The 110,537-nt window shown below is 68.9% G+C and carries 110 protein-coding genes and 2 pseudogenes (1 of these 112 running past the window's edge); 50 read left to right on the forward strand and 62 right to left on the reverse strand.

Features of this window, described 5'->3' with window-relative positions:
• Positions 1 to 679 (forward strand): annotated as a pseudogene (locus BM013_RS32625) (3-hydroxy-3-methylglutaryl-CoA reductase); the annotation flags it as partial.
• A gap of 55 nt (positions 680 to 734) precedes the next feature.
• Entirely contained in the window at positions 735 to 1,532 is a 798-nt protein-coding gene (locus BM013_RS32630; RefSeq protein WP_256221810.1) for an AraC family transcriptional regulator, read from the forward strand.
• Here the strand turns inward: BM013_RS32630 and BM013_RS32635 are convergent.
• Together BM013_RS32635 and BM013_RS32640 are read right to left on the reverse strand one after the other, a co-directional pair.
• Entirely contained in the window at positions 1,499 to 2,539 is a 1,041-nt protein-coding gene (locus BM013_RS32635; protein ID WP_093132903.1) for an AraC family transcriptional regulator, read from the reverse strand. The genes BM013_RS32630 and BM013_RS32635 overlap by 34 nt on opposite strands.
• A gap of 5 nt (positions 2,540 to 2,544) precedes the next feature.
• Positions 2,545 to 3,309, reverse strand: a complete 765-nt coding sequence (locus tag BM013_RS32640; RefSeq protein WP_093132905.1) for an SDR family NAD(P)-dependent oxidoreductase — start codon at positions 3,307 to 3,309, stop codon at positions 2,545 to 2,547.
• 286 nt (positions 3,310 to 3,595) lie between these two features.
• Here BM013_RS32640 and BM013_RS32645 point away from each other — a divergent pair, with 286 nt between their 5' ends.
• Positions 3,596 to 4,720 carry a 3-deoxy-7-phosphoheptulonate synthase gene (locus BM013_RS32645; RefSeq protein WP_093132907.1) on the forward strand — a complete coding sequence of 375 codons (1,125 nt, stop codon included), beginning with the start codon at positions 3,596 to 3,598 and terminating at the stop codon, positions 4,718 to 4,720.
• Positions 4,721 to 4,857: 137 nt separating this feature from the next.
• The gene (locus BM013_RS32650) at positions 4,858 to 5,808 is read left to right on the forward strand and encodes an IS481 family transposase (protein ID WP_093132909.1); all 951 of its coding nucleotides are present in this window, start codon (positions 4,858 to 4,860) and stop codon (positions 5,806 to 5,808) included.
• Positions 5,809 to 6,270: 462 nt separating this feature from the next.
• Here the strand turns inward: BM013_RS32650 and BM013_RS32655 are convergent, their stop codons facing one another.
• Both BM013_RS32655 and argC read right to left on the reverse strand, forming a co-directional pair.
• On the reverse strand, positions 6,271 to 6,540 hold the full coding sequence (locus tag BM013_RS32655; RefSeq protein WP_093132911.1) for a hypothetical protein: 270 nt from the start codon (positions 6,538 to 6,540) through the stop codon (positions 6,271 to 6,273).
• A gap of 208 nt (positions 6,541 to 6,748) precedes the next feature.
• Positions 6,749 to 7,678: an N-acetyl-gamma-glutamyl-phosphate reductase gene (gene argC / locus BM013_RS32660; protein WP_093132913.1), complete on the reverse strand. Its 930-nt coding sequence runs from the start codon at positions 7,676 to 7,678 to the stop codon at positions 6,749 to 6,751.
• 82 nt (positions 7,679 to 7,760) lie between these two features.
• On the opposite strand from argC, the gene BM013_RS32665 reads away from it, so the two are divergent.
• Positions 7,761 to 8,651 (forward strand): LysR family transcriptional regulator, encoded by an 891-nt coding sequence (locus tag BM013_RS32665; protein ID WP_093132915.1) that lies wholly within the window; start codon positions 7,761 to 7,763, stop codon positions 8,649 to 8,651.
• A 100-nt stretch (positions 8,652 to 8,751) separates the two neighbouring features.
• Here the strand turns inward: BM013_RS32665 and BM013_RS32670 are convergent, their stop codons facing one another.
• The 5 genes from BM013_RS32670 to BM013_RS32690 all read right to left on the reverse strand — a co-directional run bounded on the left by BM013_RS32670 (position 8,752) and on the right by BM013_RS32690 (position 14,137).
• The gene (locus BM013_RS32670) at positions 8,752 to 9,000 is read right to left on the reverse strand and encodes a hypothetical protein (protein ID WP_093132917.1); all 249 of its coding nucleotides are present in this window, start codon (positions 8,998 to 9,000) and stop codon (positions 8,752 to 8,754) included.
• A 285-nt stretch (positions 9,001 to 9,285) separates the two neighbouring features.
• Positions 9,286 to 10,419, reverse strand: a complete 1,134-nt coding sequence (locus BM013_RS32675; RefSeq protein WP_093132919.1) for a hypothetical protein — start codon at positions 10,417 to 10,419, stop codon at positions 9,286 to 9,288.
• A 356-nt stretch (positions 10,420 to 10,775) separates the two neighbouring features.
• Positions 10,776 to 11,786, reverse strand: a complete 1,011-nt coding sequence (locus tag BM013_RS32680; protein WP_093132921.1) for a LacI family DNA-binding transcriptional regulator — start codon at positions 11,784 to 11,786, stop codon at positions 10,776 to 10,778.
• A 417-nt stretch (positions 11,787 to 12,203) separates the two neighbouring features.
• Positions 12,204 to 13,130: an alkaline phosphatase D family protein gene (locus BM013_RS32685; RefSeq protein ID WP_093132922.1), complete on the reverse strand. Its 927-nt coding sequence runs from the start codon at positions 13,128 to 13,130 to the stop codon at positions 12,204 to 12,206.
• 107 nt (positions 13,131 to 13,237) lie between these two features.
• On the reverse strand, positions 13,238 to 14,137 hold the full coding sequence (locus BM013_RS32690) for a LysR family transcriptional regulator (RefSeq protein ID WP_093132924.1): 900 nt from the start codon (positions 14,135 to 14,137) through the stop codon (positions 13,238 to 13,240).
• A gap of 142 nt (positions 14,138 to 14,279) precedes the next feature.
• Here BM013_RS32690 and BM013_RS32695 point away from each other — a divergent pair, with 142 nt between their 5' ends.
• Both BM013_RS32695 and BM013_RS32700 read left to right on the forward strand, forming a co-directional pair.
• Positions 14,280 to 15,296 (forward strand): Bug family tripartite tricarboxylate transporter substrate binding protein, encoded by a 1,017-nt coding sequence (locus BM013_RS32695; RefSeq protein WP_093132926.1) that lies wholly within the window; start codon positions 14,280 to 14,282, stop codon positions 15,294 to 15,296.
• 13 nt (positions 15,297 to 15,309) lie between these two features.
• Positions 15,310 to 16,632 carry an FAD-dependent oxidoreductase gene (locus BM013_RS32700; protein WP_256221811.1) on the forward strand — a complete coding sequence of 441 codons (1,323 nt, stop codon included), beginning with the start codon at positions 15,310 to 15,312 and terminating at the stop codon, positions 16,630 to 16,632.
• Positions 16,633 to 16,664: 32 nt separating this feature from the next.
• Here the strand turns inward: BM013_RS32700 and BM013_RS32705 are convergent, their stop codons facing one another.
• A complete protein-coding gene (locus BM013_RS32705; protein WP_093132928.1) occupies positions 16,665 to 17,066 on the reverse strand; it encodes a phage holin family protein in 402 nt (133 codons plus the stop codon).
• A complete protein-coding gene (locus BM013_RS32710; RefSeq protein ID WP_093132930.1) occupies positions 17,060 to 17,470 on the reverse strand; it encodes a VOC family protein in 411 nt (136 codons plus the stop codon). The genes BM013_RS32705 and BM013_RS32710 overlap by 7 nt, the downstream gene beginning before the upstream one ends.
• Positions 17,471 to 17,666: 196 nt before the next feature.
• On the opposite strand from BM013_RS32710, the gene BM013_RS32715 reads away from it, so the two are divergent.
• Positions 17,667 to 19,058 (forward strand): surface-behavior sensor histidine kinase ShkS, encoded by a 1,392-nt coding sequence (locus BM013_RS32715; protein ID WP_256221812.1) that lies wholly within the window; start codon positions 17,667 to 17,669, stop codon positions 19,056 to 19,058.
• A gap of 534 nt (positions 19,059 to 19,592) precedes the next feature.
• Entirely contained in the window at positions 19,593 to 20,438 is an 846-nt protein-coding gene (locus tag BM013_RS32720) for a hypothetical protein (protein WP_143098435.1), read from the forward strand.
• A gap of 120 nt (positions 20,439 to 20,558) precedes the next feature.
• Here BM013_RS32720 and BM013_RS32725 read toward each other — a convergent pair whose 3' ends face one another.
• From BM013_RS32725 to BM013_RS32760, 8 genes are all read right to left on the reverse strand, one after another.
• Positions 20,559 to 21,161 carry a LuxR C-terminal-related transcriptional regulator gene (locus BM013_RS32725; RefSeq protein WP_093132936.1) on the reverse strand — a complete coding sequence of 201 codons (603 nt, stop codon included), beginning with the start codon at positions 21,159 to 21,161 and terminating at the stop codon, positions 20,559 to 20,561.
• 78 nt (positions 21,162 to 21,239) lie between these two features.
• Complete coding sequence (locus tag BM013_RS32730) at positions 21,240 to 22,571, reverse strand: tryptophan--tRNA ligase (protein WP_093132938.1); 1,332 nt, start codon at positions 22,569 to 22,571, stop codon at positions 21,240 to 21,242.
• Between the two features lie 15 nt (positions 22,572 to 22,586).
• Positions 22,587 to 23,258, reverse strand: coding sequence for a site-2 protease family protein (locus tag BM013_RS32735; protein ID WP_093132940.1), 672 nt, complete (start codon positions 23,256 to 23,258; stop codon positions 22,587 to 22,589).
• A 41-nt stretch (positions 23,259 to 23,299) separates the two neighbouring features.
• Positions 23,300 to 23,935: an L-threonylcarbamoyladenylate synthase gene (locus BM013_RS32740; RefSeq protein WP_093132942.1), complete on the reverse strand. Its 636-nt coding sequence runs from the start codon at positions 23,933 to 23,935 to the stop codon at positions 23,300 to 23,302.
• Positions 23,936 to 23,951: 16 nt separating this feature from the next.
• The gene (locus BM013_RS32745) at positions 23,952 to 24,929 is read right to left on the reverse strand and encodes a DMT family transporter (RefSeq protein WP_093132944.1); all 978 of its coding nucleotides are present in this window, start codon (positions 24,927 to 24,929) and stop codon (positions 23,952 to 23,954) included.
• Positions 24,926 to 25,783, reverse strand: a complete 858-nt coding sequence (locus BM013_RS32750; RefSeq protein ID WP_093132945.1) for a 3',5'-nucleoside bisphosphate phosphatase — start codon at positions 25,781 to 25,783, stop codon at positions 24,926 to 24,928. Before BM013_RS32750 ends, BM013_RS32745 begins: the two co-directional genes overlap by 4 nt.
• A 97-nt stretch (positions 25,784 to 25,880) precedes the next feature.
• Positions 25,881 to 26,927 carry a transporter gene (locus tag BM013_RS32755; protein WP_093132947.1) on the reverse strand — a complete coding sequence of 349 codons (1,047 nt, stop codon included), beginning with the start codon at positions 26,925 to 26,927 and terminating at the stop codon, positions 25,881 to 25,883.
• Positions 26,928 to 26,937: 10 nt separating this feature from the next.
• Positions 26,938 to 28,572, reverse strand: a complete 1,635-nt coding sequence (locus BM013_RS32760; protein WP_093132949.1) for an inorganic phosphate transporter — start codon at positions 28,570 to 28,572, stop codon at positions 26,938 to 26,940.
• Positions 28,573 to 28,731: 159 nt separating this feature from the next.
• Here BM013_RS32760 and ppk2 point away from each other — a divergent pair, with 159 nt between their 5' ends.
• The 10 genes from ppk2 to BM013_RS32810 all read left to right on the forward strand — a co-directional run bounded on the left by ppk2 (position 28,732) and on the right by BM013_RS32810 (position 39,547).
• Positions 28,732 to 29,661: a polyphosphate kinase 2 gene (gene ppk2 / locus BM013_RS32765; RefSeq protein WP_177206771.1), complete on the forward strand. Its 930-nt coding sequence runs from the start codon at positions 28,732 to 28,734 to the stop codon at positions 29,659 to 29,661.
• A 77-nt stretch (positions 29,662 to 29,738) separates the two neighbouring features.
• Positions 29,739 to 30,782, forward strand: a complete 1,044-nt coding sequence (locus BM013_RS32770; protein ID WP_093132953.1) for an extracellular catalytic domain type 1 short-chain-length polyhydroxyalkanoate depolymerase — start codon at positions 29,739 to 29,741, stop codon at positions 30,780 to 30,782.
• 328 nt (positions 30,783 to 31,110) lie between these two features.
• Entirely contained in the window at positions 31,111 to 31,422 is a 312-nt protein-coding gene (locus tag BM013_RS32775; protein WP_093132955.1) for a nucleotide pyrophosphohydrolase, read from the forward strand.
• A gap of 128 nt (positions 31,423 to 31,550) precedes the next feature.
• Positions 31,551 to 32,192 (forward strand): hypothetical protein, encoded by a 642-nt coding sequence (locus tag BM013_RS32780; protein ID WP_093132957.1) that lies wholly within the window; start codon positions 31,551 to 31,553, stop codon positions 32,190 to 32,192.
• A gap of 129 nt (positions 32,193 to 32,321) precedes the next feature.
• Complete coding sequence (gene urtA, locus BM013_RS32785; protein ID WP_093132959.1) at positions 32,322 to 33,590, forward strand: urea ABC transporter substrate-binding protein; 1,269 nt, start codon at positions 32,322 to 32,324, stop codon at positions 33,588 to 33,590.
• A 199-nt stretch (positions 33,591 to 33,789) separates the two neighbouring features.
• Positions 33,790 to 35,337, forward strand: a complete 1,548-nt coding sequence (gene urtB, locus BM013_RS32790; protein WP_093132961.1) for an urea ABC transporter permease subunit UrtB — start codon at positions 33,790 to 33,792, stop codon at positions 35,335 to 35,337.
• Positions 35,334 to 36,569: an urea ABC transporter permease subunit UrtC gene (gene urtC / locus BM013_RS32795; protein ID WP_093132963.1), complete on the forward strand. Its 1,236-nt coding sequence runs from the start codon at positions 35,334 to 35,336 to the stop codon at positions 36,567 to 36,569. Before urtB ends, urtC begins: the two co-directional genes overlap by 4 nt.
• Positions 36,566 to 37,444 (forward strand): urea ABC transporter ATP-binding protein UrtD, encoded by an 879-nt coding sequence (gene urtD / locus BM013_RS32800; RefSeq protein ID WP_093132965.1) that lies wholly within the window; start codon positions 36,566 to 36,568, stop codon positions 37,442 to 37,444. The genes urtC and urtD overlap by 4 nt, the downstream gene beginning before the upstream one ends.
• A gap of 12 nt (positions 37,445 to 37,456) precedes the next feature.
• The gene (gene urtE / locus BM013_RS32805) at positions 37,457 to 38,149 is read left to right on the forward strand and encodes an urea ABC transporter ATP-binding subunit UrtE (RefSeq protein ID WP_093132967.1); all 693 of its coding nucleotides are present in this window, start codon (positions 37,457 to 37,459) and stop codon (positions 38,147 to 38,149) included.
• A 132-nt stretch (positions 38,150 to 38,281) separates the two neighbouring features.
• On the forward strand, positions 38,282 to 39,547 hold the full coding sequence (locus BM013_RS32810; protein WP_093132969.1) for an MFS transporter: 1,266 nt from the start codon (positions 38,282 to 38,284) through the stop codon (positions 39,545 to 39,547).
• A gap of 25 nt (positions 39,548 to 39,572) precedes the next feature.
• On the opposite strand, the gene BM013_RS32815 is transcribed toward BM013_RS32810, so the two are convergent.
• From BM013_RS32815 to BM013_RS41445, 3 genes are read right to left on the reverse strand one after another with little or no spacing between them, the layout of a single operon-like run.
• Positions 39,573 to 40,244 (reverse strand): anti-sigma factor family protein, encoded by a 672-nt coding sequence (locus BM013_RS32815; protein ID WP_093132971.1) that lies wholly within the window; start codon positions 40,242 to 40,244, stop codon positions 39,573 to 39,575.
• Positions 40,231 to 40,827 (reverse strand): sigma-70 family RNA polymerase sigma factor, encoded by a 597-nt coding sequence (locus tag BM013_RS32820; protein WP_256220270.1) that lies wholly within the window; start codon positions 40,825 to 40,827, stop codon positions 40,231 to 40,233. The genes BM013_RS32815 and BM013_RS32820 overlap by 14 nt, the downstream gene beginning before the upstream one ends.
• Positions 40,824 to 40,985 (reverse strand): hypothetical protein, encoded by a 162-nt coding sequence (locus tag BM013_RS41445; protein ID WP_177206770.1) that lies wholly within the window; start codon positions 40,983 to 40,985, stop codon positions 40,824 to 40,826. The genes BM013_RS32820 and BM013_RS41445 overlap by 4 nt, the downstream gene beginning before the upstream one ends.
• On the opposite strand from BM013_RS41445, the gene BM013_RS32825 reads away from it, so the two are divergent.
• From BM013_RS32825 to BM013_RS32870, 10 genes are all read left to right on the forward strand, one after another.
• Positions 40,975 to 42,285 (forward strand): YVTN family beta-propeller repeat protein, encoded by a 1,311-nt coding sequence (locus BM013_RS32825; RefSeq protein ID WP_093132973.1) that lies wholly within the window; start codon positions 40,975 to 40,977, stop codon positions 42,283 to 42,285. The two genes, BM013_RS41445 and BM013_RS32825, sit on opposite strands and share 11 nt — an antisense overlap.
• Before the next feature lie 76 nt (positions 42,286 to 42,361).
• Positions 42,362 to 43,909 (forward strand): alkaline phosphatase D family protein, encoded by a 1,548-nt coding sequence (locus tag BM013_RS32830; RefSeq protein ID WP_093132975.1) that lies wholly within the window; start codon positions 42,362 to 42,364, stop codon positions 43,907 to 43,909.
• 100 nt (positions 43,910 to 44,009) lie between these two features.
• A complete protein-coding gene (locus BM013_RS32835) occupies positions 44,010 to 45,020 on the forward strand; it encodes an aldo/keto reductase (RefSeq protein ID WP_093132977.1) in 1,011 nt (336 codons plus the stop codon).
• Positions 45,021 to 45,189: 169 nt separating this feature from the next.
• Positions 45,190 to 46,686 (forward strand): efflux transporter outer membrane subunit, encoded by a 1,497-nt coding sequence (locus BM013_RS32840; RefSeq protein ID WP_093132979.1) that lies wholly within the window; start codon positions 45,190 to 45,192, stop codon positions 46,684 to 46,686.
• Between the two features lie 4 nt (positions 46,687 to 46,690).
• Positions 46,691 to 47,935, forward strand: coding sequence for an efflux RND transporter periplasmic adaptor subunit (locus tag BM013_RS32845; protein ID WP_093132981.1), 1,245 nt, complete (start codon positions 46,691 to 46,693; stop codon positions 47,933 to 47,935).
• Entirely contained in the window at positions 47,932 to 51,114 is a 3,183-nt protein-coding gene (locus tag BM013_RS32850) for an efflux RND transporter permease subunit (RefSeq protein ID WP_093132983.1), read from the forward strand. The genes BM013_RS32845 and BM013_RS32850 overlap by 4 nt, the downstream gene beginning before the upstream one ends.
• Positions 51,115 to 51,147: 33 nt before the next feature.
• A complete protein-coding gene (locus BM013_RS32855; RefSeq protein ID WP_093132985.1) occupies positions 51,148 to 51,870 on the forward strand; it encodes a heavy metal response regulator transcription factor in 723 nt (240 codons plus the stop codon).
• Complete coding sequence (locus BM013_RS32860; RefSeq protein WP_093132987.1) at positions 51,867 to 53,249, forward strand: heavy metal sensor histidine kinase; 1,383 nt, start codon at positions 51,867 to 51,869, stop codon at positions 53,247 to 53,249. The genes BM013_RS32855 and BM013_RS32860 overlap by 4 nt, the downstream gene beginning before the upstream one ends.
• Before the next feature lie 132 nt (positions 53,250 to 53,381).
• The gene (locus BM013_RS32865) at positions 53,382 to 54,320 is read left to right on the forward strand and encodes a VTT domain-containing protein (protein ID WP_093132989.1); all 939 of its coding nucleotides are present in this window, start codon (positions 53,382 to 53,384) and stop codon (positions 54,318 to 54,320) included.
• A gap of 140 nt (positions 54,321 to 54,460) precedes the next feature.
• A complete protein-coding gene (locus tag BM013_RS32870) occupies positions 54,461 to 55,711 on the forward strand; it encodes an MFS transporter (protein WP_093132991.1) in 1,251 nt (416 codons plus the stop codon).
• Between the two features lie 32 nt (positions 55,712 to 55,743).
• On the opposite strand, the gene BM013_RS32875 is transcribed toward BM013_RS32870, so the two are convergent.
• Positions 55,744 to 56,175, reverse strand: a complete 432-nt coding sequence (locus BM013_RS32875; protein ID WP_143098436.1) for a hypothetical protein — start codon at positions 56,173 to 56,175, stop codon at positions 55,744 to 55,746.
• A gap of 59 nt (positions 56,176 to 56,234) precedes the next feature.
• Here BM013_RS32875 and BM013_RS32880 point away from each other — a divergent pair, with 59 nt between their 5' ends.
• Both BM013_RS32880 and BM013_RS32885 read left to right on the forward strand, forming a co-directional pair.
• On the forward strand, positions 56,235 to 57,617 hold the full coding sequence (locus tag BM013_RS32880; RefSeq protein ID WP_093132995.1) for a cache domain-containing protein: 1,383 nt from the start codon (positions 56,235 to 56,237) through the stop codon (positions 57,615 to 57,617).
• A 14-nt stretch (positions 57,618 to 57,631) separates the two neighbouring features.
• Positions 57,632 to 58,264 (forward strand): response regulator transcription factor, encoded by a 633-nt coding sequence (locus BM013_RS32885; protein ID WP_093133197.1) that lies wholly within the window; start codon positions 57,632 to 57,634, stop codon positions 58,262 to 58,264.
• Positions 58,265 to 58,448: 184 nt separating this feature from the next.
• Here BM013_RS32885 and BM013_RS32890 read toward each other — a convergent pair whose 3' ends face one another.
• A complete protein-coding gene (locus tag BM013_RS32890) occupies positions 58,449 to 59,030 on the reverse strand; it encodes a DUF308 domain-containing protein (protein WP_093132997.1) in 582 nt (193 codons plus the stop codon).
• A gap of 191 nt (positions 59,031 to 59,221) precedes the next feature.
• On the opposite strand from BM013_RS32890, the gene BM013_RS32895 reads away from it, so the two are divergent.
• Positions 59,222 to 60,712: an HD domain-containing phosphohydrolase gene (locus tag BM013_RS32895; protein ID WP_093133199.1), complete on the forward strand. Its 1,491-nt coding sequence runs from the start codon at positions 59,222 to 59,224 to the stop codon at positions 60,710 to 60,712.
• 30 nt (positions 60,713 to 60,742) lie between these two features.
• Here BM013_RS32895 and BM013_RS32900 read toward each other — a convergent pair whose 3' ends face one another.
• A complete protein-coding gene (locus BM013_RS32900; RefSeq protein WP_093132999.1) occupies positions 60,743 to 61,030 on the reverse strand; it encodes an excalibur calcium-binding domain-containing protein in 288 nt (95 codons plus the stop codon).
• A 503-nt stretch (positions 61,031 to 61,533) separates the two neighbouring features.
• Between BM013_RS32900 and BM013_RS32905 the strand changes: the two genes are divergently transcribed.
• Positions 61,534 to 61,779, forward strand: a complete 246-nt coding sequence (locus BM013_RS32905; RefSeq protein ID WP_093133001.1) for a hypothetical protein — start codon at positions 61,534 to 61,536, stop codon at positions 61,777 to 61,779.
• Between the two features lie 135 nt (positions 61,780 to 61,914).
• On the opposite strand, the gene BM013_RS32910 is transcribed toward BM013_RS32905, so the two are convergent.
• Complete coding sequence (locus BM013_RS32910) at positions 61,915 to 62,775, reverse strand: DUF1444 domain-containing protein (protein ID WP_093133003.1); 861 nt, start codon at positions 62,773 to 62,775, stop codon at positions 61,915 to 61,917.
• 227 nt (positions 62,776 to 63,002) lie between these two features.
• Here BM013_RS32910 and BM013_RS32915 point away from each other — a divergent pair, with 227 nt between their 5' ends.
• Positions 63,003 to 63,239, forward strand: coding sequence for a hypothetical protein (locus tag BM013_RS32915; RefSeq protein WP_093133005.1), 237 nt, complete (start codon positions 63,003 to 63,005; stop codon positions 63,237 to 63,239).
• A gap of 28 nt (positions 63,240 to 63,267) precedes the next feature.
• On the opposite strand, the gene BM013_RS41450 is transcribed toward BM013_RS32915, so the two are convergent.
• Positions 63,268 to 63,438, reverse strand: a complete 171-nt coding sequence (locus tag BM013_RS41450; RefSeq protein ID WP_177225632.1) for a hypothetical protein — start codon at positions 63,436 to 63,438, stop codon at positions 63,268 to 63,270.
• A gap of 374 nt (positions 63,439 to 63,812) precedes the next feature.
• On the opposite strand from BM013_RS41450, the gene BM013_RS32920 reads away from it, so the two are divergent.
• The 3 genes from BM013_RS32920 (at position 63,813) to BM013_RS32935 (ending at position 65,297) form a co-directional block, all read left to right on the forward strand.
• Positions 63,813 to 64,100, forward strand: coding sequence for an HU family DNA-binding protein (locus BM013_RS32920; RefSeq protein WP_093133007.1), 288 nt, complete (start codon positions 63,813 to 63,815; stop codon positions 64,098 to 64,100).
• Positions 64,101 to 64,338: 238 nt separating this feature from the next.
• Positions 64,339 to 64,872 (forward strand): C40 family peptidase, encoded by a 534-nt coding sequence (locus BM013_RS32930; RefSeq protein WP_177225633.1) that lies wholly within the window; start codon positions 64,339 to 64,341, stop codon positions 64,870 to 64,872.
• Entirely contained in the window at positions 64,869 to 65,297 is a 429-nt protein-coding gene (locus BM013_RS32935; RefSeq protein WP_093133013.1) for a hypothetical protein, read from the forward strand. Before BM013_RS32930 ends, BM013_RS32935 begins: the two co-directional genes overlap by 4 nt.
• Positions 65,298 to 65,318: 21 nt before the next feature.
• Here BM013_RS32935 and BM013_RS32940 read toward each other — a convergent pair whose 3' ends face one another.
• The 6 genes from BM013_RS32940 to BM013_RS32960 form a co-directional block, all read right to left on the reverse strand.
• Entirely contained in the window at positions 65,319 to 65,684 is a 366-nt protein-coding gene (locus tag BM013_RS32940) for a hypothetical protein (protein ID WP_093133015.1), read from the reverse strand.
• Positions 65,685 to 65,719: 35 nt separating this feature from the next.
• Positions 65,720 to 65,866 (reverse strand): hypothetical protein, encoded by a 147-nt coding sequence (locus BM013_RS41455; protein WP_177225634.1) that lies wholly within the window; start codon positions 65,864 to 65,866, stop codon positions 65,720 to 65,722.
• 101 nt (positions 65,867 to 65,967) lie between these two features.
• Positions 65,968 to 67,224: an FAD-dependent oxidoreductase gene (locus BM013_RS32945; RefSeq protein WP_093133017.1), complete on the reverse strand. Its 1,257-nt coding sequence runs from the start codon at positions 67,222 to 67,224 to the stop codon at positions 65,968 to 65,970.
• Between the two features lie 99 nt (positions 67,225 to 67,323).
• Positions 67,324 to 67,509: an alpha/beta fold hydrolase gene (locus tag BM013_RS32950; protein WP_256221813.1), complete on the reverse strand. Its 186-nt coding sequence runs from the start codon at positions 67,507 to 67,509 to the stop codon at positions 67,324 to 67,326.
• Between the two features lie 53 nt (positions 67,510 to 67,562).
• Positions 67,563 to 68,216, reverse strand: a complete 654-nt coding sequence (locus BM013_RS32955; protein WP_093133019.1) for an alpha/beta fold hydrolase — start codon at positions 68,214 to 68,216, stop codon at positions 67,563 to 67,565.
• Between the two features lie 54 nt (positions 68,217 to 68,270).
• On the reverse strand, positions 68,271 to 69,731 hold the full coding sequence (locus BM013_RS32960; RefSeq protein ID WP_093133021.1) for a catalase: 1,461 nt from the start codon (positions 69,729 to 69,731) through the stop codon (positions 68,271 to 68,273).
• A 304-nt stretch (positions 69,732 to 70,035) separates the two neighbouring features.
• On the opposite strand from BM013_RS32960, the gene BM013_RS32965 reads away from it, so the two are divergent.
• Positions 70,036 to 70,218: a hypothetical protein gene (locus BM013_RS32965; protein ID WP_093133023.1), complete on the forward strand. Its 183-nt coding sequence runs from the start codon at positions 70,036 to 70,038 to the stop codon at positions 70,216 to 70,218.
• 72 nt (positions 70,219 to 70,290) lie between these two features.
• On the opposite strand, the gene phnX is transcribed toward BM013_RS32965, so the two are convergent.
• The 5 genes from phnX to phnD are packed head-to-tail and all read right to left on the reverse strand — an operon-like array spanning position 70,291 to position 74,796.
• Entirely contained in the window at positions 70,291 to 71,121 is an 831-nt protein-coding gene (gene phnX / locus BM013_RS32970) for a phosphonoacetaldehyde hydrolase (protein WP_093133025.1), read from the reverse strand.
• 37 nt (positions 71,122 to 71,158) lie between these two features.
• Positions 71,159 to 72,250, reverse strand: coding sequence for an iron-containing alcohol dehydrogenase PsrA (gene psrA / locus BM013_RS32975; protein ID WP_093133027.1), 1,092 nt, complete (start codon positions 72,248 to 72,250; stop codon positions 71,159 to 71,161).
• A gap of 46 nt (positions 72,251 to 72,296) precedes the next feature.
• The gene (gene phnE, locus BM013_RS32980; RefSeq protein ID WP_093133029.1) at positions 72,297 to 73,133 is read right to left on the reverse strand and encodes a phosphonate ABC transporter, permease protein PhnE; all 837 of its coding nucleotides are present in this window, start codon (positions 73,131 to 73,133) and stop codon (positions 72,297 to 72,299) included.
• Complete coding sequence (phnC, locus tag BM013_RS32985; protein WP_093133031.1) at positions 73,130 to 73,930, reverse strand: phosphonate ABC transporter ATP-binding protein; 801 nt, start codon at positions 73,928 to 73,930, stop codon at positions 73,130 to 73,132. The genes phnE and phnC overlap by 4 nt, the downstream gene beginning before the upstream one ends.
• Positions 73,927 to 74,796 (reverse strand): phosphonate ABC transporter substrate-binding protein, encoded by an 870-nt coding sequence (gene phnD / locus BM013_RS32990; protein ID WP_093133033.1) that lies wholly within the window; start codon positions 74,794 to 74,796, stop codon positions 73,927 to 73,929. The genes phnC and phnD overlap by 4 nt, the downstream gene beginning before the upstream one ends.
• Before the next feature lie 142 nt (positions 74,797 to 74,938).
• On the opposite strand from phnD, the gene BM013_RS32995 reads away from it, so the two are divergent.
• Complete coding sequence (locus BM013_RS32995) at positions 74,939 to 75,838, forward strand: LysR substrate-binding domain-containing protein (protein ID WP_093133035.1); 900 nt, start codon at positions 74,939 to 74,941, stop codon at positions 75,836 to 75,838.
• Positions 75,831 to 76,226 (forward strand): hypothetical protein, encoded by a 396-nt coding sequence (locus tag BM013_RS33000; protein ID WP_218153711.1) that lies wholly within the window; start codon positions 75,831 to 75,833, stop codon positions 76,224 to 76,226. The genes BM013_RS32995 and BM013_RS33000 overlap by 8 nt, the downstream gene beginning before the upstream one ends.
• Here BM013_RS33000 and BM013_RS33005 read toward each other — a convergent pair.
• Positions 76,214 to 76,615, reverse strand: a complete 402-nt coding sequence (locus BM013_RS33005; RefSeq protein ID WP_093133040.1) for a winged helix-turn-helix transcriptional regulator — start codon at positions 76,613 to 76,615, stop codon at positions 76,214 to 76,216. The two genes, BM013_RS33000 and BM013_RS33005, sit on opposite strands and share 13 nt — an antisense overlap.
• A gap of 55 nt (positions 76,616 to 76,670) precedes the next feature.
• On the opposite strand from BM013_RS33005, the pseudogene BM013_RS42000 reads away from it, so the two are divergent.
• The 4 genes and pseudogenes from BM013_RS42000 to BM013_RS33020 form a co-directional block, all read left to right on the forward strand.
• Positions 76,671 to 76,973, forward strand: a pseudogene (locus BM013_RS42000) (nuclear transport factor 2 family protein); the annotation flags it as partial.
• Positions 76,947 to 77,771, forward strand: coding sequence for an SDR family oxidoreductase (locus BM013_RS33010; RefSeq protein WP_093219205.1), 825 nt, complete (start codon positions 76,947 to 76,949; stop codon positions 77,769 to 77,771). The pseudogene BM013_RS42000 and the gene BM013_RS33010, both read left to right, overlap by 27 nt.
• A gap of 71 nt (positions 77,772 to 77,842) precedes the next feature.
• Complete coding sequence (locus tag BM013_RS33015; protein ID WP_177225636.1) at positions 77,843 to 78,724, forward strand: amidohydrolase family protein; 882 nt, start codon at positions 77,843 to 77,845, stop codon at positions 78,722 to 78,724.
• A gap of 59 nt (positions 78,725 to 78,783) precedes the next feature.
• On the forward strand, positions 78,784 to 79,395 hold the full coding sequence (locus BM013_RS33020) for a DUF938 domain-containing protein (protein WP_093133046.1): 612 nt from the start codon (positions 78,784 to 78,786) through the stop codon (positions 79,393 to 79,395).
• On the opposite strand, the gene BM013_RS33025 is transcribed toward BM013_RS33020, so the two are convergent.
• Together BM013_RS33025 and BM013_RS33030 are read right to left on the reverse strand one after the other, a co-directional pair.
• A complete protein-coding gene (locus BM013_RS33025; RefSeq protein WP_093133048.1) occupies positions 79,392 to 79,778 on the reverse strand; it encodes an ester cyclase in 387 nt (128 codons plus the stop codon). The genes BM013_RS33020 and BM013_RS33025 overlap by 4 nt on opposite strands.
• A 4-nt stretch (positions 79,779 to 79,782) precedes the next feature.
• Positions 79,783 to 80,385: a DJ-1/PfpI family protein gene (locus BM013_RS33030; protein ID WP_093133050.1), complete on the reverse strand. Its 603-nt coding sequence runs from the start codon at positions 80,383 to 80,385 to the stop codon at positions 79,783 to 79,785.
• Positions 80,386 to 80,486: 101 nt separating this feature from the next.
• Between BM013_RS33030 and BM013_RS33035 the strand changes: the two genes are divergently transcribed.
• Entirely contained in the window at positions 80,487 to 81,821 is a 1,335-nt protein-coding gene (locus BM013_RS33035; protein ID WP_093133052.1) for an aminotransferase-like domain-containing protein, read from the forward strand.
• A 43-nt stretch (positions 81,822 to 81,864) separates the two neighbouring features.
• On the opposite strand, the gene BM013_RS33040 is transcribed toward BM013_RS33035, so the two are convergent.
• The 13 genes from BM013_RS33040 to BM013_RS33100 all read right to left on the reverse strand — a co-directional run bounded on the left by BM013_RS33040 (position 81,865) and on the right by BM013_RS33100 (position 97,799).
• Positions 81,865 to 83,505, reverse strand: coding sequence for an SMP-30/gluconolactonase/LRE family protein (locus tag BM013_RS33040; RefSeq protein WP_093133201.1), 1,641 nt, complete (start codon positions 83,503 to 83,505; stop codon positions 81,865 to 81,867).
• Positions 83,506 to 83,753: 248 nt separating this feature from the next.
• Positions 83,754 to 84,770 carry a Bug family tripartite tricarboxylate transporter substrate binding protein gene (locus tag BM013_RS33045; protein ID WP_093133054.1) on the reverse strand — a complete coding sequence of 339 codons (1,017 nt, stop codon included), beginning with the start codon at positions 84,768 to 84,770 and terminating at the stop codon, positions 83,754 to 83,756.
• A gap of 19 nt (positions 84,771 to 84,789) precedes the next feature.
• The gene (locus tag BM013_RS33050; protein ID WP_093133056.1) at positions 84,790 to 85,785 is read right to left on the reverse strand and encodes a Bug family tripartite tricarboxylate transporter substrate binding protein; all 996 of its coding nucleotides are present in this window, start codon (positions 85,783 to 85,785) and stop codon (positions 84,790 to 84,792) included.
• 21 nt (positions 85,786 to 85,806) lie between these two features.
• Positions 85,807 to 86,403: a 2-dehydro-3-deoxy-6-phosphogalactonate aldolase gene (locus tag BM013_RS33055; RefSeq protein WP_093133058.1), complete on the reverse strand. Its 597-nt coding sequence runs from the start codon at positions 86,401 to 86,403 to the stop codon at positions 85,807 to 85,809.
• Positions 86,400 to 87,323: a 2-dehydro-3-deoxygalactonokinase gene (locus BM013_RS33060; protein WP_093133060.1), complete on the reverse strand. Its 924-nt coding sequence runs from the start codon at positions 87,321 to 87,323 to the stop codon at positions 86,400 to 86,402. Before BM013_RS33060 ends, BM013_RS33055 begins: the two co-directional genes overlap by 4 nt.
• A complete protein-coding gene (locus BM013_RS33065; protein WP_093133062.1) occupies positions 87,320 to 88,507 on the reverse strand; it encodes a mandelate racemase/muconate lactonizing enzyme family protein in 1,188 nt (395 codons plus the stop codon). Before BM013_RS33065 ends, BM013_RS33060 begins: the two co-directional genes overlap by 4 nt.
• Positions 88,504 to 89,421 (reverse strand): dihydrodipicolinate synthase family protein, encoded by a 918-nt coding sequence (locus tag BM013_RS33070; RefSeq protein WP_093133064.1) that lies wholly within the window; start codon positions 89,419 to 89,421, stop codon positions 88,504 to 88,506. The genes BM013_RS33065 and BM013_RS33070 overlap by 4 nt, the downstream gene beginning before the upstream one ends.
• A 427-nt stretch (positions 89,422 to 89,848) precedes the next feature.
• A complete protein-coding gene (katG, locus tag BM013_RS33075; RefSeq protein WP_093133066.1) occupies positions 89,849 to 92,104 on the reverse strand; it encodes a catalase/peroxidase HPI in 2,256 nt (751 codons plus the stop codon).
• Between the two features lie 135 nt (positions 92,105 to 92,239).
• Positions 92,240 to 93,544 carry a c-type cytochrome gene (locus BM013_RS33080; protein ID WP_093133068.1) on the reverse strand — a complete coding sequence of 435 codons (1,305 nt, stop codon included), beginning with the start codon at positions 93,542 to 93,544 and terminating at the stop codon, positions 92,240 to 92,242.
• Positions 93,541 to 95,808 carry a xanthine dehydrogenase family protein molybdopterin-binding subunit gene (locus tag BM013_RS33085; RefSeq protein WP_093133070.1) on the reverse strand — a complete coding sequence of 756 codons (2,268 nt, stop codon included), beginning with the start codon at positions 95,806 to 95,808 and terminating at the stop codon, positions 93,541 to 93,543. The genes BM013_RS33080 and BM013_RS33085 overlap by 4 nt, the downstream gene beginning before the upstream one ends.
• Positions 95,805 to 96,308, reverse strand: coding sequence for a (2Fe-2S)-binding protein (locus tag BM013_RS33090; RefSeq protein WP_093133072.1), 504 nt, complete (start codon positions 96,306 to 96,308; stop codon positions 95,805 to 95,807). Before BM013_RS33090 ends, BM013_RS33085 begins: the two co-directional genes overlap by 4 nt.
• Before the next feature lie 185 nt (positions 96,309 to 96,493).
• Complete coding sequence (locus BM013_RS33095) at positions 96,494 to 96,718, reverse strand: DUF1059 domain-containing protein (protein ID WP_093133074.1); 225 nt, start codon at positions 96,716 to 96,718, stop codon at positions 96,494 to 96,496.
• Between the two features lie 19 nt (positions 96,719 to 96,737).
• A complete protein-coding gene (locus BM013_RS33100) occupies positions 96,738 to 97,799 on the reverse strand; it encodes a class I SAM-dependent methyltransferase (protein ID WP_093133076.1) in 1,062 nt (353 codons plus the stop codon).
• Between the two features lie 147 nt (positions 97,800 to 97,946).
• Here BM013_RS33100 and BM013_RS42280 point away from each other — a divergent pair, with 147 nt between their 5' ends.
• Positions 97,947 to 98,528, forward strand: coding sequence for a helix-turn-helix transcriptional regulator (locus BM013_RS42280; RefSeq protein ID WP_093133078.1), 582 nt, complete (start codon positions 97,947 to 97,949; stop codon positions 98,526 to 98,528).
• A 28-nt stretch (positions 98,529 to 98,556) separates the two neighbouring features.
• Here the strand turns inward: BM013_RS42280 and BM013_RS33110 are convergent, their stop codons facing one another.
• From BM013_RS33110 to paoA, 6 genes are all read right to left on the reverse strand, one after another.
• Positions 98,557 to 100,059, reverse strand: coding sequence for a sensor domain-containing diguanylate cyclase (locus tag BM013_RS33110; RefSeq protein ID WP_256221814.1), 1,503 nt, complete (start codon positions 100,057 to 100,059; stop codon positions 98,557 to 98,559).
• A gap of 172 nt (positions 100,060 to 100,231) precedes the next feature.
• Positions 100,232 to 100,579: a GFA family protein gene (locus BM013_RS33115; protein ID WP_093133082.1), complete on the reverse strand. Its 348-nt coding sequence runs from the start codon at positions 100,577 to 100,579 to the stop codon at positions 100,232 to 100,234.
• Between the two features lie 61 nt (positions 100,580 to 100,640).
• Positions 100,641 to 102,080, reverse strand: coding sequence for an MFS transporter (locus BM013_RS33120; protein WP_093133084.1), 1,440 nt, complete (start codon positions 102,078 to 102,080; stop codon positions 100,641 to 100,643).
• A 127-nt stretch (positions 102,081 to 102,207) separates the two neighbouring features.
• Positions 102,208 to 104,412 (reverse strand): aldehyde oxidoreductase molybdenum-binding subunit PaoC, encoded by a 2,205-nt coding sequence (gene paoC / locus BM013_RS33125; RefSeq protein WP_093133086.1) that lies wholly within the window; start codon positions 104,410 to 104,412, stop codon positions 102,208 to 102,210.
• A gap of 3 nt (positions 104,413 to 104,415) precedes the next feature.
• Positions 104,416 to 105,366, reverse strand: coding sequence for an FAD binding domain-containing protein (locus BM013_RS33130; RefSeq protein ID WP_093133087.1), 951 nt, complete (start codon positions 105,364 to 105,366; stop codon positions 104,416 to 104,418).
• Positions 105,363 to 106,004 (reverse strand): aldehyde dehydrogenase iron-sulfur subunit PaoA, encoded by a 642-nt coding sequence (gene paoA / locus BM013_RS33135; RefSeq protein WP_093133089.1) that lies wholly within the window; start codon positions 106,002 to 106,004, stop codon positions 105,363 to 105,365. The genes BM013_RS33130 and paoA overlap by 4 nt, the downstream gene beginning before the upstream one ends.
• A gap of 144 nt (positions 106,005 to 106,148) precedes the next feature.
• On the opposite strand from paoA, the gene BM013_RS33140 reads away from it, so the two are divergent.
• Entirely contained in the window at positions 106,149 to 107,135 is a 987-nt protein-coding gene (locus tag BM013_RS33140) for a LysR family transcriptional regulator (protein WP_093133091.1), read from the forward strand.
• 43 nt (positions 107,136 to 107,178) lie between these two features.
• Positions 107,179 to 107,580 (forward strand): YybH family protein, encoded by a 402-nt coding sequence (locus BM013_RS33145; protein ID WP_093133093.1) that lies wholly within the window; start codon positions 107,179 to 107,181, stop codon positions 107,578 to 107,580.
• 51 nt (positions 107,581 to 107,631) lie between these two features.
• Here the strand turns inward: BM013_RS33145 and BM013_RS33150 are convergent, their stop codons facing one another.
• Positions 107,632 to 108,345 carry a GntR family transcriptional regulator gene (locus tag BM013_RS33150; RefSeq protein WP_093133094.1) on the reverse strand — a complete coding sequence of 238 codons (714 nt, stop codon included), beginning with the start codon at positions 108,343 to 108,345 and terminating at the stop codon, positions 107,632 to 107,634.
• 108 nt (positions 108,346 to 108,453) lie between these two features.
• On the opposite strand from BM013_RS33150, the gene BM013_RS33155 reads away from it, so the two are divergent.
• Complete coding sequence (locus BM013_RS33155) at positions 108,454 to 109,035, forward strand: VOC family protein (RefSeq protein WP_093133096.1); 582 nt, start codon at positions 108,454 to 108,456, stop codon at positions 109,033 to 109,035.
• A gap of 7 nt (positions 109,036 to 109,042) precedes the next feature.
• A complete protein-coding gene (locus BM013_RS33160; RefSeq protein WP_093133098.1) occupies positions 109,043 to 109,471 on the forward strand; it encodes a nuclear transport factor 2 family protein in 429 nt (142 codons plus the stop codon).
• Between the two features lie 74 nt (positions 109,472 to 109,545).
• On the opposite strand, the gene BM013_RS33165 is transcribed toward BM013_RS33160, so the two are convergent.
• On the reverse strand, positions 109,546 to 110,537 hold the 3' portion of the coding sequence (locus BM013_RS33165) for a CaiB/BaiF CoA transferase family protein (RefSeq protein ID WP_093133100.1). 106 nt of this gene lie beyond the right edge of the window; the window shows 992 of its 1,098 coding nt (coding positions 107-1,098); the start codon falls outside the window, past its right edge; the stop codon is at positions 109,546 to 109,548.

Consider the following 110,537-nt stretch of genomic DNA (forward strand, 5'->3'; position numbering starts at 1 on the left):
CGGCACGGTGCGCCTGCGCATCCTGTCGAACCTGGCCGACCTGCGGCTGGCGCGGGCCCGCGTGCGGCTCACGCCCGCGGTGCTGAAGACGGCGCAGCGCAGCGGCGAGGAGATCGTCGAAGGCGTGCTCGACGCCTACACCTTCGCGGCCGTCGACCCGTACCGCGCGGCCACGCACAACAAGGGAATCATGAACGGCATCGACCCGGTGATCGTGGCCACCGGCAACGACTGGCGCGCGGTCGAGGCCGGCGCGCACGCCTACGCCTGCCGCGGCGGGCGCTACACCTCGCTCACCACCTGGGAGAAGGACACCACCGGCGCGCTGGTCGGCACCATCGAGATGCCGATGCCCGTGGGTCTGGTGGGCGGCGCGACCAAGACGCATCCGCTCGCGCAACTGGCGCTGAAGATCCTCGGCGTGAAGTCGGCGCAGGAGCTGGGCGAAGTGGCCGTGGCCGTGGGCCTGGCGCAGAACCTGGGCGCCCTGCGCGCGCTGGCCACCGAAGGCATCCAGCGCGGCCACATGGCGCTGCATGCCCGCAACATCGCGCTGGTGGCGGGTGCCACGGGCGACGAGATCGACGCGGTCGCCAGGCAGATGGCCGCCGAGCACGACGTGCGCACCGACCGCGCCGTGGCGCTGCTCGAGGCGCTGCGCGGCAAGGCGACGCCATGAGCGCGGCGCTGTCCTGAGCGCCCCGGGCACGTTGGCATAGCAGGCGCCGGCCACCATGAACCGCACCAACACCTTCCACGCCTACCAGTCGATTCCGAGGCCGGTGTCGATGATCGTGATCGAGCACGACCCCGAGCCCTCGCTGATCGTGCCCCCGCACTCGCACCCGCGCGCCCAGCTCGCGTACGCGGTGAAGGGCACCTTCACGCTGCACACGCCGGCCGGCGCGTGGCTGGTGCCGCCCAACCGCGCCGTGTGGGTGCCGGGCGGCGTGGTGCATGAAATGCACGCGCGCGGGCAACCGGTGTCGAACCGGTCGCTCTACATCCAGCCCGACGCCTCGCCCGACCTGCCCACCGAGTGCTGCGTGATCGAGGTGTCGCCGTTGATGCGCCAGCTGGTCATCGACGCCATCGGCATTCCGCTGCTGTACGACGAAGCGGGGCGCGACGGGCGCGTGATGCGGCTCATCCTCGACGAGATCTGCGCGGCGCCGCGCGTGCCGTTGCATGTGCCCATGCCGCAGGACGCGCGGCTGCTGCGCATCTGCCGCGCGCTGCTCGACGACCCCGGCTGCGACGGCGACCTGGAGCACTGGGCGCGCCACGGCGCACTGGGCCGGCGCACGCTCACGCGCCTGTTCCGCGACGAGACCGGCATCACCTTCACCATGTGGCGCCAGCAACTCCGGCTGATGGAAGCGTTGCGCCGGCTGGCCATGGACACGCCGGTGACCACCGTGGCCATGGACCTGGGCTACGAAAGCCCGAGTGCGTTCACCGCGATGTTCCGGCGCGTGATGGGCAAGACGCCCAAGCATTACTTCGGGCGCAGCGACGTCGCTGCGGTCTGAGCTTCGGCGTGGTCGCTCCGCCACTCTGAAGGCGTGCGCTCTTCCCATTGGCGGAAGGCGCGGAAGAACGAGTTCTGGTCCTCATAGCCCAGCATGAACGCAACCTCCACGAGCGACAGGCCGGCGTCGGCCAGATGCTCCAGCGCCAGCTGATGCCGCGTCTGGCTGAGCAGCACCTGGAAGCTCAGTCCTTCGTCGCTCAAGCGGCGCTGCAGCGAGCGTTCGCTCATTGCCAGCTCGCTCGCAACCGAGCGGATGTCCGGCCGGCCGGCCGTGAGGCGGCGCCTCAGGATCCATTGAATCTGCTCACCGAGCGACTCGCTGATCGATTGCTTCTCCAGCCGCGACTCGAGTTCGGGCACCAGGATCTCGAGCAGTTCGGCGTTGTAGCTGAGGAAGGGCCTGTCCAGGTCGGCCTTGTGCAGCACCATGCGATCCTGGCTTGCGCCGAAGCGAACACGGCAACCGAAGTAGCGCTCGTGCGCGGTCGCGTCGCCGGCTGCACGCGTCAACTCGACGCACGAGGGCACGAGATGGAGGCCCGTGCCGCGCCGCCCCAGTTCAAGGATCGAGCCGAGAGAGGCATCGGCCAGCGCAGCGGGAACGGCTTCACTGCCCGCGTGGGGCCAGTGCATCCGGATCTCGCAGCGTTCTCCTTCTTCCGAAAGCAGCACCTGCTCGGGCGCGCACAAGCGCTTGAAGCGGGCCACGCGCTGCAAGGCGTCGCGGTAGTCGCGCGCGTGGCAGGCCGCGAGGAACGACGGTGGCATCACCGCGCCGTCGAGTTCGGTGGCCATGCGCAGGCCGAAGCCGGGCTCGTCGCTCGCCTCGTGCATGGCGTGCCACAGGGCGAAGAACTGCTGCGTCGAGATGGGCGCCTTGTCCTGCACGACGCGCATCGGCAGGCGAGCGCGTGCCAGCACCGCCGAGCGAGAAAGGCCCACGCGCTTCATGCCCTCCCACAGTGCGTCGGGAATCGTCAGCTTGTCGGGTGTGGCCTTGCCCATGTCGCCTACTTTGCCTGGAAACCGCCGTCGACGTTCAGCACATGACCGGTCACGAAGCTCGCTTCGTCGGACAGCAGCCAGCAGATCGCGTTCGCCACTTCTTCGGGCTGGCCCAGCCGATTCATCGGGTGCATGGCCGAGATGCTGGCCTCGTTGTAGTTCTCGTCGCTGCCGCTCAGTTGCGCCGCGATGATGTCGGTCCTGATCGCGCCGGGTGCGACCGCGTTGATGCGCAGGCCTTGCGTTGCATGGTCGAGCGCGGACGACTTGGTCAGCCCCACCACGGCGTGCTTGGTGGAGCCGTAAGGGCCCGCATAGGCGATCCCGTTTAGCCCAGCGATGGACGCCAGGTTCACGATGGCCCCGTGGCCCTGCCTGACCATCTGCGCGATCTCGAACTTCATGCTGTAGTACACGCCGAGGATGTTGGTGGCGACCATGTCGCGGTAGTTCTGGCTGCTCGACTGCAGCAGCGTGCCGGTCTCGTTGGAGATGGCGGCGTTGTTGACGGCCATGTCCAGCCGGCCGAACTCGGCCACCACGCCCTCGATCATGGACTTGACCGCATCTTCCTGCGTGACGTCGTTCTGGACGAACCGCACCTGCGCGCCGTTCCGCGCGACGGCGGCGATCTCGGCCACGGCCGCGTCGCCGACATTGCGGCGCCGGCCGCTCAGGACGACGGTGACGCCGCGGGCAGCGAGCTTGAGGGCGACGGCCTTGCCGATGCCGGTGGCACCGCCGGTGATGAGAGCTACTTGTTGCGACATGGATGTTCCTTGTGTGAATGAACCGCTCGTTCGGGAAGAACCAGCATGGAAGCAGTCTAGGAATCGGCCGCGCCTGGCGATATGCACATGGCGCCAATGAACGGGCGGAAGACGCCAATGCCGCCTTGGCGCGATGGTCGACGGGTGGGTTTCTTGTCGCGCACGGCATTCGCTCGAAGCAGGCCTCGGCCGCGCTGCGGCCAACCGGTTCCGGCGTGCCTGTCGGCCCTGGGTGCCGCCGGGACGACAATAGGCGCAGCCCCGTTCCAATTCAAAAGCCACGACCATGCCCCGCCTCGACGACCCCCTCCACGACGCCGAAATCGGCTCCCGCGACAGCACGCTCGACACCACGCGGATCGACGACGTGCGCATCGGCGCCGTTCGCCCGCTCATGACCCCGGCGCTGCTGCAGGAACGCGTGCCCGTGCGCGACAACACGCTGGCGCTGGTCGAAGGCGCCCGCGCGGCGATTGCCGACGTGCTGCACGGCCGCGACGACCGGCTGGTGGTGGTGGTCGGACCGTGCTCCATCCACGACCACGACCAGGCCATCGAATACGCACAGCGCCTGAAGAAGGTCGCCGACTCGCTGCAGGACGACCTGCTGATCGTGATGCGTGCCTACTTCGAGAAGCCGCGCACCACCGTCGGCTGGAAGGGCTACATCAACGACCCGCACCTGGACGGCAGTTTTGCGATCAACGAAGGGCTGGAGCGCGCGCGGCGCCTGCTGCTCGAGCTGACCACGCTGGGCCTGCCGACCGGCACCGAGTTTCTCGACCTGCTGAGTCCGCAGTTCATCGCCGACCTGATCGCCTGGGGCGCCATCGGCGCGCGCACCACCGAGAGCCAGAGCCATCGGCAACTGGCGTCGGGCCTGAGCTGCCCGGTCGGTTTCAAGAACGGCACGGACGGCAGCGTGAAGGTGGCGGCAGACGCCATTCTTGCGGCCCGCGCGCCGCATGCCTTCATGGGCATGACCAAGATGGGCATGGCCGCCATCTTCGAGACACGCGGCAACGACGACTGCCACGTGATCCTGCGCGGCGGCAAGGCGCCCAACTATTCGGCCGCGGATGTTCAGGCCAGCTGCGAGGCGCTGCTGGCGAACGGCCTGCGGCCCCAGGTGATGGTCGACGTGTCGCACGGCAACAGCAGCAAGCAGCACCAGCGCCAGATCGTGGTCGCCGAAGACGTGGCGGCACAGATCGCGGCCGGTGAGCGGCGCATCACCGGCATCATGATCGAGAGCCACCTCGAGGAAGGGCGGCAGGACCTGAAGCCTGGCGTCGCGCTGAAGCACGGTGTCTCGATCACCGACGCCTGCATCAGCTTTGCGCAGACGGTGCCGGTGCTCGAAGGGCTGGCTTCGGCGGTCAGGGTGCGGCGGGGGTTGTCGAAGGGGTGAGGGTGGGGAGGGCCGTCCTGGCTTCGGGGCGGCGACTAGCTGTGAAGCTCCAATAGGTTGTATCCGGTGTTCATCCGGATTGGGTTTGAGAGACTGGAAGTCGCCAAACACCCAATCCACTCAGGACGCCCAACCGGATGAACACCCATAAGCATGCCCGACTTACCTTTGCCCGCCGATTCGAGATGGTCAAGCAGATGACTTTGGAAGGTTTGGATGCCGTGCGTGCCGCTGCCGCACACGGCGTCACTGCACCCACGGCCAGGAAGTGGCTCGGTCGCTATCTGGCGGGCGGAGAAGCAGCCTTGGCCGATGCCTCCTCCAAACCAGCGCGCTCGCCCAGGGCCATCGACTCGGGCAAGGTCTTGCTCATCCTCGAGTTGCGTAAACGTCGGATGCTGCAGTCACGTATTGCTCGCAGCGTGGGCGTCTCGGCCTCGACAGTCAGCCGCGTGCTGACCCGAGCAGGCATGTCCAAGCTGAGCGATCTGGTACCAGCCGAGCCGATCGTGCGCTACGAGCACGAAGCCCCTGGCGATCTGCTGCACATCGACACCAAGAAGCTCGGGCGCATCGTGCGCCCCAGCCACCGTGTCACGGGCAACCGACGCGACTCGGTCGATGGTGCGGGCTGGGAGACGTTGTTCGTGGCCATCGATGACCACGCAAGGCTCGCGTTCACCGCCATGCACCCCGATGAGAAGCAGGCGCAGGCGGTCCTGTTCCTGCGCAATGCCGTGGCTTACTACGCACGCCTGGGCATCACCGTGCGACGACTGCTGACGGACAACGGTCCGGCGTTCCGCTCGCGCGACTTCCGGGTGACCTGCGTCGAGCTCGGTATCAAGCACAGCTTCACGCGGCCCTACCGGCCGCAGACCAACGAAAAAGCCGAGCGGTTCATCCAGTCCGCGTTGCGCGAATGGGCCTACGGCTGGACCTACCAGAACTCAGCCCAACGAACCGATGCCCTGGCAAGCTGGCAGCACCACTACAACTGGCACCGCCCGCACAGCGGTATTGGAGGCATCGCACCTATGTCCAGAATCAACTCGTCAAGAAACAACCTCTTGACGCTTCACAACTAGCGCGGTCCGGGTGCGTCGGACGCGGAACGCAAGCCAGCCTAAGTCGGCTTGTGTTTCGAGTCCTGCAAAAAGAAGCTGGAGAGATTCGACAACAGCGAATCCATTTCTACGGGGCTGCCAGAACAGTCTGCGACTGCACGAACTTCTGCGCGCCTGCTCACCGCGTAAGCCGCTGGGGAGGCCAGCGACATATGCGGGGGGAACGCCAAGTTCCGGTTCCTGAAGAAAATCCAGCAACCGCCGGCCTCTGCGTATTCGGGTGACAGCACGTCGGGCTCATGGGTGCCAGGAAATGCGCGAGCCTCCAGCGCCGCCAAGGCACGTGCATTCGAGAGATTTATTTCCTTCAAGGGCGCCATCACGGCAATCGAGTTTGCGTGTCCGCGGTTGGCTGTCAGTACCCGGATACGGGCGAGTCATTCGACCTGCAGCCTACGGTCCGATATCTGCTCGAACATCGTCTCAAGAATGAAAAGACGGATCGTTCACCAGAATCAGGAATACCAGAAGGCCTATCCCGCCGACAACGACAAGCGTTCGAAGCCACAGGGCGCCATGAACAGCCAGGTCCGGGACGCGGGCGGCAAACGCTCTCAGCCGGTCTGCCAGCGGATGCCCTCTTGGAAGAATCGCGGCGACCAGCAGTGACCCGGCCATCGTCAGCACGGCAAGCAGCACGAGCATGGCCACTGCACAGCCAAATGCCATCCAGAAGGCCTGTTTCATCGCCATTCGTCCTGGTCCTTCCTGTTGTCACGGCGTCCGTTCATGGCCGTGGACGACAACTGTAGCCGCAGTCCACTGCATTGCGGTCAATCGGCATGCGCCCGAGCCGTCATTCGAAGGCCATGGCAGAAATGGTCCAAGGCAGAAACTCGTCATGCCAAGGTTGGCAACACTTTGCCTGAAGCACCCCCCCCTTCTCGTCAACGCTTCGAATTCACAGCCTGGGCTGTGAGGCGCCCGCCATCAATCGCAGGTTCTGCACAGCCGCGCCCGCGGCGCCTTTGCCCAGGTTGTCGAGCACCGCGCTCAAGACGATCTGGCCTGTGCGTTCATTCCATGCCACGGCCAGGCTCATGTCGTTCGAGCCGTTGTGGACTTGCGGGTCCAGCTCGGTGATCGGCACGGCAGACGGCATCGGCAGCACGCGCACATGTGCCGCGTCGCGGTATCGCTGCGTCAGGCACTCGTGGATGCGCACCCCCGAAGCATCGGAGGGAAGCATTCGCGCGTGCAATCCGATGGTGAGCACGATGCCCTGCCGGTAGCTTCCATAGGCCGGCACGAAGAGAGGCCGCTGCGCCAAGCCTGCGTAGGCCTCGATTTCGGCCACGTGCTTGTGCTCGAGTGCAAGGCCATAGACCTTCAACGAATGCGCACCCGTTCCGGCCTCGTGCGATTCCGCTCCGGCCCTGCCTTGACCCGAATAGCCCGAGACGGCATGGATGACCAGCGGATAGTCGGCGGGCAACAGGCCCGCATCCGTCAACGGCCGCAGCAGGGCGACCGCGGCGGTGGGATAGCAGCCCGGATTTGTCACCCGCGGCGCCGAGGCAATGCGTTCGGCTTGCAGTGCATCGAGTTCCGGCAGGCCGTAGACCCAACCCGGGCTGGTGCGGTGGGCCGAGCTGGCATCGATGACACGCACCGAAGGGTTGGCGATCATCGCCACCGCATCTCGTGCTGCATCGTCGGGCAGGCAAAGGATGGCGATGTCGCATTCGTTGAGGGCAACGCGCCGGGCAGCCGCGTCCTTGCGCACGTTCGCCGGCAAGGTGCGGATGCGAAATTCCCCGCCTTGGAGCCGGTTCTGCAGGTCAAGGCCGGTGGTGCCCTGGTCGCCGTCGATGTAGATGTTGAGGTCCATGGCGTGCGATCGTAGGGATACGACCGCAATGGCTCCAGCTAAATATATGGAACCCAGGATTAAGAAAAGTTAAATTAGCGCCATGCGAGAACTCAGCCTTGACCATCTGCGCACCCTGGTCGCCATCGCAGACCTCGGGTCTCTGGCCAATGCCGCGCGCGCCCTTCACCTGGCGGCACCGACCGTCACGGTTCAGATCGCGGAACTGGAGTCGCGCCTGGGTGGCCAGTTGCTCGTGCGCGGGCGGGGGCCCGCGCAAGCAACCGCCTTGGGAGAGCGGTTCATCGCGCGTGCCCGCAGGCTGCTGGCGGACGTGGACGACGCAGTGGAAGACGTTCGACGCCAGCTTGCCGGCCAGACGGGCCGCGTGCGGGTGGGTGCCTCGACGGGCGCCATTGCGCACCTGCTGCCGCCCGCGCTCGCACGTCTGGCCCGGAACCATCCCGGCATCGACGTGAACGTGCAGGTGCTGACCTCCAACGAAAGCATGGCCCGGCTCGCCGCGGGGAGCCTGGATCTGGCGGTGGTGGCGCTGCCGCAGTCGCCTGTGCGCGGGGTGCATGTCACGCCCCTGCGGCGCGAGGCTGTCGTGGCCTTTCTGCCGGCGGACTGGAAAGCGCCCAAGCGGCTGACCCCGCAATGGCTGGCCGAACGGCCGCTGATCATGAACGACTCTTCCACGCGTCTCTACCGGCTGACCGCGGAATGGTTCTCTGCGGCCGGCGTCCACTGCCGGCCGCGCATCGAGCTCAACTACAACGACGCGATCAGGACACTGGTGGCCGCCGGCTACGGAGCGGCCTTGCTGCCGGCGGAGTCGCACGAATCCGCGCGTGACCCTCGCATCGCCGTTCGCCCGCTCAGCCCGGCCCTATGGCGGCAGCTGGGCCTGGCGGTCAGCGACCGGGGCGCAAGCGGCCCGACGCGTTTCGTCCTGGATGCGTTGCTGCCTGAAAAGGGTTCGGCCGTGTGAACCGACGCCGGGCCGGCTGCGGGGCCGCGCAGCCAACCGCACGTGGCGACGCGGGATGGCAGTGCCGCGATGACGGTCGGATTGGCCGATGGCCGACCGCCTAGGCGCGGTTGTTTGCAGCCTTGTACGCTTCCAGCTCCGCCTTGTGCTTCTTGTGCATCGCTTGGAAGCCGCTGAGCTTGATGAAAAGTGGCGCACAAAGTGCCATCGCAGCGCCGACCAGTTCGTCGTAGAAGAAAGTACAGGCTGCGCCCCCTGCGACCAACACGAAGGTCACGGCAAGACGGAGCCAGTAACCCATGGGAAGGGGTGCCAATGGCTCGCTGTCGCTGCGGGGCTGATTCGTCATTCCGAGTTCCTGGCTGTCTGATGATCTTGCCCGGTTGCAAAAAGCGCAACGTCGGGTTCTTTCATTCGGTTCGATTCAGGACTTTACGGGAAGCAGACCGATGCAGTCCGCATGCACCAGCCGATGCCATGAACGTTTCGACCGATCCACCGACAACGATTGTGGCCAACGGCGGTTGGTCGCACCGCTGCCGCGAGCGGCCCATCAGCTGTCGCGGTGAATGCTGGAACAGGGCGATTCCATCGGTTGCTTCAAACGGGACAACCCAGGACGCCTCGCCGCTGGCTACAGCCCCTCGATCTCCCACCGGCTCGCGTCCAGGCGCTCGAGCGTGGTCAGCAGCGTGCGCTGAAGCGCCTGCAGGCGGTCCTCGCGCAGGCGACCTTCCACGACGGCTTGAACATGGAAGCGATCTTCGGTGAATCGCACCGCCAGGCCGTCAATGACGGTGTGGAAGATGTTGTACTCCGGGCCCTCACGGGGCATGGGCGACTCTTCATCGAGCCGGTACAACGCCGTGAGTGCATCGAAGTCGGGGGCGTCGTCGAATTTCCAGTGGCTCTCTGCGCCCGGCCAGGCATGGGCGCGGTGCCAGAGCTCCTGCCGGACGTCCCGCAGGCGATTCATCTTCCGGTCCACGCGCAGCATCGTCCACCGCTGCCAATCCAAGGCGGTCAACCGGGTCCATCGGCACGTGCCGAGGTCGAGCGACCATGAGTCGATGTTGTCGATCATGCTCAAACCGTCACCGCGCCAGAGCGTTCCGCCGCGCACGACGATGGCGCTTGCGTCGTCGGCCAGGACGGCCGAGTGCTTGTGGATCCACCCCGGGCTTTCACCGACGGTATCGACACGGTGGATGCTCAGCGTGTCTGTCGCGACCCGGAAGACGGGCGTCAAACCCAAGACACGACGCTCGGGGTAGCCAAGATTGCCGATGACGATGATCGCGTCGTCGAGCAATGTCGCCGTGTGGAAGTCCGTAGGCGGAAAGACCGACACGGGATAGCCGTGTATCGCGATCTCGCCGTCACCATCGATGGTGGTGACTTCGTTGTATATGAAGAAGTCCGGGTCGTAGTAGTCCTCATGCTCACCGCCGATGTGAACGCAACGACCGTCAGGCAGTGTCGTTTCGCTCTTGCCGAACCGATCGAAGGACCACATCGGTCCTGCATCGAGCGGCGAAGGACCTCGCAGGATCTCATTGGCTTGATAGGCTGACCAGCGCGTGCGAACAAGCCAGGACCACAAGGGGTTGTCCACGCGCGTTGGATTGTCCTCGCCGGTTCGCGGCGAACGCCATTGGGTGAACTCTTTCCTGCTCAAGCGTGGCGCCGGCTCTGCCTTGCGCCGGCGATCGGCTTGTTCCTCTGCAATTTCCGCATCCCACTCTGTACCGAGATTCTTGTCTTCCATGTGTCCTTGCCCAGGTGATGCTTCGTCACGAATCGGCTGTGCGACTTGCGCCTGATGGATGACGTGCCTCACGAATCATAGGAAGTCCGCCTACGCATGAGTTTGCCGTCTCGCTTCCCAGGCAAGCCGATGCTCTTCGATCCCTTCCGCGAACGTCGGCCGGCGCTCCGTCCATTCCGTCAGCTCGCGCAGCCCGGCGGATCCGACCCACCGCCAGAAGTCCGCAAGCGAGTGGACGTCACCGCTCATCAAGCGCGCTCCTGTCGGCGCTTCGAAGGCAAGCGTCAGTTTGAATGGGCACAGCGAGTCGCACCGGCGCTCGGTCGCGCCCCGGCAGAGGCGTTTGCCGCCGAAGCCTACGAGCTCTCGCGCTGCTCGATGTGGAACGGAATCAGCACCGTCTCCGCAGGCGGTGGATGCCCTTCGCGCGCGCCGTCGATCACGCGCAGCAGCAGTTCGCCCGCGGCCTTGCCGATGCCCACGCAGTCCACCGCCACGGTGGTGATGCGCGGGTGGCACGCGCGCGCCACCTCGAAGTCGCCGAAGCCCGCGATCGCGATGCGGCCCGGCACGTTCCAGCCGCGGCGCTGGCATTCCATGAGCGCACCGAAGGCCGACAGGTCGGACACGCAGACCACCGCGTCCACGTCGGGCCACTGCCGGATCAGCTGCGCCACCGCCTCGCCGCCTTGTGCCATCGAGATCGGCGGCTGGCCGAAGCTGATGACACGGCCGTCGGGCAGGCCCAGTTCGCGAATGGCCTGCGCATAGCCGCGCTGGCGGTCCGCGCCGCGCGTGTCGCGGTTCGACGTGCCGCCGATGTACGCGATGCGCCGGTAGCCCTTGCCGTGCAGGTGCCGCACCATCGCGGCGGCCGCCTCCGCGTTCGAGAACCCGACCGTGTGCCCGATGGGCGTGGCCGGCAGGTCCCAGGTCTCGACCACCGGCACGCCGGCGGCCTGCAGCATGGCGCGCACGGCGCTCGTGTGCGCGCCGCCGGTGAGGATCACGCCCTCGGGCCGGCGCGCGAGCATGGCGCGCAGCAGGCGCTCCTCGGTCTCCACGCGGTAGTCGGTGTAGCCCAGCAGCACCTGCAGGCCGCGCGCTTCCAGTGCCGCGGTGATGCCCTGCGCGGTCTCCGAGAAGTTGGAGTTGTTGAGCGACGGAATCAGCACCGCGATGAAGCCCGAGCGCTTGCTGGAGAAGGTTCGCGCGGTCTGGTCGATGACGTAGCCCATGTCCTCGCAGGCCTGCAGGATGCGCTGGCGCAGCGCCTCGGAGGTCACGCGGTCGCTGCTCTCACTGCGGTTGAGCGCGCGCGACACCGTCATCTTCGACACGCCCACGCGCGCGGCGACGTCGGCCATGGTGGCCGGGCGAGCGAGCGGGGCGGCGGGGGCGACAGGGGCGGGGGCTTTGGACGAAGGCAAGTGGCGGTCTGTCTTGTTCGGTGCGGGAATGATGCAGGAATGTGGCCGAAGGCTTGTTGCCGAGGTACCGATACCTTCGAAAACCAGCGATGGACGCGAGAAAGCATACCGCGCGCCACGCCATTTCAAGAATGAAATAAGCGCTTCCGACCGTACGGAAAAAACCTAGGTTACCGGTATCGAACGCAATGCCAGGCCCTCAGCAAGCGCTTCGGCGGCACGCAGGCGGTCGACAAGGTCGCGCTCGACGTGCGCGTCGACCGACGTGTTCGACCCCGGCAACGGGTATCGCACGCAGTACAAGGCAGTACAAGCGGCGCGGGGCAAGTAGCAAGCAAGCGGGGCGCTGCGCGGCTACTTCAGCTCCTGGTAATCGAAGCTCGCGTTGTCGATGATCTTGTGGTGCTCGAGCCCATGGATGTCGAAGAGCTTGACGTCCGTGCGCTCGGGCGAGAAGTCCAGGATGCCGAAGTTCTCCCGGTCGCCGGCGAACTTGTATTTGGTGACGAACGCGCCCGAGGAAACGATCTCGAAGAACTTCGTCGAGCCGCCCGGCGGGACGAAGCTGTTCTCGTGGATGTCGCCCGACAGGAAGATGGTCTTGCGCCCGAAGGTGAGGCTGCGCAGCCTGGCGTACTCGTCGCTGTAGCGCATCCAGCCGTCGCCCGTCGCGCGAATCGGCGTGCCCGCGCAGATCAGCACGAAGCCTGTCTCGTTCGCGAGTTCCTGCGCCAGAAAATCGAACTGCTTGTCGCCGATCAGCGCGCTGTGGTCGCCGGGCTTCTCGCGGTTCCATCGCGTGTCCAGGAAGATCGCCTTGCCGATCTTCTGTTGTTCGTGGAACAGCGGAATCGCGTAGTAGATGCCGTCTTTCTGCAGGGGCACCTGTTCGATCTGCATGAACTGGCGAAAGAGCTTGCGTGACACCGCCTTCACTGCGGGATCGACCTTCGCGCCCAGCACGTTGTTCCACGCAAAGTCGTGGTCGTCCCAGGTGCCGTACACGCCGCCGCCGTTGTCCTGCTGCTGGCGCAGGGCGTCGAACAGCAGCTTGAAATTCGGCACGCCCCACTGGTCCGTGTAGTGCCCGGTCATCTTCTGCTCGAATGTCGCCACGTCCCATTCGGCCGGTTCGCCGAGGTCGGGAAAGAAGTCCATGTAGATCTGGTCGCCCAGCAGGAAGAGATAGTCGGGCTGCTGTTCCGCGATGCGGTTCCAGACCCGCTGAGAGCCCTTGGGGCCGGACCTGAAGTTCATGCACGAGGTGAACGCGATTTTCATGGGGCTCTTTCTTCCCGGTCTGCATGCCGGGTGCCGCGGATCATAGGGAGCCTGTGGCCGTTGTCCCTCGACTGAATATGGGATGGCGCGCGGTGCTCAGGCGCGCTTCAGGCACGCTCCTTCTTCAACTGCCGCAGCGCCGCCTCCGCATGCGCAACGAAGCGGCTCGACAGCAGCGAGGCCGCGAAGTTGTCGTTGGTCACCGCGAAGATGTCGAACGACGGCGCCTTCTGTATGGGCCTGAAGCTCAGCCGGTCCGTCATGCAGCCGCGTGCCGTGAGGTCGTCGACGATGGCCACGCCCGCGCCCGACGCCGCCAGCGCGCAGGCGCTCTGCCCGGCGCGCACCTCGATGCGCGCGTCGGGCCGGCAGCGGTGCTGCACGCACCAGTCGGCAATGATGCGGCCCTGCGGCGTGTCGGGGCTGAAGGCGATCATGCGTTCCTTCAGGATGTCGGTGGGCTTCAGCGTGCGCCGCGCCTCCAGCGCATGGCCGCGCGGGAACACCCCGGCCAGGGTCCATTGGCCGATGGGGCGCGCGGTGAGCAGCGGGTCGTCGATGGCCAGCGTGGAGATGGCCACGTCGGCCTCGTGCGTGGTCAGGCGCTTGACCATTTCCTTGGCGAGCACCACCTCCAGGTAGATGCGCGCGGCCGGAAACTCCTCGCCCAGCGCGGTGAGCGCGCGCGGCACCATGTCCAGCCCGGTGCTGGGGCTGCACAGCACGCGCAGCGTGAGCATCTTGCCGTCCTTCAGCGCCTGCGCGCAGTCGTCGATGCGCGCCACGCCGCGGTACACCTGCTCGACCTCGGCGAACAGCGCCTGCGCCTCGGGCGTGGGCCCGAGCTTGCCCTTGCGCCGCTCGAACAGGCGCAGCCCGAGCTGCAGTTCGATGTGCGACAGCATGCGGCTGATGCCGGGCTGCGACACGTGCAGCGAGCGCGCCGCGTCGGTGACGGAGCCCGCCAGCATGACGGCACGGAAGACTTCGATCTGTCGGAGGTTCATGACTTGTCCCGCTGCGTTGTCGTCGTTCGATAACGTGATGTTATGGCCTTGCGCAATGTTGGTATTTGCCGGGCGCGCGGGTGCTTCCTAGGATCGACGTTCTTTCTTCGAAGAACCACAAGACACAAGAGGCAAACGAGACATGGCACACGCTCCCGCCGCGCGCGGCTTCACGCGCAGACAGGCCCTTTCGACGATCGCGGCGCTGGCCGCCCTTTCGACCCTGTCGACATTCCCGGGCGCATCGTTCGCCGCCGACGCCTGGCCCACCAAGCCGCTGCGCATCATCGTGCCCTTCGCGCCGGGCGGCGGCGCCGACGGCTCGGCCCGCGTGCTGGCCGAGGTGCTGGCGCCGCAGCTGGGCCAGCCGGTGATCGTGGAGAACAAGCCCGGCGCCGGCAGCGCCATCGGCGTGGCGGCGGCGCTGCAGAGCCGCGACGGCCACACGCTGCTCATGGGCAGCAACAGCATGGTGATCAACCCCGTGCTCAACCCCAAGCTCACCTACGACGTGGCGCGCGACTTCGATGCCATCGGCATGGTGTCGCAGCAGCCGCTGGTGCTGGTGGTGCCGGCCGACTCGAAGGCGAAGACGGTGGCCGACCTGGTGGCGCAGGCCAAGGCGCAGCCGGGCAAGCTCAGCGCCGGCAACAGCGGCACGGGCACGCTGGCGCACCTGACGGCCGAGCTCTTCGCGCAGGAGACCGGCACCTCGCTGGTGAGCGTGCCCTACAAGGGCGAGAGCGCGCTGATGCCCGACCTGATCTCGGGGCTGGTGTCGATGGGCTTCCTGAACCTGCCGAGCGTGATCGTGCACATCCGCTCGGGCCGGCTGCGCGCGCTGGCCGTGTCGTCGGCGCAGCCGGTGGCCGAGCTGGCGAACGTGCCGACCTTTCGCAGCCTGAAGCTGCAAAGCCTGGAGGTCGAAGGCTGGGCCACGCTGGTGGCGCCCAAGGGCTCCATTCCGCCCGAAGGCCTGGCCCGGCTCGAGAAGCTGCTGGCCGCGGCGCTGCAGTCGGACACCGTGAAGAAGCGCTTCGACGCGCTGAGCCTGGAGGCCTTCGCCAGCGGTCGCGAGGCCACGGCGCAGTACCTGAAGACCGAAGGCAGCCGCTGGGGCCAGGTGGTGAAGAGCCGCGGCATCCAGGTCGAGAACTGATGAGGGCATGGCGATGAATGCGAGCATGAACACGCGCGGCGGCAGCCTCGTGGTGGAGGCCGATGTGGCGGTGTGCGGCGGCGGTGTCGCGGGCACCATGGCCGCCGTGGCGGCGGCGCGGCAGGGCGCGTCGGTGGTGCTGGTCGAACGCTACGGCTTCCTGGGCGGCAACGCCACGGCCGGCGCGGTGGCGCAGTTCAACAGCTGGCAGACCGGCAACGGTCGCAAGGTGGTGGCGGGGCTGGCCGACGAGGTGGTGGCGCGGCTGCGGCTGTATGGCGGTGCGCGCGCGCACGAGAGCTTCGTGATGTCCACCGGCCACCGCATGGACCGCGTCGAGTACGCGCCCGAGGTGCTCAAGCTGGTGCTCGACGACATGGTGGCCGAGGCCGGTGTGCGGCCGCTGCTGCACGCGAACCTGCTGGGCGTCGACTGCGAAGGCCGGCAGGTGACGGGGCTGCGCGTGCTGACCAAGGGCGGCGTGCTGGCCTTGCGTGCGGGCGTGCTGGTCGATGCCTCGGGCGACATGGACGCGCTGAAGCAGGCGGGCGCGCGCTTCCTGGAGCTGGGCGACGGCGAAGCGCTGCAACCGGCCACGATGATGTTCCGCTTCGGCCCGATCGACTTCGAGCGCTTCGGCGCGCTGTCGAAAGCCGAGCTGGCGGCGCTGGCCGCCAAGGGCTACGCGCAGGGCGGGCTGGCGCGGGCGGCGCTGCATTCGAGCCGCGACCCGTATTCGAACGACGGCTGGTTCAACATCAGCCGCCTGGGCATCGACGCCACCGACCCGATGGCGCTCGGCGCCGCGGAGATCGAAGGGCGGCGCCAGGCCTGGAAGGCCTCGGCGTTCCTGGCGGCCGCCGTGCCCGGCTGCGAGGACGGCCGGCTGCGCGCCTTCGCCACGCAGGTGGGCGTGCGCGAAACGCGGCGGGTGGAGGGCGACCACGTGCTGACGGCCGGCGAGCTGCTGGCGCCGATGCAGTTTCCCGACGCCGTTGCGGCGGGGGCGTACCCGATCGACATCCATCCGGCGCAGGGCGGCGCGCTGCACTACGTGCCGATGGACGACGACCACGCCTACCAGATCCCGTACCGCAGCCTGATCCCGAGCACGCTCGACAACGCGCTGGTGGTGGGCCGCGGCATCTCGGCCAGCCACGAGGCGCTGGCGGCGATCCGGGTCATGACCATCTCGATGGCCGTCGGCCATGCGGCGGGCATCGCGGCGGCCATGGCCGCGAAGGCGGCCGGCGCGGGCATGGGCGCTCAGGTGCGCTCGGTGGCGGTGCCGGCACTGCGCGAGGCGCTGGTGCGCGGAGGCGCGGTGCTCGCCTAGCCGTTCAGGGCGTCAGAAGGGCACCGGGCGGTTCAGAGCCAGTTGCCGCTTTGCGGCATCTGCACCTTCTCGGCGGGGTCGTTGCTCGTCACGAACGAGCCGATGACGATGCTCAGCAGCGAGATGAAGATGCTCGCGAACAGGGCGGTCCAGAAACCGGACACCCGGAACCCCTTCACCAGCGCGGCCACCAGCAGGATCATCAGCGCGTTGATGACCAGCAGGAACAGCCCGAAGGTCACCAGCGTCAGCGGCAGCGTGAGCACGATCAGCAGCGGCTTCACGACCGCGTTGGCCAGGCCCAGCAGCAGCGCCGAGACCACCAGCGCGCCGGTGCTGTCGAACTTCAGCCCGCGAAACAGGTGGCTGGCCACCCAGAGCGAGATGGCGGTGATGGCCCAGTGGATGAGGAAGGGGGTGATGTTGTTCAGCATGTGGCGGGCAGGATAGCGGGTGTGTGGCAGCAGACGCAGAGCTTGTTGCCCTCGGGGTCGCGAAAGTAGGCGCCATGGTAGTCGGGGTGGTAGTGCGGCCTGAGGCCCGGCGGGCCTTCGCAGGTGCCGCCCTGCGCCAGCGCCGCGGCATGGGCACGGTCGACGGTGGCGCGGTCGGGCGCCATCAGCGCCACCATCTGGCCGTTGCCCGGCGCGGCCGCCTGCCCGTCGAACGGGGTACCCACCAGGAACAGCGGGCGGGCCGCGTCGGGGCTCTGCCAGCCGGCCCACGGCTTGGCGTCGTCGCGGAACCGCAACTTCATGCCCAGTGTTCCCATCAGCATCGAATAGAAGTCAAAGGCGCGCGTGAAGTCGTTCACGCCGAGGTAGACATGGGACAGCATGCGGGGCTTTCCTCGAGGGTTGGCCTGCGATTATGGAGGCCTGTTTTCAATCGTTACTGCGTGAAACAATGACGAACAGGCCGTTAAGATCGCCGGTTTCGCGCTCCCGCGCCGAGGAAGAGAGGACCCGGGAGCTTTCTCTGTCGCCGGATCAACAAGGATCGTGCGCCCTATGGCCAATGCGTCGATCGCCAGCATGACCCCCGCCCCGGCCTCGGCCGACGAGGCCGAATCGTGGGTGCGCGGCGAACTCATCCGCAGCCTGATGCGCTCCGCGCGCGGCTCCTACTTCGTGTCGGCGGCGCTCATGCCGGCCATGGTGGGCCTGAACTGGGGCTACGTGCCCAAGTGGGAACTGCTGACCTGGCTGGTGGCCGGCATCATCGCCACCGCCTGCCGCGCCTGGGGCGCGCGCGTGTACGCGGTGCGCTACGCCGGACGCAGCGCCGCGGCGCAGCAGCAGTTCACCGAGCGCTACGGCTTCGTGTGGAGCACCAGCGCGGTGGTGTGGGGCTTCTCGGTGCTGCTGTTCTTCGAGCGCTCGCCGCAGGTGAACCAGTTCATGAGCTGGCTCATCGTGGCCGGCGTGGGCACCTTTCCGCTCAACGGGCTGGCGCTGCACCCGCCGCTGCTCAAGCGCTACGTCAACACGCTGTTCATCACGATGCTCGGCGCGGTGGTGCTGCGGCTGGTGAGCCTGACGCTGCAGCACCCGCAGTTCCAGTACGGCTACCTGATGCCCATGCTGCCGATCCTGCACTGGTTCCTGCTGCTGCGGGCCGGGCGGCACGTTCACGAGACGGCGCGCAACAGCCTGGAGCTGCTGTTCCACAACCACATCCTGATCAAGTCGCTCACCCAGCAGCGGCAGGCGGCGGTGTCGGCCGTGGCCATGAAGAACCGCTTCCTGGCGAGCGCGGCGCACGACATGCGCCAGCCGGTGCTGGCGCTGTCGCTGTACGCCGACTGGCTGCGCAACGAGCCCGAGCTGGTGCTCGAGCTCGCGCCGAAGATCGTGCGCGCCACGCACGCGGTGAACGCGCTGTTCGACTCCATGTTCGACCTGGCGCGCATCGACTCGGGCCAGGTGCGCTTGCACGTGGAGCGCGTGGACGTGCCCGAGCTGCTGCACGACCTCGAGCTGCAATACCGCCCGGTGGCCGAGAGCCGCGGCCTGGACTTCCGCGTGCACGTGTGCGAGGGCTCGTTCCTGACCGACCCGATCCGCGTGCGCCGCATGATCGGCAACCTGCTGGCCAACGCCATCAAGTACACGACCGAGGGCGGCGTGCTGCTGGCCGCGCGCAAGACGCACGAAGGCCTGCGCGTGGAGGTGTGGGACACCGGCATCGGCATTGCGCCGGAGCACCTGCGCGACGTGTTCCTGGAGTTCTACAAGGTGGCCGACCATGCCGGCACCTCCGACGGCTTCGGCCTGGGCCTGGCCATCGTGGCGCGGCTGTCGCACGTGCTGGGGCACCCGGTCAGCGTGCGTTCGCGCCTGGGCAGCGGCAGCGTGTTCCGCGTGGCGCTGCACGATGCGGACGAGGCGGTGGCGCAGGCGCGTGTGACGGCCTCCGGCGGCTGAGCGCGGCGCTCCATAGCGCGATATGGATCGTTGCGCGCGCCGGCCGCCGGCCGCCGGTCGCTGGCATTGGCACTCGCCTTCGCACGTCCGGACGACCCCGGTTTCCGAAGGGGCGTTTAGGAAACCTTCAGTAACGCCGTCTACGATCTTCCCGCATCTTGCGATGCCTCCAGAACCACGATTCTGTGAGCTGGAGACTATTTCTATTCGGGTGGGGGATCAATAGATATGACTGGTCAGTTCAAGTACGTCCTGGCGGGAAGCGCCGCGCTTGCGTTGTTGAGTGCATGTGGTGGTGGCGGGGGTGGTGGATCGGGCGGAGGCTTTCCGTTCCCGATGCCGACTCCTCCTGCGGTTGCGCCATCCGAGCCGGTCGCTGGCTCAGGGCCAGTTGCCGTGTTGCCGAAGGCTTCGAGCGGGACACTGGGGCAGGTGTTCGCACTCGATGGCAGTGCAAGCATCTCGGCAAGCGGAAAGACGCGGACGTACCGTTGGGAGCTCAAGTCCAGGCCCATGTCGAGTACGGCGGTGCTCATGGATTCGGGCAGCGCAAAGCCGTTCTTCTTGCTGGACATTGCCGGCGACTATGTGGTGCGCCTGATCGTGAACGACGGGGAGAAGGACAGCGATCCGGTGGACAGCACCATCTCGGCCGTGGTGCCGGCGTCCACGGGGCCTGTGTTGAAGTTTGCGATTGTCGAGACGACTGCGACACCAGATCCAGGTCGACTCGGAAGGTATGACTCGTGCGATGCGGCTCGGCCTGACACGTACCTTGCCGATTTCTGGTCTCCCAATCTGAATGCGCAGACTTGCCACGCATTGACTGGGCTTCCCGCAGATTTCGTCAACAACACTCGCATTTCCGGCTCGCTGCCATTCTCCGGATCGGGCGTGGCTTCTGGGTTGCTAGGTCTTCACACGAACTTTACGGCCGGTACGTTTCCTTCCGGCACTGTCCCGATGCCCGTTGGCATCAGCTATGAGGCTTCGACGAATCTCGCGGGAATCGCGCCTACACCGATTGGAAAGTCTGCCGGGTTCTCGCTGGACTACGCGGTTCGCGGATACAGCATGTCCACTCAAGTTGGCCCAGGCCCCAAGGCCAGTTACCGTATCGTCGGTTCGGTGGCTCCGCAAAATGCGCCGCAAGGCTGGGAGGCCGTTGTCGAAACCACTGTGAAGATCGATGTGTCGGGCTACAACAGCGGCACGTCGAGTTCTAACTTCAACGTGTACTCGAAGAAATTCACCGCAGACTTCTCCGACACCGTCGAGATCGAACTCAATGCGGGGGCCTACCCGTCGTTTACCGGCAATCAGGCGTTGTATGACATCGCGGTATCTCATCAGGTGGCTTACAGGAGAAAGGCCAACTGAGCCTGTCTCGCGCGCCAACCTTTCGTTGGCGCGCCTGAAAGCAAAAAACCGCGCCCAAGGGCGCGGTTCTTTTTTCCGGAATCGAGAAGAAGGCGCTGCCGTAGCAGCCAGCCTTCCCCTTCAACCCGACAGCAGCCCGTTCGTACGCGCGTAATGCAGCGCCTGCGTGCGGCTCTTCACCCCCAGCCGGCGGAACAGGCGCCACAGGTGAACCTTCACCGTGTGTTCGCTGATCTCCAGGTCGGTGGCGATGTCGCGGTTGCTCATGCCCTTGTCGAGCATGGCGATCAGCTGCGTCTGGCGCTTGGACAGCTTGCCGCTGTTGGCGGCCGGCATCTCGTCGGTCTCGTCTTCCGAGCCGGCCATCAGCAGGCCGCGCAGGGCGGCCGCCAGCTCGTTGGAGCTGGCCGACTTCTCGATGTAGGTGTCGGCACCCGCCTCGATGCAGGCGTCTTCCATGTCCGCCGCCGGTGCCGCCGAATACACCGCGATCGGCACGTTCGGGTAGACCTGCTTGACCGCGATCACGCCCGACACGCCATTGGTGTCCGGGAGCTTCAGGTCCAGGCAGAAGAGGGTGGGGGCGCCACGCTGCTGAACCGAGCCCGCAAGCTTGTCCAGGCGCTCGAGCTCGACGATGTTCTCGGCCGGGCGCAGGCGCCGCAGGACCATCACGATCGCGTCGCGCATCAGGGGGTGGTCGTCGATGACATAAATGCTCATGTTTTCTTCCTTTGTGATCGCACCGTCTTCTCTCTTTTCTCCAGCTCACCGGCCAACAAGCCGGCGGGCGTTGCCGGATCAACTCCCTTGGTTTGCGGACGTTGCCTCGGCCAGTGCCTCCAGCGCCTCGGTGACAGCGCGTGTTCCTTCTGTGTCGATGGGTTCCAGCTGCTCGGCCAGCGAAGCCAGTGCCTCGCCGCGCTGCGCCTGCAAGACCGCGATGGTACGGCCCGCTTCCTGCGGCGATGTGAATCCATGGCTCTGCAGCAGGGTTTCGCCGCGCGCATCCAACAGCTTGAAATAGAAGAGGCCGTCGGCCTTCTCGCGGTATTGCTTGAAGCTGGGCTTCGCGACCCTGGCCGCCTTGGCGCCGCCCTTGTCCTTGCCGGCCGCCAGGTTGCGCAGGCCCACGGCGTGGCGCAGGCTGGTCATGAACGGCTGCGAAAGCGCGCGGGCCTTCTCGGCGCCGATGAGCAACAGGCGCTCGATCTCGGCCGGGTTGGCGATCAGCTCGTCGTAGCGTGCGCGCAGCGGGGCCACTTCGAGGTCGATGCGCTCGAACAGCAGCTGCTTGGCGTCGCCCCAGCCGATGCCGTCGGCGTAGGCCTTGCGCAGCATGTCGGTCTCGTCGGCATCGGCAAAGGCCTGGTAGATCTGGAACAGCGCGGAGCCTTCGGTGTCCTTGGGCTCGCCGGGCGCGCGCGAGTCGGTCACGATGCTGGTGATCTGCTTGCGCAGGTACGCGCGCGGCGCGAACAGCGGGATCGTGTTGCCGTAGCTCTTGCTCATCTTGCGGCCGTCGAGGCCGGGCAGGGTGGCAACAGCGTCGTCGATCTCGGCGTCGGGCAGCGTGAAGTGCTCGCCGTACTGGTGGTTGAAGCGCTGCGCCATGTCGCGCGCCATCTCGATGTGCTGCACCTGGTCGCGGCCCACGGGCACCTTGTGCGCGTTGAACATCAAGATGTCCGCGCCCATGAGCACGGGGTACATGAAGAGGCCGGCCGTCACGTCGGCGTCGGGGTCCTCGCCCTTGGCCACGTTCTTGTCGAGCTGCGCCTTGTAGGCATGCGCGCGGTTGAGCACGCCCTTGCCGGTGACGCAGGTGAGGAACCAGGTCAGCTCGGGGATCTCGGGGATGTCCGACTGGCGGTAGAAGGTGACGTGCTCGGGGTCGAGGCCGCAGGCCAGCCAGCTGGCGGCGATCTCGAGGGTGGAGCGCTGGATGAGCGCCGGCTGCTGCACCTTGATGAGCGCGTGGTAGTCGGCCAGGAAGAAGAAGCTCTGCACACCGGGCGCGACGCTTTGCCGCACCGAGTGGCGGATCGAGCCGACGTAGTTGCCGAGGTGCGGCGTGCCCGACGGGGTGATGCCGGTCAGGACGCGCAGGGGAGCTTGGGGGGACGAAACCATGGAACGGAACAGAACTTAGAACAGCAAGGCCTTGAGCGGCGTGATGATCAGGTTGATGACGTAGTAGCCCACGTCCATCAACGGGCGCAGCCAGTAGTTGCTGACGACACCCGCGATGACGAGGCCCATCACGATGAAGAAGCCGTAAGGCTCGATGCGCGCCAGGAACATCTGCGCCTGGCCGCTGGGCAGCAGGCCCGCGAGCACGCGGCCGCCGTCCAGCGGGGGCAGCGGGAACAGGTTGAAGGCCCACATCACGAGGTTGACCAGGATGCCGCCTTGCGCCATCTTGATGAAAAAGGTTTCATTGATGCCCGCCGCGACCAGCGCGATGAGCACCAGCGCCCAAAGAATCGCCTGGATGAAGTTGGACACCGGTCCGGCCAGCGCGACCCAGATCATGTCGCGCTTCGGATGGCGCAGCCGCCCGAAGTTCACCGGCACCGGCTTGGCATAGCCGAAAAGGAATGCGCCCGAGGTTGCGAAGTACAGCATCAGCGGCATCAGGATGGTCCCGATGGGGTCGATGTGCTTCATCGGGTTGAGGGTGACGCGCCCCATGACCTCGGCCGTGTTGTCGCCGAAATGGCGCGCCACATAGCCGTGCGCCGCCTCGTGCACCGTGATCGCGAAGATCACGGGCAGTGCGTAGATCAGTACGGTCTGTATCAGATTGGAAATATCCACCGGGCGATTGTGTCAGACAGGGAGTTGATATCGGCCCGATTTCACAGGCCCAACACGGCCAGCGCACCACGCCCCTGGCGCACCACGACCGGGTCGTCGCCGCTGCCCATGGGCGTCAGGTCGACCACCGTGGTGGGCTGCGACGGGCAGGCGCCGGCGTCGATGACGGCGGCAATCTGCTTCTCGAAGCGCTCGCGAATGGTCTGCGCATCGTTCAGCGCCTCGGTCTCGCCGGGCGGGATCAAGGTGGTGGCCAACAGCGGCGCGCCGTGCAGCGCCAGCAGCTCCAGCAGCACCTTGTGGTCGGGCACGCGCAGGCCGATGGTCTTGCGCTGCGGATGGCTCACGCGGCGCGGCACTTCCTTGGTGGCTTCGAGCAAAAAGGTGTATGGGCCCGGCGTGGCCGCCTTCAGCAGGCGGTACTGCTTGTTGTCGACGCGCGCGTAGTTGGCGAGCTCGCTCAGGTCGCGGCACAGCAGCGTGAGGTGGTGCTTGTCGTCGACCTGGCGGATGCGGCGCAGCTGGTCGACCGCGTCCTTGTCGTCGAGGTGGCACGCCAGGGCGTAGCTGGAGTCCGTGGGCACGGCCACGATCTCGCCGCGCTCCAGCAGCGTGACGGCCTGCTTCAGCAGGCGCTGCTGCGGGTTCTCGGGATGGACTTCGAAGTACTGGGCCATGAAAGAGGTCTCCGGTTCAGGATTCGGCAGGTTCGATCGGCACGCGGCGCTCGCGCACCGTGAGCCACGCGCCCGCCGCGCCGCAGACCGCGATCATCGCCATGCCGATGAGCGAGAAGCGGTCGGGCACATGGGAAAAGATGAGCCAGCCGCCGAGCATGGCGAACGCGATCTGCGCATAAAGATAAGGGGTGAGCGTGGACGCCGGCGCGCGCTGGTAGGCCAGGATCAGCATGAAGTGTCCCACCGTTCCCATGAAACCCATGAGGCACAGCAGCGCCCACCATTCCCACGAGGGCAGGGCGGTCCACACGAAGGGCACGGCCACCGAGGCGATCAGCGTGCCGACCCAGCCCGTGTAGAAGTGCATGGTCAGCGGGTTCTCGGTCTGCGCCAGCTTGCTGGTGAGCACCTGGAACCACGCGTTGGTCAGCACCAGCCCCAGCGGCAGAAGAATGGCCCAGCTGAAGGCGCTGCCGCCCGGGCGCAGGATGACCAGCGTGCCCAGGAAGCCGCCCGCCACCAGCGACCAGCGCAACGGCGACACATGCTCCTTCAGTGTGGTGGCCGCCAGCAGCGTGATGACCAGCGGCGCGATCAGCACGATCGAGGTGAACTCGGCCAGCGGCATGTAGCGCAGGCTCAGGAACGCGAAGACGCTGGAGGCCAGCAGCAGCGCCCCGCGCAGCACCTGGTAGCGCGGATGCCGCGTGCGCAGCAGCGCGGTGCCGTGCAGCGGCAGCAGCACCAGCGTGGTGGCCACCGCCTGGAAGGCATAGCGGAACCACACGCCCATGAGAATGGGCACGCCCAGCGTGGAGTACTTGGTGGCGGTGTCGAGCGTGGCGAAGCAGCCCACGGCCAGCACCACGAGGCCGATGCCGGCCAGGATGCGCTCGGACTCGGCGCTGATGCTTTTTTGCGCCTGGGCGCGTGCATTGGCCAGCGCGGCGGCGGCCGCGTTGTCGGTGCCGGGCCCGGGGCTCTGGCTCACTGCTGGATGCGGTCGCCGAGCAGTTCCCACACCGGCGTGAGTGCGCCGGGCAATGGTGGCAACTTGCCGAGATCGCAATGGCTCTCGTCGGGGCTGTGGAAATCGCTGCCGCGCGAGGCGGCGAAATCGAACTCGAGCGCCTTGTCGGCGTATTCGACATATTCGGCCGGCGTGTGGCTGCCAGTGACGACCTCGATCGCCTGGCCGCCGTGCGCCTTGAATTCGAGGAACAGCGCGTATTCCTCGTTGGCCGTGAACTTGTAGCGGCCGGGGTGCGCGATCACCGCCATGCCCTTGGCGCCGGTGATCCAGCTGACGGCGTCCTTCAGCGTGGCCCAGCGGTGCGGCACGTAGCCGGGCTTGCCTTCGGTGAGGAACTTGCGGAACACCTCGGGCGTGTCGCGGCAGTGGCCCTGCTCGACGAGAAAGCGCGCGAAGTGCGTCCGAGAGATGAGTTCGGGGTTGCCCACGAAGCGCAGCGCGCCTTCGTAGGCGCCGTGGATGCCGACCTTGGCCAGCCCCTCGGACATTTCCTGCGCGCGCTTGCCGCGGCCGCCGCGCGTGTCGTACAGGCCCTGCGAGATGGCCGCGTCGTCGGGGTCGAAGCCCAGGCCGACGATGTGCACGGTTTCGTTCGCGAAGGTCACCGAGATCTCGGTGCCGGTGAGGTAGCGCATGCCGTTGGCGCGGGCCGCGGCAGCGGCGCGGTGCTGTCCGCCGACTTCGTCGTGGTCGGTGAGCGCCCAGAGCTCGACCCCGTTGGTGGCCGCGCGCGCGGCCAGTTCTTCGGGCGTCAGCGTGCCGTCGGAGACCACGGAGTGGCAGTGAAGATCGGCATTGAGGATGGAGGACACCCCTGCATTCTATGGGGTCTGGAACATCGATGCGGGCGCGTGGATGCTGTGCAATGCGCTACTAAATAAATAGCATTACTGCACCGCTGGACGCGGCTCAGCGCTTCTTGCGAAAAGCCGCCCAGGCCGCCACCGCGGTGAAGCTGGCGACGATCGCCACCACGATCCAGAAGCCGTGCTTGTGGTCGGCCAGCGGAATGCCGCCCACGTTCATGCCGAACAGGCCGGCCAGGATGTTGATCGGCAGCGCCAGCACCGTGACCACCGTCAGCACGAACAGGCTGCGGTTGTTGTCCTCGTTGACGTTGGCGGCAATTTCTTCCTGCAGCAGCTTGATGCGCTCCTGCAGCGCCTGCATGTCGCGCAGCACCACCGAGAACTCTTCCGTCGAGCCGCGCAGCTCCTGCACGTCGGGCTCGGCCATCCATGCCGGCGGGCCCTGCAGCAGGCGGAACAGCGCGGCCGGCTCGGGCGCCAGCAGGCGCTGCAGCCGCACCAGCAGCCGGCGCAGCACGCCCAGGCGCGCGCGCTTGTGGTCCAGCCGCCCGGCCAGCAGTTCGTCCTCGATGCGGTCGATGCGCGAGGTGACGCCGCGCACGATCTTCACCAGCACGTCGGCCTGCGCGCGCAGCAGGTGCTCCAGCAGTTCGGTGCTCGAGCGCGGCGCGTCGCCGGCCTTCACCGCGGTGCGCAGCGCGTCGACCGAGCGCAGCGGCTTGGTGCGCGCCGTGACCACCAGGCGCGGGCCCACGCTGATCCACAGCGTGGAAATGTCCGAGGGCTCGAAGCTGAACTCGAAGTGCACGTCGTTGATGACGGCGATCAGCGAGTCGTCCGCGCGCTCGATGCGCGTGGAGGGCAGGCCCTCGTGCAGCGTCTCGTAGAAGGTGTCCGACAGGTTCGCGTGCCGCAGCAGCCAGCGCTCCGCGTGCGCGTGGCTCAGGTTGAAGTGCAGCCAGACGTAGGCGGGGCTGTCCGCGGTGCACTCGATGTCGCGTTGCTCGGCCAGCCAGACGGCGGCCTGCGCCGAGTCGATGGCGCGCGCGGGCTCCGGCGCCGTGGCGTCGAACAGGTAGCCGGAGATCAGCCCGGCTTCGTCGCCGCCGTACGACTGGGCGGAGAGATCATGGAATGCCGACGACAAGGTGCGTGATTCAGAAAATGCGGGTGAAAAGCCAGTAGAGCGAGCCCGACAGCAGCATGGCCACCGGCAGCGTCAGCACCCAGGCCAGCGCGAGGTTGCGCAGCGTGGACATCTGCAGCCCCGAGCCGCTGGCCGTCATGGTGCCGGCCACGCCGGAAGACAGCACGTGCGTGGTCGACACCGGCAGGCCGTACATGTCGGCCGCGCCGATGGTGATCATGGCCACCACCTCGGCCGAGGCGCCCTGCGCGTAGCTCAGGTGCGTCTTGCCGATCTTCTCGCCCACGGTGACCACGATGCGCTTCCAGCCGATCATGGTGCCCAGGCCCAGCGCAATGGCCACCGCCACCTTGACCCACATCGGGATGAAGCGCGTGGCGCTGTCCAGCTCTTCGCGGAAGGCGCCCACGCGCATCCTGGTGTCGGCGTCGAACTTGGCGGCGCCGCTCTTGTCGAGGTGGCGAATGGCCTCGGAAGCCAGGTACATGTCGTTGCGCACGTTGGCCACGGATTCGGCCGGCACCGCGGCCAGCGAGCCGTGCTTGCGCACCTGCTCGCCGATGCTGCCGGCCGTGGCGGCCAGCGCGGGCACCACGGCGGGGGTGAACTCGCGGGTGCGCACATAGGTGGAGAGCGTGTCGCGCACGGCGTCAGGCTGCAGGGCGGGCAGCGACGTGGACACGCTGCGGGTCAGCGCGTTCTGCGCCATCTCGGCCACGGCCACGAACTTGACGGTTTCGTCGGCGGGCATCGCGCGGTTCAGCGCATAGGCCATCGGCACCGTGCCCACCAGGATCAGCATGATCAGGCCCATGCCCTTCTGGCCGTCGTTGGAACCGTGCGCGAACGACACGCCCGTGCACGTCAGGATCAGCAGGCCGCGGATCCACAGCGGCGGCGGCTCGCTGCCCTTGGGTTCCTCATACAGCGCGCGGTTCTTCACGAAGGCGCGCAGCGCCAGCAGCAGCAAGGCCGCGCAGCCGAAGCCGACCATCGGCGACAGCAGCAGCGAGTAGCCCACCTTGGTGGCCTGGGCCCAGTCGACACCGCTGGTGCCGTCGCGGCCATGCATCAGCGCATTCGCCACGCCCACGCCGATGATCGAGCCGATCAGCGTGTGCGACGACGACGCCGGCAGCCCCAGCCACCACGTCCCCAGGTTCCAGATGATGGCGGCGATCAGCAGCGCGAACACCATCGCGAAGCCCGCGCCCGAACCCACCTGCAGGATCAGCTCCACCGGCAGCAGCGCGATGATGCCGAAGGCCACCGCGCCGCTGGAGACCAGCACGCCCAGGAAGTTGAAGAAGCCCGACCACACCACCGCGAAGTTGGGCGGCAGCGAGTGCGTGTAGATGACGGTGGCCACCGCGTTGGCCGTGTCGTGGAAGCCGTTGACGAACTCGAAGCCCAGCGCAATCAGCAGCGCCACGCCCAGCAGGATGTAGGGCACCCACGTGTTGGTGGGCGCGCCCGAGGAGCTGACGTCGCCGACCAGGCTCCATGCGGTGAACAGCAGCCCCGCGGCCAACAGGCCCACGAAGGTGATCAGCGTGAGCGGACCGGGCTTGGCGTCGAGCTTGGGCCGGTGCGCGGCGCCGGGCGCCTGCGGCATCTCGGCTTTGGGGGCTGCGAGGGTGTTCATGGCGGCGGTTTTTTAAGCTGTTGGTATGCCGCGGATGGTGTTCCGGCTATATGACAACTTTGTGTCGGGGCCTGTAAAAGAGCGTTTGTCCGTCACGCCGTCGTCATATGGGCGGCGCAGCATGCTTTTTTCTTCGCCTTCACTTTCGAGCCTTCCATCATGCTGAACAGCGCCCTCCCGGACCACGAAGAACTGATGCAACGCATCGCCCGCGACCTGATCGACAGCTACGACGAAGAGCTCGAGCTGGAAATCGAAGACCGCAACATCGACGGACTCGACCCCTCGACCACCGCGGCCACCCTGGCCACCGAGAAGGCGGCGCGCCAGGCGTATTTCAAGGAACTGTTCCGCCTGCAGGGCGAGCTGGTGAAGCTGCAGGACTGGGTGCAGCACAGCAAGCAGAAGGTGGTCATTCTTTTCGAAGGCCGCGACGCGGCCGGCAAGGGCGGCGTCATCAAGCGCATCACCCAGCGGCTGAACCCGCGCGTGGCCCGCGTGGCCGCGCTGCCCGCGCCCAACGACCGCGAACGCACGCAGTGGTACTTCCAGCGCTATGCCGCGCACCTGCCGGCGGCCGGCGAGATGGTGCTGTTCGACCGCAGCTGGTACAACCGCGCCGGCGTCGAGCGCGTGATGGGCTTCTGTACCGACGACGAGTACGAGGAGTTCTTCCGCACCGTGCCCGAGTTCGAGAAGATGCTCGTGCGCTCGGGCATCAAGCTCATCAAGTACTGGTTCTCCATCACCGACGACGAGCAGCACATGCGCTTCCTGGGCCGCATCCACGACCCGCTGAAGCAGTGGAAGCTCAGCCCCATGGACCTCGAGAGCCGCCGCCGCTGGGAGGAATACACCAAGGCGAAGGAAATCATGCTCGAGCGCACCCACATCCCCGAGGCGCCGTGGTGGGTGGTGCAGGCCGTCGACAAGAAGAAGGCGCGCCTGAACTGCATCAGCCACCTGCTGGGCCAGATGCCCTACAACGAGGTGCCGCACCCGCCGATCGCGCTGCCCGAGCGCGAGCGCCATGCCGACTACCTGCGCCAGCCGGTGCCGGCCAGCATGATCGTTCCGGAAATCTACTGAGGCCGCGAACGGCGGGCTTGCCGCCGTTCTGCTGCTTTGTCGTTAGGCCGCCCGGCGCTTTGCCTTCAAACTGCGCCATGGCCCGTCGTTCCACCGCTTCCGTCTTCGCCCGCGCGTACCAGCGCAACCTGCGCGCGCTGACCAAGGTCACGCTGAGCAACAGCAAGCGCATCGCGGGCCAGGTGCAGCGCGCCGCGGCCAAGCGGCTCAAGCCGCCGCCCGGCAAGGGCGACTGGCTCAGCGGCATGGCCGTGGGTGCCGGCGGCGCGCGGGGCTATCACCTGTTCCGCCCGGCCGACCTGCAACTCGCGCCCGGCGAGAAGCTGCCGCTCATGGTCATGCTGCACGGCTGCGGCCAGACCGGGCGCGACTTTGCGGCCAGCACGCGCATGAACGCGCTGGCCGTGCGCCAGCGCTTCCTGGTGCTCTACCCCGAGCAGGACAGGCTCGCCCACCCCCAAGGCTGCTGGAACTGGTACGAGCGCCGCTCCGGCAAGGCCGACGCCGAGGCCGCGACGCTGATGGCCGCGGTCGACCAGGCCTGCATGCTGTACCCCGTCGACCGCGACCGCGTGGCGGTGGCGGGGCTGTCGGCGGGTGCCAGCATGGCTGCCTTGCTGGCCACGCGCTACCCGAACCGCTTTCGTGCCGTCGTCATGCATTCGGGCGTGGCGCCCGGCGCGGCCAAGTCGTCGGCCACCGCGCTCGGCGCCATGCGCGGCAAGAACGTGCCGCCCATGCCCACCACCGCGGTCGGCAAGGCGATGGGCGCCGCGGCCGTCTTCGCCACCTTGCCGCCGATGCTGGTTCTGCACGGCGACGCCGATGCCGTGGTGGCGCCGAGCAATGCCGTCAGCAGCGCGGCCGTGTGGGCCACGGCCCTCGGCGCGCGGCCCGGCATGCCGCGCGCCATGCAGCGCGGCAAGCGCCGCGCGATGCAGGTGACCGACTTCAAGCGCAAGGGCCGCACGCTGGTCACGCTGTGCGAAATCGCGGGGCTCGGGCACTCGTGGAGCGGCGGCGCGGCCAAGCTGCTGTTCAGCGACCCCGAGGGCCCTGACGCCACGCGCATGGCATGGGCCTTTGCCAGCACGCAGTTCAAGGCGGCGGCCAAGGCCTGAGGAACCGAAGACGGGGCGCTATGCCGCGACGCGTCGCGCGCGGCGGCCCGCCACGCAACGGGCGCCATGCCTTTCTCGCGCTTGAAGGCCTTGCTGAACGCCGCCTCCGACGCACAGCTCACCGCGCCGGCGATCGCGTCCAAGGCCGCATTGCCCTGGCCGAGCATGTTGCCGAAGCGGCGCTGGTCGTCGCGTTGCGCCATTGGCGTGGCCGCCGGCCGGCGCCAGTCCAGGCCTGACGACTTGCCCAATCTGGGCATGGGCATGCCCAGATTGGGCTTCTTCCAGAAGGCCGTGCCACACTCGCCGCCCCAACGACAGGTGTGCCATGGAATCCGATCTGACTTCGCTCACTCAAGCCCTGCGCGACTTCGCCCGGGCCCGCAACTGGGAGCAGTTCCACTCCCCCAAGAACCTCGCCGCGGCGCTCTCGGTCGAGGCCGCCGAGCTGCTCGAGCACTTCCAGTGGCTCACCGAGGCGCAGAGCCGCGCGCTGCCGGCCGACAAGCGCGCCGAGATCGGCACCGAGATCGCCGACGTGTTCCTCTACCTGCTCCAGCTGGCCGACAAGCTCGGCATCGACGTGGTCGAGGCGGCGAGAAGCAAGATGGTTCTCAACGCAAAAAAGTACCCCGTCTGATACCGGCGTCGCGTCGGGGTGTCCTTTGGGTATCGAATAGCGATCCTTTCCTGATTGGCCGGCCCTCGGCTGCGCGCGCTCACTAGCCTGCGCGGTTCCTACACAAGAACCTTCAGGAGGGACTTCGAATGCAACGTCTTGCGACCCTGGCAGCCGCGCTGCTGCTCACCGTGGGCGCGGCCTGCGCCGACGTGCTGCCGGTCAACCAGCAACCGATGTACGGCGACACCGAGAAGGCCGCGGCGTTGCAGAGCGCGGACGACAAATTCGTTGCCGGCATCGAAAAGCAGGGGCTCTCGCGCGCCGACGCATCCAGGCATGCGGTCAAGGCGGGCTGGGGCTATTGGGCGCGCCGCGATCTCGGCACGGCCATGTCGCGCTTCAACCAGGCCTGGCTGCTCGACCCCGAGAACGGGGACGCGTACCACGGCTTCGCCCTCGTCACGTCCATGCGCGGTGGCGCGCCGGCCGAGGTGGAGCGGTATTTCCGCCTCGCCACGTCCAGGCCGGGCGTCGCCGCCGAGGCCCATGTGGACTACGGCCGTTTCCTGTGGACGCAGAAGCGGCTCGACGACAGCCTGGCGCAACTGGACACGGCGCTCAAGGTGTCGTTCACCGCGCGCAACGCCCGCGCCCAGATGGCGTTCGTCCACTACCTGAAGGAAGACTTCGCACCCGCCTGCACCTGGGCGAAGGGCGCCAGGGTCAACAACGACGAGCTCGAGCCGGGTTTCCTCGAAGACATGTGCCGGCGTGCGGGCACGCCGTGAAGTTCCGCTGAGTACCTTCCGTGTACGCCACCCGGCGTATTTCACCTTTCTGGTGCGTTGCGCAGACTCCTCCCCACGCCAGCCAGACGCTGGCGACCCCGTTCAACCCACCCCGGAGCAGGAGTCCACATGCAACGTCGTTTCACACTCAAGGCGCTCACCGCCGCCGTCGCGCTGGCCAGCATTTCTGCTGCCCCCGCATTCGCCGCCGACACCATCAAGGTCGGCGTGCTGCACTCCCTGTCGGGCACGATGGCCATCTCGGAAACCGTGTTGAAGGACACGGTGCTCATGGCCATCGAAGACATCAACAAGAAGGGCGGCGTGCTGGGCAAGCAGCTCGAGCCCGTGATCGTCGACCCGGCCTCCAACTGGCCCCTGTTCGCCGAGAAGACCAAGCAGCTGCTCGGCCAGGACAAGGTCTCGGTGATCTTCGGCTGCTGGACCTCGGTGTCGCGCAAGTCGGTGCTGCCGGTGGTCGAGGAAATGAACGGCCTGCTGTTCTACCCCGTGCAGTACGAAGGTGAAGAGCTCTCCAAGAACGTGTTCTACACGGGCGCCGCGCCCAACCAGCAAGCCATTCCGGCCGTCGACTACCTCATGAGCAAAGAGGGCGGCGGCGCCAAGCGCTGGGTGCTGCTGGGCACCGACTACGTGTACCCCCGCACCACCAACAAGATCCTGCGCGCCTACCTGAAGAGCAAGGGCGTGAAGGACACCGACATCGACGAGAAGTACACCCCCTTCGGTCACAGCGACTACCAGACCATCGTCGCCGACATCAAGAAGTTCTCGGCCGGCGGCAAGACGGCCGTGGTGTCGACCATCAACGGCGACTCCAACGTGCCCTTCTACAAGGAACTGGGCAACGCCGGCCTGAAGGCCAAGGACGTGCCGGTTGTCGCCTTCTCGGTGGGCGAGGAAGAACTGCGCGGCGTGGACACCAAGCCGCTGGTGGGCCACCTGGCCGCATGGAACTACTTCATGTCGATCAAGAACCCGACCAACACGGCCTTCATCAAGCAGTGGAGCGACTACGCCAAGGCGAAGAACATCGCCGGCCACAAGGACAAGCCGCTCACCAACGACCCGATGGAAGCCACCTGGATCGGCATCCACATGTGGAAGCAGGCCGTGGAGAAGGCCAAGTCGACCGACACCGACAAGGTGATCGCCGCCATGGCCGGCCAGACCTTCACGGCGCCCTCGGGCATCGTGTCGAAGATGGACGAGAAGAACCACCACCTGCACAAGAGCGTGTTCATCGGCGAGATCAAGGCCGACGGCCAGTTCAACGTGGTGTGGAAGACGCCGGGCCCGGTGAAGGCCAAGCCGTGGAGCCCGTACATCGAAGGCAACGACAAGAAGCCGGATCAGCCTGCTGGCAAGTCGATGTAACTCTCGGAAATCCTCTCCCTCTTGCTCCCTCTCCCCTTGGGGAGAGGGCTGGGGTGAGGGGGCAACGGCGGTCGATATGGTCGCCGTGTTTGCTGGACGGCCGCCGGCCCTCACCCCAACCCTCTCCCCCCGCCGGGGGAGAGGGGGCAACACGAATCTCACCATGCTTCGACGAACCCTTCACTGCGCCTTCGCCGCCATGCTGCTCATGGCATCGGCCGCCCACGCGCTGACCGCCGACGAAGCCCGGGCCATCGCCTCCGGCGAGTCCGAAGCCCGCATCGCCGCGCTCAACAAGGCCGTGCTCACGGCCGACGACAAGACCGCCGCCTTCATCCAGGCCATGTCCGACGACGCGGTCAAGTACGCCGAGGACAAGGTCTTCGTGATGAAGGACGACAAGGGCTTCGACCCCGTCACCGGCGCCGAGCTGAAAGTGCCCGACACCGCCGAAGACGTCGTCAACAACAACCTCATGCGCGGCGCGCTCGATGCCGCGCAGGCCGCGCTCAAGCTCTCCAGCAAGGACGACGCGGTGCGCGCCGAAGCCGCGCAGGCGCTCTTCAAGGAGCCCGACGAATCTCGCGTGTCCATGGTCGAGAAGGCGCTGGCCGCCGAGACCAATCCGAAGATCAAGGCGCAGCTCGAACTGGTGCGCGCCGCCAGCATGCTCACGAGCGCCGACAAGGCCAAGCGCCTGACGGCCGCCAGGGAACTGGGCAACAACCGCAACCCCGACACCAAGCTGCTGCTCAACCAGCGGCTGGCCGACGAGACCGACGCCGACGTGAAGGCGGCCATCGTCGCCTCGGTTGCCAGCATCGACGGCGCGCTGGTCTGGGGCGATCGCATCAACGCCGTGTTCAGCGGCATCAGCCTGGGCTCGGTGCTGCTGCTGGCCGCGCTCGGCCTGGCCATCACCTACGGGCTGATGGGCGTCATCAACATGGCGCACGGCGAGCTGATGATGATCGGCGCTTACGCCACCTACGTGATGCAGGGCGTCTTCCAGAGGTACTTTCCCGAGTCGATGTTCGGCTGGTACCTGGTCGCCGCCATTCCCGTGTCGTTCCTGGCGTCGGCGCTGGTCGGCGCCGTGCTCGAGCGCGGCGTGATCCGCTTCCTGTACGGCCGCCCGCTCGAGACGCTGCTCGCCACCTGGGGCATCAGCCTGATGCTGCAGCAGCTGGTGCGCTCGATCTTCGGCGCGCAGAACGTCGGCGTGGAAAACCCCGGCTGGATGAGCGGCGGCTTCACCATGCTGAGCAACGTCACGCTGCCGTGGAACCGCATCGGCATCATCGTGTTCGCGGTGCTGGTGCTGCTGGCCATGGGCTGGCTCATCGGCCGCACGCGGCTGGGCCTGTTCGTGCGCGGCGTCACGCAGAACCGGCCGATTGCTTCGTGCATGGGCGTGAACACCGCGCGCATCGACACCTACGCCTTCGCGCTCGGCTCCGGCATCGCGGGCCTCGCGGGTTGCGCGCTGAGCCAGATCGGCAACGTCGGCCCCGACCTGGGCCAGAGCTACATCGTCGACAGCTTCATGGTGGTCGTGATGGGCGGCGTGGGCCAGCTCGCGGGCACCGTGTACGCGGCGCTGGGGCTGGGCATTCTCAACAAGTTCATCGAAGGCTGGGCGGGCGCGGTGCTCGCGAAGATCGCGGTGCTTGTTTTCATCATCATCTTCATCCAGAAGCGCCCGCAAGGCATCTTCGCGATGAAGGGCCGGAGTGCAGAGGCATGAGCAAGGTCACATTGCCAACCAAGGGCCCGCTGCTGAGCGGCAAGGGCTGGACGGCCTTCTTCGTCGCATTGATCGTCGTGTGCGCCGTGGCGCCGGTGCTCAACATCGTGGTGCCGGTCGACAGCCCGCTGCACATGAGCGACTACGCCGTGGCGCTGGTCGGCAAGATCATGTGCTACGCCATCTGCGCGCTGGCCATGGACCTGATCTGGGGCTACACCGGCATCCTGTCGCTGGGCCACGGCCTGTTCTTCGCGCTGGGCGGCTACATGATGGGCATGTACCTCATGCGCCAGATCGGGCGCGACGGCAACTACAAGAGCGACCTGCCCGACTTCATGGTGTTCCTCGACTGGAAGGAATTGCCCTGGCACTGGACCTTCAGCGGCAGCTTCGTCATGACGCTGGTGATGATTGTTGCGGTGCCCGGCCTCATCGCCTTCGTGTTCGGCTTCTTCGCCTTCCGCTCGCGCATCAAGGGCGTGTACTTCTCGATCATCACGCAGGCCATGACCTTCGCGGCCATGCTGCTGTTCTTCCGCAACGAGACAGGCTTCGGCGGCAACAACGGCTTCACCGACTTCAAGCGCATCCTGAACATTCCCATTGCCACGCAAGAGATGCGCATGACGCTGTTCGCGCTCACGGGCCTCACGCTGCTGGGCTTCTTCCTGTTCGCCAAGTGGCTCATCGGCAGCAAGTTCGGCCGCGTGCTGCAGGCCATCCGCGACGCGGAAACGCGCGTGATGTTCTCGGGCTACAACCCGCTGCCGTACAAGCTCACGATCTGGGTCATCTCCGCCGTCATGTGCGGCGTGGCCGGCGCGCTGTACGTGCCGCAGGTGGGCATCATCAACCCGGGCGAGATGAGCGCGGCCAACTCCATCGAGATCGCCATCTGGGCGGCGGTGGGCGGACGCGCCACGCTGATCGGGCCGATCATCGGCGCCTTCATCGTCAACGGCGCCAAGAGCTGGCTCACCGTGGCCTACCCCGAGTACTGGCTGTACTTCCTGGGCGCTCTGTTCATTGCTGTCACGCTGTTCCTGCCGAACGGCATCGTGGGCCTGGTGCGCAAGTGGCTGTCGAGGGAGAAGGCCCCCGTGGTTGGCGCGGCCGCCGTGAGCGACGCACGGGAAGAAGCCCAGCGCTCCCTGGCCGCCGAGCAGGGCATGGCGCCGGAAACGCTGCATGCGCCGCTGGGCGCCGAAGTGAAGGGAGCACGCGCATGACGCCCGACCTGATGGAAGCCGGTGCCGAGCGCGCCGCGCGTGCCCACGGCATGCCCTACGACAGCGGCAGCACCGAGTCGGGCGGCCGCGCCGCCGACTTCGGCCGGCATGTCACGCCGGGTGAGGTCGACGTCACGCACGGGCGCATCCTGTACCTGGAAGACGTGAGCGTGAGCTTCGACGGCTTCAAGGCGATCAACAAGCTCTCGCTGGACATCGCGCCCGGCGAGCTGCGCTGCATCATCGGGCCCAACGGCGCGGGCAAGACGACCATGATGGACATCATCACCGGCAAGACCCGGCCCGACTCGGGCACCGTGTTCTTCGGCAGCACCATCGACCTGCTGCGCCACCGCGAGGCCGACATCGCGCAGCTGGGCATCGGGCGCAAGTTCCAGAAGCCGACGGTGTTCGAGCACCTCACCGTGTTCGAGAACCTCGAGCTCGCGCTGAAGACCGACAAGGGCGTGCGCGCGTCGATGCTGTTCAGGCTCGACTCCGCGCAGAGCGACCGGCTGGCCGAGGTGCTGCAAACCATTCACCTGGCCGACAGCGTCTCGCGCCTGGCGGGCAACCTGAGCCACGGCCAGAAGCAGTGGCTCGAGATCGGCATGCTGCTCATGCAGGACCCGAAGCTGCTGCTGCTCGACGAGCCCGTGGCCGGCATGACCGACGAGGAAACGGCGCGCACGGCCGAGCTGTTCCTCACGCTCAAGGGCAAGCATTCATTGATGGTGGTGGAGCACGACATGAGCTTCATCCGCACCATCTCCGAGATCGTCACCGTGCTGTGCGACGGCTCGGTGCTGGCGCAAGGCACGCTCGACGAAGTGCAGGCCGACGAGCGCGTGATCGAGGTCTACCTGGGCCGCTGAGGAACCGAAGCCATGCTGACAGTCAAGAACATCCACCAGTACTACGGCGGCTCGCACATCCTGCGGGACGTGAGCTTCGAGGCGAAGCTGGGCAAGGTCACCGTGCTGCTGGGCCGCAACGGCGTGGGCAAGACCACGCTGCTGAAGTCGCTCATGGGGCTGGTGCCCATCAAGAGCGGCAGCATCGAGCTCGAGGGCAAGCCCATCCAGAAGGCGACGCCCTACGACCGGGCGAGGGCGGGCATCGGCTTCGTGCCGCAGGGCCGCGAGATCTTCGCGCGGCTCACGGTCGAGGAAAACCTGCGCATGGGCCTGGCCTACAAGAGCGGCAGCACGCCCATTCCAGCGGAGCTGTACGAGCTGTTCCCCGTGCTCAAGCAGATGATCAACCGCCGCGGCGGCGACCTGTCCGGCGGGCAGCAGCAGCAGCTTGCCATTGCGCGGGCGCTGGCGCCCAAGCCGCGGCTGCTGATCCTCGACGAGCCCACCGAAGGCATCCAGCCGAGCATCATCAAGGACATCGGCCGCGTCATCCGCATGCTGGCCGACCGCGGCGACATGGCCATCGTGCTGTGCGAGCAGTACTACGACTTTGCCCAGGAACTGGCCGACGACTACCTCGTGATGGAGCGCGGCGAGGTCATTGCGCGCGGCCTGGGCAAGGACATGGAAGCGCAGGGCGTGCGCCAGCTGGTGGCCATCTGAGGGCCCGCGCCGGGCTGTCCTTGCCAAGCCGGTACCAATCCCCCGGCAAATCCGTATCGGCAGAAATTCAGGGTTTACCCTAAAATCCGGGGTCTGCCCGCGGCCGCCGGGCACCTTCCCAGGAGCCTGGCCTTGAACGCCTCCCCACCCGCGCTGGACAGCGTGGACACCGACCTTTCCGTTTCCGCGCCGTCGCCGTCGCCATCCTCTTCCGCCGAACCCGTCAACTTCCTGCGCGCCGTGCTCGCGCTGGGCGTCGGCGGCTTCGCCATCGGCACGGGCGAATTCGTCATCATGGGCCTGCTGCCCGAAGTGGCGAAGGACATCGACGTGAGCATTCCGCAGGCCGGCCACGTCATCAGCGCCTATGCGCTGGGCGTGGTCATCGGCGCGCCGGTGCTGGCGGTGCTGGCCGCCGGCTGGCGCCGCCGCGCGCTGCTGATCGCACTCATGGCGGTGTTTGCCGCGGGCAACTTCGCCAGCGCCGCGGCCCCCACCTACCTGCTGCTCAACCTGCTGCGCTTTGCCACCGGCCTGCCGCACGGCACCTACTTCGGGGTGGCCGCGCTCGTGGCCGCCACGCTCGCGCCACCGGGCCGGCGCGCGCGGGCCGTGGGGCTCGTCATGCTGGGGCTCACCGGCGCCACCTTGGTGGGCGTGCCCATTGCCGCATGGCTGGGCCAGCTCTTCGGCTGGCGCGCGGCCTTCGTGTTCGTGGGCGTCATCGCGCTGGTGGCCATCGTGCTGCTGCGCCGCGATGTTCCCGACCTGGCCGCGCCCGCCGGCGCCAGCCCCTGGCGCGAGCTGGGCGCGCTCAAGCGCAAGCAGGTGTGGTTCACGCTGGGCATCGGCGCCATCGGCTTCGGCGGCATGTTCTCGGTGTTCAGCTACATCAAGCCCACGCTGATCGAAGTGGCCGGCCTGCCGCTGGGCGGCGTGCCGCTTGTGCTCGCGCTGTTCGGCCTGGGCATGGTCACGGGCAACCTGGTCGGCGCGCGGCTGGCCGACAAGTCGCTCATGCGCACCATCGGCGGCCTGCTGGTCTATGCGGCGGTGGTGCTCGCGCTGTTCACCTTCGCGGCGCACAACGTGTACACCGCGGCGTTCAACGTGTTCCTCATCGGCACCACCGTGGCCATCGGCCCGGCGCTGCAGATCCGCCTGATGGACGTGGCCGGCGACGCGCAGACGCTCGCCGCCGCGCTCAACCATTCGGCCTTCAACATGGCCAACGCGCTCGGCGCCTGGCTGGGCGGCGTGGCGATTGCGGCCGGACTGGGCTGGACGTCGACCGGCTGGGTCGGCGCCTTGCTGGCGCTGGCCGGCATGGGCGTGTTCGGCTGGGCCGTGGCGAGCGCGCGCGCCGACGCTCGGCAGCCGGCGGCCGTCGCCTGCTGAATCTGAAAAACAGGCTGAAGACAGTTCAGGGCGCGCGCGGCGCGGTGCGCTCGCGCAGCAGCAGCGCGAAGTTGTGCAGCTCCGCCGCATTCAGGTCCGACACGGCCCACACCTGCATGCCACCCTGCGCCCAGTGCGCCAGCTGGTAGCCCTGGCGCGTGGAGAACGCAGGTGCCAGCACTTTCCCCTCGGCCGCGGGCCACACGAACAGGTTGATCACGTGCGGCCCCGCGCGGTACACCAGTGCCGCCACGGTGCGCCCGTCGAGGTAGTCGAGCCGCCCGCCCGCCAGCGGAAAACCTTCCGCGGCCAGGTCGACCACGGGCGGTGAAAAGTCCAGCTTGCCCGCGAACCACGGCTTCACCGTGTGCTGGTCGGTGGAGGCCACATCGGCCAGGTGCGAGGCCATCAATGAACGCACATGGTTGGCCGTGACCGCTTCGGCGAGCGCGTCAGTGGGCGGCAACGGCGTGGCCAGCAACACCAGCGCAAGGCCCCAGGCCGTGGCGGCGCCCGTGCCGAACCAGGCCAGCGAGGGCCACCATCCACGGCGCTTCGGTGCCGTAGCAGACACAGGCGCCGCGACCGCCTCGGCGCGCAACGCCCGCCCGATGCGCTGCGCCAGCCCGCCCGGCGGCGCATGCCGCGCGGCCTGCCGACGGATCAGCATGCCCAGTTCGTCGTCAGACATGGCCATGGTGCGTTCTTCCTCCTTCGTCTGCCTCACCACCGGGGCGCTCGTCGCGCAGGCTCTCGCGCAGCAACGCCCGCGCGCGCGACAGCCGCGACATCACCGTGCCCAGCGGCACGCCGGCGATGCGCGCGATGTCCTCGTAGCGCATTTCTTCCAGCTCGCGCAGCACGATCACCTCGCGGTACACCGCCGGCAGCGCGTCGATCGCGGCGTTGATGCGCTCGCCCTGCGCGCGCTGTTCCCATTGCCGCGCCGGGTCGCCGCGCTCGGGCGAGGCCGCAAAAGCCGAAAAGGCCGCGGCCTCGCTGTCGCGCAGCTCGTCGAACTCGACCTGGTCCGCCAGCTGCCGGTTCTGCCGCATCCAGTCGTAGCAGGCGTTGCGCACGATGCCCAGCAGCCACGGCCGCGCGCTCTCGCCGCGCAGCCCGTCGAAGAACCGGAACGCGCGCAGGTAGGCCTCCTGCACGGCGTCGTCGGCCAGCTGGTCGTCGCGCAGCAGCCAGCGCGCAAGATTCCAGGCCGCATCGAGATGCGGCAATGCAACGGCTTCGAACTGGCGTGTGCGGTCGGTCGTCAACAGGCTCAATGCGCTCCTTCTTCCTGCATGACGGATGGGCGCGGCGCTTTATTCCCGCTTTTTTTACGACCCGCGTGGAATAAGCCGGGCATGCCATGCGTCATGCCCTCTGCGGATTCTGCGTCTTTCGGCTTTTTTCCACAGGAGGTTTCCACCATGATCGCCATGCCCGGCTTTGCGCGCATCCTCGTCGTCCTGACGGCTCTCGCAGCCTGTGCCGCTCCAGCTCTGGCGGCAGGCCCCAAGGCCTACGTCGGCAATTTCAAGGACAGCACCGTCAGCGTGATCGACACCGGCACCGAGCGCGTCGTCGCCACCGTGCCGGTGGCGGCCGGGCCGGACGGCATCGTCGTCGCGCCGGGCGGGCGCAGCGTGTTCGTCAGCGGCTCCGGCGCGTCGGCCGTGAGCGAGATCGACGCCGCCACCGACCGCGTCACGCGCAGCATCGACGTGGGCAAGGGCCCGCAGGGCCTGGCCATGACGGCCGACGGCAAGTGGCTGCTGGTGGCCGTGAACGGCGACGACCGCGTGGCCTTCGTCGACACCACGGCGCACGGCGTGAGCGCCAGCGTGGCGGTGCCCAAGCCGCACACCATCGCCATCCGGCCCGACGGCCGGCAGGCCTACGTCGCCTCGCAGGAGCCCGGCCACTTCGCGCTGGTGGTGATCGACATGGCAACGCGCGCCGTGGTCAGCGAGATCGCGCTGGACAAGCCGCCGCGCGACCTGGAGTTCGGCCACGACGGCAAGGCGCTGTACCTCACGCTGGCCGGGCTGCCCGCGGTGCAGGTGCTCGACCCCGCCACCAACCAGTGGGCCGCGCCCATTCCCACGGGCGTGTCGCCCCACATCGCGCAGCACTTCGCCGGCATGGCCAGCGGCGTGGTGGTGGTGCAGGGGCCCGGCGAGGTGATGCTGTTCGACCCCGTCGCGCACGCGTCGGTGCGCAGCATCGGCGTGGGCAAGCAGCCGCATTGGCTGGACCTGTCGGCCGACGGCAAGAAGCTCTGGGTGAGCAACGAAGGCTCCAACGACGTGAGCGTGGTCGACCTGGCCGGCGGGCCGATGCACACGGTGGCGGTGGGCAACGCGCCGCGCAAGATCGCGGTGCAGCGCGCGGCCTTGGTACCCGTGGCGCACGCCGCGGGCTCCGTGCATGTTGGAAGCTCCGCGCCCGCTGAAGGCTCCGTGCACGCTGCAGGCTCCGCCCACGTCGCCATACGGAACTTCGCCTTCGAGCCCGCGCAGATCACCGTCAACGTCGGCCAGAGCCTGACCTGGCAGAACGACGACGGTGCCCCGCACGGCGTGGTCTTCAAGGACGGCACCACCGGCATCGACCTGCTGCTGCCCGGCAAGAGCTTCGCGCGCACCTTCGACAAGCCGGGCGTGTACGCGTACGCCTGCTCGGTGCATCCGTACATGACGGCGCGGGTCACGGTGGTGGCGTCGCAGGCGAAGTCTTGAACGCCTTGGGTTGACAGCTGCAAGGGAAGCCAACGACAGTGCCGCGGATGAGCATCGACCCCGTCCCGGCACGCGAATGAGCGCGCCCCCGTTCTCGCGCCGGCGCCTGCTGTGCGGTGGCCTGGCCGCCGCTTCGCTGGGCCATCCCTTCCTGCGGCTGCATGCGCAGGCCATGTCGCGCGAGCTGTTCACGCTGGGCGTGGCCTCGGGCGCGCCACGGCCCGACGGCGTCGTGCTGTGGACGCGGCTCGCGCCCGATCCGCTGCAGGGCGGCGGCATGGGCGATGCGCCGGTCGAGGTGCGCTGGGAGGTGGCGCAGGACGAGGCCTTCCAGCGCATCGTGGCAAAGGGCAAGGCCACGGCGCAGGCCGAGCTCGCGCACTCGGTGCATGTCGAGGTGAAGGGGCTCTCGCCGGGCCGCCCGTACTGGTACCGCTTCACCGCCGATGGCGTGCTCAGCCCGGCCGGCCGCACGCGCACCGCGCCCGCCGACACCGATGAAGGTTCGCAGCCCGTGCGCTTCGCCTTCGCGTCCTGCCAGCAGTACGAGCAGGGCTACTTCGCCGCCTACCGCGACATGGCCGCGCAGCCGCTCGACTTCGTCGTGCACCTGGGCGACTACATCTACGAAAGCTCCTGGGGCTCGCGCCACGTGCGGCGCCACCAGGGCGGCATTCCCACGCAGCTGGCCGGGTTTCGCGACCGCTACGCGCTGTACAAGACCGACCCGCACCTGCAGGCCGCGCACGCCGCCTTCCCCTGGCTCGTGACCTGGGACGACCACGAGGTGGCCAACGACTACACCGGCGACGTGTCGCCGCGCACCGCCGACCCGGCGCAGTTCCTCGCCATCCGCGCGGCCGCCTACCAGGCCTGGTACGAGCACATGCCGGTGCCCGCCAGCATGCGCCCGCGCGGCGCGGGCGCCACCATCCACGGCAGCCACCGCTTCGGCCGCATGCTCGACGTGCTGCTGACCGACGGGCGCCAATACCGTTCGCACCACGCCTGCCTGGCCGGTCGCAGCGCCTCGCCGCTGGCCGACTGCCCCGACCGGCTCGCGCCCGAGCGCAGCTTCTTCGGCGTGGCGCAAGAGGCCTGGCTGGCGCGCGAGCTTGCCGCGCCGCCCGCGCGCTGGACCGTGCTCGCGCAGCCCACGCTGCTGGCCGAGGCCGACCGCAAGCGCGGCGCCGAGCACGGCTACTGGATGGATGGCTGGGACGGCTACGCCGCCGCGCGCACGCGCCTGTTCGACGGCCTGGCCGCGCACCGGGCGAACGGCGGCAACGCCATCGTCGTGAGCGGCGACGTGCATGCCTTCTGGGCCGCGGACCTGCGCCGCGACGGGCAGGCGCCGGCCGTCGCAACCGAATTCGTCGGTGGTGCCATCACCTCCGAAGGGCCGAGCGCCGCCAACGTGGCGAACATGCTCGCGAAGAACCCGCACCTGCGCTACGGCCGCGGCGACAAGCGCGGCTATGCGCTCGTGACGCTCGATGCGCGCGGCGCCGCGGTCGAGTTCCGCGCGGTCGACGACGAGAAGCAGGCCGACTCGGGCGTGCAGCCCATGGTGCGCTTCGGCGTCGAGCGCGGCGCGCCCGGCGTGCATCCGCAGAACACCTGAATCGTCCGCTCGCCTGCAGGAATGCACGGGCGTGTCTATGATGGCCGCCGCCTTTGCCTTCCTTCTTTCTTCCTGACCTCCTGTCCAGAGCGAGAACACCATGAGCATTCCCACCACCCGTCTCGGCCGCACCGGCCTCACCGTGTCGCGGCTTGCGCTCGGCACCATGACCTTCGGCCTGCAGACCGACGAGGCGGTGTCGCACCAGATCCTCGACAAGGCGGCCGAGGGCGGCATCAACTTCCTCGACACCGCCGACGTGTACCCGCTGGGCGGCACGGTCGAGACCACCGGCCGCACCGAAGAGATCATCGGCCGCTGGCTGCAGAAGCAGGGCGCCGCGGGGCGCCGCCGTTTCGTCGTCGCGACCAAGGCGGTCGGCAAGGTCGGCCCCAACAGCTGGGACCAGGGCGCGTCGCGCAAGCACCTGCTGGACGCCATCGACGCGTCGCTCAAGCGCCTGCAGACGGACCACGTCGACCTGTACCAGCTGCACAGCGACGACCGCGAGACGCCGCTCGAAGAGAGCCTGGAGGCGCTCGACGTCATCGTGAAGTCGGGGCGCGCGCGCTACATCGGCGTGTCGAACTTCCTGGCCTACCGCCTGGCGCGCGCGCTGGGAAAGTCGGAGCTGCACAAGCTCACGCGCTATGTGTCGGTGCAGCCGCGCTACAGCCTGCTGTTCCGCGAGATCGAGCGCGAACTGCTGCCGCTGGCGGGCGAAGAAGGCCTGGGCGTGATTCCCTACAACCCGCTCGCGGGCGGCCTGCTGACCGGCAAGTACAAGCCCGGCGGCAAGCCCGAGGAGAACACCCGCTTCACGCTGGGCACGGCCGGCAACATGTACCAGGACAGGTACTGGAACGAGCGCAGCTTCAACACCGTGACCCAGCTGCACAAGCTGGCGGACGAGGCCGGCGTGCCGCTGGCGACCTTGGCCGTGGCATGGGTGATGGCGAACCCGCTGATCACAGCGCCGCTGCTGGGTGCGAGCCGGCCCGATCAGCTGGATGCGACCTTGGCCGCGGCGGAATACAAGATCGATCCGGCGCTGAAGCAGAAGCTGGATGAGCTGACGGCTGAATACCGCAAGGGCGACGCGCCGCGCTGAGTTGTGTTTCTCCTTCCCCTCCCGGGGGAAGGCCGGGATGGGGGCAGGCCTCCGCACAAGCGCCGCGCTTCTTCGAGCGCCGCCGAGGAGGCAGTCAAACCGAAACTGTCAGAACTGTCAGTTAACCGACAGCGAGGGGTTTGACGGGGCTTCTTAGAGTGGCCTCACCATGGTTCTCCCCGTCGCCCCACCTCTTTCGCGCGCGGCCCTCGCGCTGGCTGTCCTGCTCCTCGCGGGCTGCGCCGTCGGTCCCGACTACGTCCGCCCGCAGATGGACGTGCCGGTCGCCTTCAAGGAAACCGCAGGCCCCTGGAAGACCGCTGCGCCGCAGACCATCGACGCCGACCACCCCTGGTGGGACGCCTACGGCGACAGCACGCTCAACGCGCTGATCGCGCAGGCCAACACCGCCAACCAGAACATCCGCGTCGCCGAAGCCCAGTACCGCGAGGCGCAGGCCATCACCGCGGCGGCGCGCGCCAATTTCTACCCCACCATCGGCCTCAACGCCGGCGCCGCACGCGCGCAGACCAACAGCACCGGCACGGTCAAGCGCGGCACCACCGACACCCTGGGCCTGGCCGCCAGCTGGGAGCCCGACATCTGGGGCGCCGTGCGGCGTTCGGTCGAGGCGGGCAACGCCAGCGCGCAGGCCAGCGCCGACGACCTCGCGGGTGCGCGCCTGAGCATCCAGACCACGCTCGCGCAGGACTACCTGCAGATCCGCGTCATCGACCTCGAGCGCGAGCTGTACGCCAGCACCACCGCCGCCTACGCCAAGGCGTTCGAACTCACGCAGCACCAGTACGCCGCCGGCACCGTGCTGCGCTCCGATGTGGCGCTGGCCGAAAGCCAGCTCAGGACGGCGCAGGCGCAAGCAGTCGATCTCGAGGCGCAGCGCGCGCAACTCGAGCACGCCATCGCGGTGCTGACGGGGCAGGCGCCCGCGTCGTTCTCGCTGTCGCCGCTCGAAGCGCCGTCGCAACCGCCGACCGCCGACACGCTGTCTTCCGCCGCGGCCGTGCACCTGCAACTGCCGGTCACGCCCGCCGGCCTGCCGTCGGCCTTGCTCGAGCGCCGCCCCGACATCGCCGGTGCCGAGCGCCGCGTGCAGGCCGCCAACGCCAACATCGGCGTGGCCAAGGCCGCGTACTTTCCGCAGATCGTGCTCAGCGCGAGCGGCGGCTTCAGCGCGGCCAGCCTGGCCACGCTGTTCAACACGCCCAGCCGCGTGTGGTCGCTGGGCGCGGCGCTGGCACAGACCGTGTTCGACGGCGGCCTGCGCAAGGCGCACACCGACCAGGCCGTGGCCGCCTACGACGCTTCGGTGGCGCAATACAAGCAGACCGTGCTGGGCGGCTTCCAGCAGGTCGAAGACAACCTTGCCACGCTGCGCGTGCTCGACAGCGAATCGGCCCTGCAGGCCGACGCCGTGCGCGCCGCGCAGCTCGCCGAGCGGCTGGCGCTGAGCCAGTACCGCGCCGGCACCGCCACCTACCTCGGCGTGGTCACGGCGCAGACGCTCTCGCTCACCAACCAGCGCACCGCCGCACAGGTGCTGGGCCGCCAGCTGGCCGCCAGCGTGTCGCTGATCGCGGCCACGGGCGGCGGCTGGAGCGCAACGGACACCGTGGCCGACGCCACGGCAAAGACTTCCCGGAATTGATGCCATGACGACCACCGCAGACACCACCGCCCCGGCCACGGCCCCGGCCACGCTCCCCCGTCACCCGCGCCGCGCCACCTGGCTCGCGGCCGCCTCGCTCGCCGCGCTGCTCGGCGGGGGCGCCTGGGCGCTCACGCACCACGCGGCCAATGCCGCCAAGCCCGACGCGCCCAAGACGCCGCCGGTGCAGGTGAGCACCGCGCGCGTGGCCTCGCAGAACGTGCAGGTCTACCGCTCGGGCATCGGCACCGTCGCCTCCATGGCCACCGTGACGGTGAAGGCGCGCATCGACGGCCAGCTCGACAAGGTCGGCTTCGTCGAAGGGCAGGACGTGAAAGCCGGCCAGCTGCTCGCGCAGCTCGATCCGCGCACGCTGCAGGCGCAACTCGCGCAGGCGCAGGCCACCAAGGCGAAAGACGCCGCCCAGCTCGCCAACGCGCGCGCCGACCTCCAGCGCTACACCACGCTGCTGGGCCAGGACGCGGCCACGCAGCAGCAGGTCGACACGCAGAAGGCGCTGGTCAACCAGCTCACGGCCACCGTGCAGAACGACGCCGCGCAGGTGCAGTACGCCGAGGTGCAGCTGAGCTTCACGCGCATCTCTTCGCCGATGAACGGGCGCGTTGGCGCGCGGCTGGTGGACCCGGGCAACATCGTGCATGCGGCCGATGCCAACGGGCTGGTCGTCATCAACCAGATCGACCCCATCGCCGTGCAGTTCACGCTGCCCGAAGACGCGGTGCAGGACATCAACCGCGTGCAGCAGCAGAGCACGCAGCCGCTCGCGGTGGTCGCCTACGACCGCAGCGGCGCGCAGATGCTGGGCACCGGCAAGCTCATCCTGCTGAACAACCAGATCGACACCACCAGCGGCACGGTGCAGCTCAAGGGCAGCTTCGCCAATCCGCAGCACACGCTGTGGCCGGGCCAGTACGTCAACGTGCGGCTGCAGCTCGACCGCCGGGCCGACTCGCTCACCGTGCCCGCCGCGGCCGTGCAGCGCGGCCAGGACGGCACCTACGTGTGGACGGTCGATGCCGAGAACAAGGCCGAGAACGTGCCGGTGCACGTGGTGCAGATCGCCGACGGCACGGCCGTGATCGACAAGGGCCTGCAGGCCGGCCAGCGCGTGGTGGTCGACGGCCAGTACAAGCTGAAGGCCGGCGCAACCATCGTGGAGCCGCCGCCCGTTGCGAAGAATGCCGCGGGTAACGACGGCAAGAAGGTCGCCAGCGGGAGCCGCAATTGAGCATTTCCGCCGCCTTCATCAAGCGCCCCATCGGCACCACGCTGCTGGCGCTGGCCATCCTGCTGGTGGGCGCCGCGGTGTTCCCGCTGCTGCCGGTGGCGCCGCTGCCGCAGGTCGACTTTCCGACCATCCAGGTCTCGGCCAACCTGCCGGGCGCCAGCCCCGAGACCATGGCCTCGAACGTGGCGCAGCCGCTGGAGCGGCAGTTCTCGCTGATCGCGGGGCTGTCGCAGATGACCTCCACCAGCGGCCTGGGCTCCACGCAGATCACGCTGCAGTTCGACCTCGACCGCAGCATCGACGCCGCCGCGCTCGACGTGCAGGCGGCCATCAACGCATCCACCGGCCAGCTGCCCGCCAACCTGCCGAGCCCGCCCACCTTCCGCAAGGTGAACCCGGCCGACGCGCCCATCCTCATCCTGTCGGTGCAGTCGAAGACGCTGCCGCTCACCGAGGTGAACGACTATGCCGACAACATCCTGGCGCAGCAGATCTCGCAGATCTCCGGCGTGGGGCTGGTCAACATCGGCGGCGCGCAGAAGCCGGCCGTGCGCATCCAGGTCGACCCCGCCAAGCTCGCCGCGCTGGGCCTGAGCCTGGAAGACGTGCGCACCGTGCTCGCCTCGGCCACCGTCAACGCGCCCAAGGGCACCATCGACGGGCCCAACCAGAGCTTCACCGTCTACACGAACGACCAGCTGCTGAAGGCCCAGCCCTGGAACGACGTGGTGCTGGCCTACCGCAACGGCGCGCCCATTCGCGTGCGCGACCTGGGCGTGGCGGTCGACGGACCCGAGAACGCGAAGATTGCCGGCTGGGCCTATGCAGGCGCCGCCGCGCCCGAGGGGAGCACCGTGCAGAACGGCCGCTCGATCGTGCTGGCCATCACCAAGCAGCCGGGCGCCAACGTGATCGAGACGGTCGACCGCATCAACGCCGCGCTGCCGCGCCTGAAGGCGTCGATTCCGCCGACGGTGGACGTCAACGCCATCATCGACCGCACGCAGACCATCCGCGCCTCGGTGAAGGACGTGGAGTTCACGCTGCTGCTGACCATCGCGCTGGTGGTGGCGGTGATCTTCGTGTTCCTGCGCAACGTGCCGGCCACGCTCATTCCCAGCGTGACGGTGCCGCTGGCGCTGCTGGGCACCGTGGCGGTGATGTACCTGCTGGGCTACAGCCTGGACAACCTCTCGCTGATGGCGCTCACCATTGCGGTGGGCTTCGTGGTGGACGACGCCATCGTGATGCTGGAGAACATCTACCGCTACGTGGAAGAGGGCATGTCGGCCATGGAGGCCGCGTACAAGGGCGCGAGCGAAATCGGCTTCACCATCATCTCGATCTCGGTGTCGCTCATCGCGGTGTTCATTCCACTGCTGCTCATGGGCGGCATCGTGGGGCGGCTGTTTCGCGAGTTCGCGGTGACGGTCACGCTCACCATCGTGGTGAGCGTGGTGATCTCGCTCACGCTCACGCCCATGCTGTGCTCGCGCTTCCTGAAGAACGAGCATGGCCGCAAGCACGGGCGGCTGTACCAGCTGTTCGAGCGCGGCTTCGACGCCATGCTCAACGGCTACAAGCGCGGCCTGCACGTGGTGCTCGACCACCAGTTCACCACGCTCATGGTGTTCATTGCCACCGTGGCCGCCACGGCCGCGCTGTTCGTGGTGATTCCCAAGGGCTTCTTCCCGCAGCAGGACACCGGCTTCATCTCGGGCTTCGCCGAATCGGCGCAGGACGCTTCTTTCGCGTCGATGAACGCCCGCATGCTCGAGCTGGCCGACGTGGTGCGCAAGGATCCGGACGTGACCGGCTTCGGCATGAACGGCAGCTCGTCGACCTACAACACGGGCAACTTCTTCATCAGCCTGAAGCCCAAGGACGAAGGCCGCACGGCCACCGCCGACGAGATCATCACGCGGCTGCGCCCGCAGCTCGCCAAGGTGCAGGGCGTGAACCTGTTCCTGCAGGCGGGGCAGGACATTCGCGTGGGCGGCCGCTCGTCGCGCACGCAGTACCAGTACACGGTGACCGACGCCAACCTGGACGAGCTCAACACCTGGGCGCCGCAGCTGCTCGCGCGCTTCAAGCAGATTCCGGAAATCACCGACCTGGCGTCCGACCAGCAGAACGCCGCGGCGTCGGCCGTGCTCACCATCGACCGCGACCGCGCCTCGAGCTTCGGCATTTCGCCGGCCACCATCGACGCCACGCTGTACGACGCCATCGGCCAGCGCCAGGTGGCGCAGTACTTCACGCAGCTCAACAGCTACCACGTGGTGCTGGAGGTCACGCCCGCGCTGCAGCAGGACCCGGCGCTCTTCAGCAAGCTGTACCTCAACTCGCCGCTCACCGGCCAGCAGGTGCCGCTGTCGAGCTTCGTGAAGGTGGACACCAGCAAGACCGCGTACCTGTCGATCAGCCACCAGGGCCAGTTTCCGGCCGTGACCATCTCGTTCAACCTGGCGCCGGGCCATGCGCTGGGCGACGCGGTGAACGCCATCAACAAGGCACAGGCCGACATGGGGCTGCCGCAGTCGCTCACGGGTTCGTTCCAGGGCACGGCGCAGGCCTTCCAGGACTCGCTGTCTTCGCAGCCCTACCTGATTGCCGCGGCGCTGGTGGCGGTGTACATCGTGTTGGGCCTGCTTTATGAAAGCTACATCCACCCGCTGACGATTCTCTCGACGCTGCCTTCGGCCGGCGTGGGCGCGCTGCTGATCCTGATGGCGGGGGGCTACGACCTCAGCGTGATTGCGCTGATCGGCATCATCCTGCTGATCGGCATCGTGAAGAAGAACGGCATCATGATGATCGACTTCGCCCTCAAGGCCGAGCGCGAGCAGGGCATGTCGCCGCACGACGCCATCTACCAGGCCTGCCTGCTGCGCTTTCGCCCGATCATGATGACCACCATGTGCGCGCTGCTCTCGGGCCTGCCGCTGATGCTGGGCCACGGCTCTGGCTCCGAGCTGCGCCGCCCGCTGGGCTACGCGATGGTCGGCGGGCTGATACTCTCGCAGGCGCTCACCCTGTTCACGACCCCGGTGGTCTACCTGTACCTCGACCGCGCCCACTACTGGTACCTGAGCCGCAAGGAAGCGCGCAAGGCCCGCAAGGCAGCGAAGGAAAACACGGAAGCCCAGGCGCCGACGCCGGCCGAGGCCCACGGATGAGCGCCGCTTGATACCAGCGAGACCGCACACGCCATGAAGATCCTGATAGTCGAAGACGAACTGAGAACCGCGGACTACCTCTCCAAGGGGTTGACCGAGCAGGGCTGCACCGTCGACATGGCGCACAACGGCATCGACGGCCAGCACCTGGCGCTCACGCACGACTACGACGTGATCGTGCTGGACGTGATGCTGCCGGGGCAGGACGGCTTCTCGGTGCTGCGCGAGCTGCGCGCGGTGAAGCAGACGCCGGTGATCATGCTCACGGCGCGCGACCGCGTGGAAGACCGCATCAAGGGCCTGCACGAAGGCGCCGACGACTACCTCATCAAGCCCTTCTCGTTCCTGGAGCTGCTGGCGCGGCTGCAGGCGCTGAACCGGCGCGGCCGCAAGCAGGAGCCCATGCAGCTGCGCATTGCCGACCTGCAGATCGACCTGCTCGCGCGCAAGGCCTCGCGCGCCGGCACGCGCATCGACCTCACGGCCAAGGAGTTCGCGCTGCTGGCCGTGCTGGCGCGCCGCCAGGGCGAGATCCTGTCGAAGACCGCCATCGCCGAGCTGGTGTGGGACATGAACTTCGACAGCAACACCAACGTGGTCGAGGTGGCCATCAAGCGGCTGCGCGACAAGATCGACGTGCCCTTCGGCACGCGGCTGCTGCACACCATCCGCGGCATGGGCTATGTGATGGAAGTGAGGGAGGAGCGGGAAGTTCGGGAGGTGCGCGACATGCCGGGCGAGGGCCCGGCGACGTGAAGCGCTCGATCACCGCGCGGCTGGTGCTCATGTTCGCCGCCGCGGCGCTCGCCACCTTCGCGCTGGCCGGCTTCGCGCTGCACAACGTGCTGGCGCGCGAGCTGGAGCGCCACCAGTACGAAGAGCTCGACACCACGCTCAAGAGCCTGCAGTTCTGGATCAGGGCCATCGGCTCGCCCGACCGCTGGTCGCGCGTGCAGGCGCGCATGGACGCGCTCACGCCCGAAGACGGCAGCGTGCGCTTCTGGGTGCTCAGCGACGACCCGCGCTTCCAGTACGGCAAGGGCCTGGCCGAGATCGACGGGCTCACGCGCGAGGCCAACGGCCACAGCAGCGCCATCGTGCTGCCGGGGCAGGCGCGGCCGTTTCGCACGCTCTCCGCGCACATCGGGCCCTTCGAGAACCGGCCGGCCGTGCGGCTGATCGTCGGGCGCAACACCGAGCCCTATGCACGCACGCGCGAAACCTTCCTGACCGCGCTGGTCGCGCTCGGGCTCGGCGCGGTGCTGGTGGTGGCCTTTGCGGGCTACTGGATCGCGCGCGTGGGGCTGCGCCCGCTGGAGCGGCTGTCGGCCGAGGCGCTGGCGCTGCGGCCCAAGACGCTGTCGCAGCGGCTGCGCTCGGAGCCGCTGCCGGTCGAGCTCTCCGCGCTGGCCGAGGCCTTCAACGGCGCGCTCGCCCGGCTCGAAGAGGCCTACGGCCAGCTCGAATCGTTCAACGCCGACGTGGCGCACGAGCTGCGCACGCCGCTGGCCAACCTCATCGGCAGCACGCAGGTGGCGCTGTCGCGCCAGCGCAGCGCGGGCGAGTTCCAGGAGGTGCTGCAGGCCAACCTCGAAGACCTGGAGCGGGTGCGCTCCATCGTCAACGACATGCTGTTCCTGGCGCGCGCCGACCGCGGCGAGGTGGCCACCGGGCTGGTGCTCACGCCGGTGGCGCAGGAGGTGCGCAAGACCATCGAGTTCTTCGAGTTCGTGCTCGACGAAACGCGGGCGCAGGTGCGCATCGAGGGCGACGTGCTGGCCGAGGCGCGGCTGGAAAGCGCGCTGTTTCGCCGCGCCATGTCCAACCTGCTGCAGAACGCCATCGAGCATTCCAAGCCGGGCGCGCAGATTGCCGTCACGCTGCGCGAGGAGGCCGCAGCGACCTGGATCGCCGTGTCGAACCCCGGCGCGCCCATCGACGCGCAGCACCTGCAGCACCTGTTCGACCGGTTCTACCGGGTCGACGCCGCGCGCAACGACGGCGGCGAGCACCACGGCCACGGGCTGGGGCTGGCCATCGTGAAGGCGGTGGCGAGCATGCACGGCGGGCAGGTGAGCGCGTCGAGCGAAGGCGGGCTGAATACCTTCGCCTTCAGCGTGTCGCGCACCGCCTGAAAAAGCCGCTGTCTCCAGCCGTCATTCAATGGCCTGCACCCGGTACGTTCTTGGGCCATGCAGGACAATCCCGGCTGGCATGAATCCCCCTCCCATCCAGCGATTTCTCGCGGCACCTCCAGGACACCCGGCATGGCACAGCTGATGTCGCTGCTCGTGCAGAACGCGATCCTGGTGGTGTTCGCCGCCAGCTTCGCCGCCCGCCTCGGGCTGCCCGTGCCGGCCGCCGCCGTGCTGGTGCTCACGGGCGCGCTGCTGGCCGCGGGCGATGTGTCGGTGGTCGGCGTGGTGCTGGCCGCCGTCGCTGCCAACCTGCTGGGCGACGGCGCCTGGTTCTACGCGGGGCGGCGCTTCGGCTACCGCTTCATGCGGCTGCTGTGCCGCATCTCGCTGTCGCCCGACACCTGCGTGCGGCGCGGCGAATCGCTCATCACCGAATGGGGCGGCATGTCGCTCGTGGCGGCCAAGTTCGTGCCGGGCGTGTCGGTGGTGGCACCGCCGATGGCCGGCGCGCTGGGCATGTCGGTGCGGCGCTTCATCGGGTTCGACGTGGGCGCGGCGCTGGTGTGGACCGGGCTGTTCCTCGGGCTGGGCTGGGTGTTCCGCAACCAGATCCAGGAGGTGCTGGCCGTCATGGCGCAGGCCGGCGGCATCGCCACCGTGGCGCTGGGCGTGCTGCTGGTCATTTTCCTGGCCGTGCGCTACTGGCGCCGGCGCGCCTTCATGCGGCTCACCGGCATGCCGCGCATCTCGGTGGAAGAGCTGCACGATCTGCTGAACGGCGAGGAGCCGCCGCTGGTGATCGACGTGCGCGGCAAGGCCGGCATGCAGGTCGACCCGCGCCGCATTCCGGGCGCCCAGTCGTACACGCTCAAGGCGCTGCAGCAGCGCAGCCTCGACCTGTCGCACGCCGCCGGGCGCGACGTGGTGCTGTACTGCAACTGCCCCAACGAGGTGTCGGCCGCGCAGGCCGCGCGCGTGCTGCTGGCGCGCGGCGCCAAGCGGGCGCTGCCGTTGACGGGCGGGCTCGACGCCTGGGTGGCCTCGGGCCGTCCGACCAGCGTCGACTGAGCACGGGGCTCGCCAGCCTCCGCCCCAGCCCCTGCAGGAATCGGGCGCCCGTGCTAAGGTGCCCGGCCGCGGGTTAACCCTTGTTCGTTGGGCCGCCCGCCTTCTCCCGAACGCTCCCGCCCGACCCACCGAGGCCCTCCGTGCCACATCCCGACACTTCCCCTGCCCGCGCCGCAGCCCCGGCCCAGGCCCCTGCACACGCCCCCGGGCTCAGCCCCGCCCTCACGCTGGTCTTCGCCATCGCCTGCGGCCTGTGCGTGGCCAACATCTACTACGCGCAGCCGCTGATCGGGCCCATCTCGGACACCCTGCAGCTGCACGCCGGCCTGGCCGGGCTGATCATGACGCTCACCCAGCTCGGCTACGGCGCCGGCCTGCTGCTGCTGGTGCCGCTGGCCGACGTGGTGGAGAACCGGCGGCTCATCGTCGGTGCGCTGGCCGGCGCGGTGGTCGGGCTCGTGGGCATCGCGCTGTCGGGGTCGGCCGCCACCTTCCTGGCGGCCTCTTTCGTGGTCGGCGCCTGCGCGGTGGCGGCGCAGGTGCTGCTGCCTTTCGCCTCGCACCTCGCGCCCGAGGCCACGCGCGGCAAGGTGGTCGGCAACATCATGGCCGGGCTGCTGGGCGGCATCATGCTGGCGCGGCCCTTTGCCAGCATCGTGGCGTCGGCGCTGGGCTGGCGCGCGGTGTTCTGGGTGTCGGCGGTGCTGATGGCCGCGCTCATCGCGGTGCTGTGGCGCGCGCTGCCCGAGCGGCGCCCGCACGCCTCGGTGGGCTACGCGCGCACCATGGCGTCGCTGCCCGGCATCGTGTGGAACACGCCGCTGCTGCGCCGCCGCGGCTTCTACCAGGGGATGATGTTCTCCGCCTTCCAGGCCTTCTGGACGGCCGTGCCGCTGGCGCTGGTGCATGAGTTCGGCATGGGCCAGCGCGGCATTGCGCTGTTCGCGCTGGCCGGCGCGGCGGGCGCGCTGATGGCGCCGATGGCGGGCCGCCTGGCCGACCGCGGCCTCACGCGCCCGGCCACCGGCGTGGCCATTGCCGTGGCGCTGGCGTCGTTCGTGCTGGGCGCGGTCGCCATGCACTACCGCTCGCTGGCGGGGCTGGTTGCGGCGGGCATCCTGCTCGACGGCGCGGTGCAGCTGTGCCAGGTGCTGAACTTCCGCAGCCTCTTCATGCTGGCGCCCGAGCTGCGCGGCCGGCTCAACGGCCTGTTCATGACCTTCATCTTCATCTGCGCCGCGGTGGCCTCGGGCATTGCCGCGGCCGTGTACGCCTTCCACGGCTGGAGCGGGCTGTGCCTGCTGGGTGGCGGGTACGTGGCGCTGGCGCTGCTGTACTACGCGACGGAGTTCAAGCGCGGGGCGGTGCCCGCGGCAGGCCGCGCTGCGTAGCCGGCCTGGCGGACCTGGCTGGCCTCGCTGATCTAGCCGGCCCGGTCGCGCTCGGCTCGCAGGAAGGCCTGCCACTTCGCGGTGAGCGACACCACCAGCAGCAGCGCCAGCGCGAACACCATTGCCGTGAGCCACAGCAGGTGCGCCATGAAGTACGGCGGCTGGTGCATCGGGCCCATGCCCAGGAAGGCCCAACCGGCCAGCGCCACGGCCAGCGCGACCAGCGCGCGCTTCCAGCCTTGGCGGTACGAGGCGGGCCGCAGCAGCGCCCCCGCGAGCGCCGTCTCCCCAAGCACCGCGGCGCAGAACCACGCCACGCCGGCCAGCGGATACGGTTGCGGCCCCGTGCGCCCCAGCACGTGCACCGCGTAGCCGTCGGGCGAGAAGCCGGCCATGGCGATGCCCGCCATGCCGAGCAGGGCGAACACGGGCAGCAGCAGTTGTCGAAGGCGAGGGTGCTTCATCGGCTGGGGATGATAGGGACGGATGCGCTCCCAGGGCCCGGTGGTAGGCTTGCCGCCCCATGAATCTCCGCACCAAGATCGTCGCGCTGGCCGTTGCACCGCTGCTCGTGGCGCTGGTGCTGGTGGCCCTTGCGGTGCGCCACCAGGAGCACGACCTCGCGCAGCGCGAGCGCGCGCTCATCGAGCGCAGCTACATGGCCCAGCGCCGCAGCGAGCTGCGCAGCTACGTCGACCTGGCCGTGAGCAACCTGCTGCCGCTGTACGAATCGGGCCAGGACGACGAGGCCACCCGCACCGAGGCGCTGCGCCGCCTGGCCGCGCTCAACTACGGCGACGACGGCTACTTCTTCGTCTACGACCTCGAGGGCAACTCCCTCATGCACTCGCGCCAGCCCGAACTGGTCGGCAAGAACCTGTGGGAGCTGCGCGATTCGCACGGCCGCTACACCATCCAGGAACTGATCAAGGGCGCCAAAGACAACGGCGGCGGCTACGTCGAGTACGAATGGCGCAAGCCCTCGAGCGCGCAGATGGCGCCCAAGCTCGGCTACGTCACGGCCATGCCGCGCTGGAACTGGATGGTCGGTACCGGCCTGTACCTGGACGACATCGAGTCGACCATGGACACGCTCGACCGGCAGATGAACGCCAACGTCACCGCCACGCTGCTGTGGATCGCCGGCATTGCCGCGCTGTGCCTGGGCGTGGTCAGCGCGGCCGGCCTGCTGCTGAACCTCAGCGAGCAGCGCACCGCCGAGGCCAAGCTGCGCCTGCTCGCGCGGCGCGTGGTGCAGTCGCAGGAAGAAGAGCGCGGCCACCTCGCGCGCGAGCTGCACGACGGCACCAGCCAGACGCTGGTGTCGGCCAAGCTGCTCATCGAGTCGGCCGTGGAGCAGCTCGACCGCCAGCACCACGGCGCGCCGCCCGCGCTCGGCAAGGCGCTGCAGCGGCTGAACGATTCGCTGATCGAGGTGCGCCGCATCTCGCACCGGCTGCGCCCGGCCCTGCTCGACACGCTCGGCCTGCCCGCCGCGCTGGAGCGGCTGGTCGACGAGTTCCGCGAAGAGGGCGCCGTCGGCGCATCGATGATGGTCGGCGGCGAAGCCTTCGAGTTGCAGCCCGAGGTGAAGACCGCGCTCTTTCGCCTCACGCAGGAGGCCCTTACCAATGTGCGCAAGCACGCGCAGGCGCAGCACGTGCACGTGGCGCTGGGCTTCGACGAAGAAGAGGGCGTGCGGCTGGAGGTGAGCGACGACGGCACCGGCTTCGACATCGAGGCCGTGCAGCTCGACCCGCGCCGCGGCATCGGCCTGCGCAACATGCGCGAGCGCATGGAGTCCATCGGCGGCAAGCTCACCATGTGCTCCAACGCCGGGCGCACCGCCATCGAGGCCGAGGTGCCGGCTCGCAGTGCGAGGGCCGAGGCCGGCCAGCCTGCGTGATTCCCGTGACCCACATGACCCGCACCGTTCGCCTCTTCCTCGTGGACGACCACCCGCTGGTGCGCGACGGCCTGCGCGCGCGCCTGGGCAGCATCGCCAACCTGGAGATCGTGGGCGAGGCCGGCAGCGCGGCCGAGGCGCTGGAACTGGTCGACAGCGTGCAGCCCGACCTCATGCTGATGGACGTCGGCATGAAGGACATGAACGGCATCGAGCTTGCGGCGCTGCTGCTGCAGCGCCGGCCCGCCACGCACATCGTGATGCTCAGCATGTACGACAACCCCGAGTACGTGCAGAAGGCGCTGCAGGTGGGCGCGCGCGGCTACGTGCTGAAAGACGCGCCCGCGGCGGAGATCGTCGCGGCCATCGAGGCCGTGTCGGGCGGCGGTACCTTCCTGAGCCCGGCCGTGTCGAAGAAGCTGTTTCGCACGCAGGCGCCGCGCCCGCTGCTCACGCCGCGCGAGAGCGAGATTCTTTCCGCGCTGGGCCGCGGCGAGTCGAGCAAGCAGATCGCGCGCGACCTGAACCTGAGCGTGCGCACGGTGGAAGCGCACCGCCAGAGCATCAAGCGGCGGCTGGGCATCGAGGGGCAGGCGGAGCTCATCAAGTACGCGGTGGAACACGCGCGGAAGTTCGGGCAGAGCTGAGGTCTGCGGGCGGCCGTGTTGACGGCGCCGAAACCCGATGGCCTGCGGTGCAGTGCTGTGCGAGCCATTGAAGCGATCTGCCTGCGTGGGCTTCAAGATGCGACCGCCGGCACGCTTCAGTGGCGGCTCAGGAGGGATGCCGATGCGCGCCACATGGCTGGCATCGGCATTCGGTATTCGGCAGTTACCGGGCGAGTTCGCGCGCGCCGGCCCCGGGCTTGCGAAAGAGAATCACCAGCCCCGAGATCAGGAAGTACACGGCCCCGACCGCCGCGTAGCCGACGATCGTCTGCAGCACCGGTGCGCCGCCGCCTTGCTGTGCAATGAAGAAGCCGCCGGCCAGCGCGGACTGCGCGCCGCTCAGCATCATCACCCACTGCCCGCGGTCGCTCTTGCGGCGGCGAATGGCCGTGGCCAGCTGCAGCAGGCCCGACACGATGGCCCAGGCCCCGAAGATCAGCAGGCTCACCTGGAACTCGAGCACGAGGGAGACCGTGACGGCCACGGCGACCATCGTGCTGATCCAGGCGTTCAGCGTCTGGGTCGGGTTGGCCTTGGTGCCGCCCGTCATCCTGGCGTCCAGCAGGTTCGCCAGGGCGTCCCATGCGGGGTAGACGATCAGCAGCACAGTCGCCACGGCGGGCGACTGTTTGGCAACGGTGAAGACCAGCGCGACCCACACGAAGGAGAAGGCGGCACGAATGAAGTAGAGCTTGCGCAGCCAGGCGGCTCGCTCGGGTTGGGGCTGATGAAGGGCGTCGGACATGGTGGTGGTGCAGAGGTTGTGGGTCGAGAAGGAAGGAGAGGGAAGGAGAGGGAAGGGTGTTGCGCCTCGTGCGAGGCGGGTGCAACCATTCTTTTCCGGCACCGCCGCCCGCGCTATCCGTCGAATGACCGACACGGCCCGGACCGGCCGGCGAAGACTGTGCGATGCTGTCCGCCTGCCACACCGACCCCATGCCCGACGACACCACCATCACCGTCTTTGACGCGGTCCGCGCGCTCGCCTTCATCGGCGACCTGAGCATGGGCCAGCCCATCGACCATTCGCTGCGCACCGCCTGGCTGGCCGGAATGATCGCGACCGAAGCCGGCTGGAACCCGTTGCAGATCGAGGCCGTGCAGCACGTCGCGCTGTTGCGCTGGTCGGGTTGCACGGCCAATGCCCAGGAGTTCGCCGACTTCCTGGAAGACGACGTGCTGGGCCGGCAGGCCCTTCTCGCGTCCCAGAAGCCGAGAGCGCCGCAGTCGCCTCGTTCGCCTCATTCGCAGCGCAGCATGCCCCTGCCCGAGGGCATGCTCGCCATGGCCAACATCCATTGCGAGGTGGCCGGCGACATCGCGAGCACGCTGGGCCTGGGCCCCGAGACCGAGGCCGCGCTGCGCGCCATCTTCGAGGCCTACGACGGCAGCGGCGTGCCCGGCGTGCTCCAGGGCCACGACGTGCCCGTTGCCACCTGCGTCGTGGCCCTGGCGAGCGACATCGAGATCTTCAGTCGCCTCTACGGGCTCGACGAAGCCCTCACGCTGGCACGCGGACGCGCGAACAGCGTCTACCCCGGCTTCCTTGTCGATGCGACCGCACCGCGCGCCGGCGAGTGGTTGGCGTTGCTCGACGCGCCCGTCGCGCCGTGGACCGACGTGGCCGACCAGCCGGTTTCGATGCGCCGGCGCGTGGGGCTGGAGCTGGTCGGCGACGTGATCGACCTCAAGCTCCCGTGGATGACGGGCTACTCGCGCCGCGTGGCCAGGCTGGCGCGCGATTGCAGCGCACAGCTCGACATGGACGAAGCCTTGCGCCATCGTGCGTACAAGGCCGGGTTGATCCACGGCATCGGGCGCGCGGCGGTGCCCAACGCCATCTGGAACGCGCCCGAGCCGCTGCCGGCCGCTTCGCTGGAGCGCCTGCGGCTCGTGCCGTACTGGACCTCCCGCGCGGCAGGGCAGATCGACGGTCTCGCGGCCGAGGCGGAAATTGCGTCGTTCGCCTTCGAGCGGCGCGACGGCTCGGGCTACTTTCGCGGCCGCTCCGGCATGGCGATGCCGCTCGAAGGGCAGATCGTCGCGGCGGCCGAGCAGTGGGTGTCCCATGGCACCCGCCGTCCGTGGCGCGAGGAACTGAGCGACGCACAGTCGCTCGCGCGCATGCAGCAGGACGTGGACGCGGGCCGCTTCGACCAGGAGGTCGTCACTGCGTTGCTCGCCTGCGTGCTGCCGGGCACGCAAGCGAAGGTCGCGGCACCCGCGCAGGACGACCAGTCGCTTTCGCAGCGAGAGCTGGAGGTTCTGCGCTGCATCAGCCGGGGCGACAACACGAAGCAGGTCGCACGCGCGCTGAGCATCAGCCCGAGCACGGTGCGAACCCACGTCGAACGCGTGTTTCGCAAGCTCGGCTGCTCGACCCGCGCGGCGGCCACGCTCAAAGCATCTACGCGCGGGCTGCTGTAGCAGGAAGGCTGCGAACGGCCGCGCTCTTTTTCAGCGGCACCACTGCTGCTCGCAAGGCACGCCGTCGTTGTTGCCGTCCATCTTCACGCCCGGGCAGTTCTTCAGGAAGTAGGTGGCCTCCGCGCACGAGGTCATCTGGGAGCAGTACTTGCGGCCGTCGCAAGCGAAGTTCGCCGCCGAAGGGCTTGGCTTGTTGCCTGTCAGGTTGAGTGCGGGCAACTTGTCGCTCTCCATCGCGGAGAGCTTCTTTGCCTGGTAGTGCCCATAGCCTTTCCAGGCCCCGAACACCAAGAGCGCCAGCACGAGTATTCGCATCATGTTTCGTCTCCTCCGCCTCCGGGCGTGTTCGCGAGCTTAACTGGCAAGCCATCGAACGGCGAGGCGGAGCTGGAACAGCAGTTTGCCGTGCGGTTCGAGAGTTCGAGAACCGCCACCGCGAGGTCGTCCCGAACCGGTGCAATTTGCGCGAACCGCGCAGCAGCTTTGGCGACGACTGTCAGGCTTTGTGTACTGCCCAGACCGCCCGGAAATTGCCCTCGCAGTTCGAGAATTACTGGGCACAATTTTTCCGCCGCGCCCCACCGGTCTTATCTAAAGTGAATGCCCTTGCAACAAGACAACCCGCTACGCGGGCCAGGGAGGCAGCACACAAGACGACCACGGGAAGACGGACCGCTTCGCTTCACGGCGGGCAGTCGCTGCAACAGGCAGCGACGCGAACGTGAGGCACGAATGGCGAAGAAAAGGCGACGGCCAAGGTGCAACGAACACCTTGACCGTCTGACCAAGTGACGTGCTAACGCTTAAGAAAGGCACACCAAATGGCTGAACGAATTATGGCCCGGGCTTCCGGCCCCACTTCCACCGACGGAATCACGCCATCGGATGCATGGGACCTTCTGGAGAACCGGCTGGAGCAACTGAACGCGTTGCTGCTGAGCTTCTACGGCAACATGAACGGATGGTTCGAAGAAGTGGGCCCCGATCGCCGGGACCGCCTGCTCTGGATCGCGTCCGACCTGGCGCAGGACGCGGCGGCGTTGTTCCAGAGGGCCGCGAAAAGCTAGAGGTGCTTCATCCCCTTCAATCCCTTCAATCCCTTCGTGCGATCAGAAGGGATCCGCTCGATGGGCAGGCGCGAAGCCCGCAAGGCTTGCCTGCCCATCGGCGGTTTCAAGCAGTGAACGACAGACGCACCCGGGCTATTCGGTCTTGTCGAGCACCTGCAGCCGCCCGTCACGCCAGACGAACAATTCGCTCGTCAACCCATAGGCGGACTTCGCTGCAATCTCCCGGGCCATGTCGCGCAACGCCGCCACCGACTCGTGGTCTTCACTGCCGCATATCAGCAGTTCATCGCGCGCCGCGATGGCAAACACCGGGTCGCCCGGCACGGACAGCCGGTCGCGCCAATGCTCGAAGACCAGGACCATGCTCGCGTCGTAGTTGTGATCGAGCCGCGCCGCATAGCGGCCGCCGCCGCCCTCGACGCGCAGTTGAGGAAGAAAGGCTTTCAGGTTCTCGAGCGCTGTGTCGTTCAACGCCGCGAAATCCGTGTCGATGCGCTTCTGCCGGCTTGGCGTGATGTAGCGCATGGCCTCGGGCGTGTCTTCCACGTAGGCCAGCACCAGCGATCCCGCGAGCTTGCCCAGCACCGGGAACTGGTCCGCCGGTGCGTTGCTGCTCGCCAGCTGGGCCTGCGAAGCACTCACCCACTCTGTCGTCTTCAGCACGGGAAGGATGCGAGACAGCTCCGTGCTGTCGTCGGCCTCCTGCGTGCGCCGTGCATCGGCCAGGTGCTCGGCGAAGAGTGCGTTCATCGCCTCGGGTTGCTGCAGATAGCGCGCATACGCATTGCCCAGGAACGTGCTCACCTTGCCGCCGTCGGGAAAGGTCCAGTGCACGCGCGTGAGGCCGGGCGTGGCGCCATGCTCGACCTCCACCTGCGTGCCGGGCAGGGCAAGGCGAACATGCGTTGCATAGCCTTCCGCGTAGGCGGCGACGCTGACGGGTTGCAGTGGCGCCGAGGGGCGCGCGCCAAAGAGTTTTTTCAGGAACGACATGGGGGGTCCGGCAACTGAGATGGCCTGAATGTTATTGCGGTCGCGGCGACATGTGCTCATCGCGCAGGCGAGAGCAGGGCGCGTTGTGCAAGGGGCTGCTGGTTCTCGCGCAATTCGAGAATTACTAGCGCAAATTCCCGCTTGCATCGGTCCTGCCTTCTCTAGAGTCGGAGCCCGTGTGAGCCGGCATCCGGCCACGCGCAATCTGCAAAGGGAGCACTGCAAGAATGACGCCACAAGAACCGACCCGACTCCGCACCCGGCCCGCTGCGGACACCATCGTGCTGAGCGCGGCCGACGCGGCCGAAGCCAAGCTGACGCAACTGCACTCGCTGCTCTGGTGCATCAGCCACAGCACGAAGCCGTGGACGCAAGACACGGTCAAGCAGCGGATGCACCTCGTCGACCTGGCGTTCGACCTGGCGAGCGCTGCGAAAACCTTGCTCGAGGAGAGCCGCAAGTGATCGCCGGCCGAAGACATTCGGCCGGCGATCACCGCCACGGTGACTCGAGCAATTTCACATCGTCGAACGACAGCATGCGAACCGCGGCGTTGCCGATCGACACCAGGTACCAGCAGCGCTCGGGCGGAATGTGCCCCGCCATGTACATCACCCGCACCACGGTGCCGCGTGCATCGGCGCGAAGCACGTGCGCGCCCATGGCGGGATCGTCGTGGGTACGGGCGAATTCCGCTAGCGCGCGCTCACATGCCGCACGCCGTGTGCGCCTGGTGTATTGCCAGTGTCGAATGCGTTCCAGCCATGCCATTGCCGGCGCAGCTTACACAAGCCGAATTGCCTTGAACTTATGCCCGCATGCATGGATCACAGCGCATCTGGCGCTTTGTCACGCGGATTCCGGCCCGGGGTGCGCGGGCCACGTACCATCGCAACCCCGGTCATCGGTCACGATGTTTCACTTTTGAAACGCCTGCGCGCCGCCATCCCCCGGCGGGGCGTTTAAAGTTCGTGCCCGGTGCGCCCAGCGACACTGTATTTTTCCCAACCGTTTGACTGAAGAAAGAAATTCCTGCTTTGAACAAGACTGAACTCATCGCCGCCATCGCCAACGACACCAACCTCAGCAAGGTCGACGCCGCTCGCGCGCTGGACTCTGCCATCGACAACCTCTCGCGCGCTCTTGCCAGCGGCGACACGGTGCAACTGATCGGCTTCGGCACGTTCGCGGTGGCCAGCCGCCCCGAACGCACCGGCCGCAACCCCTCGACCGGCGAGCCGATGACCATCAAGGCCAGCAAGGCGCCCAAGTTCACCGCCGGCAAGGCGCTGAAGGACGCCGTGAACGTCGCTCCCGCGCAGTAACTCGCCTCTCCCTGCACATCTTTGCGCATCGGGCTCCTCGTGCAGCCCCGAACGCGCAAGGTGTGCCGCCTTCCCCGCCTTCCCCGCCTTCCCCGCCTTCCCCGGCATCCCCGGCATCCCCGGCATCCCCGGCATCCCCGGCATCGCCTCCCTACCCCGGTACCTTCATACCGCCGTATCGGCCGCATTGCCGACTCGCGCTAGAGTCAGGGCACGTCCACAAGACCCGCCCGCCGACATGTTCCATGCACTCGCGCTCTCCCGTTCTTTCCGCACACCGCTGCGCTGGCTGCTTCGCCTGATCCCGATCGGGCTGTGCATCCTGATGGTCGGCTGCGCCAGCCCGCCCGGCCCACGCTCGGGCCAGGGCCAAGGTCCTTCGATCGGCAGCACGCCGCTGAGCGACGAGCAATCGAACAGCATCGCCATCCACGCGCTCGGCCTCGTCGGCACGCCGTACCGCTACGGCGGCAACACGCCCGACGGCGGCTTCGACTGCAGCGGGCTCATCGGCTACGTGTACGTCCACAGCGTGGGGCAGGTGCCGCCGCGCACGGTGGCGCGCATGTCCGCCTTCGGCCGTCCCGTGGCCATGTCGGAGCTTCGCACCGGCGACCTGGTGCTCTTCGGTTCTTCCACGCCGTCGCACGCGGGCATCTACGTGGGCGGCGGGCGCTTCGTGCATGCGCCGTCGACGGGCGGTGAAGTGCGGCTCGACAGGCTGGACGGCGTGTACTGGTCGCGCCAGGTGACGCAGGCGCGCCGGCCTTGAGCGTGCGCGTTGCGCCCGGCGACGGCAGCCCTCTGTACATCGGCTACGGCGGCGAACGCATCGCCTCGCCCGACGGCGCGCACACGACGGTCTGGACCTACGAAACCGAGAAGCCGCACAGCGACAGCCTCAACAGCGTGACGCTCGACGGCCTCGCGATTCCGGGCGCCCATTGGGGCCGGGGCCATGCGTGGTCGCCGGACTCGGCGTACTTCACGCTGGAGAGCTACACCGACGAGGGCAGCGTGCTGCGCGTCGTGCGCGCGGCCGACCGCATGTGGACGAAGGTCGCGAGCAACGCGACAACGCTGTCGTTCGTCTATCCGCACCTCAGGCTGCGCGGCTACGGGCGTGGCGACGACGGCGCGGAGCAACGCTTCACCTTCACCGCGAACACGGCGTGGACGCCGGTGGCGTCGGCCTGACACGGCGCTGCGCCCCGCCCTTCAGTCTTCCGCGTCACGCCGCTTGCGCCGGCGCCAGGCGCCTCGCTCTTCGATGTTCAGGATGTTTTCGATGGCATGTGCCGGTTGGCGGGCCGGCCCGCATGCCGGTCGTGCCGCCGCAACACCGCCGTGCTGCATCGGCCGCCAGTCGCCCGGGTTCTCCGCCTGCGACAGGCTGAGCCACTCGGCGCCGCAGTGGGCGCATGACGCCACCAGCACATCGCGCGCGCCATGCCGTCCGATGGACGTTTGCGCGCCGAGCGACGGCGTGCCGCAGCACGACCACCACAGCGTCATGTCGGGCCGCGCGCGGGCTTGCCTGGCCCAGGCCGCGGCGCGGTACCAGAGCGTTGCGTTCAACGCCATGCCGCACCCCGATTCATGCCCGCCTCATACCCGCCTCACACCCGCCTCACACCCGCTGTGTGCCCCGCCTTGCCTCCGGCTTGATCCCGCTTCAGCGGCGCATCGAGCCCGTAGAAACGCACCAGCGCCTCGGCCGATAAAACCCACACGGCCGCCACAGCGGCCAACCACACGATGTCCATGAATCACTCTGGTCTTGCGAAGCACCGAGTGTGGAAAGCCGCGCGTAAAAAAGGCGTCGAATGTTCACGCCTGCGCGTAAACAAAGCATAAAGAGCCGCGCTCAGGCGCGAGGCGACCGCACGTGCTCCGGCCGCACACCCAGGCCCACCATGCGCGCAGGCAGCCTGCGCAGCCGCGGCCAGCGCGACAGCAGCCGCAGCGGCCAGGGCACATGCCCCGGCACGGTCGACAGCTCGCCGCCCAGCACGGGCACCAGCACGCGGTTTTGCACCAGCCGCTGGGCCGCCTGCGTCACGCGCACCGGCCATTCCCTGCGGCGCTGCAGTTGGGGCAGCAGGGTGTCGATCTGCTTGTCGGTCGCCGTGCTGGCCAGCGCCGGCGCCAGCAGGTTGGCGGCGGCCACGGCGTCCTGCACGGCCAGGTTGATGCCCACACCGCCCACCGGCGACATGGCGTGCGCCGCGTCGCCGATGCACAGCAGCCCCTTGCAGGCCCACGACTCGAGCCGGTCGACCGTCACTTCGAGCAGCTTCACCGCGTTCCAGTCGGGCAGCGCCTGCGGCAGCCGCTCGCGCAGGAAGGGCGCGATCTGCGCGAGCTCGGCATGGAACGCCTCGATGCCGCGCGCCTGCAGCGCCGCATGGCCGCCTTTCGGAATGACGAAGGCGCACTGCCAGTAGTCGCCACGGTTCAGCGTAACCAGGAAGCGGCCGCCGGCAATGTGGCCGGCGGTGGAATCGGGGTCGCCGGGGTGCTTGGGAATGCGCATCCACAGCACGTCGATGGGCGCGCCGTAGCTGATGTGCGGCAGCGCGGCCGCGTCGCGCAGCGTGGAATGCCGGCCGTCGGCGGCCACCACCAGCGAGGCGTGCAGCTCGTGGTCCTGCGGCTTGCCGGTGCGGCCGCCGCGGCGCACCTTCACGCCGTTGACGCGGCCGTTGTCCTGCAGCAGGCCGACGGCTTCGGCGTCGGTCCACAGTTCGAAGCCGGGGTAGCGCCGCGCCTCGTCGCACATGAAGTCCAGGAACTCCCACTGCGGCATCAGCACGAGGAACTTGCTGTGCGAGGGCAGGTGGGTGAAGTCGGCCACGGGGAAGGCGCGGCCTTCGAAGGTGGCGCGCAGCTCGTCGATGCGGTCGTGCGGGCGCTGCAAGAAGGCGTCGAGCAGGCCCAGCTCATGCAGGATCTCCAGCGTGGAGGGGTGCACGGTGTCGCCGCGAAAGTCGCGCAGGAAGTCGGTGTGCTTCTCCAGCACGACCACGTTCACGCCGGCACGCGCGAGCAGCAGCCCGAGCACCATGCCGGCCGGGCCGCCGCCGACGATGCAGCAGCGTGGAGGGGTATCGGTTGCGTCGATCTCTTGCTCCCTGGCGACAGGAGGCCGTGTTGAAGACCGTGCAACTCTACTACCGCCCCGGCGTGGCCGCTGCCGCGAGGCTTTGGCCGGGGCCTTGGGCTATCGGCTCGCGGCCTCGGCGATCAGCTTGGCGACCATGTCGGGCCTGGAGGTCATCACCACGTGCGAGGCACCCTTGACCGCCACCGTCTTCACCGACCTGGCGCGCTCGGCCGTGAAGGCCTGCGCGGCCGGCGGAATGTTCTTGTCGCCGTCGCCGTCGCCGTAGACGAACCACGACGGCACGTTCTCCCAGGCGGGCGCGCCGGCCGGCTTTCGAGCTGCTGCGCTCGGCTGCGCTATGCGTACGCCAGGAGAATCTTCGCGAACGCGTCGGGAGCCAGCCGCGGAATATCGTGCGCGCACTCAAGCCGATGTGTCGCCCATTCAGGGTCCAGCCGAAAGCGTTCGTAGAGCGCGATGAACGGGCTTCCTTCCCAGCCGAACGCAGCGATGAAGGCCTTGCTGCGAACGCCGCGCCAATCGCCGCTCAGCTCGATCGCCTGCAGGAAGGTGGCGATCGGATGAGGCCGGCATCGCTTGTCGAGGTGGGCTGCCGGCGCGCAGGTCAGGCCGTCCGCGGCCACGCCCGAAATGAAACGCTCCCGGTAGTTCGGCGTGGTGAGCGACCAGAGCGATGCGCCGCTGTCCGGCACATAGGCATCGGCATAGACGAGCGCCTTCACACGCGAAGGCGCCCGGTCCGCCGCGCCGGTGATGACCATGCCCCCGTACGAATGACCGACCAGCACGGCAGGCGCGTCGCGCCCGCGAAGCGCCTGCACCGCCTCGCCGATGTGACGCTCGAGGTTGGCGCCGTTCGCGGGCTCGTCGCCCAGCCCCGAGAGCGTGAGCGCCTGGACCTCGTGGCCTTCGCTCGACAGCGCATGGCCGGCCGCGTCGAATGCCCAGCCGCCGTGCCAGCCACCCGGCACCAGAACGAATCGAGCCATCTGGTCTGTCCTCTCGAAGGCGGCCGCAGCCGAAGCCGCGGCCCGGGCATCGGCTCAGAGAAGGTTCAGCGCCTTCGCCACGCCCGCGCCGTAGGCCGGGTCGGCCTTGCTGCAGTTGTCGATGTGGCGGCGCTTGATGAACTCCGGCGCATCGCCCATGGCGCGCGCGGTGTTCTCGAACAGCACCTGCTGCTGCTCGGGCTTCATCAGGCGGAACAGGTCGCCGGGCTGCTTGAAGTAGTCGGCATCGTCTTCGCGGAAGTTCCAGAAGTCGGCGTCGCCGCGCAGCTTGAGCGGCGGCTCGCGGTAGTCGGGCTGTTCCTGCCACTGGCCGAAGCTGTTGGGTTCGTAGTGCGGCAGGCCGCCGTAGTTGCCGTCCACGCGCATGGTGCCGTCGCGGTGGTTGCTGTGCACGGGGCAGCGCGGCGCGTTCACCGGAATCTGGTGGTGGTTCACGCCCAGGCGGTAGCGCTGTGCGTCCGAATAAGCGAACAGGCGCGCCTGCAGCATCTTGTCGGGCGACACGCTGATGCCGGGCACCAGGTTGTTGGGCGCGAAGGCGCTCTGCTCCACGTCGGCGAAGAAGTTCTCGGAATTGCGGTTGAGCTCCATCACGCCCACTTCGATCAGCGGGTAGTCCTTCTTGGGCCAGATCTTGGTGAGGTCGAAGGGGTGGTAGGGCACCTTCTCGGCGTCGGCCTCGGGCATCACCTGCACGTACAGCGTCCACTTGGGGAAGTCGCCGCGTTCGATCGAGTCGAACAGGTCGCGCTGGTGGCTCTCGCGGTCGCCGCCCACCACGGCCGTGGCCTCGGCGTCGGTGAGGTTCTTGATGCCCTGCTGCGTCTTGAAGTGGAACTTGACCCAGAAGCGCTCGTTCTGCGCGCTCACGAAGCTGTAGGTGTGCGAGCCGAAGCCGTGCATGTGGCGGTAGCTGGCCGGAATGCCGCGGTCGCTCATCACGATGGTGACCTGGTGCAGCGCCTCGGGCAGCAGCGTCCAGAAGTCCCAGTTGTTGGTGGCGCTGCGCATGTTGGTCCGGGGATCGCGCTTCACGGCCTTGTTCAGGTCGGGGAACTTGCGCGGGTCGCGCAGGAAGAACACCGGCGTGTTGTTGCCCACCATGTCCCAGTTGCCTTCTTCCGTGTAGAACTTCAGCGCGAAGCCGCGGATGTCGCGCTCGGCGTCGGCCGCGCCGCGCTCGCCGGCCACGGTGGTGAAGCGGGCGAACATCTCGGTCTTCTTGCCCACGGCGCTGAAGAGCCTGGCGCGCGTATAGCGGCTGATGTCGTGCGTGACGGTGAAGGTGCCGAACGCGCCGGAGCCCTTCGCATGCATGCGGCGCTCGGGAATGATCTCGCGGTTCAGGTTGGCGAGCTTCTCGAGGAGCCACACGTCCTGCATCAGCACGGGGCCTCGCGGGCCTGCGGTGAGGCTGTTCTGGTTGTCGACCACGGGCGCGCCGAAGGCGGTGGTCAGCGGTGTCTTCTTCGAGGTGTCGGGCGGATTGCTCATGGGGGGTTCTCGTTGTGCGAAGTGGAGGACGCTGCAACTCTACGGACCCTGTCGCGCGCGTCAACACCCCATTGGTACAGGGCTATTGCACGCCGGGTGCGTGCAGGCATACCAAGGGATGAGGCACTGTGGCAGCGCGCGGCCGGCGCGTCTTGCACATTGCGCCGCTGTTTTGCATGGCCGTGTATCGCCATTCGCGGCAGGTACACGCCCATTCGAATTGGCCGCGGGCGCACACATTCGAGATACGTCCGGCTTCTTCGATCGGGGCTCCCGCAACCCGAGAACACCAGGAGAGCCCGGCATGGACGACCTCGCTCCTCCCCGCTCACGTGCTCTTTCCCGCCGTCACCGGCTCGTCACGTCGATGGTCTTCAGCGCCATGTCGAGCGGCGCCGGCGCCCTCGCCATGCTGCGCCCTTCGAAGGACACCGAGCCCGGGCAGACCGCTCGGACAACGCCGCCGCTGCCCGCCCAGTTCAGCTAGAACGCCGGCGAGGAAACCGGCGAGAAACTCAATGAAAAAGTGCGCGCGGCCTTCCGGCCGACGCGCTGAGCCTCAGGCTTCGCGCTGCAGCCGCGCTATCTCGTGCACGGCGCGCGGCAGGTCGGCCACGCTGTCGATCACGATGTGGGCGCCGGCCGCGCGCAGCCGCTGCTCGGCACCGGCGCGCAGCGCTTCGCGTTCGGCCGCGGGCAGCTTGTTCAGCGCCTCTTCGGTCAGGCCCACCTCGTTGCCCGAGAGCGTCAGGCCGACGCACCACATGCCCGCGTTGCGGCCTTCCTCGATGCCGGGCGTGGTGTCGTCCACCTTGATGCAGGCGCGCACGTCGCCCACCTTCAGGGCCAGCACGTTGGCCAATGCCATGTAGGGGCCGGGGCGGCCGCCGGCCGGCAGCTCGTCGCCCGCCACCACGTGGTCGGGCACGATGCCGGCCTTGGCCGCGAGCGGCAGCAGCACGTCGAGCACCTGGCGCGGGTAGCCCGAGCACGAGCCGATCTTCAGGCCCTGCGCGCGCAGCCATGCGAGCGTGTCGATGGCGCCCGGAATGGGCTGCGAATACTCGCCCACCTTGTCGATCTGCATGGGCATGAAGCGCTCGTACAGCGCGCCGATGTCCTTCGAGCCCGGCGCCGCGCCGAAGCGCTCGACCCACTGCGCATGAATCGCGGGTTCCTCGAGCAGCGTGCGGATGTGGTCGCGCTTCGACAGGCCCATGGGGCCGCGCGCCTGCGCCAGGCTGATCTGGATGCCGAAGCTGGCGAAGGCTTCCACGAAGATCTGCGTGGGCGCGAGCGAGCCGAAGTCCACCAGCGTGCCGGCCCAGTCGAAGATGACGGCCTGGAGCTGGTGCGCGGGCAGGGCGGTGGGGGTCGTAGGTGCGTTCATGGTGTCGGTAAGGGTAAGGTGAAAGGATGTGCGGCGTTCAGGCCGCGGCGATGAAATTGCGGCCGCGTGCGCCGGCCAGGGCTTGCTGGATGCGGTCGTTCCAGTCCGATTCGGCAATGCCGTAGTGCGCCGGATCGACGCTCACGCCCAGGCTTTCCAGGAAGCCCGACAGCGTCGCCACGGCCTCGTCGATGTGCGCGGCATCGAACACCGAGAGCAGCAGCGCGTCGAGCCCGGCGTCGCGCCCGGCCGCCAGCCGCATGATCCGCGGCAGGCTGAAAGAACACGCGATGCCGTGCGGCGTGCCGTGGCTGAGCGTGATGTCGTAGGACAGCGAATGCGCGAGCGCCGTTCGCGTGTTCGAGAACGCGAGCCCGGCCTGCAGTGCCGCGGTGGCGAGCCGCTCGCGCAGTTCCGCGCTGGCCGGTTGCGCCAGCAAGGCCGGCAGCGTGGCGACGATGCTGCGCGCCGCGCTCACGGCCAGGCTGGCCGACACGGGGTTGCGGTGCACGTTCCACAGCGACTCCAGCGCATGCGACAGCGCATCGAGCCCGCTGGCCAGCGTGGCCGCATGCGGCAGGCTCAGCATCAGGTCGGCATCGACGATGGCGGCCTCGGGCCAGGTCCACGGCAGATGAAGCGACAGCTTGCGCGCGCGCGCCTGGTCCCACACGGTGGCCCACGGCGTCACTTCGCTGCCGGTGCCCGCGGTGGTCGGAATGGCCAGCAGCCGGCGATGGCGGCCCTGCGAAGCCGCAGCAGGCTTCGCGCCTTCGAGCACCGCCAGCAGCTCGTCGAAACGGCCGGTGGCCGGGCGCGTAAGCATGACCTTGGCGCAGTCGATCACGCTGCCGCCGCCGAGCGCGACGACGCAGTCGACATCGGCATGGTCGCGCCACAGCCGCTCGTACATGGGCGCGAGCCAGGCCACGTCGGGGTTCGGCAGCACCTCGGTCTCGACGGCGGCGAGCCGCTCGCCCAGCAGGCTGCGCACTCGTTCGACCAGGCCGAGCGCGATGGCCTCGGGGAACGCGATGAGGATCGCGCGGCGTTCGCCCAGCAGGCGGGGGAGTTCATCGAGCGAGCCGCAGCCGGCATGCACATCGACGGGGTTGCAGTAGGTCCACATGGGGGTTCAGGAAAGGGTCGCGCAGCCGCGAACCGGAAGGGAAATGTCAGTGACGGCCATTGCGCTGGATGCGGTGGCGCAGCTGGCTCGACAGCGTGTCCGCCACGATCACCATCACGGTGATCACGATGATGCAGGTGGCCGTCTCGGGATAGCGAAAGAGCTTGAGGCTGCTCACCAGCTCGAAGCCCAGGCCGCCCGCGCCCACCATGCCCAGCACCGTGGCCGAACGCAGGTTCACCTCGAAGCGGTAGAGCACCACCGCGATCCACGCGGTGACGACCTGCGGCAGCACGCCGAACACGATCACCTGCAGCGGCCGCGCGCCGGTGGCGCGCAGCGCCTCGAGCGGGCCCTGGTCGATCTCCTCGATGGCATCGGCGAAGAACTTGCCCAGCATGCCCGCGCCGTGCAGGGCGAGCGCCAGCACGCCGGGGAACGGCCCCAGGCCCACGGCCGAGACGAACACCAGCGCCAGGATCAGCTCGTTGATGCTGCGCACCACGTTCAATGCCTGCCGCGTGCTCTGGTACACCCAGCGGTTGCTCTGCAGGTTGCGCGCGGCCAGGAACGACAGGGGAATGGCGGGCACCACGGCCAGCAGCGTGCCCCACACCGCGATCTGGATGGTCTCCAGCGCGGGCGCCATGAGCCGGCCCAGGATGTTCAGGTCGGGCGGCAGGGTGCGTCCTAGAAAGTCCAGGATCTGCGGCAGCCCCGCCGCGAGTTCGGACCAGCTGAGCTGCGCACCGGCGGCGCTCCACTGCAGCACCCATGCGATCGCGCAGCCGCCGATGAGCAGCTGCACCCAGCTGCGGCGGCCTTCGGGCACCGGGCCGGTCCAGGCGTATTTGGTTGATTCCTGCGGGTTCATGGGTGTCATCCTCCATGCCCGGCCATCGACGGCATGGCCAGCGCCCGCGGGCGGGCCGGGTCCTTGCGTTCGGGTTCGGGTTGCGGCAGGTAGATACGGTCGATGTCGTCCTGGCCCATGGCCCGCGGCGCGCCGTCGAAGACCACGCGGCCTTGCGAGAGGCCGACGATGCGGTCGGCGAACTCGCGCGCGTAGTCGACCTGGTGCAGGTTGCACAGCACGGTGATGCCCAGGTCGCGCGAGGCGTCGTGCAGGTACTGCAGCACCTTGCGCGAGGTCTGCGGGTCGAGGCTCGCGACCGGTTCGTCCGCAAGAATCAGGCGCGGTTGCTGCGCCAGCGCGCGGGCGATGCCCACGCGCTGCATCTGGCCGCCCGAGAGCGAATCGGTGCGCTCGTGCGCCTTGTGCGCGAGGCCCACGCGGCCCAGGCACTCGTGGGCCAGCGCGATGTCCGCGCGGCTGAAGAAGTGCAGGACCGACGCCAGCGTCGACACCGCGCCCAGCCGGCCGGTCAGCACGTTCTTCAATGCGCTGAGCCGCGGCACCACGTTGTGGTGCTGGAAGATCATGGCCACGCGCTGGCGCAGGGCGCGCGTGTCCGCGCAGTTCACCGCGTCCATGCCGTCGACGGTGAGCTCGCCGCCGTCGGCCACGGCCAGGCGGTTCACGCAGCGCAGCAGGGTCGACTTGCCGGCGCCCGACTCGCCGAGCACCACCACGAACTCGCCCGGTGCCGCGTCGAGGTCCACACCGCGCAGCACGGCGTTGTCGCCGTACCGCTTGGCGAGCTGGCGGATGCGGATCACTTCATGCTCCGCAGGTCGAGCTTGAGCACCTTGGCGGTGTCGCGCACCACGTCGTAGGCCGCGTCGCTGGTCGGCTGGAAGCCGTTGAGCACGCCCTGGTCGCCCCACGGCAGGTCTTTGACGTTGGCCAGCGCCTTGGCGATCTTGGCCTTGAGCGCGGGGTCGAGGTCCTTGCGCCAGACCATCGGCGACTCGGGAATGGGGCTGGACGACCAGACGATCTCGAGCTCGTCGGCCTTCACCTGGCCCTTGGCGATGGCGCTTGCGAGGATGCGGTCGGCCACCGCGGCGGCATCGACCTTCTTGTTGGCCACGGCCAGGATGCTGGCGTCGTGCGAGCCCGAGAAGATCACGCGGCCGAAGAAGGTGTCGGGGTCGTTGCCGGCCTGCAGCAGGCCCGCCTTGGGGAACAGGTGGCCGGAGGCGGAGGTCGGGTCGACGAAGGCGAAGGTGCGGCCCTTCAGGTCGGCGGGCTTGGCGAGGCCGCTGTCCTTGCGCGCAATGATCACGCTCCTGTACGAGCTCTGGCCCGTCTTCTTCGTCACGGCGACAGCGAAGGCTTCGACGCCGGCGACCTGGTTGGCCAGCACGTAGGAGAACGGGCCGAGGTAGGCCACGTCGAGCTTCCTGGAGCGCAGCGCTTCGATCACGCCGTTGTAGTCGGTGGCCACGAAGGGCTTCACCGGCATGCCGAGCTGCTGTTGCAGACTGTCGAGCACCTGGCGGCTGCTCTCGATCATGGCTTGCGAGTCTTCGGCGGGGATCAGGCCGATGGTGAGGGGCGGGGCGGCCAGGGCCGGCACGGCGGCGATGGCGCAGAGCGCAAGGGCGGCCAGGCTGCGGCGCAGAAGAGGAAGGGTGTTCATGGCGTGGATGAGGCGGGGCTGGGAGGCAGGGGACGTGAAGTGGCGGTGGGCTTCGGACTACCCCAAGGCTAAGAACGCTATGTGACACCCGCATATCAGATCGATCACGGATTTGTCACAGAACCATTCAAATAATCTATGGATGACGGCAGCCAGGCTTCGCGCTTTTCTCTCAGTGGCCCAGCACGGAAGCTTCAGCGCGGCCGCGCGCGCGGTCGGCCTGAGCCAGCCCACGCTGACCACGCAGGTGCAGGCGCTGGAGCGGCAGCACAACGTCATGCTGTTCCACCGGCAGGGGCACCGCATCGAGCTCACGGACGTGGGCGAGCGCCTGCTGCCCATTGCGCGGCAGATCGCGTCGCTCGAGCTCGATTCGTACAACCTGCTGCACGACAGCGGCGACCTGCAGTCGGGCGAGCTCAAGCTGGGCGCGGTCGGTCCGTTCCACGTGATCGAGATGGTCGACGCCTACCGCAAGCGCTATCCGCGGCTGGACGTGTCGATCCGCATGGGCAACTCGTCGGCGGTGTTCAAGGACCTCGAGGCGTATGCCGTCGACATCGGCGTGCTGGCGCGCTTTCATGAGGCGCCGGGCTTCAGCGCCACGCCGTATGCACGGCATGCGCTGATCCTGTTCGTTCACCGCGACCATCCCTTTGCCAACCGCGGCGAGGTCCGGCTCGAAGAGTTGCACGGCCAGCCGATGCTCCAGCGCGAAAGCGGCTCCAGCACCCGTCGTGCGCTCGACGAGGCGTTCGCACGCGCGGGCGTGCGCCCGAAGCTCGCGATGGAAATCGGCAGCCGCGAGGCGATCCGCGAAGCGGCGGCGCGCGGCATCGGCATCGGGGCCGTGTCGGAAGCGGAGTTCATTCCCGATGCGCGCTTGCGCACCGTTCGCATCGAAGGCGACCCCGCCGTGACGCAGACCTACCTGTACTGCCTGCAGATCCGGCGCGAGAGCCGCGTGCTGGCGTCGTTCTTCGACGTGGCGCTGAAGCTGCGCAAGGGAGACTTCGACGACACTGCTTCGAATCATGCATAGCCGCACCGCCGCTCTTTCCGCTGTCTCTGTTTTTCTGCTCACCGCGTTCGCGAACGCCCATGCCACGACGGGCATCGAGGACATGCGCTCGAACGACACCGTGCAGGGCCTCTACGAGATTCGCGAGAAGGCGCGCGAGTTCGTCGCGAGCGAGAACGCAAAGGGGGAAGGTAAGTGGAACGCGAGCGAGCCCAACCTCAAGGTCTTCGTGCCGAGGTGCGCCGTGCCGCTGGGCGCGCGGTGGGACACGATTCGCTGGTCGTCGGTCGACAAGCGCGGCGAACTCTCGGAGCACACCCGCCGCCTGATCGCGGTGACCTGCGCGCGGAGCGTCGACCGGGCGCAGAAGTGGGACGTGCACGTCCCGGTGGCGCGTCAGCTGCCGTAGTGTTCCCTGAGCTCGGCCCACTTCAGCATCGCATCGAGCGCGGGGCACAGCCGCTGTCCCCACGGCGTCAAGCGGTAGTCGACCTTCGGCGGCACCTGCGAGTGCACGGTGCGCAGCACGATGCCGTCGGCCTCGAGCTGGCGCAGCTGCTGCGCGAGCATCTTCTGCGAGATGCCGGTCACGCGCTTTTCCAGGTCGGAGAAGCGCTGCACCTGGCCGTCGAACAGATGGAACAGGATCACCAGTTTCCAGCGGCCTTCGAGAAGGCCGAGGCAGGCCTCCACGTCGATGGCCGCTGACAGCGGCGTGTAGGCCTTGCGCGCGGGTTCTTGCGCGGGTGCGGGGCCAGCCTCATGCGAGGCGCTAACTTCTTGGTGCGTACTTCCCATGCCGCGAGCTTAGGTCGAGCATGGGCGCCTTGCAAACACAGGCTCACGCAACCCCATGACCCAGACCTATCCCGGCGCCATTGCGCGCTACCTCGCATCGCACGAAGAAACGAACACCGACCTGCTGGCCGGCTGCTTCATTGAAGACGCCACCGTGAAGGACGAGGGCGAGACCCGCCGCGGCAGGGCCGCCATCGCGGCGTGGCGACAGGCCTCCCAGGCGAAGTACCGGTTCCGGCTGACGCCGCTCGGCCTGTTGCAGGACGGCACCGAGAGCTTCCGCCTGCTGACTCGCGTCGAAGGCAACTTTCCCGGCAAGCGCGCCGACCTGATGCACGTGTTCACGCTGCGCGACGGCCTCATCGCATCGCTGGAGATCCGCAACCCGGTCGAGCTCGAAGGCCGGCGCGCGCTGGTGACCGGCGGCACCAAGGGCATCGGCGAAGCCGTCGTGGCGCAACTCACCGAGGCCGGGGCCACGGTGCTGACCACGGCGCGCAGCCGGCCCGAGTCGCCCATGAAGGCGGCCTTCGTCGCGGCAGACATCGCCACGGCTGCCGGGTGCGCCACGGTTGCGCAGGCCGTCGAAGACACGCTGCACGGCGTCGACATCGTGGTGCACGTGGCGGGCGGCTCGTCGGCGCCTTCAGGCGGCTTCGCGGTGCTCGGCGACGACGAATGGCAGCAGGCGCTGGACCTGAACCTCTACCCCGCGGTGCGCCTCGACCGCGCCCTGTTGCCCGGCATGCTTGCACAGGGCGGCGGCGTGGTCGTGCACGTCACGTCCATCCAGCGGCAACTGCCGCTGCCCGATGCGACCACCGCCTACGCCGCCGCGAAGGCCGCGTTGTCGACCTACAGCAAGAGCCTGTCGAAGGAGGTGAGCCCGCGCGGCGTGCGGGTGGTGCGCGTGTCGCCGGGCTGGGTGGAAACGCAAGCCGCCGTGGCGCTGGTCGACCGGCTGGCCAGCGCCAACGGCACCGACCACGAGGGCGCGCAGCAGATGCTGATGGACTCGCTCGGCGGCATTCCGCTCGGGCGCCCGGCGCGGCCGAAGGAGGTGGCGGAGCTCATCGGCTTCCTGGTGTCGGCGCGCGCGGGGGCGATCACCGGCACCGAATACGTGATCGACGGAGGCACCGTGCCGACCGCTTGAAGGCCCGGGTTTCTCTCATGCCGGGCGGTCGGGCCGGGAATAATCGGCGCATCACCACCAACGAGGTACGCATGAGAGCCACCGCGCCCATCGCAGCCCTGCTCCTGGCCGCCTGCGCGGCAGCCGCGACGGCGGCGGACTACGACGGCCCCCTGTTCGACACGCACCTGCACTACAACCAGGAAGCGTGGGACGGCAACACCGGCCCGTTCCCGCCCGCCGAGGCGCTGGCGCGCATGCAGCGCAACAAGGTCAAGGCGATCGTCGCCAACTCGCGGCCCAACGCGGGCACGCAGACGCTGGCCGCATCGCGCGAGACCCGTGCCGCGGGCGTGAGCGTGGTGCCCTTCGTGCGGCTGTACCGCAACCGCGACGACTACGGCAACTGGTTCCGCGACGAGACCATTTACGACATGGTCCAGGCCGAACTCGCGCGCGGCACCGCGAGCGGGCCCTACAAGGGGCTCGGCGAGTTCCACCTGTACGACAGCGCCAACGCCAACGGGCCCGTCGCGAAGAAGCTGATGGTGCTGGCCGAGCAGCGCAAGCTCGCGGTGCTGGCGCACGTCGACGACGAGGCCGTCGACCTGCTGATGGCCAACGCGCCGTCGAAGGGCCAGAGCCTGCGCCTGATCTGGGCCCACACCGGCATCGGCGGTGCGCCCATCGAGCGTGTGCAGGCGCTGCTGGCGCGCTATCCGCTGCTGATGGGCGAGCTCTCGTACCGGCCGGGGCTGACCTGCGAGGGCGGCAAGCTCTGCCCGGCGTGGCGCGCGCTGATCCTCAAGTACCCGGAGCGCTTCATGGTCGGCTCCGACACCTGGGTCAACCAGCGCTGGAGCGCGTACGACGAGACGATGCGCGGTTACCGCGTGTGGCTCGGCGATCTGCCGAACGACGTGGCGCAGCGCATTGCGTGGGGCAACGCGGCCGCGCTGTTCGATGTTCGCTGAAGCCCCTTCACCTGTTATCTGTTATCTGTTGCCTGTACCCGTTTCAAAGACTGACCCCGATGACCGACCTTTCCCACAGCACCGCCGCCGATCGCAACAAGCAACCCATCCTCGATGTTCTGGGCAAGATGCTCGGCGCGCGCGGTGCCGCACTCGAGATCGCGTCCGGCACGGGCCAGCATGCCGCCTGGTTCGCCGCGGCCTTGGCTGAGTGGACGTGGCAGCCGACCGATGCGGATGCGCGCGCGTTGCCCGCGCTGGCCGCGCGGGTCGCGCACGCCGGCCTGCCCAACCTGCTGCCGCCGCTGCTGCTCGACGTGACGGCCGCACAGTGGCCGTCGCAGGGGCCCGCGTTCACGCAGCGATTCGATGCGATCTACTGCGCCAACATGCTGCACATCGCACCGCCGGCCGCGTGCGTGGGCCTGATGCAGGGCGCCGCGCGGCACTTGCGGCCCGGCGGCTTGCTGATCACCTACGGCCCGTACTTCGAAGACACGCCGCCGGTGCCGAGCAACCTTGCGTTCGACCAGAGCCTGCGCAGCCGCGACGCGTCATGGGGCATTCGCCGGCTGAAGGACGTGGAAGAAGAAGCGCGCCGCTCGGGGCTGTCGCTGCGCGAGCGGCACGAGATGCCGGCCAACAACCTGCTGCTGGTCTTCGGTCTCTAAAGCTGGCCTTCGATGGCCGCCTTGTCGATGACCGACCACACGCTCGCGATCTTCGCGTCCCTGAATTCGTAGAACACGTTCTCGGTGAACGCGACGGTCTTGCCGTTCACCGGCAGGCCCATGAACTCGCCCTTGGGCGCGCAATGGAACTGCAGCCGGCTGGCCACGCGCGGCGGCTCGGCAACAAGCAGCTGCACGCCGAAGAACAGGTCGGGGATGTCGTCGAAGTCCTTCTCCAGCATCGCGCGGTAGCCCGCCAGGCCGAGGGGCCGGCCGTTGTGCGTCGCCTCGTCGTGAACGTAGGTGCCCAGGTTCGCCCAGTCCTGCGCGTTCAGGCAGGCGATGTAGCTGCGATAGATGCGGGAGAGGTCGTTCGCGGTCATGGCCTCACTGTGCCAGATAGGGCGTGATGTTCTTCAGCGCGTTGGCCACGTACGCCTCCTTCTCGCCCACCGGCGCCACGTAGTGCAGTGCCGAGGTCGCGGCCTCCAGCCCTTCGGCGCGCGCGATGATCCAGGCGGCCAGGTAGGGCGAGGCAAAGCAGCCGCCCGCGGTCGCGACGTTGCCGCGCGCGAAGAAGGGCTGGTTCAGCACCTCGACGCCGGCCTCCTGCACCCACGGCTTGGTGGTCAGGTCGGTGCAGGCCGGCACGCCGGCCACCAGGCCGAGCCTGGCCAGGATCAGGGTGCCCGAGCACTGCGCCGCAATCAGCTGGCGACTTGGGTCCAGCGCCAGGCGGCCCATCAGTTCGGGGCTGGCCACCACGTCGCGCGTGCGGATGCCGCTGCCGACGACCACGGCGCCCGCATCGCGCGCCTCTTCGAGCAGCGACTGCGCGCGCACCGTCACGCCGTTCATCGACGTGACCTCCGGCGTGGGGCAGCACAGCGTGACGCGCCAGCCGGGTTTCTTGATGCGGTTGAGCACGCCCAGCGCGATGAGCGAGTCCAGTTCGTTGAAGCCGTCGAAGGTGAGGATCGCGATGTGCATGGTGGTGGTGGGGTGTGCGTTGTGCGTGTGGGCGGCGGAACACACCGATCGTAGGCAAGTCGATCAATACAATCAAAAAATTGTCATGAATACATTGAACGATGGCTGAAGCCCGCTACAAGCAACTGGTCGACCGGCTCGCCGCCGAGATCCGCGCCGGACAACCGACGCCCGGCACGCGCCTGCCCACGCACCGGCAGCTGGCCGAGCGCCACGGGTTGGCGCTGGTCACGGCGTCGCGCGTGTATGCGGAGCTCGAGGCCATGGGGCTGGTGAGCGGCGAGGTCGGCCGTGGCACCTTCGTGCGCGAGACCTCGCTGGCGCCGGGCCGCGGCCTCGACCAGCAGGCCGTGGCTGCGGGCTTGGTCGACCTGAACTTCAACTACCCCTCGCTGCCCGGGCAGGCCGAGCTGTTGCGCGGCGCGCTGCGGCAGCTTGCCGGCGGCGGTGAAGTCGAAGCGATGCTGCGCTATGCGCCGCACGGCGGGCGCATGCACGAGCGCGCCAGCATCGCCCGGCACCTTGCCGCGCGCGGGCTGAAGGTCGAGGCCTCGCGCGTGTTGATCGTCGACGGCGCGCAGCACGGCCTGGCGGTCACGGCGATGGCGCTGCTGCAACCGGGCGACGTGGTGGCGGTCGACGCGTTGACCTATCCAGGATTCAAGCTGCTCGCCGACGCCCATCGGCTCGAGCTCGCGCCGATTCCGGCCGCGGGGCAGGGGCCCGACCTCGACGCGCTGGAGCGCCTGTGCGCGAACCGGAAGGTCCGCGCCATCTACACCATGCCGACGCTGCACAACCCGCTCGGCTGGGTGATGGGCGCGAGCCGGCGCCGCCGCCTGGCCGCCATCGCGCGGCGCGAGGGCCTGCTCGTCATCGAGGACGCGGCCTATGCCTTTCTCGCCGACGACCCGCCGCCGCCGCTGGCGGTGCTCGCACCCGAAACGACGGTGTATGTCTCGGGCTTTTCGAAGAGCGTGGCGACGGGGCTGCGCGTGGGCTTCGTCGTGGTGCCCGATGCCTGGGTGCCGAAGATCGAACGCGCCATCCGCGTCACGACCTGGTGCACGCCCGGCGTGACCACCGCCATCGCCTGCGCATGGCTGGAAGACGGCACGGTCGAGCGGCTGGAGGCGCAGAAGCGCCAGGACGCCGCGGCGCGCCAGGCGATTGCCGCCGAGGTGCTGGCGGGGCTGCGCTGCGTGCGCCATCCGGCGTCGTACTTCGTCTGGCTGCCGCTGCCCGAGGAAACCCGCGCCGACCGCGTGGCGGCCGCGCTGGTGCGCGAAGGGGTGTCGGTGTCGACGGCCGAGCCCTTCGCCGCCACGCCCCATGTGCCGCACGCGCTGCGCCTGGCGCTGGGGTCGGTGGACCTGGCGAGCCTGCGCGGTGCGCTGCAGACGGTGCGGCGGGTGGTGGGCGAGCAGTCGTGGTGAGCGCCCGGATGCCGCCCGTTTCCGCAAGCCGCGAGCCGAGGGCTCAGCCTGCGAAAGTGGCCTCCGGCAGGCCGCGTGCATCCGGCAGGCTCAGCGCGAACAGCGAGCCCGACAGCGGCGCGCTGGCCAGCTGCGCTTCGTCCAGGCGCAGCGACGCGCTCGTGATGAACAGCGTGTCGAGGTTGTCCCCGCCGAAGCAGCAACTGGTCGGTCGCGGCACCGGCACGCGCACGCGCTGCATCAACTGGCCGTCGGGCGAGTAGCGCGCAATCTGCCAGGCGTCCCACAGCGCGACCCACAGGCAGCCCTGGTCGTCGACGGTGAGGCCGTCGGGCTTGCCGTCCGATGCAGGAATGGTGATGAGCGCCTGCCGGTTGCCGACGGTGCCGCTCGCCAGGTCGAAGTCGTAACGGTAGATGGTCTGGCGGTAGGTGTCGGTCAGGTACATCGACCGGTTGTCGGGGCTCCAGCCCATGCCGTTCGGCACGGTGAAGCCGGTGTCGACCTGCCGCCAGCTGCCGTTGCCCTCGACGCAGAACAGGTGGCCCCGGTTGGCTGCGGCGCCCATGTCCATCGAGCCGACCCACAGGCGGCCGCGGCGGTCGCACTTGCCGTCGTTGTAGCGCACGTTGGGGCGTCCCGCCTCGGGGTGGCAGAACGGGGTGAGGCGCCGCGTCGACAAATCGAGCGCCATCAGGCCTCCCGGCGTGGCCACCAGCAGGCCGCCGCTGGCCTTGGGCACGACCAGGCTGGCCATGGTGCCGAGCGGCGTTTCGCTGTCGGCGCCGGTGGCGGCGTCGTAGCGGTGCACGGAGGGCGTGAAGATGTCGACCCAGTAGAGCGCGTTGTCCCGCGGCGACCACATCGGTCCTTCGCCGAGCAGCGAGCGAACCTGGCTCACGCAGCGCACCTCGGTGCTGGCGCCCAGTTCGGGCGGGGCCTGGGTGGCGATCGACATTGCCTTGCCGGCGGCGCTGTGCGAGATGTTGCGCGCCGCGCCGATCAGCGCGGACGACAGGCTGTGCGCGCGTGCCGCGTCGAGCCGGCTCGCGTCGGTGGCGATGGCGATGGCGCCGATGGGGCGGCCTTCGTAGTCGAAGATCGGCGCGGCGACGCCCGCGCGGCCCGGGTCGCGCTCGCCCTGCTCGATGGCATAGCCGCGCGAGCGCACCAGGTCGAACTCGGCGCGCAGCCCGGCCGGCGACACGATGGTCTGCGGCGTGAAGCGTTCCAGCGCCAAGGCCTGCACCAGCCGGCGCTGGCCCGCCGGGTCGAGGCTCGCGGCAATGGCCTTGCCGGACGCGCTGGCATGCACCGGCAGCCGCTGGCCCACCGCCGAACGCGCGGCCGGCGCGTCGCCCGCCGGCTCGCTGGCCAGGATCACCACGAAGGTGCCGTCGAGCACCGTGAGTTCCACGCTCTCGCCGAGCGCGTCGCGCAGCCTGGCGATTTCGTCCTGTGCGGCCACGCGCAGGTCGAACTCGCTCCACACGTCGTGCGCGAGCTCGAGCAGGCGCAGGCCGAGCTGGAAGGTCTTGTCGTAGGCGTTGTGCCGCAGCAGCCCTTCGCGCACCAGCGTCGCCAGGATGCGGTGCAGCGTGGCCTTGGGCAGGTCGCAGGCGCGCAGCAGCTCCGTGAAGGTCATCGGCGTGCGGCGTGCCGACACGATGTTCAGGAGGTTCATGGCCTTCTCCAGCACGCCCAGGCCAGGGGCTGCCTGGGTTGCTGCTGGAGGGGTGGCCTCCTGTGCGGGGCCGGCCGGGGTGTTCGCCGGAGAAGAGCTCGGATCGGGAGGCCCGCCAGGGGTGGCGCCGGTGCTGCGTTTCATGAAGGCACGAGAGAAGTTCCAGAGAGCGGAACAAGTGCGCCGATTCTATGCCGGGGACGTGCCTGGCCCGCGCCCGGTCCGTGCCCGGCCCGCGCCGTGCCGCCTCACTCGAGCTTGATGCCGCGCCCGCGCACCAGCTCGCCCCAGCGCGCGGTCTCGCTGCGAACGAACGCGCGCAACTGCGCCGGCGTGGAGGCCTGCGGCGTCACGCCGAAGCCGGCGAAGCGCTCGCGCACCGAGGGCGTGTCCAGCGCCTCGCGCAGCAGCTGCCCGAGCCGTTCGACGCCGGCGGCGGGCACCTTCTTCGCCGCGAACAGCGCGGCCCAGCCCGCGATGACGAACTCGTCGCCGCGCGAGCGCAGCACCGGCACGCCCGGCAGGCTCGCCAGCGGCTGCGCCGAGGTGACGGCCACCGCGCGCAGGCGGCCCGCCTGGATGAGCGGCAGCGCAACCGGCAGGTTCATCACGCCCAGCGACACGGTGCCGGCCACCACGTCGGGAATCAGCACGCTGTCGCCCTTGTAGGGCACGGCCAGGATGCGCGCGCCCAGCTTCTGGTTCAGCAGCTCGGTGGCCAGGTGCGACAGCGTGCCGACGCCGCTGTTGCCCGCGCTGAGTTCGCCGGCGCGGCCCTTGGCCACGAGATCGTCGATGCCGTGCAGGGGCGAGTTGGCAGCCACGGCCAGCACCAGCGGCTGTGTCGAGATCATGCCCACGGGCTGGAGGTCGCGCTGCACGTCGTAGCCCAGGTCGTTGCGCAGCGCGGGCAGGATGGTCATGGTGGTGCTGCCCAGCAGCAGCATGTGGTCGTCGTGGCTCGACGTCACCGCCAGCGTGCCCGTGATGCCGCCCGCGCCAGGGCGGTTGTCCACCACGATGGGCTGCCCGATGCGCGGTCCGATCAGCTCGGCCAGGATGCGCAGCGAGCCGTTGCCCGCGCCGCCCGGCGCGAAGGGCACGATGGCGGTCAGGGGCCGAGTGGGCCATGTGCCCGCTGTGCCCGCCGTGGCTGCCGTGGTCCCCGTGCCCGCATCGCTGGCCCATGCGGGCCAGGCGCCCGATGCAAGCGATGCGGCAAGCAGCCCGAGGGCCCGGCGTCGTGGGAGCGATGAATGGGTCATGGTCGGCTCCGGGCGCGGGCTACTCGGCCTTGATGCCCGCGTCGGTCACCAGCTTCTTGTAGAACGCCGATTCGTCGCGCACGGTCTTCGCGAACTCGGCGGCGGTGGAGCCCACGCGCACCACGCCGCGGTCGCGCAGCTTGGCCTCGGTGTCGGGCAGCCGCAGGAACGCCTGGATCTCGGTGGAGAGCTTCTCCACGATGGCGCTCGGCGTGCCCGCGGGCGCCATCACGCCGTGCCAGGGGTTCATCTCGAAGCCGCTCACCGCCTGGGCGATCGGCGGCAGCTCGGGCGCGAAGTAGACCGACTTGGCGGTCGACACGCCGAGCGCGCGCAGCTTGCCCGACTGCACCTGCGGCCACGAGGTGGCGGCCGCGTCCATGGAGGCGTCGATCTGCCCGCCCAGCAGGTCGGTGAGCATGGGCGCCGAGCCCTTGTACGCCACGTGGACCATCGAGGTGCCGGTCTTCTGCATGAAGAGCTCCATGCCCACATGCAGCGCCGACCCCGCGCCCGAAGAGCCGTAGCTGAGCTTGCCGGGGTTCGCCTTGAGGTACGCCACGAACTCGGGCACGGTGCGCGCCGGCACCTTCTGCGGGTTCACCACCAGGATGAGCGGCGTGATGCCCACCAGCGTCACGGCGGCGAAGTCCTTCACCGGGTCGTAGGGAAACGACTCCGGCTTCATGGCGGGGTTGATGGCGTTCGCCGCCACGTTGCCCATGCCGAGCGTGTAGCCGTCCGGCGCGGCCTTGGCGACCACCGCCATGCCCACGCTGGAGCCGGCGCCGGGCTTGTTGTCGACCACCACGGCCTGGCCCCACTTGGTCTGCAGGTGCACGGCGATCATGCGCGCCATGACGTCGGCGGCGCCGCCGGCCGGCACGGGCACGATCAGCTTGATGGGCTTGGACGGGTAGGCCGGCGGTTGTTGCGCCTGCGCGGCGCCCAGCGCGGGAAGCAGCGCGCAGGCCAGCGCGATGCGCAGCAGGGTTGTCTTGGGTGTGCGTGTCATCGATGTCTCCTCGAAGGGTGTTCAGGCGGCCGACCAGCGATCGACCAGTGCGCGGGCGCGGCCCGCCAGTTCGGCGGGGGCGATGCCCGGCGTGTACAGCGCCGAGCCGATGCCCACGCCCGCGGCGCCCGCCGTCTTGAACGCCGCGATGGTGCCGATGTCGACACCGCCGACACTGAACATCGGCGTGCCCGTGGGCAGCACCGCGCGCCAGGCTTTCAGCGCGGCGGTGCCGAGCAGCTCGGACGGAAAGAGCTTGAGCGCGTCGGCGCCGGCGGCCAGCGCGGCAAAGGCCTCGGTGGGCGTGGCCACGCCGGGCATCGCGTACATGCCGCGCGCCTTGGCGCGCTGCACGACCTCGGCATTGAAGTGGGGCGACAGCACCAGGCTCGCGCCCGCGTCCGCCACCTGGTCGACCTGCCGGCTGCAGAGCACCGTGCCCGCGCCGATGCGCAGGCGGTCGCCGAACGCGCGCGACAGCGCCTCGATGCTGGCCAGCGGACGCGGCGAGTTCAGCGGCACCTCGATGCAGCGAACGCCGCCTTCTTCCAGCGCATGGGCTACCGCCAGCACCTCTTCGGGCGACACGCCGCGCAGGATGGCGATCACGCCCTTCATGCCGGCGCTTTCATGCGAGCGGTCACCAGACCCGCTTCGAGCGCAACGCGCCATTGCCCGCGCGTGGTCGCGCCGTCGCTTGCGCGGGTCGAATCGATGCCCGCCAACTGCAACGCCGTTTCATAGCGGCTGCACAGGTCGTCGTCGCCCAGCAAGGTCACGCTGCGTTGCGGATGGCGCGCCGTGGCGCTCGCGATCTCGATGCCGATGAGGATGCCCGAGAGGTAGTCGGGCAGGCCCTGCGCGTCGATGTCGCCCATCAGGCCCGCGGTGCGCGCCGCGAAGATCACATGCGGTGCATTGGCATGCTCGCGCAGCCCCAGCCTGACGCCGGCCTCGAAGGTCTCGGGGCGCGCGGCGCCGAATGCCATGAGCCGCCCCAGGATGCCGTGCCTGGTGAGCAGGCCGTAGAGCTCGCCGGTCATGAAGGTCTCGAAGCGGTCGACGGCGCCGCCTTCGCCCAGCCAGGCCCATTTGCTGTGCGTGCCCGGCAGCACGCAGCAGCTGCCCGCGGCCAGCGCCGCGCCCCAGAGCTGCGTTTCCTCGCCGCGCATCACGTCGTGAACGCCGTCGCCGCCCATGCAGCGGATGCCGGGCACGATGTGCAGCACGGCACCGGGCCGGACTTCCACGCGCACCAGCTGCGATGCGGCCGACAGCAGGCCCGCGGGGCATTCGACGTAAGGCGCCTCCTGCCAGCCCTGGCGGCTGCCGATCATTCCGCTCGCGATGAGCGGCACGGCATGCGTGTCGATCCAGTCCGCGCACAGCGACAGCAGCGCCTGGGCAAAGCGGCGCTCGGGCACGGCCATGATGCCGCCGGGCGCGCTGCGCGCTTCGATCAGCCCGCCGCCTTCGTCGAGCAGGCTGGCACGCAGGTTGGACGTGCCCCAGTCAATGGCGATCAAGGATGCCTTCATTGCGAATGGCCTTTCTTTCTGAGGAACTGCCAGACCTCCGGCGCGGGCTCGATGCCCAGCCCCGGCCCTTCGGGCAGGTGGAAGGCGCCGGCCTCGCAGCGCATCGCGGTCTTGACGTACCGGAGGTTGCGGTCGAACACCGAGTGCTGGTATTCGTGCATGGGTGCGTTGGGCAGCGCGGCCGTCGCATGCAGGCTGGCGGCCTGGTAGATGCCCAGGCCGATGCTGGCGTGCGGGATCACCTTCATGTGGAAGGCGTTGGCCATGCGGCCGATCTGCATGAACTGGCTGATGCCGATGTGGCCCATCTCGGGCTGCACGATCGACATCGCGCGGCGCTCCAGGCGCGGGCGGTACTCGAACACGGTGCGCCATTCCTCGCCGAGCGCGAGCGGCACGCGCACGCTGGCGCCCACGTGGGCCTGGCCCTCGATGTCCTCCGGCTGGCAGGGCGCCTCCACGAAGTAGGGCACGTAGGGCACGAGCTGGTCGATCAGCTGGATGGCCTCCTGCGCGGTGAACTTCCAGTGCAGGTCGACCATCAGCTTGACCGCGTCGCCCAGGCCTTCGCGCAGCGCGCGCATCTCGGCGACGATGCCGTCGAAGGACACCGCCGCGTGGTACTTGAAGGCGTCGAAGCCCTTGTCGACGAAGCTGCGCGCCAGCGCCACCCGCGCCTCGAGCGTGGCGCCGGGCAGGCCCGACACGTAGGCCGGCACCGTCTGCAGCCGCTGGCCGCCGAGCAGCTTGACCACGGGCTGGTTCACCAGCTTGCCGAACAGGTCCCACACCGCGATGTCGATGCCCGCGATGGCGTCGACATAGAAGCCGCCGAAGAAGCCGCGCACGCGCATCAGGTCGTACAGGTCTTCCTGGATCACCACCGCGTCGCGCGGATCGCGCCCCACGATGACCGGGCCGATCACGTCGTCGATGATGCTGGTCACCGCGTCGGGCGCGACGATGCCGTAGGTCTCGCCCCAGCCCACGGTGCCGTCGTCGGCCGTGATCTTGATCAGCACCGACATGTCGGTGGAGGGATAGATCGCGCGGTTGCCCTGGCGCACGAGGTAGCCGCGTTCGTTGACCTGCTCGCCGGGGCCCAGCGGGCCCAGGTAGGGGGTGTCGCGCGGCAGCGAGACGATGAAGCTCTCGACCTGCGCGATTCTTGCAACGGCCGTCATGGCAGCTGGTCCTGCGGCAGCAGCAGGTCGCCGATGTCGCCCAGGAAGGCGTCGACGTCCGCCGCGTCGAGCGCGTCGAGCAGCGGGCCCGGCATGCGCTGGCGCGTGTCGGCAATGAGCCCGCGCTTCTTCAGCACGTACTTGGTGAGCGACCAGCGGAACACCGCCTGCACGTTGAGCACCGGCAGCATGCGCGTGAAGAGCGCGCGCACCCGGTCGGCGTCGCCTTCGCGGTGCGCCTTGAAGAGCGCCGTGTGTACCTCGGCCAGTTCGATGGCGGGCATGGTGCCGGCCGCGCCGCGGCGCAGTTCGTCGGTGATGTAGCGCCCGCCCGCGCCGCCGAACACACCCAGCAGGTGTGCGGGGCCGCGGTCGCGCAGCACCGTGAGGCGTTGTCCGCTCGGCAGCGTTTCTTCCTTCACGTAGCGGATGGCGGGCACGGCCGCGATCACCTCGAGCAGCACTTCGGGGTCGAGCCCCGCGCCCACGGGAAGCGGCACGTTCTGCAGCATGAGCGAGGCCTCGGGCGCGGCCTTGGCGACCTGCGTGAAGTAGCCGATCTGCTCCGCGGCGCTCTTGCGATCCGGGGGCACCGCCACCATCAGCGCCGCCGCGCCGCGCGCGCTGGCCGCGGCGGCGAGCCGGCCCGTGAGGGCCGCGTCGCTGCTGGAGACGCCGGCAATCACCGGCACGCGGCCCGCGACTTCGTCGAGCACGGCATCGACCAGCGACAGCCGCTCGTCCGGCGTGAGTTGCCCCACTTCGCTTGCGACGCCGGGGTAGGTGATGCCGTCGACGCCGCACCGCAGCAAGTACGCCACGAGCTTGCGCAGCGAGCCGACATCGGGGCGGCCTTGCGCATCGAAGGGGGTGGGGAGAACGGGGAATACGCCGACGAGAGAGGGAGGGCTCATGGCTGAAGGTTTTGCTTCCAGGAAAGTTTCATTGAATGGAAAAGTTGGTGAATTATGGGCAATGGAGGCGAGGTCGATGCGAGGGTTAACCCGGTCTTCTCGTGAGTGAATGTTTGAATTTCCCGTTCAATGGAAATTCAAGGCGCGTGAATGCGGCGCGCGCAAGCGCGATGCCGCCGTGCTGGCGGACCGGATCGCAAAAGTGAAACTTGGGGGAAACCGCCTGCCGCTGAGGGGTGTGGCGGTGTGTGCGCAGGAGACACGGTGTCCGTTGGTCACCGTGGGGCGTCCGCCCTGCGCTGCGGGTTCAGTTCGGCGCCGGCACGCCGGAGGCTTCCCGGCCTCCGGCGTGCAACGACGGTGTGCTCGCCTCAGGCGTGCAAGGGCGGCGTGCCCGCCTCCGGCGTGCAAGGGCGGTGTGCCCGCCTCAGGCCAGGTCGAACCGGTCGAGGTTCATCACCTTGGTCCACACGGCCACGAAGTCGCTGACGAACTTCTCCTGCGCATCCGAGCTCGCGTAGATCTCGGCGACTGCGCGCAGCTGCGCGTTCGAGCCGAACACCAGGTCGGCGCGCGTGCCGGTCCACTTGAGTTCGCCCGACTTGCGGTCGCGGCCTTCGTACTGCTCCTTGCCCGCGACCGGCTTCCACTCGGTGGCCATGTCCAGCAGGTTGACGAAGAAGTCGTTGCTCAGCGCGCCCGGCTGCTTCGTGAAGACGCCGTCCTGCGACTGGCCCGCATTGGCACCGATCGCGCGCAGGCCGCCGACGAGCACCGTCATCTCGGGCGCGGTGAGCGTCAGCAGCTGTGCGCGGTCGACCAGCAGCACCTCGGCCGGCACGCTGAACCGGGCCCTGGTGTAGTTGCGGAAACCGTCGGCGGCAGGCTCCAGCGGCGCGAAGGACTGCACGTCGGTCTGGTCCTGCGAGGCGTCGGTGCGGCCCGGCGAGAAGGGCACCTCGACCTCGCGGCCGGCGCTGCGCGCGGCCTGCGCCACGCCCGCGCCGCCGGCCAGCACGATCAGGTCGGCAAGCGAGATCTTCTTGCCGCCGGCCTGCGCGGCATTGAACTCATTGCGGATGCCTTCGAGCACCTGCAGCACCTTGGCCAGTTGCGCCGGTTCGTTGACGGCCCAGTCCTTCTGCGGCGCCAGGCGAATGCGCGCGCCGTTCGCGCCGCCGCGCTTGTCGGAGCCGCGGAAGGTCGAGGCCGAGGCCCAGGCGGTCGAGACCAGCTGCGCGGGCGTGAGCCCCGAGGCCAGCACCTTCTTCGTCAGCGCGGCGACGTCCTGCGCATCGACCAGCGCGTGGTCGACCTCGGGAATCGGGTCCTGCCAGATGAGCACTTCGGCCGGCACCTCGGGCCCGAGGTAGCGCGCACGCGGACCCATGTCGCGGTGCGTGAGCTTGAACCAGGCGCGCGCGAAGGCATCGGCGAACTGGTCGGGGTTGGCGAGGAAGCGGCGCGAGATCTTCTCGTAGGCCGGGTCGACGCGCAGCGACAGGTCGGTGGTGAGCATGGTCGGCGCAAGGCGCTTGGACGCATCGTGCGCGTGCGGGATGGTGCCGGCACCGGCGCCGTCCTTGGCCACCCACTGGTGCGCGCCGGCGGGGCTCTTCGTGAGCTCCCATTCGTGGCCGAACAGGTTCTCGAAGAAGTTGTTGCTCCACTGCGTGGGCGTGGTGGTCCAGGTCACCTCCAGGCCGCTGGTGATGGCGTCGCCGCCCTTGCCGGTGCCGAAGCCGTTCTTCCAGCCGAAGCCCTGGTCCTCGATGCCGGCCGCTTCGGGCTCGTGCGCCACGTGCGAGGCCGGGGCCGCGCCGTGGGTCTTGCCGAAGCTGTGGCCGCCGGCGATCAGCGCCACGGTTTCCTCGTCGTCCATGGCCATGCGCCCGAAGGTGTCGCGGATGTCGCGTGCCGCGGCCAGCGGGTCGGGGTTGCCGTCGGGGCCTTCGGGGTTCACGTAGATCAGGCCCATCTGCACGGCGGCCAGCGGGTTCTCCAGGTCTCGCGTGTGCGCCACCTTGCTGTCGTCGTCCTTCACCAGCACGCCGTGGTTTTCCACCACGCCCGGCGAGCCCTTCGAATAGCGCACGTCGCCGCCGAGCCAGGTGGTCTCGCGGCCCCAGTACACGTCCTGGTCGGGTTCCCACACGTCGACACGGCCGCCCGCGAAGCCGAAGGTCTTGAAGCCCATGGTTTCCAGCGCCACGTTGCCGGTGAGGATCATCAGGTCGGCCCACGAGATCTTCTGGCCGTACTTCTGCTTGATCGGCCACAGCAGGCGGCGCGCCTTGTCGAGGCTCACGTTGTCGGGCCAGCTGTTGAGCGGCGCAAAGCGCTGCTGCCCGCGGCCGGCGCCGCCCCGGCCGTCGCCGATGCGGTAGGTGCCGGCGCTGTGCCAGGCCATGCGGATGAACAGCGGACCGTAGTGGCCGAAGTCGGCCGGCCACCAGTCCTGCGAGTCGGTCATCAGCGCGGCGAGGTCTTTCTTCACCGCGGTGAGGTCGAGGCTCCCGAATGCGGCGGCGTAGTCGAAGTCCTTGTCCATCGGATCGGATTTCGACGAGTGCTGGTGCAGCAGGTCGATGCGCAACTGCTGGGGCCACCAGTCGCGGTTGGTGGTGCCGGCGCCTGAGGCCTGGCTGAAGGGACACTTGGCTTCGGTCTTGTCGTTGCTCATGGGGACTCCTGGTTTCGTGCTGCGGTGGAGCTTCAAATTCTCTGCCGGAAGATGGCGGGCGGCGATTGAACCGCCCAATTCCGGCGATAGCGGGAATGAGCGCTTGCCGGTGCCGGCGGTGCGTTATCGCAGGCGCTATCTGGTTCGCTGGCTGGCCACGAACTCGGGCGTCACCGTCGCCTGCTTGTTGCCGAACTGCGCGATCACGTAGTTCGCGAGCGCCGCGACTTCGGTGTCTGTGTAGGCCTTGCCGAAGGCCGGCATGTAGACCTCGCGGTCGTGCACGCGCATGTTCACGCCCTGCAGGATCATCTGCGTGACGTTGGCGCCGCCCGCGTCGTTCACGCCGCGCGTGCCCAGCAGCGCGGCAAAGCTGGTCTGCTGGCCTTGCCCGTTCCATTGGTGGCAGCTTGCGCAGGCCGCCGCGAAGAGCCGCAGGCCCTGCTCGTGGCCTTCGGCGGTGTTGGCCGCGGGCGCCGCCGCGCTGGCCGCCACGGCCCATGGCGGCTTGGCGTCGATCTCGATCGGGTCCTTGCCGGCCTTCGCCGGCACCGTGCGCAGGTAGCTCACGAGCGCGGCCGTGTCTTCCGGCTTCAGGTGCTGCAGGCTGTGCTCCACGGCTTCGCCCATCGGGCCCGAGGCCGAGCCGCGGCCGTCGGCATGGCCGGTGCCGAGGTAGGCGGCCAGCTCGGCGTCGGTCCATGCGCCGATGCCGTTCTTCGCGTCCGACGTGATGTTGTAGGCACGCCAGCCCTGGATGGATTCGCCCGCGAGGTTGTCGCCGGCCTTCATCGCGAAGGCGAAGTTACGCGGCGTGTGGCATTCCGCGCAATGGCCCAGTGCGGTGGCCAGGTACTTGCCCTGGTTCCACGCGAGCGGCTTCGACGCGTCGGGCTCGAAGCGGCTGCTCTTGAAGAAGGCCGCGTTCCAGAAGCCCATGGCCCAGCGCTGGTTGAACGGAAAGCCCAGGTCGGCCTCCTTGTTCGGCTGGTTCACCTTGGGCAGGCTGAACAGGTAGGCCCTGATGGCCAGCACGTCGTTGCGGCTCAGCGCCGTGTAAGAGGTGTACGGAAACGCCGGGTACAGGCGCTGGCCGTCGGCGCGCACGCCGTCGTGCACGGCGCGCACGAACTGGTCGTCGCTCCACCCGCCGATGCCCGTGGCCGGGTCGGCCGTGATGTTCGACGAGTAGATCGTGCCGAAGGGCAGCACGAAGGGCACGCCGCCCGCGAAGGGCTGGCCCTTGCCGGCCACCGTGTGGCAGGCGATGCAGTCGGCGGCCTTGGTGAGGTATTCGCCGCGCACCAGCAGCGCCGCATCGGGCGCCGCGCCGGCCAGCACGGGCGCTTCGCCCGGCGACTTGTCGGTGCGGTTCAGGAAGAAGTACAGCGCCGCGCCCACGACGAGCAGCACCGCCAGCACGTTGAGGAAGCGCTTCATGCGGCGCTCCTTTCGCCTTGCACCGCATGCAGCGATTGCGCGGCAGGCCCGGCATCGGCGATCTTCTTCTTCAGCGCGTCCTTGTCCTGCGCCAGCAGCGCGCGGTTCACCGGCAGCGCGCGCAGGCGCACGCCGGTGGCCGCGAAGATCGCATTGGCCAGGGCGGGCGCGGCAATGGCCGTGCCCACTTCGCCGAGCCCGCCGGGGGCTTCGCCGCTCTTCACGGTATGCACCTCGACCGGTGGCGACTCGTTGATGCGCAGCATGCGGTAGTCGTGGAAGTTGCTCTGCTCGATGGCGCCGTCGCGCAGCGTGATCTCGCTGAAGAGCGCGGCGCTCAGGCCGAACAGCAGGCCGCCCTGGATCTGCGCCTCGATGGAGCTCGCGTTCACCGCGATGCCGCAGTCCAGCGCCACCACCGCGCGGCGCAGGCGCACCTCGCCCTGCGGCGTGACCTCGGCCTCGACGATGGCGCACACGCGGCTGCCGAACGGGTCGCCCACCGCCACGCCGCGGCCCACGCGCGGCGGCAGCGCGCCCTTGCCCCAGCCGATCTTCTCGGCGGCCAGGTCGAGCACCGCGAGCGTGCGCGGGTTCTTCTTCAGCATCGCGCGGCGGTAGGCCACCGGGTCCTTCCTGGCGCGTTGCGCGAGTTCGTCGATGAAGCTCTCCATCACGAACAGGTTGTGCGTCGGCCCCACGCCGCGCCACCAGCCGACATTCAGGCCCGCGGGCATGTCGTGGCGCACCCACTCGACCTTGAGGTTGGGCAGGTCGTAGCAGGGCTCGGCCACGCACTCGATCAGGTCGCCGTCCATGCCGTCCTTGCCCATGAAGGCCGGGGCCCAGCGGCCCAGCACGGTGCCGCCCGCGATGCGGTCGCCGAACCAGAGGACCTGCCCGTCGCCGTCGACCACCGCCGAGATGTCGTCGTGGTACATCGGGCGCACGATGTCGTGGCGAATGTCTTCCTCGCGCGTCCACACCACCTTCAGCGGGTAGGGCACCTGCCTGGCGAAGGCCACGGCCTGCTCGACCGAGTCGGTCTCCAGCCGCCGGCCGAAGCCGCCGCCCAGGTACTGGTTGTGCAGCACGATCCTGTCTTCGGCCAGCCCGGTGATCTTGGCGGCCACGCCCACGCAGCGCGCCGGCACCTGCGTGCCGACCCAGATCTCGCACTGGTCCGCCCGCACGTGCACCGTGGTGTTGAGCGGCTCCATGGTGGCGTGCGCCAGCATCGGCAGGTCGTAGGTGGCCTGCACCAGCGTGCCTTCGGGGCGCTTGCCGGTTTCCTTGCCGACGATGGCCTTGTCTTTCGCGAGCGCGTTGGTCAGCGAGGCGCGCAGCTGCTGGGTGGTGAGCGCAGAGTTCTGCCCCGGCGTCCACTGGATCTTCAGCGCCTCCAGGCCGCGCTTCGCGGCCCAGAAATGCTCGCCCACCACGGCCACCGCGTCCTTGATGCGAATGACGTCGACGACGCCAGGGATCGCCCGCGCCGCCTTGTCGTCCACCGAGGCCAGCACGCCGCCGAGCGTGGGGCAGGCCTTGACGGTGGCCACCTTCATGCCCGGCACGCGCACGTCGAGGCCGAACTGCGTGCTGCCGTTGACCTTGCCGGGCGAATCGACGCGCCGCAGCGGCTGGCCGATGAGCTTGAAGTCCTTCGGCTCCTTCAGCGCGACCTTCTCGGGCATCGGCAACTGCGCGGCGGCGCCGGCGAGCGCGCCGAAGCCGAGCTGCCGGCTCGAAGCCGCATGGCTCACCACGCCGCGCGCCACGGTGCAGCTGGCCGGGTCGACCTTCCATTGCGCGGCCGCGGCGCTCACCAGCAGCGTGCGCGCCACGGCGCCCGCCTCGCGCAGCACGCCGTAGGTGCCGCGCGTGCTGGTCGAGCCGCCGGTGATCTGGCCGCCGAGCAGCGGCATGCCGTAGAGCGCCTCGTTCGGCGGCGAGTGCTCCACGCGCACCTGGTCGAGCTCGACGCCAAGCTCCTCGGCCAGCAGCATCGCCGAGCCGGTGTAGATCGCCTGGCCCATCTCGACCATCGGCATCACCAGGCGCACGCCGCCGTCGGCGTCGATGCGGACGAAGGCATTCGGTGCGAAGGCGGGGTTGCCGTCGTCGAGCGCGGCGGCCGCGTCGGCGGGCTGCCGGCGCGGGCTGATGGCCGCGAGCGCCTTGCTGCCGCCGACCCAGGTGAAGGCCAGCGCGAGGCCGCCGGCCTGCAGCGCGGCGCGGCGGCTGATGCCCGCGGGCGCGTTCACGATGCGCTCCTTGCCGGCATCGTCACCACCGACTGCAGCACCTCGGGCTTGCCCGTGGCGGCCTGCTTGATGGCGGCGCGAATGCGCGAGTAGGTGCAGCAGCGGCACACGTTGCCCGACATGGCCATGTCGATGTCGGCGTCGCTCGGGTTCGGCGTGCGCTGGATCAGCGCGGCCGCCGACATGACCTGGCCCGACTGGCAGTAGCCGCACTGCACCACGTCGACCTCGAGCCAGGCCTGCTGGATGCGCTGGCCGGCGGGCGTCTGCGAGACGGCTTCGATGGTGGTGACGGCGCGCTTGCCGACCGAGCCGACCGGCAGCACGCACGAGCGCACGGGCTGGCCGTCCAGGTGCACGGTGCAGGCGCCGCACTGTGCGATGCCGCAACCGAACTTGGTGCCGGTGAGGCCGACGACGTCGCGCAATGCCCAGAGCAGCGGCATGTCGTCGGGGGCGTTGACGGCAACGGACTGACCGTTGATGTGGAGGTCGATCATGGGCCCTGCCTTCTCGTGGTTCGCCGTGGGTGGCAGCGAACCATAGCGCGACTTGGCAAAGCGCGCTTGGCGGGCAGCGGAGCGCTCGGGCAGGGCGCTCGGGTTTCAGCCAGGGGTGCCCATGGCGGGCACCCGAAGGTATTCATCGGCGCGCGAGCCGCAAGCCGGCCCGCACGGCCGCATCGTCAGGCAGGCACCTTCTGCTGGGCCGGCGCCTGCACGGGCGGCGTGCCGGTCTTGAAGAGGGTGGCCAGCTGCTTGCGCAGCTCGGGGGTGTCGGCATGGCCGTGGACAGACACGGCGTGCTGCACCGCGGCATCGAGCAGTTCGCCCTCGGTGTCGGCCGAGAGCGCGACGCTGCAGTTCATCGTGCTCGGGAATTCGCGGCAGTCGATGTATTGGCGTGACATGGCAGCTCCTTGGATGTCCTCACGGACGGGCTTCGAAGATCAGGTTGAACGGGGTCTGGCTGGCGCGGCGGAAGTGCTTGAAGCCGCCCTGCGTGACCACGTCGCGGATGCGCGCCTCGCCGGCCTGCGCGCCCAGGCACAGGCCGACCTCCTGCGAGCGCGAGGCCGGCGTGCAGATGAAGTTCGACGCCGAATAGAAGACGCGCCCCACGGGGTTGAGGTTGTCCTCGAGACGGTCGTTGGCAAAGGGCTCGACGATCATCCACGTGCCCTGCGGCTTGAGCGTGCTGCGCACGTGCGAGGCCGCGCCCACGGGGTCGCCCATGTCGTGCAGGCAGTCGAACACGGCCACCAGGTCGTAGTCTTCGCCGGGGAAATCCTTCGCGCTCGCGACTTCGAAACGCAGGCGCTGCGCATCGTCGACGCCGGCCTTGTTCGCCGTTTCGCGCGCGCGTTCGATCGAAGGCGCGTGGTAGTCGAAACCGACGAAGCTGGACTTCGGGTAGGCCTGCGCCATCAGCAGCGTGGAGGCGCCGTGGCCGCAGCCCACGTCCGCCACGCGCGCGCCGCGCTCCAGCAGCGGCGCAATGCCCTCGAGCGCCGGAATCCACTGGCTCACCAGGTTGGCCGCGTAGCCGGGCCGGAAGAAGCGCTCGGTGCCGTGGAAGAGGGCGGCGTCGTGCTCGTGCCAGCCGATGCCCAGGCCCGTGCGCATGGCCTGGACCATCTTGGGAATGATCTTGAACTGCGCCACGGCGATCTGGAAGGCGCCCGGTATGAACGCGGGGCTGCCTTCCTGCGCCAGCGCGAAGGCCTGCTCCTCGGACAGCGAGAACATCTCGCCCTTGGGCTCGTACTGCACGTAGCCGCTGGCGGCCTGGGCCGAGAGCCATTCGCGCAGGTAGCGCGGGTCGGTCTCGGTGCGGCGCGCGAGCGTCTCCACGTTCGTCGGGCCTTCGGCCAGCGCCTTGTACAGGCCGAGCTGGTCGCCCACGACGATGGTGGCCGCATGCATCACGGCCCCCAGGTCATGCACGAAGTTACCCATGAACGCGTTAAGCCGTGTTTCGTCGATGGCCATGTGTATCCCCTTCGCCGACAGGCGGCATGCGCGGCGTTCGCCTGCCTATACTGGATCGAGGGGGCGAAGGGCCTGCGCGCATCCTGCGTCCCGATGCGCACAGGCGCCATACGCAGCAATGCGTATGCACCGTGAAAGGGGCATGCCATGACGCATCTGACGCGCAACGACTGCGCAAGCGCGCTTCGCTTGCTCGAGCAACTGGAGTCCGCGGGGGCGCCCGCGCGGCATCACGGCGACGATGGCCTGCGCGCGAAGCACAGCGTCGCGCAGGCGCCGGGCCGCCATGGGCTGCGCCACGTCGCGCCGCAGGCCGACTACTGCCGGCGCGCGCCGCAGGCCGACTACCACCGTCGCGCGCCCCAGGCCGACTACTACCGGCGCGCGGGACTGGAGCACGCGGTGGCGGTGGCCTTCCTGTACCGGCTGCTGACCTGCCGTGCCGAGCTGCCGCTGTCCGCCGCGCCCGATGCAACTGTGGAAGCTTCGGGAACTGTGGGACCGGCGCCCGTCCTCACGCCGCGCGAGGGCGACGTGATGCACTGGCTCTCACGCGGCAAGACCGACGCCGAGATCGCCGCCCTGCTGGAGATCAGCCCGCGCACCGTGCACAAGCACCTGGAGCATGTGTACGTGAAGCTGGGCGTGGAGACGCGAACGGCGGCGGTGATGCGCGCGCTGGAACGGCACGCGCTGGCGTCGCCGGTGAATGCGGTCGGAGTGGTCTGAGCGGTCTGAGCGGTCTGACCAGTGTTCTTCAGCCGTCGGGGCCGGCGTCTTCGTTGGTGCACACCCGGTTGCGCCCCGCCGTCTTGGCCACGTACAGGGCCTTGTCGGCCGAGCGGATCAGTTCCTTGGCCTGGCCCGCGCCGGGCACGGGGCTGAGCGTATCCACGCCGGCGCTCAGGGTCACGAAGCCGGCTTCGGTGCCCGTGTGCTCGATCTTCAGGTTGCGCACCGCGTGGCGGATGCGTTCCGCCAGCTCGACGGCGTCGGCCACCTCCGTCTCGGGCAGCAGCACGGCCAGCTCTTCCCCGCCGTAGCGCGCGGCGAGGTCGCCCGGGCGCCGCGGTGTCAGCTCGGCGATGGTGCGCCCGATCGACTGCAGGCACTCGTCGCCGGCGGCGTGGCCGTAGATGTCGTTGTATTGCTTGAAGCAGTCGACGTCGATCAGGATCAGCGCCAGCGTGCTCGCGTCGCGCAGCGCGCGGCTGAATTCGGTGTCGAGTGTCGCGTCGAACTGCCGGCGGTTCGCCAGGCCCGTGAGGCCGTCTTCCATGGCGAGCGTGTTGAGTGTCTTGTTGAGCTTTTCGAGCGCGTCGCGCGCGCGGCGCAGCTCGGCCTCGGTCTTGGTGCGCAGCTCGATCTGCCTGACCAGCCGCAGCCCGACGAAGCCGACGATGCCCGCCAGCAGGATGACGCCGGCCGAATGCCACAGCGTGTCGTGCCACCAGACGGCGAGGATCTCGTCCTTCGACAACGCGGCCGCCACGAACAGCGGGTAGTTCGCCACGCGCCGGAAGCTGTTCAGGCGCGTCACGCCGTCCTGCGCCGAGCGGATGTAGGCGGTGCCGGCCGGCCCCTGCGCCGTGTAGGCGCGAAAGAGGTCGGTGTCGCGCATGTCCCGCCCGACCGTGCCGGCGCTGAAGGGCCGGCGCGTCATCATCGTGCCGTTTTCCAGCACCAGCGCCACGGCGCCCGCCTCGCCGATGTCCAGGCTGTCGTAGAACTTCATGAAGAAGTCGATGTCGATGGTCGCGAGCGCCACGCCCGCGAAGCTGCCGTCCGCCTGGTCGATGCGCCGCGAGATCGGCACCAGCAGCCGCCCGGTGGTGCGGCTCTTCACCGGAATGCCGATGTGCGGGCCGCGCTCTGCGTGGGTGCGGTGGAAGACGAAGTACTCGCGGTCGGCGTTGTTGAGGTTCTCCGGCGCGTTGTGCCGGGAGTTGACGATCCAGTTGCCGTCCTTGTCGTACACGTGCAGCGCGTCGAGCTGCGGCAGTTCGGTTACCTGAGAGGCCAGCACCTTGCGAAGCCGCTCCACGGCCGCCGGCCCCGTGCCGTCGTACTCGATGCGCTCGACCACGCCGACCAGCGCGGTGTCGGCCTCCTTGATGGTGTCGTCGGCCTGCTGCGCCATGGCGCGCGCGAGGTTGGACGCCGCGGTGCTCATCTGCCGCAGCTCCTCGGAGCGGGAGTTCCAGCTGTTCCAGCCGTCCAGCGCGACGAGGCTCAGGCAGACGACAGCCACGAAAGCCATCGTCCGGGAGGTGATGGAGGGTCGACTGAACAAGGGGCGGTTCCGCAACGGTGACGTTCAGGAGTCTTTGTCGGACTTTGACACATCTGCCGCGCCGCGGGTGACGAACGCGAGGCAAGGCCGGCGGTTCGTGGCTTTCCCGCGCCGGGCCCGTCAGTCGGCGGTCAGCCGCTCACTTCGAGCGGCCGTCGAAGTGCTGCACCGGAATGGCCTGCAGGTCGATGCCCTCGATACAGCGCAGGTTGATGGCGGCCATGGGCTCGCCCGTGGGCGTCACGCCTTCGCCGTAAGGATGGATGCCGCAGGTCGGGCAGAAGCGGTGCTTGATGATGTGCTTGTGGAACATGTAGGTGGACGCGTTTTCCTCGGGCGTCAGCAGGTGCAGCGCGCTGCGCGGCACGAACCACATGAGGATGCCCTTGCGCTGGCACATCGAGCAGTTGCACGCGGTGGCCGTGCCGATCTCGCCCTCGGCCTCGAACCTGACCGCGCCGCAGTGGCAGCTTCCTTGGTACTTCATCTCGGGTCTCCTGTTTATGGTTAACCAGCGAGTTGAGTATTGGGCGCCGCCGCAAGGCTTGTCAAGCGCGCGCGGCTGCGGCGGGTTCGGGCATGCGGCGCCGCACAATGAACAGCCAGACGATCGCCAGCGCCATCGTCAGCATGACGGTGCTGGCGTCGAAGGTCGCGGCGATGCGGTGGGCCAACTGCACCGAAGGCAGCGCCGGCGCTGTTGTACTCGAGGCCGCGAACACCGCCACCAGCAGCCCCAGCCCGAGCGATCCGCCGAGCTGGTGCGCCACGTTCACCAGGCCCGACGCCGCACCGGCGTCTTCCGCGTCCACGCCGCTCACCGCCGCCACCGTGAGCGGCCCCAGCACGCCGCCCTGGCCGATGCCGATGAGCACCATCGGCAATGCGACGCCCGTGAGGTACGGCGAGTGCGCCGACACCTGCGCGAGCCATGCCATGCCCACGATGCCTGTCGCAAGGCCCGCCGCCAGCAGGCGCGCATTGCCGAACCTGCGCGTGAGCGCGGGCACCAGCATGGCCGCCGCGAAGTTGGGCAGGGTGGCCGGCAGGAACGCCAGGCCGGCCTCGAGCGGGCGGTAGCCCAGCACGCCCTGCAGGTACTGCGTGGTGAAGAACCAGAAGCCCACCATGCCGCCCAGGAACAGCACGCGCGCGGCACAGGCCGCGCTGCGCTCGCGGTGGGCGAACAGGCGCAGCGGAAGAATCGGCTGCGCCACGCGGCGCTCGTTGGCCACGAACAGCATCAGCAGCGCGACGCCCGCCAGCAGCGCCGCCAGCGCGATGCCTTCGCCCCAGCCGGCTTCCGCCGAACGCACGATGCCGTACACCAGCGCGCTCATGCCCAGCGTGGAGCTCACCGCGCCCACCAGGTCGAGCCGCCCCGCGCGGCGCGGCGTTTCCGCCAGCCAGCGCCGCGCGCCGAACATGAGCGCAAGGCCCAGCGGCACGTTGATGAAGAAGCCCACGCGCCACGAGAGCAGGTCGGCAACGAGCCCGCCCAGCACCAGGCCCACGCTCGCACCCACGCCGGCCGCGGCCGCGTAATAAGCGAGTGCGCGCGTGCGTGCCGGCCCTTCGGCGAAGTGGGTGGACAGCAGCGCCAGTGTCGAAGGCGCGAGCACCGCCGCGCCCACGCCCTGCACCGCGCGCGCGGCCAACAGCCATGCCGGTGACGGTGAAATGCCGATGGCGAAGGAGGCCAGCGTGAAGAGCCCGAGCCCGGCGATGAACATGCGCCGCCGCCCCAGGATGTCGCCCGCCCGCGCGCCGAGCAGCAGCAGCCCGCCGAAGGCCAGCGTGTAGGCGTTCTGCACCCACGACAGGCTCGCCGGCGACAGGTGCAGGCCGGCCTGCATCTTGGGCAATGCGGTGATGACGATCGAGATGTCGATCACGATCATCAGGTAGCTCGCAAGGATGATGGCGAGCACGGCCGCATGGCGCGGGCGCTGTGCGGGATCGGCGTTCGGAACGGGCTGGGAGTGCATGCCTCGACTCTAGGCAGCCCCGCCCCGCGGAACTAGCCCGTGGCGCCTTGTAGAACTGGCAAGCCGCGCTTGCCAATCCGACGAACCTGACCAACCCGATGAACCCGACGCGCGAGTCTCCGCGCGCTCAGGCCGCGTCCGGCATGCGCGCGATGAGCTTGTCCAGCGTGATCGGGTAGTCGCGCACGCGCACGCCGGTCGCGTTGTAGACCGCGTTGGCCACCGCGGCGCCCACGCCGCAGATGCCGAGTTCGCCCACGCCCTTGGCCTTCATGGGCGAGGAGATCGGGTCGGTCTCGTCCATGAAGATCACCTCCTGGTGCGGAATGTCGGCATGCACCGGCACCTCGTAGCCCGCCAGGTCGTGGTTGACGAAGAAGCCCAGCCGCTCGTCCACGGCCAGCTCTTCCATCAGCGCGGCGCCCACGCCCATGGTCATCGCGCCGATCACCTGGCTGCGCGCCGACTTGGGGTTCAGGATGCGCCCCGAGGCGCACACCGCGAGCATGCGCCGCACGCGGATCTCGGCCGTGAACGCATCGACGCCCACCTCGACGAAATGCGCGCCGAAGGTGGACTGCTGGTATTGCTTGTCGAGGTTGCCGAACTCCAGCACGTCTTCGGCGACGATGGCGCCTTCTCCCTCCAGCCCCGCCAGGCCCGCGAGCGGCACGCTGCGCCCGCCCGCGCGCACCATCCCGTCCGAGAACACCGCGCCCACCGGCTCGAGCCCCGCGCGCCGTGCCACGGCGTCGCGCAGCTTGGTGCAGGCCGCATAGACGCCGGCCGTCGAGCAGTTGGCGCCCCACTGGCCGCCCGAGCCGGAAGACACCGGAAAGCGCGAGTCGCCCAGGCGCACCACCACGCGCTCCAGCGGCACGCCCATCATCTCGGCGGCGGTCTGCGCAATGATGGTGTAGCTGCCGGTGCCGATGTCCGTCATGTCGGTCTCGACCGTGACCATGCCGAGCCTGTCGAGCGCCACGCGCGCACCCGACTTCGTGACCTGGTTGTTGCGAAACGCCGCCGCCATGCCGATGCCGACCAGCCAGCGGCCATCGCGCACCAGGCCCGGCCTCGCGCCCCGCTGGTTCCAGCCGAAGCGCTCGGCCCCGGTGCGCATGCATTCGACGAGGCGGCGCTGCGAGAAAGGCCGCGCGGCATTGGCCGGATCGACCTGCGTGTCGTTCAGCACGCGGAACTCGATCGGGTCGATGCCCAGCCGCTCGGCCATCTCGTCGATGGCGACTTCCAGCGCCATCAGCCCCGGCGCCTCGCCCGGCGCGCGCATGGCGTTGCCCTCGGGCAGGTCGAGCAGCGCCAGGCGCGTGCCGGTGAGGCGGTGCTCGCCCGCGTAGAGCAGGCGCGTCTGCTGCACCGCGTTCTCCGGCTTGCCGTCGGCCAGGTTGCCCGACCAGCTTTCATGGCCGATGGCCGTGATCTTTCCCTGCGGCGTGGCGCCGATCCGGATGCGCTGGATGGTCGCGGGCCGGTGCGTGGTGTTGTTGGCGATGAGCGGGCGCTGCATCGCGACCTTCACCGGCCGCCGCGCAATGCGCGCGCCCAGCGCCGCCAGCAGTGTGTCGGCGCGCAGGAACAGCTTGCCGCCGAAGCCGCCGCCGATGTACGGCGACATCAGGTGCACCTTGTCCCTGGGCATGCCGAGCGTCCTGGCGAGGTCGCCGGTGGTCCAGTCGATCATCTGGTTCGAGGTCCACACCGAGAGCCTGTCGCCATCCCATGCGGCAAGGGTGGCGTGCGGCTCCATCATCGCGTGCGAATGGTCGGGCGTGCTGTAGGTGGCGTCCAGCCGTACCTCCGCCTTGGCGAACGCGCCGGCGAAGTCGCCGACGGTGTTGTCGCGGTCGGTGGTGCGCCGCTCGGTCGAGGCCTTGGCGTGCGCGAGGCCGAACGCGCCTTCGGTGCGCGCGTACGTCACCTGCACCAGCTGCGCGGCGGCGCGCGCCTGTTCGAAGGTCTCGGCCACCACCAGCGCAATGGCCTGGTGGTAGTGCTCGACCACCGGGCCGCCCAGCAGCCGGGCGGCGTTGAAGCGGCCCTTGTCCAGCTTGCCCGCGTTCTCGTGCGTGACGATGGCGAGCACGCCGGGCGCGGCCTTGGCGCGCGACAGGTCGAACGAAAGAATTCGCCCCTTCGCAATGCCCGAGCCCACGATGCAGCCGTACGCCGGGTTCGCCGCGACGTCATGGCGTTCATACGCGTAGGGCGCGGTGCCCGTGGTCTTGAGCGGGCCGTCGATGCGGTCCACCGGCTGGCCGATCACCTTGAGCTGGTCGATGGGGTTGGTGGTGGCGGGTGTGTCGAACTTCATCGCTCAGCTCCTGGCTTCGGCCAGCACCGCGTCGAGCGTGCGCTCGACCAGCGGCAGCTTGAAGGCGTTCTGCGCGGTCGGCGTGGCGCCGGCGAACAGCGCGGCGGCCACGGCCTTGGCGCCGCGCGGCATCTCGGCCTCCGCGGCCTCGATGCGCCACGGCCTGTGCGCGACGCCGCCCACCGCCACGCGGGCGCTGCCGTCGCGCTGCACGATGGCACCGACCGACACCAGCGCGAACGCGTACGAGGCCCGGTCGCGCACCTTGCGGTAGATGTGCCTGCCGCCCAGGGGCGCGGGCAGCCTGACCGAGGTGATCAGCTCGCCGAGCGCCAGCGCTGTTTCCACGTGCGGCGTGGCGCCGGGCAGCTTGTGGAAATCGGCGATCGGGATGGTGCGGCGCGTGCCGTTGGCGCGCACGGTCTCCACCGTGGCGTCGAGCGCGCGCATGGCCACGGCCATGTCGCTCGGGTGCGTGGCGATGCAGGCCTCGCTCGTGCCTACCACCGCATGCTGGCGCGTGTAGCCGCCGATGGCCGCGCAGCCGCTGCCCGGCTGGCGCTTGTTGCAGGCCTGGTGGGTGTCGTAGAAGTACGGGCAGCGCGTGCGCTGCAGCAGGTTGCCCGCGGTGGTCGCCTTGTTGCGCAGCTGGCCCGAGGCACCGGCCAGCAGCGCGCGAGACAGCAGGCCGTAGTCGCGCCGCACGCGGGCGTCGGCGGCCAGGTCGGTGTTGCGCACCAGCGCACCGACGCGAAGGCCGCCGTCGGAGGTGCTTTCGATGCGGTCGAAGCCCAGGCCGTTGACGTCGATCAGGTGCGCGGGCGTCTCGATCTCCAGCTTCATCAGGTCGAGCAGGTTGGTGCCCCCGGCAATGAAGCGCGCGCCCGGCACGCGGGCCGCGTGCGCCACGGCGTCGGCCGCCGAGGAGACGCGTTCGTAGGTGAAGGACCTCATGACGTTCTCCCCGCCACCTCGGTGATGGCGTCGACGATGTTGCTGTACGCGCCGCAGCGGCAGATGTTGCCGCTCATGCGTTCGCGCAGCTCGGCCGCGTTCAGCAGCGGCTGTGCGGTGAGGTCGGCGCTGGCGTGGCTCGGGATGCCCTCGCGGATTTCCTCGAGCACCGAGACGGCCGAGCACACCTGCCCCGGCGTGCAGTAGCCGCACTGGTAGCCGTCGTGCTTGACGAAGGCGGCCTGCATCGGGTGCAGCGCGCCCGGCGTGCCCAGGCCCTCGATGGTGGTGACCTTGGCGCCTTCGTGCATCACCGCCAGCGTGAGGCAGGCGTTGATGCGGCGGCCGTCGAGGATCACGGTGCATGCGCCGCACTGGCCGTGGTCGCAGCCTTTCTTGGTGCCGGTCAGGCGCAGGTGTTCGCGCAGCGCGTCCAGCAGCGTCGTGCGCGTGTCGAGCGTGAGGGTGCGCAGCTTGCCGTTGACCTCCATCGAGGTCTTCATGCGGGCGGAGGCCGCGCCGGCCCCGGAGGGCGGCGCCGTGGCCGCGTGCGCCGGCGTGGCGGTGGCGGCCGCCGAGGCGGCGCCCGCGAGCAGCAGCTCGCGCCGGGAGAGTGTCATTTCGTCGTGGGTTTGCATGTCGCGCGTCACTCCTTGCGATTCATATTGAGCGCATCCGGCCGGCTGCCAATGTAGGCCGGCATCCCCAGGCGGAACTAGACGCGATGCCCTTGAAGCACTGGCAAGCTGCTCTTGATAATCGGCCGTCACACTGGAGGCCGCATGCCGATCAATGAACTGCGTTCCATCGCCACCTTCGCCAAGACCGCGGAACTCGGCAGCCTGCGCCAGGCGGCCGCCGCGCAGGGCATGACGCCGCAGGCCGCCAGCCAGGCACTGGCGCAGCTGGAGCAACACCTGGGTGTGCGCTTGTTTCACCGCACCACGCGCAGCATGTCGCTCACCGACGAGGGGCGCCAGTTCCTGGAGGCCGCGCAGCCGGCGCTGGTGGGCCTGCAGCGCGCGCTGCACATGGCGCGCCGCGCCACCGACGAGATCGCCGGGCCGCTGCGCATCGTGGGCCCGCGCTCGACCTTCGCGCCGGTGCTGTGGCCGCTGCTCGACGAGTTCTGCCGCCTCTACCCCGAGGTGCAGCCCGACGTGCAGCTCGACGACCGCATCGGCAACTGGGTGGAAGACCGCGTCGACGTGGGTTTTCGCGTGGGGCCGTCGCCGGCCGAGGGCGTCATCGCGCGCCGGCTGTTCGGCCTGCAGCTGATCGTTTGCGCGGCCCCGGCGTACCTGGCCCGCCACGGCGCGCCGGACAGCCTGAACGCGCTGGCGGCCCACCGCTGCAGCGGCTTTCGCCATCCGAGCACCGGCAAGATCGTGCCCTGGTACGTGCGCGTGGGCGACGAGGTGATCGAGCACCCGGTGGTGCCCGCGCTGTGCGTCAACGACGAGGCGCTGGAGACCGAGGCGGTGCTGGCGGGCCACGCCATCGGCCTCGTCACCAGCGTGACCGCGGCGGCGCACATCCGCGCCGGACGGCTGGTGCCCTTGCTCACCGCGCACGTGGCCGACCGGTCGGGCGTGTTCATCTACTACGGCAGCCGCGCCGCCCAGCCGGCGCGTGCCCGGGCGTTCATCGACCTGGCCATCGACCGCCTGACGCAGAACCCGGCCTATGTGCTGACGGCGCACGAGCTGGCGTCGGCGGAGTCCAGCGGGCGCGCCGCGCATGCGGCGGCGCGCCATGGCGGCACATGAGTTTCAGCAAGCAAAGGCGCGCAGGAGCAAAGGAGACATCGCGATGACGAACGATGAAAAGGCGATACGGCAGGTCGTCGAAGACTGGATGGACGCGAGCCGGCGCGGCGACACCGCGGCCGTGCTCGCCTTGATGACGGACGACGCGGTCTTCATGGTCCCGGGGCAGGCGCCGTTCGGCAAGCAGGCCTTTGCCGCGGCCTGCGAAGGCATGCGCGGCGTGCGGATCGAAGGCAGGAGCGAAGTCGCCGAGTTGCAGGTGCTGGGCGAGTGGGCCTTCATGCGCAACCGCATCGACATGACGGCCACGCCGGCTGGCGGCGAGCCGGTGCACCGGTCGGGCTACACGCTCACCTTGCTGCGCAAGGAGGCGGACGGCCGGTGGCGGCTGGCGCGGGACGCCAACCTGCTGACGGCCACGCCGCCGGGGCGCACGGGCGGTTGATGGATGGATGGATGGGCTGTGGGCTGCGCTGTCGCACAGCGCAGCAGCCCGCTACGCGCTGGGGCGCGCAGCGGTTGCCGAAGGTGCGGCGCCGAGCGCGTCCGCGTGCGACAGCAGCGTGTCGATGGAGTCGTTGAGCCGCTGCACCGCCAGCGGCGCATTGCGGCTCACGGCGGCTTCCATGATCTCGCGGTGCTCCGTGCGCGTGTGCTCCAGGTCGCGCTCGCGCACATTGAGGCGGCGGTAGCGGTCGGACGCGTCGAACAGCAGCTCGTGGAAGTCGGTGAGCCACTTCGACGGACAGGCCGCGATCAGCGACGCATGGAAGCGGCGATGCAGCACCTCCCACTCGCGGTTGGTCTGGCCGGTGGGCAGCGACATGGGGCAGCGCCAGATGCGGTGGTAGGCCAGCACCACCTCGTCTTCCCAGGCCTGGTCGCCATGCAGCAACGACTCGCGCACCACCACCTCGTTGAGCAGCCGCCGCGCGCGCACCAGATCGACCAGGTCGTCGCGCGACAGCGCCGCCACGCGAAAACCCCGGCGCTCGAACTGCTCGACCAGCCGCACCGAGATGAGCCGGTTGAGCGCCTCGCGGATGGGGCTCGCGCCCACCTCGTAGCGCGCTTCCAGCGCCTCGATGCGCAGCTTCTCGCCCGGCGCCAGCCGGCCTTCGAGGATGTCTTCGCGCAGGCGCTCGAACACCATGCTCGCGCGCGTGGCGCCTTGCAGGTCGTCGGTGGGCGGCGGCGGATTCTGGCTCATGGGCGGGCGGGTTTGTACCGAGTGGGTGGGGCGGGATGCGCAAATATTATCGATAAAAAGAAGATTCAGGCCAAAAAAGTCAGTTTTACCGATAAAGAAGGCGACACCATGAGCCCCGGCATCCGCCCCACCACGTTCGCGCACATCGTCTACCGCACATACCGCTTCGAGCAGATGCTGGCCTGGTACACCTGCGTGTTCTGCGCCAAGGTGCAGTACCAGAACCCGGTGATCGCCTTCGTCACCTACGACGACGAGCACCACCGCGTGGCGCTGCTGAACCTCGGGCTGATGAAGGGCCCGTCGGAGGCGGCGGCACCGCGCGGCCAGCCGGGCGTCGACCACGTGGCCTACGGCTTCGGCTCGCTGCGCGAGCTGCTCGACAAGCATGCCGAACTCAAGGCCAAGGGCGTCACGCCGTATTGGTGCGTGCACCACGGCATCACCGTGTCGCTGTACTACGCCGACCCCGACGGCAACCAGATGGAGTTCCAGACCGACAGCTACACCTCCAATGACGAGGCCAATGCCTTCATGCACGGCCCGCATTTCGAGGTGAACCCGATCGGCGTGGAGTTCGACCCCGACGAGATGCGTGCGCGGCTGGACGCCGGCGAGAACGTGGCCGCGCTGCTGCTGCGCACCACGCACCTGCCGGTGGCGGACGTGCGCGGCTCCATGCTGGGCTGAGCGCGCGATGACGATCCCTGGCCGTCTCGAAGACGAGGCCGCGTGCGCGCGGCTGTGCGTCGATTTCGCGAACCACCTCGACGCGCGGCGCTACGAGCAGGTGCTCGACCTGTTCACCGAAAACGCGGCGCTCGACCGCATGGGCAACGTGTCGGCGGGCCGGGAGGACATCGCGCGCTTCCTGGCCGCGCGGCCGGCGGACGTGACCACGCGGCACGTGTGCTCGAACATCCGCGTGAGCTTCGATGCCGCGTCCGAGGACGAGGCCGGTGGCGTTTGCTATGTGCTGTTCTTCCAGGGCACGGGGGAGGCAGGTACGGGTGCCGCGCAACTGTCCGGGCCGCCTTCGGTGGTGGAGTACCACGACAGGTTTCTGCGGACTGCCGTGGGGTGGCGGATTCGATCGCGGCGCATACGGATGGCGATCCGGGCTTGAATGCCCGCTTCCCGATTTATCGAGCACAACAAAAACGGCAGGGTTGTCCTTTTGATTCATCGGATTGGACAGATTCAGGCACCGGCGATGGAAGCCCACCGCCCGAGCACGTCCCCCACCGCCTTGGCCTGCGACGGCGCGGGCCCCTGGATCGCCGAAGGCGTGCGCGAGAAGCGCGGCGCGGGCGCGGGATGCCTCACGCCGTCCACCTCGACGAAGGCCTCGCGTGCGCGCTGGTGCGGATGCGCCGCCGCCTCGCTCAGTGCCAGCACCGGCGCAAAGCAGGCATCGCTGCCTTCGAGCCGCGCGGTCCATTCGTCGCGGGTGTGCGTGCGGAAGATGCGTTCGAGTTCGGCGCGCAGCGCCGGCCACTGCGCGCGGTCGTGCTGCGCGCCGCGCAGCGCCGGCGCAACGCAGAGCCGCTCGCACAGCTCGGCGAAGAACTGCGGCTCGATCGGGCCGATGCACACGTGGCGCGCGTCCGCCGTTTCGTAGGTGCCGTAGTACGGCGCGCCACCGTCCAGCGCATTGCTGCCGCGCGCCTCGGCGAAGGTGCCGCGCATCGCGCCGGTCGCGAACAGGCTCATCAGCGAGGTCACGCCGTCGGTGATGGCCGCATCCACCACCTGGCCGCGGTCCGAGTGCCGCGCCTCGTGCAGCGCCGCGAGCAGGCCGACGACCAGGTAGAGGCTGCCGCCGCCGTAGTCGCCCACCAGGTTGAGCGGCGGCACCGGCGCGCCGCCGGCGGGGCCGATGGCGTGCAGCGCACCGGTCAGCGCGATGTAGTTGATGTCGTGGCCCGCCGCCTGCGCGAGCGGGCCGTGCTGGCCCCAGCCGGTCATGCGGCCGTAGACCAGGCGCGGGTTGCGCGCCGCCACCGCGTCGGGGCCGAGGCCCAGGCGTTCCATCACGCCGGGGCGAAAGCCCTCGACCAGCACGTCGGCGCTGTCGAGCAGCCGCAGAACCTCTTCGCGCGACTGCGGGTTCTTCAGGTCGGCCAGCACGACGGTGCGCCCGCGCCCGGTGATGTCGGTGCGGTCGCCGAGCTTGCGGCCCGGACGGTCGA

It is taken from the genome of Variovorax sp. OK605, assembly GCF_900115445.1.
Lineage (GTDB): Bacteria > Pseudomonadota > Gammaproteobacteria > Burkholderiales > Burkholderiaceae_C > Variovorax.

Bases quoted from the DNA above. Each gene is read 5' to 3' on its own strand.
- BM013_RS41455 (WP_177225634.1), bottom strand. From the start codon at position 65,866: ATGGACATCGTGTGGTTGGCCGCTGTGGCGGCCGTGTGGGTTTTATCG.
- BM013_RS32965 (WP_093133023.1), top strand. From the start codon at position 70,036: ATGGACGACCTCGCTCCTCCCCGCTCACGTGCTCTTTCCCGCCGTCAC.
- BM013_RS33070 (WP_093133064.1), bottom strand. From the start codon at position 89,421: ATGAGCCCTCCCTCTCTCGTCGGCGTATTCCCCGTTCTCCCCACCCCC.
- BM013_RS33080 (WP_093133068.1), bottom strand. From the start codon at position 93,544: ATGAAGCGCTTCCTCAACGTGCTGGCGGTGCTGCTCGTCGTGGGCGCG.
- BM013_RS32840 (WP_093132979.1), top strand. From the start codon at position 45,190: ATGGTTCTCCCCGTCGCCCCACCTCTTTCGCGCGCGGCCCTCGCGCTG.
- phnX (WP_093133025.1), bottom strand. From the start codon at position 71,121: ATGAACGCACCTACGACCCCCACCGCCCTGCCCGCGCACCAGCTCCAG.
- urtD (WP_093132965.1), top strand. From the start codon at position 36,566: ATGACGCCCGACCTGATGGAAGCCGGTGCCGAGCGCGCCGCGCGTGCC.
- katG (WP_093133066.1), bottom strand. From the start codon at position 92,104: ATGAGCAACGACAAGACCGAAGCCAAGTGTCCCTTCAGCCAGGCCTCA.
- BM013_RS33120 (WP_093133084.1), bottom strand. From the start codon at position 102,080: ATGCACTCCCAGCCCGTTCCGAACGCCGATCCCGCACAGCGCCCGCGC.
- BM013_RS32835 (WP_093132977.1), top strand. From the start codon at position 44,010: ATGAGCATTCCCACCACCCGTCTCGGCCGCACCGGCCTCACCGTGTCG.
- BM013_RS32630 (WP_256221810.1), top strand. From the start codon at position 735: ATGAACCGCACCAACACCTTCCACGCCTACCAGTCGATTCCGAGGCCG.
- BM013_RS32685 (WP_093132922.1), bottom strand. From the start codon at position 13,130: ATGAAAATCGCGTTCACCTCGTGCATGAACTTCAGGTCCGGCCCCAAG.
- paoA (WP_093133089.1), bottom strand. From the start codon at position 106,004: ATGCAAACCCACGACGAAATGACACTCTCCCGGCGCGAGCTGCTGCTC.
- BM013_RS32825 (WP_093132973.1), top strand. From the start codon at position 40,975: ATGATCGCCATGCCCGGCTTTGCGCGCATCCTCGTCGTCCTGACGGCT.
- BM013_RS32960 (WP_093133021.1), bottom strand. From the start codon at position 69,731: ATGAGCAATCCGCCCGACACCTCGAAGAAGACACCGCTGACCACCGCC.
- BM013_RS32875 (WP_143098436.1), bottom strand. From the start codon at position 56,175: ATGAAGCACCCTCGCCTTCGACAACTGCTGCTGCCCGTGTTCGCCCTG.
- BM013_RS32670 (WP_093132917.1), bottom strand. From the start codon at position 9,000: ATGACGAATCAGCCCCGCAGCGACAGCGAGCCATTGGCACCCCTTCCC.
- BM013_RS32780 (WP_093132957.1), top strand. From the start codon at position 31,551: ATGCAACGTCTTGCGACCCTGGCAGCCGCGCTGCTGCTCACCGTGGGC.
- BM013_RS41445 (WP_177206770.1), bottom strand. From the start codon at position 40,985: ATGGCGATCATGGTGGAAACCTCCTGTGGAAAAAAGCCGAAAGACGCA.
- BM013_RS33150 (WP_093133094.1), bottom strand. From the start codon at position 108,345: ATGAGCCAGAATCCGCCGCCGCCCACCGACGACCTGCAAGGCGCCACG.
- BM013_RS32720 (WP_143098435.1), top strand. From the start codon at position 19,593: ATGGATTCGGGCAGCGCAAAGCCGTTCTTCTTGCTGGACATTGCCGGC.
- BM013_RS33090 (WP_093133072.1), bottom strand. From the start codon at position 96,308: ATGATCGACCTCCACATCAACGGTCAGTCCGTTGCCGTCAACGCCCCC.
- BM013_RS32635 (WP_093132903.1), bottom strand. From the start codon at position 2,539: ATGGGCAAGGCCACACCCGACAAGCTGACGATTCCCGACGCACTGTGG.
- BM013_RS32830 (WP_093132975.1), top strand. From the start codon at position 42,362: ATGAGCGCGCCCCCGTTCTCGCGCCGGCGCCTGCTGTGCGGTGGCCTG.
- BM013_RS33110 (WP_256221814.1), bottom strand. From the start codon at position 100,059: ATGGCTTTCGTGGCTGTCGTCTGCCTGAGCCTCGTCGCGCTGGACGGC.
- BM013_RS32650 (WP_093132909.1), top strand. From the start codon at position 4,858: ATGAACACCCATAAGCATGCCCGACTTACCTTTGCCCGCCGATTCGAG.
- BM013_RS32845 (WP_093132981.1), top strand. From the start codon at position 46,691: ATGACGACCACCGCAGACACCACCGCCCCGGCCACGGCCCCGGCCACG.
- ppk2 (WP_177206771.1), top strand. From the start codon at position 28,732: ATGCTGAACAGCGCCCTCCCGGACCACGAAGAACTGATGCAACGCATC.
- psrA (WP_093133027.1), bottom strand. From the start codon at position 72,250: ATGTGGACCTACTGCAACCCCGTCGATGTGCATGCCGGCTGCGGCTCG.
- BM013_RS32865 (WP_093132989.1), top strand. From the start codon at position 53,382: ATGGCACAGCTGATGTCGCTGCTCGTGCAGAACGCGATCCTGGTGGTG.
- BM013_RS33155 (WP_093133096.1), top strand. From the start codon at position 108,454: ATGAGCCCCGGCATCCGCCCCACCACGTTCGCGCACATCGTCTACCGC.
- BM013_RS33030 (WP_093133050.1), bottom strand. From the start codon at position 80,385: ATGCACATCGCGATCCTCACCTTCGACGGCTTCAACGAACTGGACTCG.
- BM013_RS32955 (WP_093133019.1), bottom strand. From the start codon at position 68,216: ATGGCTCGATTCGTTCTGGTGCCGGGTGGCTGGCACGGCGGCTGGGCA.
- BM013_RS32705 (WP_093132928.1), bottom strand. From the start codon at position 17,066: ATGCTGAACAACATCACCCCCTTCCTCATCCACTGGGCCATCACCGCC.
- BM013_RS33055 (WP_093133058.1), bottom strand. From the start codon at position 86,403: ATGAAGGGCGTGATCGCCATCCTGCGCGGCGTGTCGCCCGAAGAGGTG.
- BM013_RS33015 (WP_177225636.1), top strand. From the start codon at position 77,843: ATGAGAGCCACCGCGCCCATCGCAGCCCTGCTCCTGGCCGCCTGCGCG.
- BM013_RS32710 (WP_093132930.1), bottom strand. From the start codon at position 17,470: ATGCTGTCCCATGTCTACCTCGGCGTGAACGACTTCACGCGCGCCTTT.
- urtB (WP_093132961.1), top strand. From the start codon at position 33,790: ATGCTGCTCATGGCATCGGCCGCCCACGCGCTGACCGCCGACGAAGCC.
- BM013_RS33095 (WP_093133074.1), bottom strand. From the start codon at position 96,718: ATGTCACGCCAATACATCGACTGCCGCGAATTCCCGAGCACGATGAAC.
- BM013_RS33115 (WP_093133082.1), bottom strand. From the start codon at position 100,579: ATGAAGTACCAAGGAAGCTGCCACTGCGGCGCGGTCAGGTTCGAGGCC.
- BM013_RS32680 (WP_093132921.1), bottom strand. From the start codon at position 11,786: ATGGCCGACGTCGCCGCGCGCGTGGGCGTGTCGAAGATGACGGTGTCG.
- BM013_RS33035 (WP_093133052.1), top strand. From the start codon at position 80,487: ATGGCTGAAGCCCGCTACAAGCAACTGGTCGACCGGCTCGCCGCCGAG.
- urtA (WP_093132959.1), top strand. From the start codon at position 32,322: ATGCAACGTCGTTTCACACTCAAGGCGCTCACCGCCGCCGTCGCGCTG.
- BM013_RS33065 (WP_093133062.1), bottom strand. From the start codon at position 88,507: ATGACGGCCGTTGCAAGAATCGCGCAGGTCGAGAGCTTCATCGTCTCG.
- BM013_RS32665 (WP_093132915.1), top strand. From the start codon at position 7,761: ATGCGAGAACTCAGCCTTGACCATCTGCGCACCCTGGTCGCCATCGCA.
- BM013_RS33100 (WP_093133076.1), bottom strand. From the start codon at position 97,799: ATGGCCATCGACGAAACACGGCTTAACGCGTTCATGGGTAACTTCGTG.
- BM013_RS32915 (WP_093133005.1), top strand. From the start codon at position 63,003: ATGACGCCACAAGAACCGACCCGACTCCGCACCCGGCCCGCTGCGGAC.
- BM013_RS32890 (WP_093132997.1), bottom strand. From the start codon at position 59,030: ATGTCCGACGCCCTTCATCAGCCCCAACCCGAGCGAGCCGCCTGGCTG.
- BM013_RS32880 (WP_093132995.1), top strand. From the start codon at position 56,235: ATGAATCTCCGCACCAAGATCGTCGCGCTGGCCGTTGCACCGCTGCTC.
- BM013_RS33025 (WP_093133048.1), bottom strand. From the start codon at position 79,778: ATGACCGCGAACGACCTCTCCCGCATCTATCGCAGCTACATCGCCTGC.
- BM013_RS32640 (WP_093132905.1), bottom strand. From the start codon at position 3,309: ATGTCGCAACAAGTAGCTCTCATCACCGGCGGTGCCACCGGCATCGGC.
- BM013_RS32695 (WP_093132926.1), top strand. From the start codon at position 14,280: ATGGCACACGCTCCCGCCGCGCGCGGCTTCACGCGCAGACAGGCCCTT.
- BM013_RS32775 (WP_093132955.1), top strand. From the start codon at position 31,111: ATGGAATCCGATCTGACTTCGCTCACTCAAGCCCTGCGCGACTTCGCC.
- BM013_RS32740 (WP_093132942.1), bottom strand. From the start codon at position 23,935: ATGGCCCAGTACTTCGAAGTCCATCCCGAGAACCCGCAGCAGCGCCTG.
- BM013_RS32675 (WP_093132919.1), bottom strand. From the start codon at position 10,419: ATGGAAGACAAGAATCTCGGTACAGAGTGGGATGCGGAAATTGCAGAG.
- BM013_RS32930 (WP_177225633.1), top strand. From the start codon at position 64,339: ATGTTCCATGCACTCGCGCTCTCCCGTTCTTTCCGCACACCGCTGCGC.
- BM013_RS32760 (WP_093132949.1), bottom strand. From the start codon at position 28,572: ATGAACACCCTCGCAGCCCCCAAAGCCGAGATGCCGCAGGCGCCCGGC.
- BM013_RS32645 (WP_093132907.1), top strand. From the start codon at position 3,596: ATGCCCCGCCTCGACGACCCCCTCCACGACGCCGAAATCGGCTCCCGC.
- BM013_RS32725 (WP_093132936.1), bottom strand. From the start codon at position 21,161: ATGAGCATTTATGTCATCGACGACCACCCCCTGATGCGCGACGCGATC.
- BM013_RS32940 (WP_093133015.1), bottom strand. From the start codon at position 65,684: ATGGCGTTGAACGCAACGCTCTGGTACCGCGCCGCGGCCTGGGCCAGG.
- BM013_RS33160 (WP_093133098.1), top strand. From the start codon at position 109,043: ATGACGATCCCTGGCCGTCTCGAAGACGAGGCCGCGTGCGCGCGGCTG.
- argC (WP_093132913.1), bottom strand. From the start codon at position 7,678: ATGGACCTCAACATCTACATCGACGGCGACCAGGGCACCACCGGCCTT.
- BM013_RS32900 (WP_093132999.1), bottom strand. From the start codon at position 61,030: ATGATGCGAATACTCGTGCTGGCGCTCTTGGTGTTCGGGGCCTGGAAA.
- BM013_RS32655 (WP_093132911.1), bottom strand. From the start codon at position 6,540: ATGGCGATGAAACAGGCCTTCTGGATGGCATTTGGCTGTGCAGTGGCC.
- paoC (WP_093133086.1), bottom strand. From the start codon at position 104,412: ATGAAGTTCGACACACCCGCCACCACCAACCCCATCGACCAGCTCAAG.
- BM013_RS32995 (WP_093133035.1), top strand. From the start codon at position 74,939: ATGACGGCAGCCAGGCTTCGCGCTTTTCTCTCAGTGGCCCAGCACGGA.
- phnD (WP_093133033.1), bottom strand. From the start codon at position 74,796: ATGAACACCCTTCCTCTTCTGCGCCGCAGCCTGGCCGCCCTTGCGCTC.
- phnE (WP_093133029.1), bottom strand. From the start codon at position 73,133: ATGACACCCATGAACCCGCAGGAATCAACCAAATACGCCTGGACCGGC.
- BM013_RS32895 (WP_093133199.1), top strand. From the start codon at position 59,222: ATGCCCGACGACACCACCATCACCGTCTTTGACGCGGTCCGCGCGCTC.
- BM013_RS32770 (WP_093132953.1), top strand. From the start codon at position 29,739: ATGGCCCGTCGTTCCACCGCTTCCGTCTTCGCCCGCGCGTACCAGCGC.
- BM013_RS32815 (WP_093132971.1), bottom strand. From the start codon at position 40,244: ATGGCCATGTCTGACGACGAACTGGGCATGCTGATCCGTCGGCAGGCC.
- BM013_RS33010 (WP_093219205.1), top strand. From the start codon at position 76,947: ATGCACGTGTTCACGCTGCGCGACGGCCTCATCGCATCGCTGGAGATC.
- BM013_RS33000 (WP_218153711.1), top strand. From the start codon at position 75,831: ATGCATAGCCGCACCGCCGCTCTTTCCGCTGTCTCTGTTTTTCTGCTC.
- BM013_RS33060 (WP_093133060.1), bottom strand. From the start codon at position 87,323: ATGAAGGCATCCTTGATCGCCATTGACTGGGGCACGTCCAACCTGCGT.
- BM013_RS32690 (WP_093132924.1), bottom strand. From the start codon at position 14,137: ATGAACCTCCGACAGATCGAAGTCTTCCGTGCCGTCATGCTGGCGGGC.
- BM013_RS33130 (WP_093133087.1), bottom strand. From the start codon at position 105,366: ATGAGGTCCTTCACCTACGAACGCGTCTCCTCGGCGGCCGACGCCGTG.
- BM013_RS33020 (WP_093133046.1), top strand. From the start codon at position 78,784: ATGACCGACCTTTCCCACAGCACCGCCGCCGATCGCAACAAGCAACCC.
- urtE (WP_093132967.1), top strand. From the start codon at position 37,457: ATGCTGACAGTCAAGAACATCCACCAGTACTACGGCGGCTCGCACATC.
- BM013_RS33040 (WP_093133201.1), bottom strand. From the start codon at position 83,505: ATGAACCTCCTGAACATCGTGTCGGCACGCCGCACGCCGATGACCTTC.
- BM013_RS32910 (WP_093133003.1), bottom strand. From the start codon at position 62,775: ATGTCGTTCCTGAAAAAACTCTTTGGCGCGCGCCCCTCGGCGCCACTG.
- BM013_RS33145 (WP_093133093.1), top strand. From the start codon at position 107,179: ATGACGAACGATGAAAAGGCGATACGGCAGGTCGTCGAAGACTGGATG.
- BM013_RS32730 (WP_093132938.1), bottom strand. From the start codon at position 22,571: ATGGTTTCGTCCCCCCAAGCTCCCCTGCGCGTCCTGACCGGCATCACC.
- BM013_RS33005 (WP_093133040.1), bottom strand. From the start codon at position 76,615: ATGGGAAGTACGCACCAAGAAGTTAGCGCCTCGCATGAGGCTGGCCCC.
- BM013_RS32905 (WP_093133001.1), top strand. From the start codon at position 61,534: ATGGCTGAACGAATTATGGCCCGGGCTTCCGGCCCCACTTCCACCGAC.
- BM013_RS32700 (WP_256221811.1), top strand. From the start codon at position 15,310: ATGAATGCGAGCATGAACACGCGCGGCGGCAGCCTCGTGGTGGAGGCC.
- BM013_RS41450 (WP_177225632.1), bottom strand. From the start codon at position 63,438: ATGGGCGCGCACGTGCTTCGCGCCGATGCACGCGGCACCGTGGTGCGG.
- urtC (WP_093132963.1), top strand. From the start codon at position 35,334: ATGAGCAAGGTCACATTGCCAACCAAGGGCCCGCTGCTGAGCGGCAAG.
- BM013_RS42280 (WP_093133078.1), top strand. From the start codon at position 97,947: ATGACGCATCTGACGCGCAACGACTGCGCAAGCGCGCTTCGCTTGCTC.
- BM013_RS33050 (WP_093133056.1), bottom strand. From the start codon at position 85,785: ATGACACGCACACCCAAGACAACCCTGCTGCGCATCGCGCTGGCCTGC.
- BM013_RS32885 (WP_093133197.1), top strand. From the start codon at position 57,632: ATGACCCGCACCGTTCGCCTCTTCCTCGTGGACGACCACCCGCTGGTG.
- BM013_RS32855 (WP_093132985.1), top strand. From the start codon at position 51,148: ATGAAGATCCTGATAGTCGAAGACGAACTGAGAACCGCGGACTACCTC.
- BM013_RS33140 (WP_093133091.1), top strand. From the start codon at position 106,149: ATGCCGATCAATGAACTGCGTTCCATCGCCACCTTCGCCAAGACCGCG.
- BM013_RS32715 (WP_256221812.1), top strand. From the start codon at position 17,667: ATGACCCCCGCCCCGGCCTCGGCCGACGAGGCCGAATCGTGGGTGCGC.
- BM013_RS33045 (WP_093133054.1), bottom strand. From the start codon at position 84,770: ATGACCCATTCATCGCTCCCACGACGCCGGGCCCTCGGGCTGCTTGCC.